92 protein-coding genes, 1 tRNA gene, 1 pseudogene and 1 riboswitch (2 of these 95 cut by a window edge) are annotated in these 115,343 nt (G+C 42.0%); of the genes and pseudogenes, 33 read left to right on the plus strand and 61 right to left on the minus strand.

The window, feature by feature from the left end; genetic code table 11:
• The 5 genes from DMB45_RS07280 to DMB45_RS07300 form a co-directional block, all read right to left on the minus strand.
• On the minus strand, positions 1–1,490 hold the 5' end (the start) of the coding sequence (locus DMB45_RS07280; protein ID WP_236684999.1) for a SusC/RagA family TonB-linked outer membrane protein. Its footprint begins 2,017 nt before the window's first position; only the first 1,490 of its 3,507 coding nucleotides appear in the window; the start codon lies at positions 1,488–1,490; the stop codon falls past the left edge of the window.
• Between the two features lie 77 nt (positions 1,491–1,567).
• Positions 1,568–2,731 (minus strand): FecR family protein, encoded by a 1,164-nt coding sequence (locus tag DMB45_RS07285; RefSeq protein ID WP_052634317.1) that lies wholly within the window; start codon positions 2,729–2,731, stop codon positions 1,568–1,570.
• A gap of 88 nt (positions 2,732–2,819) precedes the next feature.
• Entirely contained in the window at positions 2,820–3,416 is a 597-nt protein-coding gene (locus tag DMB45_RS07290; protein WP_052634319.1) for an RNA polymerase sigma factor, read from the minus strand.
• Between the two features lie 108 nt (positions 3,417–3,524).
• Complete coding sequence (locus DMB45_RS07295; protein ID WP_052634321.1) at positions 3,525–4,304, minus strand: DUF1573 domain-containing protein; 780 nt, start codon at positions 4,302–4,304, stop codon at positions 3,525–3,527.
• A gap of 45 nt (positions 4,305–4,349) precedes the next feature.
• Positions 4,350–5,549, minus strand: coding sequence for an MFS transporter (locus DMB45_RS07300; RefSeq protein ID WP_041502000.1), 1,200 nt, complete (start codon positions 5,547–5,549; stop codon positions 4,350–4,352).
• A 285-nt stretch (positions 5,550–5,834) separates the two neighbouring features.
• On the opposite strand from DMB45_RS07300, the gene DMB45_RS07305 reads away from it, so the two are divergent.
• Both DMB45_RS07305 and DMB45_RS07310 read left to right on the plus strand, forming a co-directional pair.
• The gene (locus DMB45_RS07305; RefSeq protein WP_394341856.1) at positions 5,835–8,981 is read left to right on the plus strand and encodes a response regulator; all 3,147 of its coding nucleotides are present in this window, start codon (positions 5,835–5,837) and stop codon (positions 8,979–8,981) included.
• A 41-nt stretch (positions 8,982–9,022) separates the two neighbouring features.
• Positions 9,023–9,253: a hypothetical protein gene (locus tag DMB45_RS07310; RefSeq protein ID WP_041502001.1), complete on the plus strand. Its 231-nt coding sequence runs from the start codon at positions 9,023–9,025 to the stop codon at positions 9,251–9,253.
• 38 nt (positions 9,254–9,291) lie between these two features.
• Here the strand turns inward: DMB45_RS07310 and DMB45_RS07315 are convergent, their stop codons facing one another.
• Positions 9,292–10,638 carry an MATE family efflux transporter gene (locus DMB45_RS07315; protein ID WP_110688619.1) on the minus strand — a complete coding sequence of 449 codons (1,347 nt, stop codon included), beginning with the start codon at positions 10,636–10,638 and terminating at the stop codon, positions 9,292–9,294.
• Positions 10,639–11,020: 382 nt separating this feature from the next.
• Here DMB45_RS07315 and DMB45_RS07320 point away from each other — a divergent pair, with 382 nt between their 5' ends.
• Entirely contained in the window at positions 11,021–11,635 is a 615-nt protein-coding gene (locus DMB45_RS07320) for a flavodoxin family protein (RefSeq protein ID WP_041505425.1), read from the plus strand.
• A gap of 57 nt (positions 11,636–11,692) precedes the next feature.
• Here the strand turns inward: DMB45_RS07320 and DMB45_RS07325 are convergent.
• Positions 11,693–11,766: transfer RNA gene (locus DMB45_RS07325), tRNA-Arg, on the minus strand.
• 222 nt (positions 11,767–11,988) lie between these two features.
• Here DMB45_RS07325 and tpx point away from each other — a divergent pair.
• On the plus strand, positions 11,989–12,489 hold the full coding sequence (tpx, locus tag DMB45_RS07330) for a thiol peroxidase (protein ID WP_041502004.1): 501 nt from the start codon (positions 11,989–11,991) through the stop codon (positions 12,487–12,489).
• Positions 12,490–12,599: 110 nt separating this feature from the next.
• Here tpx and DMB45_RS07335 read toward each other — a convergent pair whose 3' ends face one another.
• Positions 12,600–12,920, minus strand: a complete 321-nt coding sequence (locus tag DMB45_RS07335; protein ID WP_041502005.1) for a DMT family transporter — start codon at positions 12,918–12,920, stop codon at positions 12,600–12,602.
• Positions 12,921–13,029: 109 nt separating this feature from the next.
• Between DMB45_RS07335 and DMB45_RS07340 the strand changes: the two genes are divergently transcribed.
• On the plus strand, positions 13,030–13,572 hold the full coding sequence (locus DMB45_RS07340) for a Crp/Fnr family transcriptional regulator (RefSeq protein WP_041505424.1): 543 nt from the start codon (positions 13,030–13,032) through the stop codon (positions 13,570–13,572).
• Positions 13,573–13,622: 50 nt separating this feature from the next.
• Here the strand turns inward: DMB45_RS07340 and DMB45_RS07345 are convergent, their stop codons facing one another.
• Both DMB45_RS07345 and DMB45_RS07350 read right to left on the minus strand, forming a co-directional pair.
• Positions 13,623–14,855, minus strand: coding sequence for a competence/damage-inducible protein A (locus DMB45_RS07345; protein ID WP_041502007.1), 1,233 nt, complete (start codon positions 14,853–14,855; stop codon positions 13,623–13,625).
• A gap of 48 nt (positions 14,856–14,903) precedes the next feature.
• A complete protein-coding gene (locus DMB45_RS07350; protein WP_041502008.1) occupies positions 14,904–16,151 on the minus strand; it encodes a M48 family metallopeptidase in 1,248 nt (415 codons plus the stop codon).
• Positions 16,152–16,395: 244 nt separating this feature from the next.
• Here DMB45_RS07350 and DMB45_RS07355 point away from each other — a divergent pair, with 244 nt between their 5' ends.
• Positions 16,396–18,006, plus strand: coding sequence for a fumarate hydratase (locus DMB45_RS07355; protein ID WP_041502009.1), 1,611 nt, complete (start codon positions 16,396–16,398; stop codon positions 18,004–18,006).
• A 186-nt stretch (positions 18,007–18,192) separates the two neighbouring features.
• On the opposite strand, the gene rd is transcribed toward DMB45_RS07355, so the two are convergent.
• Positions 18,193–18,357, minus strand: a complete 165-nt coding sequence (gene rd / locus DMB45_RS07360) for a rubredoxin (RefSeq protein WP_070807446.1) — start codon at positions 18,355–18,357, stop codon at positions 18,193–18,195.
• A gap of 51 nt (positions 18,358–18,408) precedes the next feature.
• Complete coding sequence (locus DMB45_RS07365; protein WP_082027559.1) at positions 18,409–19,776, minus strand: aldehyde dehydrogenase; 1,368 nt, start codon at positions 19,774–19,776, stop codon at positions 18,409–18,411.
• Positions 19,777–19,973: 197 nt separating this feature from the next.
• On the opposite strand from DMB45_RS07365, the gene DMB45_RS07370 reads away from it, so the two are divergent.
• Positions 19,974–20,954 carry a DMT family transporter gene (locus tag DMB45_RS07370; RefSeq protein WP_041505423.1) on the plus strand — a complete coding sequence of 327 codons (981 nt, stop codon included), beginning with the start codon at positions 19,974–19,976 and terminating at the stop codon, positions 20,952–20,954.
• 130 nt (positions 20,955–21,084) lie between these two features.
• Here the strand turns inward: DMB45_RS07370 and miaA are convergent, their stop codons facing one another.
• Genes miaA through DMB45_RS07395 form a run of 5 tightly spaced genes read right to left on the minus strand, consistent with a single transcriptional unit; the run spans position 21,085 to position 24,371 of the window.
• The gene (gene miaA / locus DMB45_RS07375; protein ID WP_041505422.1) at positions 21,085–21,990 is read right to left on the minus strand and encodes a tRNA (adenosine(37)-N6)-dimethylallyltransferase MiaA; all 906 of its coding nucleotides are present in this window, start codon (positions 21,988–21,990) and stop codon (positions 21,085–21,087) included.
• A 12-nt stretch (positions 21,991–22,002) separates the two neighbouring features.
• Positions 22,003–22,608, minus strand: coding sequence for an IS1096 element passenger TnpR family protein (locus tag DMB45_RS07380; protein ID WP_041502012.1), 606 nt, complete (start codon positions 22,606–22,608; stop codon positions 22,003–22,005).
• Between the two features lie 17 nt (positions 22,609–22,625).
• A complete protein-coding gene (locus DMB45_RS07385; RefSeq protein ID WP_052634323.1) occupies positions 22,626–22,952 on the minus strand; it encodes a CCC motif membrane protein in 327 nt (108 codons plus the stop codon).
• Positions 22,953–22,963: 11 nt separating this feature from the next.
• Complete coding sequence (locus tag DMB45_RS07390; RefSeq protein ID WP_041502013.1) at positions 22,964–23,254, minus strand: DUF2752 domain-containing protein; 291 nt, start codon at positions 23,252–23,254, stop codon at positions 22,964–22,966.
• Positions 23,255–23,279: 25 nt separating this feature from the next.
• A complete protein-coding gene (locus DMB45_RS07395; protein WP_041505421.1) occupies positions 23,280–24,371 on the minus strand; it encodes a pyridoxal-phosphate-dependent aminotransferase family protein in 1,092 nt (363 codons plus the stop codon).
• A gap of 326 nt (positions 24,372–24,697) precedes the next feature.
• Between DMB45_RS07395 and rsfS the strand changes: the two genes are divergently transcribed.
• From rsfS to DMB45_RS07440, 8 genes are all read left to right on the plus strand, one after another.
• Entirely contained in the window at positions 24,698–25,081 is a 384-nt protein-coding gene (rsfS, locus tag DMB45_RS07405; RefSeq protein ID WP_041502016.1) for a ribosome silencing factor, read from the plus strand.
• Entirely contained in the window at positions 25,065–27,056 is a 1,992-nt protein-coding gene (ftsH, locus tag DMB45_RS07410) for an ATP-dependent zinc metalloprotease FtsH (protein WP_041502017.1), read from the plus strand. The genes rsfS and ftsH overlap by 17 nt, the downstream gene beginning before the upstream one ends.
• 17 nt (positions 27,057–27,073) lie before the next feature.
• Positions 27,074–27,283, plus strand: coding sequence for a putative signal transducing protein (locus DMB45_RS07415; protein WP_041502018.1), 210 nt, complete (start codon positions 27,074–27,076; stop codon positions 27,281–27,283).
• Positions 27,276–28,085, plus strand: coding sequence for a phosphatidate cytidylyltransferase (locus DMB45_RS07420; protein ID WP_052634324.1), 810 nt, complete (start codon positions 27,276–27,278; stop codon positions 28,083–28,085). The genes DMB45_RS07415 and DMB45_RS07420 overlap by 8 nt, the downstream gene beginning before the upstream one ends.
• 79 nt (positions 28,086–28,164) lie before the next feature.
• Positions 28,165–28,836, plus strand: a complete 672-nt coding sequence (locus DMB45_RS07425) for a phosphatidylserine decarboxylase family protein (protein WP_041502020.1) — start codon at positions 28,165–28,167, stop codon at positions 28,834–28,836.
• A 30-nt stretch (positions 28,837–28,866) separates the two neighbouring features.
• Positions 28,867–29,682, plus strand: coding sequence for a 3-methyl-2-oxobutanoate hydroxymethyltransferase (gene panB, locus DMB45_RS07430; RefSeq protein ID WP_041502021.1), 816 nt, complete (start codon positions 28,867–28,869; stop codon positions 29,680–29,682).
• Between the two features lie 25 nt (positions 29,683–29,707).
• A complete protein-coding gene (locus DMB45_RS07435) occupies positions 29,708–30,394 on the plus strand; it encodes an RluA family pseudouridine synthase (RefSeq protein WP_041502199.1) in 687 nt (228 codons plus the stop codon).
• Positions 30,395–30,562: 168 nt separating this feature from the next.
• Positions 30,563–30,739 (plus strand): (2Fe-2S)-binding protein, encoded by a 177-nt coding sequence (locus tag DMB45_RS07440; protein WP_041502022.1) that lies wholly within the window; start codon positions 30,563–30,565, stop codon positions 30,737–30,739.
• A gap of 25 nt (positions 30,740–30,764) precedes the next feature.
• Here the strand turns inward: DMB45_RS07440 and DMB45_RS07445 are convergent, their stop codons facing one another.
• From DMB45_RS07445 to htpG, 7 genes are all read right to left on the minus strand, one after another.
• On the minus strand, positions 30,765–31,241 hold the full coding sequence (locus DMB45_RS07445; protein WP_041502023.1) for a nucleoside deaminase: 477 nt from the start codon (positions 31,239–31,241) through the stop codon (positions 30,765–30,767).
• Positions 31,242–31,276: 35 nt separating this feature from the next.
• Entirely contained in the window at positions 31,277–32,197 is a 921-nt protein-coding gene (lgt, locus tag DMB45_RS07450) for a prolipoprotein diacylglyceryl transferase (protein WP_052634326.1), read from the minus strand.
• A 77-nt stretch (positions 32,198–32,274) separates the two neighbouring features.
• Positions 32,275–35,559, minus strand: coding sequence for a preprotein translocase subunit SecA (secA, locus tag DMB45_RS07455; RefSeq protein WP_041502024.1), 3,285 nt, complete (start codon positions 35,557–35,559; stop codon positions 32,275–32,277).
• 90 nt (positions 35,560–35,649) lie between these two features.
• The gene (locus DMB45_RS07460) at positions 35,650–35,988 is read right to left on the minus strand and encodes a hypothetical protein (RefSeq protein WP_146216427.1); all 339 of its coding nucleotides are present in this window, start codon (positions 35,986–35,988) and stop codon (positions 35,650–35,652) included.
• 75 nt (positions 35,989–36,063) lie between these two features.
• Positions 36,064–36,717: a uracil phosphoribosyltransferase gene (upp, locus tag DMB45_RS07465; protein ID WP_082027558.1), complete on the minus strand. Its 654-nt coding sequence runs from the start codon at positions 36,715–36,717 to the stop codon at positions 36,064–36,066.
• Positions 36,718–36,782: 65 nt separating this feature from the next.
• Positions 36,783–37,406 carry an HdeD family acid-resistance protein gene (locus DMB45_RS07470; RefSeq protein WP_052634328.1) on the minus strand — a complete coding sequence of 208 codons (624 nt, stop codon included), beginning with the start codon at positions 37,404–37,406 and terminating at the stop codon, positions 36,783–36,785.
• Between the two features lie 109 nt (positions 37,407–37,515).
• Entirely contained in the window at positions 37,516–39,567 is a 2,052-nt protein-coding gene (htpG, locus tag DMB45_RS07475) for a molecular chaperone HtpG (RefSeq protein ID WP_041502026.1), read from the minus strand.
• Between the two features lie 169 nt (positions 39,568–39,736).
• Here htpG and DMB45_RS07480 point away from each other — a divergent pair, with 169 nt between their 5' ends.
• Positions 39,737–40,744 (plus strand): AI-2E family transporter, encoded by a 1,008-nt coding sequence (locus DMB45_RS07480; RefSeq protein ID WP_041502027.1) that lies wholly within the window; start codon positions 39,737–39,739, stop codon positions 40,742–40,744.
• Here the strand turns inward: DMB45_RS07480 and DMB45_RS07485 are convergent, their stop codons facing one another.
• Positions 40,745–41,923, minus strand: a complete 1,179-nt coding sequence (locus tag DMB45_RS07485) for a DUF4468 domain-containing protein (protein ID WP_041502028.1) — start codon at positions 41,921–41,923, stop codon at positions 40,745–40,747.
• An 81-nt stretch (positions 41,924–42,004) separates the two neighbouring features.
• Positions 42,005–42,595 carry a lipocalin-like domain-containing protein gene (locus DMB45_RS07490; RefSeq protein ID WP_041505420.1) on the minus strand — a complete coding sequence of 197 codons (591 nt, stop codon included), beginning with the start codon at positions 42,593–42,595 and terminating at the stop codon, positions 42,005–42,007.
• A 143-nt stretch (positions 42,596–42,738) separates the two neighbouring features.
• Positions 42,739–42,874, plus strand: a riboswitch (TPP riboswitch).
• 62 nt (positions 42,875–42,936) lie between these two features.
• On the opposite strand from DMB45_RS07490, the gene thiS reads away from it, so the two are divergent.
• From thiS to thiH, 5 genes are read left to right on the plus strand one after another with little or no spacing between them, the layout of a single operon-like run.
• Positions 42,937–43,137 (plus strand): sulfur carrier protein ThiS, encoded by a 201-nt coding sequence (thiS, locus tag DMB45_RS07495; RefSeq protein WP_041502030.1) that lies wholly within the window; start codon positions 42,937–42,939, stop codon positions 43,135–43,137.
• Positions 43,138–43,189: 52 nt separating this feature from the next.
• Positions 43,190–44,941 (plus strand): phosphomethylpyrimidine synthase ThiC, encoded by a 1,752-nt coding sequence (thiC, locus tag DMB45_RS07500; protein WP_110688621.1) that lies wholly within the window; start codon positions 43,190–43,192, stop codon positions 44,939–44,941.
• Between the two features lie 57 nt (positions 44,942–44,998).
• Positions 44,999–46,984, plus strand: coding sequence for a thiamine phosphate synthase (locus DMB45_RS07505; protein WP_082027557.1), 1,986 nt, complete (start codon positions 44,999–45,001; stop codon positions 46,982–46,984).
• Between the two features lie 4 nt (positions 46,985–46,988).
• Positions 46,989–47,759, plus strand: coding sequence for a thiazole synthase (locus DMB45_RS07510; protein ID WP_041502031.1), 771 nt, complete (start codon positions 46,989–46,991; stop codon positions 47,757–47,759).
• A gap of 35 nt (positions 47,760–47,794) precedes the next feature.
• Positions 47,795–48,901: a 2-iminoacetate synthase ThiH gene (thiH, locus tag DMB45_RS07515; RefSeq protein WP_041502032.1), complete on the plus strand. Its 1,107-nt coding sequence runs from the start codon at positions 47,795–47,797 to the stop codon at positions 48,899–48,901.
• A gap of 149 nt (positions 48,902–49,050) precedes the next feature.
• Here the strand turns inward: thiH and DMB45_RS07520 are convergent, their stop codons facing one another.
• The 19 genes from DMB45_RS07520 to rpsA all read right to left on the minus strand — a co-directional run bounded on the left by DMB45_RS07520 (position 49,051) and on the right by rpsA (position 86,463).
• A complete protein-coding gene (locus DMB45_RS07520; RefSeq protein ID WP_041502033.1) occupies positions 49,051–51,336 on the minus strand; it encodes a Gldg family protein in 2,286 nt (761 codons plus the stop codon).
• A 112-nt stretch (positions 51,337–51,448) separates the two neighbouring features.
• Positions 51,449–53,734: a Gldg family protein gene (locus DMB45_RS07525; RefSeq protein ID WP_041505419.1), complete on the minus strand. Its 2,286-nt coding sequence runs from the start codon at positions 53,732–53,734 to the stop codon at positions 51,449–51,451.
• A 6-nt stretch (positions 53,735–53,740) separates the two neighbouring features.
• Entirely contained in the window at positions 53,741–54,661 is a 921-nt protein-coding gene (locus DMB45_RS07530) for an ABC transporter ATP-binding protein (protein WP_041502035.1), read from the minus strand.
• Positions 54,662–54,763: 102 nt separating this feature from the next.
• A complete protein-coding gene (locus DMB45_RS07535; protein ID WP_041502036.1) occupies positions 54,764–57,355 on the minus strand; it encodes a zinc-dependent metalloprotease in 2,592 nt (863 codons plus the stop codon).
• A gap of 32 nt (positions 57,356–57,387) precedes the next feature.
• On the minus strand, positions 57,388–59,994 hold the full coding sequence (locus DMB45_RS07540; RefSeq protein ID WP_041502037.1) for a zinc-dependent metalloprotease: 2,607 nt from the start codon (positions 59,992–59,994) through the stop codon (positions 57,388–57,390).
• Positions 59,995–60,012: 18 nt separating this feature from the next.
• On the minus strand, positions 60,013–62,640 hold the full coding sequence (locus DMB45_RS07545) for a zinc-dependent metalloprotease (RefSeq protein WP_041505417.1): 2,628 nt from the start codon (positions 62,638–62,640) through the stop codon (positions 60,013–60,015).
• A gap of 32 nt (positions 62,641–62,672) precedes the next feature.
• Positions 62,673–65,318 (minus strand): zinc-dependent metalloprotease, encoded by a 2,646-nt coding sequence (locus tag DMB45_RS07550; protein ID WP_052649427.1) that lies wholly within the window; start codon positions 65,316–65,318, stop codon positions 62,673–62,675.
• Between the two features lie 75 nt (positions 65,319–65,393).
• On the minus strand, positions 65,394–68,024 hold the full coding sequence (locus DMB45_RS07555) for a zinc-dependent metalloprotease (protein WP_110688624.1): 2,631 nt from the start codon (positions 68,022–68,024) through the stop codon (positions 65,394–65,396).
• A gap of 122 nt (positions 68,025–68,146) precedes the next feature.
• Entirely contained in the window at positions 68,147–69,787 is a 1,641-nt protein-coding gene (locus tag DMB45_RS07560; protein WP_041505415.1) for a PKD-like family lipoprotein, read from the minus strand.
• A gap of 17 nt (positions 69,788–69,804) precedes the next feature.
• Positions 69,805–70,497: a DUF4843 domain-containing protein gene (locus DMB45_RS07565; RefSeq protein WP_160289122.1), complete on the minus strand. Its 693-nt coding sequence runs from the start codon at positions 70,495–70,497 to the stop codon at positions 69,805–69,807.
• A 29-nt stretch (positions 70,498–70,526) separates the two neighbouring features.
• A complete protein-coding gene (locus DMB45_RS07570) occupies positions 70,527–72,008 on the minus strand; it encodes a RagB/SusD family nutrient uptake outer membrane protein (RefSeq protein ID WP_110688625.1) in 1,482 nt (493 codons plus the stop codon).
• Between the two features lie 24 nt (positions 72,009–72,032).
• A complete protein-coding gene (locus tag DMB45_RS07575) occupies positions 72,033–75,389 on the minus strand; it encodes a SusC/RagA family TonB-linked outer membrane protein (protein WP_110688626.1) in 3,357 nt (1,118 codons plus the stop codon).
• A 249-nt stretch (positions 75,390–75,638) separates the two neighbouring features.
• Positions 75,639–76,829 (minus strand): FecR family protein, encoded by a 1,191-nt coding sequence (locus DMB45_RS07580; RefSeq protein WP_041502044.1) that lies wholly within the window; start codon positions 76,827–76,829, stop codon positions 75,639–75,641.
• A gap of 54 nt (positions 76,830–76,883) precedes the next feature.
• A complete protein-coding gene (locus tag DMB45_RS07585) occupies positions 76,884–77,438 on the minus strand; it encodes an RNA polymerase sigma-70 factor (protein WP_041502045.1) in 555 nt (184 codons plus the stop codon).
• A 482-nt stretch (positions 77,439–77,920) separates the two neighbouring features.
• On the minus strand, positions 77,921–80,194 hold the full coding sequence (locus DMB45_RS07590; RefSeq protein WP_236684998.1) for a Gldg family protein: 2,274 nt from the start codon (positions 80,192–80,194) through the stop codon (positions 77,921–77,923).
• 39 nt (positions 80,195–80,233) lie between these two features.
• Positions 80,234–82,522 (minus strand): Gldg family protein, encoded by a 2,289-nt coding sequence (locus DMB45_RS07595; RefSeq protein ID WP_041505412.1) that lies wholly within the window; start codon positions 82,520–82,522, stop codon positions 80,234–80,236.
• A gap of 11 nt (positions 82,523–82,533) precedes the next feature.
• Complete coding sequence (locus DMB45_RS07600) at positions 82,534–83,463, minus strand: ABC transporter ATP-binding protein (RefSeq protein WP_041502048.1); 930 nt, start codon at positions 83,461–83,463, stop codon at positions 82,534–82,536.
• Between the two features lie 206 nt (positions 83,464–83,669).
• Positions 83,670–84,608, minus strand: a complete 939-nt coding sequence (locus tag DMB45_RS07605) for a ribonuclease Z (protein WP_041502049.1) — start codon at positions 84,606–84,608, stop codon at positions 83,670–83,672.
• 7 nt (positions 84,609–84,615) lie between these two features.
• Positions 84,616–86,463 carry a 30S ribosomal protein S1 gene (gene rpsA / locus DMB45_RS07610; RefSeq protein ID WP_394341858.1) on the minus strand — a complete coding sequence of 616 codons (1,848 nt, stop codon included), beginning with the start codon at positions 86,461–86,463 and terminating at the stop codon, positions 84,616–84,618.
• Positions 86,464–86,716: 253 nt separating this feature from the next.
• Here rpsA and DMB45_RS07620 point away from each other — a divergent pair, with 253 nt between their 5' ends.
• Positions 86,717–87,136: a carboxypeptidase-like regulatory domain-containing protein gene (locus DMB45_RS07620; protein WP_041505411.1), complete on the plus strand. Its 420-nt coding sequence runs from the start codon at positions 86,717–86,719 to the stop codon at positions 87,134–87,136.
• A 475-nt stretch (positions 87,137–87,611) separates the two neighbouring features.
• On the opposite strand, the gene trmD is transcribed toward DMB45_RS07620, so the two are convergent.
• The 5 genes from trmD to DMB45_RS07645 form a co-directional block, all read right to left on the minus strand.
• The gene (gene trmD, locus DMB45_RS07625; RefSeq protein ID WP_041502051.1) at positions 87,612–88,304 is read right to left on the minus strand and encodes a tRNA (guanosine(37)-N1)-methyltransferase TrmD; all 693 of its coding nucleotides are present in this window, start codon (positions 88,302–88,304) and stop codon (positions 87,612–87,614) included.
• A gap of 369 nt (positions 88,305–88,673) precedes the next feature.
• Complete coding sequence (locus tag DMB45_RS07630; RefSeq protein ID WP_110688628.1) at positions 88,674–90,794, minus strand: S9 family peptidase; 2,121 nt, start codon at positions 90,792–90,794, stop codon at positions 88,674–88,676.
• 89 nt (positions 90,795–90,883) lie between these two features.
• Positions 90,884–91,663, minus strand: coding sequence for an amidohydrolase (locus DMB45_RS07635; protein ID WP_041502052.1), 780 nt, complete (start codon positions 91,661–91,663; stop codon positions 90,884–90,886).
• A 2-nt stretch (positions 91,664–91,665) separates the two neighbouring features.
• Positions 91,666–92,214 (minus strand): 1-acyl-sn-glycerol-3-phosphate acyltransferase, encoded by a 549-nt coding sequence (locus tag DMB45_RS07640; RefSeq protein WP_041502208.1) that lies wholly within the window; start codon positions 92,212–92,214, stop codon positions 91,666–91,668.
• A gap of 98 nt (positions 92,215–92,312) precedes the next feature.
• A complete protein-coding gene (locus tag DMB45_RS07645; protein ID WP_181416499.1) occupies positions 92,313–95,702 on the minus strand; it encodes an ABC transporter permease/M1 family aminopeptidase in 3,390 nt (1,129 codons plus the stop codon).
• Positions 95,703–95,971: 269 nt separating this feature from the next.
• Between DMB45_RS07645 and rplU the strand changes: the two genes are divergently transcribed.
• The 6 genes from rplU to DMB45_RS07675 all read left to right on the plus strand — a co-directional run bounded on the left by rplU (position 95,972) and on the right by DMB45_RS07675 (position 99,572).
• Positions 95,972–96,283 carry a 50S ribosomal protein L21 gene (gene rplU / locus DMB45_RS07650; protein WP_041502054.1) on the plus strand — a complete coding sequence of 104 codons (312 nt, stop codon included), beginning with the start codon at positions 95,972–95,974 and terminating at the stop codon, positions 96,281–96,283.
• A gap of 33 nt (positions 96,284–96,316) precedes the next feature.
• The gene (rpmA, locus tag DMB45_RS07655; RefSeq protein ID WP_041502055.1) at positions 96,317–96,577 is read left to right on the plus strand and encodes a 50S ribosomal protein L27; all 261 of its coding nucleotides are present in this window, start codon (positions 96,317–96,319) and stop codon (positions 96,575–96,577) included.
• A gap of 135 nt (positions 96,578–96,712) precedes the next feature.
• Complete coding sequence (gene serS, locus DMB45_RS07660) at positions 96,713–97,987, plus strand: serine--tRNA ligase (protein WP_041505409.1); 1,275 nt, start codon at positions 96,713–96,715, stop codon at positions 97,985–97,987.
• A gap of 74 nt (positions 97,988–98,061) precedes the next feature.
• Entirely contained in the window at positions 98,062–98,364 is a 303-nt protein-coding gene (locus DMB45_RS07665) for a DUF4286 family protein (protein ID WP_041502057.1), read from the plus strand.
• Between the two features lies 1 nt (position 98,365).
• A complete protein-coding gene (ruvC, locus tag DMB45_RS07670; protein ID WP_041502058.1) occupies positions 98,366–98,920 on the plus strand; it encodes a crossover junction endodeoxyribonuclease RuvC in 555 nt (184 codons plus the stop codon).
• Positions 98,921–98,951: 31 nt separating this feature from the next.
• Positions 98,952–99,572 (plus strand): LysE family translocator, encoded by a 621-nt coding sequence (locus tag DMB45_RS07675; RefSeq protein WP_041505408.1) that lies wholly within the window; start codon positions 98,952–98,954, stop codon positions 99,570–99,572.
• Here DMB45_RS07675 and DMB45_RS07680 read toward each other — a convergent pair.
• Both DMB45_RS07680 and DMB45_RS07685 read right to left on the minus strand, forming a co-directional pair.
• The gene (locus tag DMB45_RS07680) at positions 99,569–100,522 is read right to left on the minus strand and encodes a GNAT family N-acetyltransferase (protein ID WP_041502060.1); all 954 of its coding nucleotides are present in this window, start codon (positions 100,520–100,522) and stop codon (positions 99,569–99,571) included. The two genes, DMB45_RS07675 and DMB45_RS07680, sit on opposite strands and share 4 nt — an antisense overlap.
• A 90-nt stretch (positions 100,523–100,612) precedes the next feature.
• Positions 100,613–101,428: a 1-acyl-sn-glycerol-3-phosphate acyltransferase gene (locus DMB45_RS07685; RefSeq protein ID WP_082032868.1), complete on the minus strand. Its 816-nt coding sequence runs from the start codon at positions 101,426–101,428 to the stop codon at positions 100,613–100,615.
• A 146-nt stretch (positions 101,429–101,574) separates the two neighbouring features.
• Here DMB45_RS07685 and DMB45_RS07690 point away from each other — a divergent pair, with 146 nt between their 5' ends.
• Complete coding sequence (locus DMB45_RS07690) at positions 101,575–103,266, plus strand: tetratricopeptide repeat protein (protein WP_041502062.1); 1,692 nt, start codon at positions 101,575–101,577, stop codon at positions 103,264–103,266.
• Positions 103,267–103,342: 76 nt separating this feature from the next.
• Here DMB45_RS07690 and DMB45_RS07695 read toward each other — a convergent pair whose 3' ends face one another.
• From DMB45_RS07695 to thrS, 7 genes and pseudogenes are all read right to left on the minus strand, one after another.
• Positions 103,343–104,680: a PhoH family protein gene (locus DMB45_RS07695; RefSeq protein WP_041502063.1), complete on the minus strand. Its 1,338-nt coding sequence runs from the start codon at positions 104,678–104,680 to the stop codon at positions 103,343–103,345.
• 69 nt (positions 104,681–104,749) lie between these two features.
• On the minus strand, positions 104,750–106,123 hold the full coding sequence (gene lepB / locus DMB45_RS07700) for a signal peptidase I (protein WP_110688630.1): 1,374 nt from the start codon (positions 106,121–106,123) through the stop codon (positions 104,750–104,752).
• Positions 106,124–106,191: 68 nt separating this feature from the next.
• Positions 106,192–106,923: a 4-hydroxy-tetrahydrodipicolinate reductase gene (gene dapB, locus DMB45_RS07705; protein WP_041502209.1), complete on the minus strand. Its 732-nt coding sequence runs from the start codon at positions 106,921–106,923 to the stop codon at positions 106,192–106,194.
• A 144-nt stretch (positions 106,924–107,067) separates the two neighbouring features.
• The gene (gene rplT / locus DMB45_RS07710) at positions 107,068–107,421 is read right to left on the minus strand and encodes a 50S ribosomal protein L20 (protein ID WP_041502065.1); all 354 of its coding nucleotides are present in this window, start codon (positions 107,419–107,421) and stop codon (positions 107,068–107,070) included.
• Between the two features lie 90 nt (positions 107,422–107,511).
• Positions 107,512–107,706: a 50S ribosomal protein L35 gene (gene rpmI, locus DMB45_RS07715; RefSeq protein WP_041502066.1), complete on the minus strand. Its 195-nt coding sequence runs from the start codon at positions 107,704–107,706 to the stop codon at positions 107,512–107,514.
• 59 nt (positions 107,707–107,765) lie between these two features.
• Positions 107,766–108,299: pseudogene (infC, locus tag DMB45_RS07720) on the minus strand (translation initiation factor IF-3); the annotation flags it as partial.
• 28 nt (positions 108,300–108,327) lie between these two features.
• Positions 108,328–110,280, minus strand: coding sequence for a threonine--tRNA ligase (thrS, locus tag DMB45_RS07725; protein WP_041502067.1), 1,953 nt, complete (start codon positions 110,278–110,280; stop codon positions 108,328–108,330).
• A gap of 471 nt (positions 110,281–110,751) precedes the next feature.
• Between thrS and DMB45_RS07730 the strand changes: the two genes are divergently transcribed.
• Positions 110,752–110,970, plus strand: a complete 219-nt coding sequence (locus DMB45_RS07730; protein WP_146216428.1) for a hypothetical protein — start codon at positions 110,752–110,754, stop codon at positions 110,968–110,970.
• A 117-nt stretch (positions 110,971–111,087) separates the two neighbouring features.
• Positions 111,088–111,582 carry a hypothetical protein gene (locus DMB45_RS07735; protein ID WP_041502069.1) on the plus strand — a complete coding sequence of 165 codons (495 nt, stop codon included), beginning with the start codon at positions 111,088–111,090 and terminating at the stop codon, positions 111,580–111,582.
• A gap of 740 nt (positions 111,583–112,322) precedes the next feature.
• Here DMB45_RS07735 and DMB45_RS07740 read toward each other — a convergent pair.
• Positions 112,323–112,958 (minus strand): redox-sensing transcriptional repressor Rex, encoded by a 636-nt coding sequence (locus tag DMB45_RS07740; RefSeq protein WP_041502070.1) that lies wholly within the window; start codon positions 112,956–112,958, stop codon positions 112,323–112,325.
• Between the two features lie 264 nt (positions 112,959–113,222).
• Here DMB45_RS07740 and DMB45_RS07745 point away from each other — a divergent pair, with 264 nt between their 5' ends.
• Positions 113,223–114,497, plus strand: a complete 1,275-nt coding sequence (locus DMB45_RS07745; protein WP_110688631.1) for a bifunctional folylpolyglutamate synthase/dihydrofolate synthase — start codon at positions 113,223–113,225, stop codon at positions 114,495–114,497.
• 69 nt (positions 114,498–114,566) lie between these two features.
• Here DMB45_RS07745 and DMB45_RS07750 read toward each other — a convergent pair whose 3' ends face one another.
• The gene (locus DMB45_RS07750) at positions 114,567–114,989 is read right to left on the minus strand and encodes an META domain-containing protein (RefSeq protein WP_041502072.1); all 423 of its coding nucleotides are present in this window, start codon (positions 114,987–114,989) and stop codon (positions 114,567–114,569) included.
• A 284-nt stretch (positions 114,990–115,273) separates the two neighbouring features.
• Between DMB45_RS07750 and DMB45_RS07755 the strand changes: the two genes are divergently transcribed.
• Positions 115,274–115,343: the 5' portion of a Na(+)-translocating NADH-quinone reductase subunit A gene (locus tag DMB45_RS07755; RefSeq protein WP_041502073.1), read on the plus strand. It continues 1,286 nt past the right edge of the window; 70 of the gene's 1,356 nt are visible here — the first part of the coding sequence; the start codon lies at positions 115,274–115,276; the stop codon falls past the right edge of the window.

Consider the following 115,343-nt stretch of genomic DNA (forward strand, 5'->3'; position numbering starts at 1 on the left):
TAGTCGGAATTCAGCATGATTCCTTTTTCGTCGTACCATCCGGCCCCGATCATATACTGAAACCGTTCCGATCCGCCGGAAACCTGTAAATTGGCATTGACTACTTTTGCAGTACGGAAAATATGTTTCCACCAATTGGTCGAATTATTATAAAACGGATTCAAACTATCCTGCAATACGGGGTTACCCAAAAGATCCGGTCTACCGTCTACCCACCATCCGTCATAAGTTCCTCCGCTTAAATACACCGATTCGTAAGAAGAAGGATAGTACGTCAATTGTTTATTCCAATCATAACCGGTTGCCAGCCTATTTCTCATTACCTGATTACGAAACCATCGCTCCATACGACCGCCTATCTGTAACGGATACTCCTGTACCTGAGAAACAGAATAAGAGATATTCGCCGCAAATTTGGTCGTACCGGCCTTCCCTTTTTTAGTCGTGATCAAGATGACCCCATTACCGGCCCGGGAACCATAGATAGAGGCGGCAGCAGCATCTTTCAACACCTCCACGGATTCAATCATGGCCGGATCCAAATCGGCCAACGTATTCGTTCCCGTAACGGGTGAAACAAAGGAGTGCATCGGGACCCCATCGACGACCCACAAAGGTTGTCCGTCACTGGCCCCGTCGACCAACAAAGAATTAAATCCCCGCACGGCAATAACCGAAGCACTGCCCGGTGCTCCAGATTGTTGAATGATATTGACTCCCGCCAAACGTCCTTGCAACATATTCACGATACTGGCCGTCGGCAATTCTTTCATCTCCTCAGCCTTCACGGAAGAGATCGCCCCTATGACCTCCCTTTTGTTCTGCGTTCCGTAAGCCCGAACCACCACTTCTTCCAAGGCTGCCACATCCTCTTCCATAACAACGCGAAGCGTATCGGTTTTTTCAGTGAAATCGACTTTCTGTTTCTTATAACCGATAAAAGAGAACTCCAACGTTCCTTTCAAAACGGGTAAGGTGATGGCAAACCACCCCTTCGTATCCGTCGACGTTCCCAAACTCGTACCGAGGAGTCTTACCGTCACTCCCGGCAAAAATTCCTCCTTTTTATCCCGTACCCACCCCCGGATCGTAACCGACTTTTTTTCATCTTTCACAACAGCCTTGATAACAAACACTCCTTCAATTTGCTCGTAACCGAAGGCCGTACCCGACAAAACCCGTCGCAACGCATCTTCAACAGGTACATCTTTCAAAACGATATCCTTACAGGTAACTCCGCGAAGACCGCTCACGTTATAGAGAATCCTTACTCCCGTTTGATCCTTAATCCGGGTCAATACTTCGATCAACGTGGAAGACTTTACATCGAGGGTTACGGTCTCGTGTTGGGAATAGACGGCAGCCGATGTCGAAATCGTCAACCATACCATCAGAATAAGACTCATTTTCATCACTAAAATTGTTTTTTTCCATTTAGCCGGCAATTTCCATCGGTCCGGTAAATTTTTTTTCATAAATTTGTCATTCATGTTACATGTTTTTAAGATATGTAATAAAGGAGGATGCGAAACAAAGTTGGTAGCTTGGGATTCGTATCCTCTGTTTTTTATTTTTTCCCGACCTTTATCCTATTTCCGACCCATTCGAAACGCACGTTCGCTCCGGCCTCGAAAAACCGAAAAAAGGTTTCGATGCGACTGTATTTATCCAAATTTCCACTAAACACCAGCTGTTTTAATTGCTCATCCTCAAACACGATGTCGACATCATACCAGCGAGACAAGGTTTTCACTATCTCCTCCAAAGTTTCATTTTCAAAAGAGAGCAAATTCTGCCTCCACGACACATAGTTTTGAACCTTCACTTTACGAATGTCCGCTACACTTTCTCCCTCCCTATAACTCAACTGTTCGGCAGGAACAAGCTTTACCTCCCCGATCCGTTCGCTTGAAAAAGAGATGGCACCCTCGACCAAGGTAGCGGCAATCCGGTGCTCTTCCCCGTAACACTTCAAATTGAACCGAGTCCCATACACTCGCACCTCCCCGATACCCGTTTTCACGATAAATGGTGAAGTCGAATCGGAAACCACTTCGAAAAAAGCCTCTCCTGTTAACTCAACCACCCGCTGATTCCCGGTAAAAACGACAGGATAGCGAAGACGGGTATCCGCATTCATCCATACCTGTGTTCCATCAACCAAGGTAACATAATACTCTCCTCCCCGGGGAACATACAAGCTATTATAAGAATGGGCATCTATTTCCGTCAAACGAGGGATTTCCCCGTAAACGACCCCTGTCGAATCAACGACGACGGAGACCCCTCCTTTTTCATTGAATTGATAAAAACTCTTACCCAACTCTACGCAATCCCCTCCGGACAGAGTTAAAACGGCCTTTCTCTCCCCAGGTTTTACCGGAGAATAGAACCGCTGTTCCGCCCGTCTCAACGCTGACCTCTTTTTTTCGGGCACGGAAACCAACGCCAGTACACCTAAAACAATAAAACAAGCAGCAGCAACACTTCCGACAATTACGCGTTTCATATACCTTTTTTTCGACCTGACTTTTAAATTACGACAGGCTTTCCTGTAATCATACCGTTGTCTTGCCGCGTATTCTCTTTCAAAAAATTTCCGAACCTTCAAATGTTCCGCAACATCCCGAACATTATCAGGATAGTTTTCCTCTGCTTTATGCTCTCTCAATCGGTCTATCAAGCAACCGACGATTCGTATAGAGTTGGCATGTATATCTTCCCATTTCATCTCAAAATGACTTAAATTGTACCAACAAACACGCCGAACCCAAAAACGGGTGACAAAAAATCAAAAAAAATAATTTATTATTTTGGAATCAGAAGAGATAATTGTTCGTAACGTTTCTTAATCTTGCAAATAACAAAAGGAGAACGGATGTAAAAACTTTTCCCATATGCTCCCGAATGACCTGGTAAGCCCTCTTCTTTTGTGTTTTCACCGTATTTTCGCTAATAGATAATCTCTCCGCAATTTCTCTCACGGTAGCTCCCTCCAAAGCACCGAACAAAATTTCCTTTTGTTGGCCCGAAAGCAGAGACAACACCTCGTAAAAACGGGAAACAGTCTCTTCCTCCAACGCCATCTCCTTCCCTTTTTCCTCATCGACGATCTGTCGGTCGACCCATATTCTATGAATCGCATCAGACGACTTTTTATCCCGGATATAATTTAACGCCCCGTTATACGTGAAACGATACATATAAGTAGTAATCGCCTTTATATTCGAAAAACCAAAAGAGGAATTCCACAATTTGATAAAACCGTTTTGAACAATATCCTCGGCCGCAACCGAATCTCCGGTAAGTTTAGCGGCATAACTGCATAAAGGAGCATAATAATAACGATACAACTCTTCCCAAGCCGCATCCTCCTTATGATTTACTCCATGCAAAAATTGAAGGTTATCGATCATTGTTTTACCGCTATAGGGCAAAAATAAAAAAAAATCGAATGCTATTTATAAAAATAGACGAATAAAACACCAAACAAGTCGAATATTAGAACAATCTAATAAAAAAGATTATTTTACATATCCCTTCAAAACCAATTTTAATGAAGCATGCCGGGGATCGTTACAGATCACGGTGATGGTTTTACGCTGCATTCCGCATCTGCCTTCTGAATCAAAAACAACATTCATTCTTACGTTTTCACCCGGAGAGATTATCCTTTTTTCCGGAACGGCTGCCGTACACCCGCAAGTCGTTTCTATTTTACGTATAATCAAATCTTTATCTCCTTCGTTTCTCAACACGAAGGTAGCCTCAACCTTTTCGCCTTGGACGATAGTATCAAAATCGACCTCCTTTTTATCCGCTACAATTTTAGGTAGTGACAATTTCCCTGTCGACACCGTATCAAAATGTTCGATCACATTAGCCTCAAGCGAAACTCCCTGATTCGGATCTACCAGCACTCCATCGATTGAAAAACGTAAAAAGGTAAAAAAATACCCCAATTGACTATCTTTTGTCATTTGTACAACGACAAGCAAGGTATCCTGCCCCCGTGCCGCAATTTCCGCATCACCCGACTGCCATTCCTGAAGAGTTCCTCCCGACATCCTACATTGCACTCCCGCGGTATATCCCCATCCCCCCAAACGGATCGTCTTCTCCGTGGGATTACGGACAATAACCGTATCCCGGTACTCCTCGTTCCAATAGATATCTCCCAGTTCCAGTTTATCCGTACTGAAACACAATTTGCCGACCGGACTTACACAGGCAGGACGTTTCCCCGAAGAACAAGCCGTTAATCCGGCGAATATTACCACTAAAACAAAAACAAAATTTCTCATACCGAAATAAGGTTACCCGACAAATATAAGATTTTACCCTAACACTCAACGTAATTTATGGCGATTAAAATGCGGTCCGGCTTTAAATTGGAAAAATAAAAGAGAAAGAACCGTCAGACAGGTACCGAAGAAATAGGCATGACTAAAACCTCTAAAAGCCTGAGCGATAGAACCACCACACATTAATCCGACTCCAATACCCACATCCCAACTGGTCAAATAGGTGGAAGTAGCCGTTCCCCGTTGATTATTAGGTGCCAAATTAACGAACAGGGTATTGAAGGCCGGAAACATCGTCCCAAACGACACCCCTTGCATAAAAGCAATAAAGAAAAACAGTCCAGAAGTCGCCCGGGCATTCCATTTCATCATCTCTTCGCAGGCAGCCAAGGCAAAAAGACTTATACCGGCCAAGTACATTCCTAATAAAATAACCTGTGTAATCCGACCCTTGTCTACCTGTTTTCCTGAAAAAATCCGGGAAACAGCCAAACCGACCGCCATAAAAGTAAAATAGAGTCCCGAATTACCTTGAATGCCGATCTCTTCGGCATACATGGCCACGTAACTGGTTGTCATACCGTAAGGAATAGAAAGCAATAGAAGTGAAATCCCGGCAGGCAGTCCTTTTACTAAAAAGAAACGATCGAGAGAAAGAGGCTCCCGTTTAACCGGCTGTTTATAGGGAGTTTTAACCAAACCCGCCATCACAAAACCTAATCCTCCGGAAATCAGAGAGCAGGCAAAAATAACCTCATAAGGACAATGACCATGCATAAATAACCCGACCATAGGCCCAAAACTCATGGCGATATTATTGGCCAGACCGTAATAACCTAATCCCTCCCCCCTCCGGGAAGAAGGAAGAATATCAATAACGATCGTATTACCCGCCACCGAAACCATGCCGAAAGCCAGACCGTGAATAATCCGGAGTAAAATGAAAAGAAAGAGAGCGGTCGCTATCATATATCCCCCGAAAATCAAGGTAAAAATAAAATATGACAACAGATATAAAGGTTTACGACTAAACGTATCCAGCATATACCCTGAAAAAGGACGAATAGTCAAACAGGCTATCGTGTAACAGGATAAAATAAAACCGATCATGGATTTGCCAGCCATAAACTCCTCTCTCAAATAGAACGGCAACACGGGCAATAGCAAATAGAATGCAAAAAACAGCAAAAAATTAGCAGCAAGGATATGACAGAACCCTGCTGAAAAAAGCTTATCTCTTACCATAAAAACCCTTTAATTACAAACCAATATCTTCAACATTTTTATCTACAAAATTATAAAAAAAGAGACGGGTAACGGGTAGTTTTACAAGAATATTCTAAAAATATAAAAACAAATCACACGAAATACATCTATCTATAAAACAATTATTTACACCTTATACTCATCCCCATTGAAAAGAGAGATCAAAAATAGACAACAAATTAATTAAATAGTTTCTTTTTCAATACAAATTAGTACTTTTGTGTTATAAAACTATAAAATCAATACTTATTATTTGTGTGTGGTATGATTAAAATCAATTCTATTTTTCGGAGCGTATTTATGAATAAACCGTTTTTCTGCATTTTCATACTTTGTATGTATACCTCTACTTCTTTCGCTCAAAAAAACACCCCATCCCAAAACGATTATATCCTGATTATTAACAGTTACACGGAAACGACCCCGTGGAGTTCCTCTATCATTGATCCCATCATACGAATGGCTTCCAAGAATCAAAAGTTGGATATATACATCGAACACATGAATATGTTTGTTGTCAACAAGCAGGAGGAATTAAACGAATTTACAGAACTTCTTTTTTCCGAATATTCGGAAAAACGTCCCAAACTTTTAGTCGTGGTAGGGAATTTTGCTTTACTCCTGAAAGACGAAATCCGAAATAAATGGAGAGATATCCCCCTTATCGTTTGTGCGGAACAGGACTACCTTGGAACACCGGAAAATTATTTGAACAAGACCATTATTAAACCCGAAGACAGAGTTTCTCTCGCCTCATTAGCCGGCGAATATAACCTCACGTTACTCTATTCAAGACTATATCCCAAAGAAAATATTGATTTAATGAATGAAATGCTTCCAGATATGCAGAAGCTATTGATTCTCATGGACAAAAGGTATGTCAATCAACAAATTCAATGGGAAATATCCGAAATATTAAAAAAACATTATCCCCGCGTAGAATACAAAACCATATATGCCGAAGAAACAAGCATAAATCAACTTCTCGACACCTTAAAACTGGTAGACAAAGCGACCACGGGAGTCTTATTCTCTTCCTGGTTCCATGCTCAGCAATTTAACAGAAGAACTCTCTTAATGATTAACTCCTTTCAAATCATATCCAACTCTTCCGTTCCCATTTTTACTTTGAGAAACGCCTTCATGAAACACGGGGGAATGATCGGAGGGTATATGTATGACGACACTGATTTTGAAAACAAATTGATAAAAACGATATCCGAAGTCCTAACGGGTACACAACCGAAAGACATTCCCTTTTATTACCCGGTAAAAGCAGCCCCTACGTTCAATTACAACACGTTACTCCTGAAAGGCATATCTCCCGACATTTGTCCTCCCGACAGCGTGTTTTATAACAAACCGGTAACTTTTTGGGAACAATACAAATACCTCCTGATCGGAATAATCGTATTCCTCGTTATTATTTTATTGTTTTTAATCCAACAAGGTCGTATTATCGTACTGAACAGATTAAAAGAGATGCAGCAAAAAGAGATCGAATACGCCTCCGATTATCTGAATCTCTTCAATAACATGCCAATTCTTTACATGAAAGAGAAGATCATTTTAGACGAGGAAAACAACCCGGTCGATTCCGTCTTTGTTGAAGTAAATCGATTTTTCGAAAAAAGTTTCGGAGATAAAAAAAGCATTATCGGCAAAAAAGTCAGCGAACTGTTCCCCGAGTCCCTCGCCACGTTTATACCGTTCTTTAAAATAGCGATAACAGAAAGAAGAACCATCACGTTCCCCTATTATTTCGAGAGAATCGGCATTTTCTATGACGTGGTTATAAGTTACTCCAACAAGCCGGATACCATCGATATTTTTTGCCTGGACAGCACGGAACTCCATCAGGCTCAAGAAAAAATCAGATCAACGAACCATAAGCTGGCAATGGCTTTGGAAGTAGCCAATATCGTTCCATGGAAATGGAACCTACGTAAAAAAACCATACTCTGCGATGTGAATCGTCCCATAGAGTTAAGCAACGTAAAGCATAATATCAACGAAGATCATCTATCCGTACCGGATTCTCAATATTTTTCCAAAATCATTAAAGAAGACCGCGAAAGAGTCAAAAAAACCTATCAATCTCTGATTGAAGGGAAAATTGACAAGATCAAAGAAGAGTACCGGGTGGTAACTTCCGACCATAACGGGCATCGAATCGACTGGGTCGAAGCACAAGCGACCGTGGATTCCAGGGATGAAAAAGGAGCACCCTTAACATTAGTGGGCTCTTCACTCGTGATCACAGAACGCAAAAAAATGGAGCAAGAGCTGATATCCGCAAAAGACCGGGCCGAAGAATCCAATCGTCTGAAGTCAGCATTTCTGGCAAACATGAGCCACGAGATCCGTACACCTCTGAATGCTATCGTCGGTTTTTCCGGTATATTGGCAACCCTTGAAGAAGAAAAGGAGAAACAGGAATACGTCAATATCATAGAAAACAACAATGAATTGTTACTGCAACTGATCAGCGACATTCTCGATCTTTCCAAGATCGAGGCCGGGACATTAGATTTTATCTATTCGGATATCGAGTTAAACACACTCATGGGCACCTTGGAACAAACTCAATTTTCCAAAATAAACCCGGAAGCCGTTAAATTGCAGTTCGAACCGGGATTGCCCGCGTGTGAAATCAACACGGAAAAAAACAGGCTCACCCAAGTATTGACGAATTTACTCGCGAATGCCATCAAATTTACCACTGCGGGAAGTATTCGATTCGGCTACGAAATTCAGGATAAGTTTCTCTATTTTTATGTATCGGACACGGGCTGCGGAATCGCCAAGGAACAAAAAGAAAAAATATTCGACCGTTTCGTAAAACTCAACACCTTTGCCCAGGGAACGGGACTCGGGCTGTCCATTTGTCAGGTCATCGTTCAGCATATGGGAGGAACTATCGGTGTTGAATCGGAAGAAGGAAAAGGCTCCAAGTTTTGGTTTACCGTTCCCTACCATCCGGTAACGATAAATAAGAAACAGGAACAAACAGTAGAGCCTGTAAAAATAGAAAAGAGTAAATTGACAATCATGGTTGCGGAGGATGATCCGAGCAATTACAAGCTTTTCGAATCGATCCTCCGGTCCGAATACCATATCGTCCATGCTTGGAACGGCAAAGAAGCAGTGGAACTATTCAAAAAACACCATCCTAACATCATCCTCATGGACATTAACATGCCTGAAATGAACGGTTACGATGCGACACGCGAAATCCGTAAATTATCCACACAAGTTCCGATCATTGCGGTGACCGCTTTTGCTTACGCTTCCGACGAACAAAAGATCATGTCGAACGGTTTCGACGGCTATATGGCAAAACCGATTAATGCCAAACAGTTGAAATCACAATTAACAAGCATTTTACAGGAGAGAATCATATTTTTATAGATACCCGATATTTTTTAACACCGTATCCTAAAACGAACAGAATGAAAAAGAAAAACAAAATACCGCAGAAACTCACCCGGCAAATATTTTTCCAATATACGCTACCGATGATGTGTATATTACTCCTGTGGAATGAATACGGAGAGATGAAACTATCCTGGTCATACCTTTTTTTATTCATTATCGAATTTATCGTCGGGACAGGCATCGCTTATATACTGGCTGTCAGTTGGGCAAATCAAATCTCCAGAAGATATTTACCCAAAAAATAATACATCCACGTTAAGTCTATTCTTTACAAACGATCCATTCAATCAGGTTTACGAAACAAGTAATACCCTATAATAATAACAGTCGTTAACGCCTCCGACAACGGCATAGATAACCAGATTCCGACAATACCCATCCACTCCGGCAAAAATATAAAACTCAGGACAAGAAATACAAAACCGCGTAACAAAGCGAACAAGGTTGCGGGTTTCACTCTCTCGAGACTCTGATAATAACCGATCGAAGCCAAATTGACAATAAAACATATAAATCCCATGGCGAAATACGGAAACCCTTCCATGGCAATACGGGCAGCCGCATTATCGGAATTAAGAAAAAATCCGACCAACACGTGCGGGTAAAATATAAACACGCACATAACTATCAAGCCACAGACAACCGCCGTGACAAGAGAAATTTTCCCGGCCAATACAACCCGCCCCACATTCCCCATACCAAAATTATAACTGATGATAGGTTGCGCCGATTGGGCAATAGCATTACCAACCATAAACACGAAAGGAGCATAATAACAGGCAATGCCGAATGCCCCTACTCCATCGTCCCCCAAATAATGCATAAATACCTGATTCCCCGTAAACATAAGCATTGCCAAGGTTGCTTCTCCCAATAAAGAGGAAAAACCGATACGGCATTGATAACCGATGTTCCGCAAAGAGAGCCGTAAACTTTTACGACTTCGTTTGACAGGATACAACCGTAAATGACGTGCAAAAAACAGTAAATAAGAGATCGCTATAAGACCGCCTACCGTGATGCTTATTGCCGTGGCAAAAGCGGCTCCCATTACTCCCCATCCCAAAGGAAAGATGAATAACCAGTCCAAAACGACATTAACCAAAGCCGAGATGACACTACACCACATGGCTAATTCAGGAGCTCCGTCCAGCCGGATAACAAACAAAGAAACAGCTATCCACATTTGAAAAACCAACGACGGGACGAACCATAACAAATAATCCGTCACCATCGGCAACAAATGGTCGGACGAACCGAGCAAATAAGCTGTTTGTCGCGGAAAAATCAGGATCAGCACGGAAGGCACCAAGGTAGCGATCGTTACGAATAACAGGGCTTGGGTTACATTCAATCGGGCTACCTTCACTTTGCCTTTCGACAAATGAATGGAAGCAACAACCGAACTTCCGACCCCTGCCATAAGACCTACCCCCGTAAAAAGCATCAACATGGGTATACAAATATTGACAGCAGCGATTCCGTCACTCCCCACGCCTTGCCCAACAAAAATTCCATCTGCAACAGTAACCGCCGACATACTGAGCATCCCCAATAAGGTAGGTATAAACAACCTGCCGAATAATGTCGAAATTTTCAATGTCTCCAAATTCATAGCATCTCTTTCCATACTTCTATTGACTTTAGTTACTGTCTACCCGCCCGGAGCACATAAAAATACCGGATAAGTCGATTGGTTTTACCCAGTCACCTTATCCGGCATTCTATTATGCCCTCCGATGAGGATTACAAAACTCTCTTTGGTTTTATATCGGATGCAAAGGTAAGAGTTTTCTCCGATTGTCCAATATTTTGAAATATTTCCATCCACTTCCATACAGAAAAAGTTATCTTATACCCGTAAAAAGAGAGCCTCAATAAGCAGGTAAGCATATAAAAGTAAATCGTACTTGTAATATTACCTGCCACACTCTATCTTTACAACAAAAGACAAGGAACCAACAGGTATCAATTAGCGTAATAAGAAACAAAAAACAAAATATAGAAATAACATGAAAGTATTATTGATTAACGGTAGTCCAAAAAAGAGCGGGAATACCTTTATCGCATTATCCGAGGTCGCTTCCGCCTTAAAAGCGGCTGACATCGAAACGGAAATCGTTTCCATCGGAACCAAAGCCGTACAAGGTTGCATTGCCTGCAATAAATGTAAGGAATTAGGCAGATGCGTATTCAAAGATGAACTGTATAACAGTATTAGGGCAAAACTCGGAGAAGCAGACGGAATCGTTATCGGATCTCCAACCTACTATGCCGGCCCTAACGGTTCTTTATGCGCCCTATTAGACCGCTTGTTCTATTCTTGCGGCGATCTGTTGCAATACAAACCCTCTGCCTCCGTCGCAGTCTGCCGTCGCGGAGGAGCAAGCGCCACCTATGACCGTTTAAATAAATACTTCACTATAAACAATATGCCTGTAGTCTCTTCTCAATATTGGAATAGCGTTCATGGTATGTTGCCCGGAGAAGCCTCTCTGGATGCGGAAGGTCTGCAAACCATGAGGACACTGGGAAATAACATGGCCTGGCTACTTAAAAGTATTGAAAACGGGAAACAGGAGATACCGAAAAAAGAACCCGCGATAATGACCAATTTTATACGATAAAACAATACGATCGACCCCTTGTAAACAAAAAGTTTACAAGGGGTCGATCGTATAATGTGATCCGGTTGGGATTCGAACCCAAGACCTACGGCTTAGAAGGCCGTTGCTCTATCCAGCTGAGCTACCGAACCGTTGTCGTTTCTATTTTGACGGTGCAAATATAGGGGTTTTCAAGATAAATACAAATTTTGCCGAATGCTTTTTCATAAAAAATAATAGATGCAAAATAATCCTTTATTTACTAACCTATTAATGGTTCGAAACGTAATATTAGAAATAATTGTGATTTTGCAAAAAAGAAATAAAAGCAGTACATTTGAATACATATTAATGACATATTAAAATCAAAAACAATGGCAAAAATAACATTACAAGGACACAGTATCAACACGAAAGGAAACCTACCCGCAGTAGGTACGGTCGCTCCTGAATTTTCATTGGTTAAAACGGATCTATCGGAACTTTCTTCAGATAGTTTAAAAGGCAAACGGATCGTATTGAATATATTCCCCAGTTTGGATACAAGCGTATGCGCCACCTCTGTCCGCACCTTTAACAAATTGGCAGCCGAAATGAACAACACCGTCGTTTTGGCGATTTCTAAAGACCTTCCGTTTGCTCACGCCCGTTTCTGCACGACGGAAGGTATCGATAAGGTTATTCCGCTTTCTGCATTCAGAAATTGTTGCTTCGGTGACAAATACGGAGTTGAAATGACCGATGGCCCTTTGGCCGGTCTCTTAGCCCGCGCAGTAGTAATCATCGATGAAAACGGAAAAATCATATACGAAGAGTTAGTACCCGAAATCGCTCAGGAACCCAATTACGATAAGGCATTGGCAAGTTTAAAATAAATTTCGAAAAAAAATACTGACATGCGGGACCTGCGAATCATTCACATGTCCCGCATTCATTTTCGACATATCGAAACAAAAAAAACGAGTAAACGGAAGCATATGTATAATCAATGCACTGTTTTTAATCCTATAACCCCTATCAGTATCAATGATACAAACAGAAGCCTGAGTAAATTTACGGCATCCTGAAAAAAGAGGATCCCCATAACGATGGTCCCCACAGCACCAATCCCCGTCCAGATCACATAAGCAGTACCTATAGGAATTGTCTTTTGTGCCAGATAGAGAAAAAATCCGCTCGCTCCCATCGAAATAACAGAGAAAGCGATGAAAAAACAGAAATATTTTTCATACGTACTCGCTAATTTAAATCCCAAAGGCCATCCTATTTCTAATAGTCCGGCTACTAATAATAACATCCATGCCATATCCGACCCATTAATATTTCAGCAAAGTTACGGGATTAACGGAGGAAAGGAATTGATAAAAATCAATTAAATATAAAACAGTTATATTTGCAATACAAAACGGTCGTACATGAACATAAACTCATTTTCCAAGGCCATAGAAGATAAGCTCAAGCTTATAGGAGAAGAGATTTCCCACCCCAAAGGATATATCCTATTCAATAGCAACAGGGTAGAACGCAACATATACATCATACGACAAGGTATTGCAAGAGCTTTTATTGAAGCTGACGGGAAAGAAATTACGATCTGGTTCGGGCAAGAACACGATATAATTCTGTCTGCCAACGGATACGTGGACGGAAAAAGCGGATACGAGACAATGGAACTATTAGAAGAATCCGTTTTATTTAAAATAAATCTGATTTCGTTAGCTAAGCTGTATCAATCAGATATTGAAATGTGTAACTGGGCACGCCAGTTGATCGAAAAAGAGTTTGTTCGTACAGAACACCATCTCATTTCCATTTTATCTCAACCCGCATCAGATCGCTACTCGCAACTTTTACATGAAAAACCTGAAATATTACAACGGGTACAATTACGACATATTGCCTCTTATTTAGGTATAACATCCGAACATCTAAGCCGAATACGCGCTAAGAAATTCTGATTCAATCAACCTGAAGCCTTAGAAAAGCGGTGATTTATTCACCGCTTTTCTTATCTGTTCCTTATCTCTTCAACAACCATTTCTATCGCTTTCATCGTCGCTTTTCCGATATTCCGTTCACGGGTAAAGGAAAAGGTATACTTCCGTGCAATCGTTTTTTCCGGAGTCGCTAATCCGATCCAGACCGTACCTACCGGTTTTTCCGGAGTTCCTCCGGTCGGACCGGCTATTCCCGAAGTAGAAACGGCATAATCCGTTTCCATAAGACGACGTACGCCTTCCGCCATCTGCACCACAACCTGTTCGCTAACAGCCCCGTAAGCATCAATAGTATGAGGATCGACTCCTAACACCCGCTCCTTTACCTCGTTGGCATAAGCTACAACGCACCCTTTAAAATAAGCCGACGCTCCGGCAACTGACGTAATCTGTTGGGCTATATTTCCTCCCGTACAACTTTCCGCGGTAGCAATAGTCTTTCCCTTTATTAACAGTAATTCTCCCAACTCTCTCTCCATACAATCTTCTTCTCCGATCGTAAAGCGTAATCCTTGTAACACCTCTTTTAAAGTCTCAAAAAAAAGATCCAGATTATATACTCCCTCTCCCTTGGCCGTCAAACGCAATTTAATAAAGCCGGGAGAGGGTAAATAAGCTAATCCCAACCCTTTCGGCAACTTTTCCTCCCAGCTTTCCAAACGAATCGCCAGCTCCGATTCCGGAATATCGTACACCTTCAGCATTCTGTATTCCAGCATTAAATGAGGATACCTTTTCCTCAATTCCGGAATAACAGTACGGGTCATCAGGTCCTCCATTTCAAAAGGAACTCCAGGCAACGAGATCAAAACTTTGCGGTCCCGCTCAAACCACATCCCGGAAGCGGTCCCCTTATGATTAAGCAATATTTTACAATTTTCGGGCAAAAAAGCCTGCCCTCTATTATTTTCATTCATCCTCATCCCCCCGTTTCGCAATAATTTCTCGATCCAGGAGTAAACCTCTTCATTCAACACCAGACGCGTATCGAAATACTCTGCCAACACCTTTTTGGTAACATCATCTTTCGTCGGCCCCAGTCCGCCTGTAACGACGACTAACTCTGCATGCCGCATCGCGTAATCGATCCATTCCCTGATCTTATCCCCCTGATCGGGAACAGACAATATATCCACCACCTCCGCTCCAAGACGGGTCAACTGTTTCGCAATATATTGCGAATTGGTATCTAATATCTGTCCCAACAAAATCTCATCCCCGATAGTAATAACAATTGCATCCATATGATTTGAAATTTGAAAACAAATCGGACCTTATCCGTTCTGTTTATATTATACATTATCGTTTATTTTTGAAATCGCATCAATCCTTTTTAAAAGCGAGGGATGCGAATAATAGACAAATTCGTATAACGGATGAGGTGTCAAATTACTCAACGCTTTCACCGATATTTTCTTTAAACCGGAAATCAATTCATTTCCATTATAACTTACGGCAGCATAAGCATCCGCCTCGTACTCGTTCTTACGCGACCAGCTATTCATGGCAATCCCTAAAACCGTGCTGATCGGAGAATAGAGAATAGCAAATGCGACTAACCCTAATTGAAAATAAGCCCGGTCTCCCCCAAGGGCCAGGGACAAAGAAGTATTATTCACGAAAAAAGAAAAAAGTCCCAGCATAACTCCCATCTCCAAAACGGATACGAACATACCCTTTAAGGTATGTCTCTTTTTATAATGTCCTATCTCATGAGCCAACACGGCCACGATCTCTTCTTCTGTCAATTCTTTGATCAACGTATCATACAAAACGACCCTTTTTTTGGGACCGACACCTGTAAAATAAGCATTGGCTTTCGTGGAACGTTTCGATCCGTCGATCACGTAAATATTATCCAATTTAAACCCTACCCTTTCAGCATACGATTGGATCTTATCCCGCAAGCCTCCCTCTTCCAACGGAGTTTGTTTATTAAACAACGGAACAATTAACTGAGAATAAAACAAAGACATAAATAAAGAGAAGAGAGTAATACCCCCCCAGGCATACAACCAGAAATATACTCCGGCCCACGTGTAGAACCAGGTAATCAAAACCAACACGACTCCTCCCATTAACAGTGAAATACATATTCCTTTTAATTTATCCGTCCAAAAAAGAGTTTTTGTAGAAGTATTAAAACCATATTTCTCTTCGATCTTGAAGGTTGCATAATAATCAAAAGGAATATCCAATACCGAGGCTACCAAAGACACTCCCAATATAAATATAGCCGTCTGTCCTATGACGCTCCCCGTCAGGGATACTACCCAACCGTTATACCACCCGAAACCGCCTAATACCAAAAAAGAGATCATAACTACAAAATCGAATACCGAACTCCAGAAATCCAGCCGGCCGTTCTGCCGTTTATAATCCTGAAAAGAACGGTATTCCGTTTCGTTGTATATTCCGATCAAAGCTTTTGGCAAACAAGGAGACATATGTTTCAGATTCAGGTATTCCAACCCTCTCTCCCACACAAAATCAAAACAAAGAAAAAGTACAATTATTAAAAATATCAAATCAGACGTCATATCCTTGTATTTTAATCGATAGACAAAGGTATACAAAATAACCCGATTTATTATCCGGGATTTCAGTTTTACCCCTCCCTTACGAGATCTTATTTAAACCATCGGACGAAAACTCTTTTTCGTTCATTTTATCCGGGAAGCAGTTGGACTTCTCGTTTATTAATTTTAATTTCGTTGCCGAATTAGAGAAATTTTTCCGTTATGGAAATCTAAAATACAAAAACACTTTAAACCATAAACGATCATGGCAGATTTCAAGTATCAAGAACCGTTTCCAATACAAAAAGATTGCACGGAATACCGTCTGTTAACCAAAAATTACGTAAAAACCGTAGAGGTAGAAGGACGAAAAATATTAAAAATTGAAAAAGAGGGCTTGGAACTGTTGGCCCGCGAAGCCTATGCCGACGTCTCTTTTTACTTACGTGCTTCTCATTTACAAAAATTAGCCGATATCCTAAAAGACCCGGAAGCTACCGACAATGATAAATTCGTAGCCCACACGATGCTATTGAATCAGGTCGTTTCGGCGGAAGGAGAACTTCCGACTTGTCAAGATACGGGAACAGCCATCGCTATCGGTAAAAAAGGAGAAAACGTATGGACCGGGTGTAACGATGCCGAAGCTATCAGCAAAGGGGTATTTGAAACATACAGGGACAGGAACCTACGCTATTCTCAAGTGGTTCCCTTCACGATGACCGAAGAAAAAAATACCGGTACTAATTTACCGGCACAAATCGACATCTACTCCACGCAAGGCAATAAATACGAATTTCTGTTTATAACCAAAGGAGGAGGATCTGCCAACAAAACGTTCCTGTACCAACAGACGAAAGCTCTATTGAATGAAGAGACACTGACCACGTTCATCAAGGAAAAGGTAAAAGACTTGGGAACATCGGCATGTCCTCCTTACCACCTTGCTGTTGTCATCGGCGGAACTTCTGCCGAGGCTTGCCTTGCCACGGTGAAAAAAGCATCTGCCGGATATTACGATAATCTTCCGACACAAGGAAACGAGGGAGGTCAGGCCTTCCGAGATTTGGAATGGGAAGCCAAAATCCAGAAAATATGTCAGGATATGGGTATCGGTGCTCAATTCGGCGGAAAATATTGGGTACACGACGTACGGGTAATCCGTCTTCCCCGCCATGCCGCATCCTGTCCCGTGGGTATCGGAGTAAGTTGCAGTGCAGACCGGAATATCAAGGCTAAAATTACGGAAGAGGGTATTTTCCTGGAACAACTGGAAAAAAATCCAGCCCGTTTCTTACCGGCTGAAGCCCCCCATCTGGCCCCCGCGGTAAACATCGATTTGGATCAGCCGATGGAAAATATTTTAAAAGAGCTTAGCAAATACCCGATTAAAACCCGTCTAAACCTATCCGGAACCCTGATCGTGGCACGCGATATCGCCCATGCCCGTATCAAAGCAATGATCGATGAGGGCAAACCCATGCCCGAATATTTCAAAAAACACCCGATCTACTACGCGGGACCGGCTAAAACTCCCAAAGGAATGGCTTCCGGTAGTTTCGGACCTACCACGGCAGGCCGCATGGACCCTTATGTGGATCTGTTCCAAGACCACGGAGCCTCTATGATCATGGTTGCCAAAGGAAATCGTTCACAAGCCGTCACTGACGCCTGTAAGAAGCACGGAGGTTTCTACCTCGGTTCCATCGGCGGCCCGGCGGCCATTTTAGCAAAAGAGAGCATCAAATCCGTCGAAATCGTCGATTTTGAAGAACTCGGCATGGAAGCCGTTCGCAAAATCCGGGTGGAAAACTTCCCTGCCTTCATCATTGTAGACGACAAAGGAAATGATTTTTTCGCAGAGTGGTCACATTGACAATTGTAGATTAGGTGATTAGAGAATACCACTTACAATCTAAAGCTTATAGATAAAAATGCTGTTCTATCACCGAACAGCATTTTTATTATTTCGCTTACCTTCTTTTGTTTTCAGTTGTTCTTAAAAAAATCTCACCAAAGCTTTTGAAAGCTAAGGTGAGAATTACACAAGATAAAAATCTCTTTATTCTTCCACAGGCTCAAAATCTTCCTTGCCTACCCCGCATAAAGGACAAACCCAATCATCGGGAAGATCTTCAAATGCCGTTCCGGGTGCTATACCACTATCCGGATCCCCTTCCGCAGGATCGTAAATGTAACTGCATACAGTGCAAATGTACTTTTTCATAACGCTTTTCTTTTATAAGGTTTCTACTATGGATAGTTAACTATCCGTTTGCTAATTTAAAAATTTTTTTATCCAATTCACTTTATACGGCGGATAGCGTAAAGGGATATCCATCCAGGAAAAAGAACGTAGGATTGCCCGACGATTACTGAATAATTCAAAACTGGCTTTCCCGTGATATTTTCCCATTCCGCTTCTCCCGACTCCACCGAAAGGTAAACGAGCATTAGCCAAATGCATAATCGTATCGTTAATACATCCACCCCCGGAAGATGTCGAACCCACTACCTGTTTTCCTTCCTTTACATTACCAAAATAATACAAAGCCAAAGGCTTATCCCGCTTGTTGACAAATTCAATGGCCTCTCTTATATGTTCGTATCCGATAATCGGCAATAAAGGACCGAATATCTCTTCCTGCATAATCGGACTATCCGGCTCTATCTCATCTAATAATGTCGGGGCAATATACCTATCAACTATACTATATTCTCCTCCGTGTATAACTTTTCCCGAAGAGTGCATCAAATTAATCAATCTCTTTGTCCCGGCTTCATGTACTATTCTACCGTAGTCCGGACTATTTTTCGGTTCTTCTCCCCAAAAAGAGAAAACAGCCGATTTCATTTGTGTTATAAACTCATTTTTCAAATGACTGGGGATCAATACATAATCCGGAGCAACACAGGTTTGTCCCGCATTCAAAAATTTTCCCCAGGCAATCCGGCGAGCCGTTAATCTCATATTACATCCTTCTCCTACAATACAAGGACTCTTTCCCCCTAACTCCAGCGTAACAGGAATTAATTGCTTTGCAGCAGCTTCCATCACTTTTTGTCCAAAACGAATCCCACCCGTAAAAAAAATATAGTCGAAACGTTCTTTCAACAAAGCTTCCACCTCTTCCTCCCCTCCATTAAATACAGAAACGTATTCCTGTCGAAATACCCCGTTTAGAATCCGAGAAATCACTTTCGAGACGGCAGGAGCATAAGGCGAAGGTTTTAATACCGCCACATTTCCGGCAGCAATAGCCCCGATCAAAGGCATCATCAACAACTGAAACGGATAATTCCATGGGGCAATAATCAATACGATTCCGTAAGGTTCAAACAGTATTCTACCCCGCGAAGGAAATAAAAACAATGGAGTGCTTACCTTCCGCTCTCTGCTCCATCGACGTAAATTCCTTATACAATCTCGGATTTCATTTAAAACAATTCCGGTTTCCGTAAGATAACCCTCTCCTTCCGATTTATGTAAATCGTTCCACAAGGCGCGGCTTATCTCATGCTCATTTTCTATGATCATTTTCTTCAAGCGTCGTAACGCCTCTACCCTGAAATTAAGATCACGCGTGACACCGGTTGCATAATATGCCCTCTTACTCTCTATTTGAATCCGTTCTTCTGTCATCATAACTGATTTCGTCTTTAAATTATACGGATCTTATTTAACAAAGATATGATTTCAAAAGTTTTTTTACATAAAATACCCTGTTTTTTTACTTTGACAACAAAAAACTTTTTCCACGCGTTATCGTTACAGTTAAAAATAGATAAAGAGTTTTGAATGTAAAAGCCCTTTACACTTAATTGAGAATTAATGAATAATCCATGAAAATAGGAGCTTTGTTCGCTTTACTAAGCGTAATTACCTGGTCCGTCAATAGTGTCATCACCCGGTATTGCCTGCTAAACTATGATATTAACATACTTGTGTTTACATCACTACAAATATTTTCCGGGGGAGTAGCATTACTTATTATCCGGGAACCGGTCACCACGCAAAATTGGAAATCCGGAGTCAAATACTCTTGGTTGTACACTTGGCTACAAATTTTCCGGAATTTCTTTTTAGCAGCCATTTATCTATATATCAGCAGTACCGAAACCAGCCTGCTGATCAATTTGGAAGTAATTATCACGACCATTTTGACCTATCTTTTATTCAAACGCAAACCTCATGGCTGCGATATCATCGGCATGCTGGTTATCCTCACCGGAATCGTTCTTTTTCTCCTGTCTCTTCCCGAAGCCATTCGAGGAAAAATAGCAATACTTGTTGTTTTGGCAGCTTTTGCCAGTTGTATCCGGGCTGTAATCGTAGAAAAGACGACCATCATGAGTCCCAACACGACCACACGTCAAAAATGCGGTATATCCGGTTATACGATGTTTTGGGGCGGATTTTCGGTTATTTGCATATTAAGCGGAATCGCTTTATTCGAGCATTTCTTCGCGAAAGATTTAATAGACCTCCCCTTATCTACTCTTTACCTGCCCAAAATAAAAGATATCATTAATCCGGCAGGCCTCATAAGCGCATGTCTCACCGGCCTTCTAATCACATCACTTTCCACTTACTTATACTATGCAACCCTACAATCCGCAACGGCCGAAACCTTTATGACTTTCAGAGCTTTTCAGCCCATGCTCACCTATGGTTTAGAAGTTTGGGCCACTATTTATTATTTCGCCATGCGTCCGGATTTAAACACAAAGGATTTTATTTTGGCCGGGGTCATTATTTTCGGATCATTTTTAATCCTGATCATGCCCCCCAAACGGGATCAAAAGCAATATATGACAAATTGAAAAACTGTATAACGACGATAGCAAAATAAAAGAAGTGCTCATCGACGATCTCGAATTTTTAATTTCCAATTTAAAAACGACAAGATCAGACCTTAAATACGAATCAATTTACAAATAAAAGATTCTGAGATTACGTGATGAAGTGATTTACAATAAAATCAAGTATCTCCTGTTTTTGGGAGGGATGAAACCAAGTGATGCTTGTATCCTGGCGAAACCAAGACAATTGTTTTTTGGCATAACGACGAGTATTCCGTTTGATCAGACGAACGGCTTCTCCCCGATCGGTTTTTCCATCGAAAAAATCAAATAACTCTTTGTATCCTACCGTATTCAACGCATTTAAGTGCCTTAAAGGATACAACGAGCGAGCCTCCTCTTCCAAGCCCTGTCTAAACATTTCGTCGACCCGGGCATTAATGCGGGCATATAATTCATCCTTATCCCTATTTAGTCCTATCTTTATAATGGAGAAATCCCGTTCTTTCCGAATTCCGGTACGTAACGAAGAATAAGACTTGCCCGTCGTCAAACAGATCTCGACGGCATGCATCACCCGCTTTGCATTTTTCAGATCGACCATACCGTAAAAAACGGGATCCAATCTTTTCAACAAGAGTCGCATAAATTCCAGTCCCTTTTCCTGAAACATCTGCATAACCGATTGCCGCACCTCCGGGTCCACATCAGGAATCTCATCTATTCCCTGGCACACAGCATCGATATACATCATAGAGCCCCCTGTCATAACAACAACGTCTCTCTCCAAGAAAAGCTCTTTTATCCGGCACAAAGCCTGTTGTTCGAATTCCCAACAATTAAAATAATCTTTTACAGAAACAGACTGGACAAAAAAATGAGGAACCGCCGCCAATTGCTCTTGATCGGGCACGGCAGTTCCAATATGCATCTCCCTAAATAATTGCCGGGAATCACACGAAATAATAGCCGTTTGAAAATAAGTCGCCAGCTCTATACTCAGATCGGTTTTTCCCACCCCGGTCGGTCCGAGTAACACTAACAACGTTTTCTTCATCCGATGAAACAATTAAAGCCTGTCAATATAATCATCCAGACTCTCGTAACGATCTTCCCGAAAATCCTCCTCGTCGTATCCCCGATCTTCCCGGTCCTCATCCCCGTAACTATCGTTCCCGAACTCTTCCATGAAGCTATCGTCATATTCATCGTCAAACTCCTCCTCCGGCTTATCGAACTCCCAATTATCATTACCTTCATCAAAAGAAAATTGTTCCGGAATATCCCCGTCACAGAACACGCACACGGGCATAACATCGGAAGAATCACGAACATATTCCCCGGCATACTCCACCCTGAAATAACGATTCGTAAAAAAATCAAAAACATACTCCAACTCTAAACAACCCGGCTTTATAATATCACTGATTTTCGTACTATCCATCACTAAGGTATCACTCTCTTCTTCATCCGTCGCCATATCCATTAGCGCTATCTCTTTCCCCCGATTCCCCATTTTGTCAATCGTAAAAAAAGAAGCCATTTGTGAATTGTCGTAATTCAATACATCCACGATTTTATCATGAAACTGTTGAAACGTTTGGTCTCCACCAATTGCGATTTCACATCTAAAATCCGAACTATTCGGTAAGCTGATTTCAAATCTGTAATCCATATTCTATTTCATTTATCCTACATCATTGAAGAACCCAAGCCTATTGCGGCTATTCCCAACACCATTAGAATTATTAACACAACCATAGCAAGAGAGATACAAAGCCCTATGATAGCACATACTCTTCCTGCATTCAAATTTTTATAAGAACTTTCCGTATAAAGTTGCGGGTTTTGCAGATACATCTTACGAGGTTCTGAAGCCAAAACGATAGCAATAATACCCAGTATGACCCCGATTATACTCCCGTAGCACATCCAACAGAATATAAGTGATAAAATCCCCAAAACCAATATTGCCGTCGCGTTAGGCAAATTCATTTTTTTCAATTCTTCTACTTCCATTCGTTTGTATTTTAGATAGACATTAATTTAAACAAATATGATATTAAAATTATAATCAAACAAGCAAACCCGCTAATTTTTAATATGCTTGTCTCAATTTTCTTTATTCCTACTATTCTTCCTATAATCAGCAAGATAAACCACATAAACGGAAGTAACGCCGGATAGGTTACGACCGACTCCGATACCTCTCCTTTCATCAGTAACAACATAGCCGTCTGAAAACCACATCCGGGACAATCTATGCCGCATAATGTCTTTATCCAGCATGACAATTGATGTACTTCAAACCACTCCGTCATTACAAACTCGCTTCAAAGGCCGATATTATATATTGTGGATAACCGTCTCCAGTATGTCCATAGCCTCTTTCACCAAATTCATATTAGCCTGAGATCCCATATGTCCTATACGAAATACTTTGCCGGCCAAACAACTGTAATTTCCACCCACGACCATATTCTGTAAACGCAATTCGCTATCCAATTTTTCCCACGTCATATGTTCAGGAACATAAACGGCCGTAACCGTAGGAGAACAAATCGCATCTTCGAGCGGATAAAGCTTCAACCCCATCTCCTTAATCCGTCCCCGACAATATTCCGCCACCGTATGATGACGATTAATACAATTTTCCAGCCCCTCCTCAAATATTAGTTCGCATGCCTTACGCAACTGTGCAATACCATGCCAATAAGGCGTATAAGGAAAATACCCCGTTTCAACTGCCTTCAGAAAAGGCAATAAGGCCTCGTATCCGGGATAAGCGACTTCTTTGACAATTTCCCACGCTTTTTCGCTCACGGAGAGAAATGCCATATTCGCCGGTGCAGATAAGCATTTCTGTGAACCGCCCAACGCCAAGTCCACGTTCCAACCGTCAACGTCAATACAAGATCCCCCCAATCCGGATACGATATCAACACACAACAACGGGACATCGTATTTCACCTTCAAATCGCCAATCTCTTTGACCGGATTCATCGTTCCGCTCGGAGTTTCATTTTGCACCAAAGTGATCATCTTAGGCTGAAAATCTTTTATTGCCTTTTCAATCAAATCAAAATCCGTTATCGTTTCATCGAATCCGAAAGCCAATGTTTTTACTTCACAACCAATGGATTCCGCCATTTCTCCAAAACCATAACCAAAGATACCCGTAGAAATAACCAATACCCGATCTCTTGACACTAAAGTACTTTTCAATGCTGTCCACAAAGCCAGCATACCTTCTCCCGTTTGAATGACGACATGATTTTTCGTATTCATCATTTTCTGCAGTAATCTTTCCGTTTCCCGGTACATGGTCAAGAATTCCGGTTCCAAATCGGCTGAACCGTAATTAAAGGTCGCAACATTCAAAACTTCTTTAGGAACTGAAACCGGCCCCGGCACTAATGGTATAAGATATTTCTCCATTTCTTTTCATTTAAACTTAAAACGAACAATATTTCGAGTCATTCTTAAAGAATGTGAGAAAATAAGTTCACCTATTTTCTCTATTCAGGTTTGCAAAACTATAAATAAGATTTGTTAAATACACGGCTTCTCTCCAAAAACTTTAACAATTTGTATATTATTTTCAACCCCATTTTCTATAACTTATTTTACTGTCAAATCGTCAGAATAAATAAGGAAATGATTTTAGGTACATTTTTTGATAGAAATCAAGAAGAGTCCTTCCAAAACCTTTTAAGTTTAAATAAAAATGTATATTTGTACTGGATTTTAAAACTATTTTTAGAATGAGTGGAGCAGAAAAAATTGTGGAGAATGTAATAAAAACACTGGATGATCATAAGGGTGTCGATATCGTTAAAATTGATCTGAGAAAAATAGAAAACTGTTTTTGTAGTTTCTTCGTAATATGTCATGGAACGTCAAACTCTCATGTCGCGAGTTTAGCGGACTATGTTCACGATTCGGTTCGAGAGGAACTGAAAGAAACACCCATACATAAAGAAGGAGAAGATCAAGCCCAATGGATCGTACTGGATTACGGGGATGTCGTGGTGCATATTTTTCAAAAAGAGCAGCGGGACTATTACCAACTGGAGGACTTTTGGGTGGACGCAAAAATAACAAGATTAGAAGAGAATTTAACAATAAATTATGGCAGAAAACAATAAAAATGAAGGCTTCAACTTTCCTCCCGTAGGAGGAAAAAACAATAAAGGATCCAAATTCAGCGGATATTGGATGTATATTATAATCGCCGCCATCATTATCGGTTTCAACTTCCTCAGCATGCCTACCAGCCCGGAAAGGACGACTTGGCAAGAGGTCAAAACTCAAATGTTGGAAAAAGGGGATGTTAAGGAATTCGTGGTGATCACCAACACGGGACGGGTAAACGTATACTTGCAACCTGACAAGATTGAAAATTACAGTAAATTAGTTTCCAAAGGATTCAAAAACAATGAAAACGGTCCCCAATTTTATTTTTCAATAGGTTCGACTGAAACCTTTGAAAAAAACATGGAGGAAGCTCGCAAAGAGATCCCCGGAGCCACGGATGTTACCATTGACTATAAACAAGAATACAACTGGTGGAGTGATGTCATATCCATTATTTTCCCTCTGGCTATCTTAATCTTTATTTGGATTTTCTTCTTCCGGAGGATGAGCAAAAACGCCGGAGGCGGAGGAGGCGGAGGAATTTTCAACGTGGGAAAATCAAAGGCGAAACTTTTCGACAAAGAATCCAACGTGAAAGTAACCTTTAAGGACGTGGCCGGATTAGCGGAAGCTAAACAGGAGGTTGAAGAGATCGTCTCGTTTTTGAAGAGTCCGGACAAATACACGAAATTAGGAGGGAAAATACCCAAGGGAGCTTTGTTGGTCGGTCCTCCGGGAACAGGTAAAACGTTGATGGCAAAAGCTATGGCCGGAGAAGCAAACGTACCTTTCTTCTCCATGTCGGGTTCCGATTTCGTAGAGATGTTTGTCGGCGTCGGAGCTTCCCGCGTTCGGGATTTGTTTAAACAAGCTAAAGAAAAAGCTCCTTGCATTGTCTTTATCGACGAGATCGACGCTATCGGACGTGCCCGGGGTAAAAATCCCAACATGGGTTCAAACGACGAACGAGAAAATACACTGAACCAACTGTTGACGGAAATGGACGGTTTCGAAACCAACTCGGGAGTCATCATCATCGCCGCAACAAATCGAGCCGATATTTTGGACAGTGCCCTTTTGAGAGCCGGACGTTTCGATCGTCAGATATACGTTGACCTACCGGAACTAAAAGACCGGGAAGAGATATTTAAAGTTCATTTGAAACCTTTGAAATTGGCTGATAATGTGGACTACTCTTTTTTGGCTAAACAAACCCCGGGATTCTCAGGCGCAGATATCGCCAATGTGGCTAATGAAGCCGCTCTTATCGCAGCCAGAAAAGATAAATCCGCCGTGGAAAAACAAGATTTCCTGGATGCCATCGACCGAATCGTAGGTGGCCTTGAGAACCGGAGCAAAGTAATAAAAGTCAGCGAAAAGAAAGCGATTGCTTACCATGAAGCCGGTCATGCTACCGTTTCTTGGCTATTACAGCATGCTCATCCCCTTTTAAAAGTGACCATTGTCCCGAGGGGCAAGGCCTTAGGAGCTGCCTGGTATTTACCCCAGGAAAGACAAATTACCACGAAAGAGCAGTTGTTAGATCAAATGTGTTCCGTACTGGGAGGAAGGGCTGCGGAAGAACTCGTTTTCGGGCAAGTTTCGACAGGAGCTCAAAATGACTTAGAAAGGGCTACCAAACAAGCATACGCGATGGTATCCATCTACGGTATGAGCGACAAGATCGGGACTTTAAGTTTTTACGACTCCACGGGACAAAGCGATTTCAGCTTTACAAAACCCTATTCAGAAAAGACGGCAGAACTTATCGATGCCGAAGTGAAGGAGATGGTCAGTGCTGCCTACGAACGCGCAAAACAGTTACTTAAGCAACATCAGGAGCAACATAAACAAGTAGCGGAACTATTAATCGAAAGGGAAGTAATTTTCAGCGATGATTTGGAAAATATTTTAGGAAAACGTCCTTGGTCTGACGAGGAGGAAGAGGTGAAGCCGCAAGAAGACCCTAATGACAACATAGACTAAATTTTACATGTAAATCCATGGACAATTGGGTATCTGTTTTTACGACAAATGAAGAATTTGAGGCGGAAAGGATCAAAGAACTATTAAGCGATTCGAACATTCCCGCCGTGATTTTAAACCAAAAGGATTCTTCTTATATCATGCTCGGAGAGGTAAATGTAATGGTGAATAAAGAGCATAAAGAAGAGGCTGAAAAAGTAATTAAAAACAAGAACGATCGTGAGTAATTTCTGGAAAAGAGCCATCAGCGGATTGCTGTTCGTATTCATTTTAACAGGGTGTATTTTCATACACCCCATTTGCTTTTATATACTCTTTTTTATCATCAATATATTGGGGATTATCGAATTCGGAAGAATGGCAAAAAAAATGAACATCCACATTAATTTTCCGTTCTGCATCCTGTGCGGCAGCGTACTCTTCACGGCAGGATTTCTGCATAACTACATTGATTACAAAGACGGATATCTATTCTTTTTCCTGTTGACCTTTCTGATGGCCATCCGGGAATTATACCGAAAACAAGGAAACGGTTTTCAGAACATAGCCTTTTCTTATTACGCCTTATTGTATATCAGTTTGCCTTTCACTCTATTGATCTACCTTCCTTACATGACTTCCGGTCAATGGATGCCGGAAATTATCTTTTTCCCATTCCTGCTCGTGTGGATCAACGATACATTCGCCTACCTGTTCGGTTCTCAATTCGGGAAACATAAATTATTCCCCAGAATATCACCTAAAAAATCCTGGGAAGGAGCTATCGGCGGAGGAGTCACTACCATTCTTGCCGCTCTTTGTATAGCCCCACACATCGAAGGATATACCATCATAGATACGGCCATCATAGCCTGTATCGTAGTCGTATTCGGAATATACGGGGACTTATTGGAATCCCTCTTTAAGCGAAGCATCGAGATAAAAGATTCGGGTAATATATTACCGGGACACGGGGGGATTTTGGACAGATTCGATGCAATTATCTTCGCAATCCCCGCTATTTTTGTTTATATGGAATTCATGTATTAACTTTGCGACTTGTTTTGAAATAAAATCATAATAAGACTAATAAAGACCAATCGCTCTTTGCGAACTAAAATATTACCCGATGAAAATACATAAGGCTGGCTATCCGTTACTATTCAAAGTTTTCGTGTTTATTGCTTTTATAAACGTATTGATCTATGTCTTCATTCCAAGCGATCTTATTTTTCGGATCATACTTGTAGTAAGCGCCGTCATATACCTGCTGATCGTAAACTTCTTTCGATTTCCCCATCGGCATATTCAAGTAAACGATAACACGATCTTAGCCCCCGCAGACGGAAAAATCGTGGTCGTAGAAGAGACATACGAGCCTGAATACCTGAAAAGTCGATGTATTCAAGTATCTATCTTTATGAATATTTTTAACGTGCATATCAATTGGTTTGCCATAAACGGCATCATCAAATATTTTAAATACCATCAAGGAAGATACATGGCCGCCTACCTGCCGAAATCTTCCACGGAAAACGAGAGAACAACCATTGCCATCGAGGCTCGAAACGGACAAGAGATCGTTATGCGACAGATCGCGGGAGCCATGGCTAAGCGAATTGTTTCTTATGCCCCCGTGGGAGGAGAAGCTCGCCAAGACGAACATGCAGGATTTATTAAATTCGGTTCAAGAGTGGATCTTTTTTTACCTCTCGGAACCCAAATCAATGTAAAATTAGGTCAGAAAGTGACCGGTTCACAAACACTTATCGGAACATTTCAGAACCCTGAATCCAAGTGATACGTCAGCGGATTTACAAATCAGAATGCAATGTCAGTTCAAAGGAAAGTAAAAAGAGTTACTACCCATGTTTTATCGGAGATGAAACTAAAGGGCGAAAAAATAAGCATGTTGACGGCCTACGACTTCTCTATGGCCCAAATCATTGATCATGCAGGAATAGACGTTATCCTTGTTGGAGACTCGGCTTCGAACGTCATGGCAGGACACGAAACGACTTTACCGATCACTCTCGATCAAATGATCTACCACGGGGCCTCCGTGGTCAGAGGGGTAGACCGCGCTCTGGTTGTTGTCGATATGCCTTTCGGCAGCTACCAGGGAAACAGTAAAGAGGCCTTGTGTTCCGCCATACGAATCATGAAAGAGACCAGTGCCGATGCCGTAAAATTAGAAGGAGGTGAAGAGATACTGGAATCCATTGCCCGCATTCTTTCTGCTGGAATACCTATCATGGGACATTTGGGATTAACCCCACAAAGTATTCACAAGTTCGGAACCTATGTAGTTCGAGCTCAAGAAAATGACGAGGCTGAAAAATTGGTAGCAGATGCCCACTTGTTGGAGGAAGCAGGATGCTTCGCACTTGTTTTGGAGAAAATCCCGGCCCAATTAGCCGCCCGCGTCGCTAAAGAGTTAACGATACCGGTAATCGGCATCGGTGCTGGCGGTGGTGTTGACGGTCAGGTATTGGTTATACACGACATGTTAGGTATCAATCAGGAATTCTCCCCTCGTTTCTTACGCCGCTATCACAATCTGTACGCGGAGATCAGCGGAGCTGTAAGCAATTACATCAACGATGTAAAAAGCAGAAACTTCCCGAACGAAAGGGAGCAATATTAAATTTGAAAAAATAGAAAAAATGAGTTTGGAAATTTTATACGAGGATAATCATATCATTGCCGTCAATAAAAAAAATTCCGATATTGTACAGGCGGACAAAACCGGAGACGAACCTCTTAGCGAGCAGGTAAAAGCATACATCAAAAAGAAATACAACAAACCGGGAGATGTATTTCTCGGAATTCCCCACCGGGTAGATAGACCTGTAAGCGGTGTCGTCCTCTTCGCCAAAACAAGCAAAGCTCTTACCCGGTTAAATAAAATGTTCCAGGAACATGACAACGAGATAACCAAGATTTATTGGGCGATCGTAAGCGAACTGCCGCAAGAGGACGAAGCACGTTTAGTCCATTATTTAGTACGCGATACGGAAAAAAATAAATCTTCCGTGTACACCCGCCCTCGTCCGGGTGCTAAAGAGGCTATCTTGGAATACAAGTTAATCAACGGAAGCCAAAACTATTTCCTGTTAGAAGTAAAACTCTGCACGGGCAGACACCATCAAATCCGTTGCCAGTTAGCTAAAATAGGATGTCCCATCAAGGGCGACCTGAAATACGGTTCGCCTCGTTCCAATCCCGGAGGAGGTATCAGTTTACATGCTCGCAGCATTAGTTTTATGCACCCTGTAAAACAGGAGATGATCACCATCACGGCTACCCCGCCATTGGAAGACAACCTTTGGAGTTTCTTCTATAATAACTTAAAATAATCCGAATTCTTCAACATAACTTAACGGGATCGCTTGTAGGATCCCGTTTTCGCTGTAAATAGATTTTCTCTATCCTCTCATAAATAGATAATATCGAATCTTATATGATTCTTAAAAAAAAATACTTTATCTTTGAAACGCACACATAACAGTAGAATAATATAATCTATGAGTGAGGAAATAATCTGTAACTGTTTTCAAGTATCAAAGGCCGATATCGTAAAAGCGATTCGGGAACAAGGTTTAAAAACAGTAGAAGAAGTCGGTGACGCTACAAATGCAGGATGTGGGTGCGGTGGCTGTCAAGATGAAATCCAGGCTATTCTGGATGAAATCAACAAATAAAAGGTGCTTTTAAAAAGCACCTTTTTCAATAGACTGTTTTATTTTCATTCTCTTTCCATAATCGGAACTCCTCTCCGCTTCCCTCCTCCCGTTTATTGATAAAGGGAATGAAACGATCGGGACCGTCCAAGGCAATCTCCTTATAGATGAAAGAGTCGTCGAATCCGCCATCGGCCGCATCTTCTTTGGTAGAAGCATAATAAAGATGATCGGGACGTGCCCAATAGATGGCCCCTAAGCACATCGGACAAGGTTCGCAACTGGAGTAAATATCACACCCTTTCAATTGAAAAGAATCCAACTGCTTACAAGCCTTTCGTATGGCATTCACCTCGGCATGAGCGGTCGGATCGTTATCCGGCACAACCGTGTTACCGGATGTAGCGATAATTTTTCCGTCACGTACGACAATCGCCCCGAAAGGTCCACCCGTTCCGTTTTTCACGTTATCCAAGGCTATACGAATCGCCTCTTTCATAAACTCCTTATTGTATGCAGCCATATGAATGAATAATTTATATATAAAAACGAACTAATTCAATTTTTTGCCTTAACTTTTTTCCGGCTACTGTACCATATCATAAATGCTCCGAACAGGACGAAAGGAATACTTAACCATTGTCCCATCTTCAACGCCATTTCTGCCTCCCAGGGTTCCTGTACCTCCTTAAAGAATTCGATGATGAAACGAGCCGTAAAGATCAATACGAGAAACATCCCGAAAAGATACCCCTCTCTCTCTTTCACCTTCGTTTTCCAATAGAGATGCATAAGTACGGCAAAACTAATCAAATAACAGATCGCTTCGTACAACTGGGCCGGATGCCTGAGGAAATGAAGACCCGTACGGGTCTTGGCAATAATCCCGTCCTTCAGGTATTGTGTAATCTGTTCCGTGGAAAAAACGGCCTTTATCCACTCGCTATCGTCCACCCGCAAAAAATGAAATCCCCAGGGTACGGCTGTCGGAGCCCCGATAATCTCCGAATTCATAAAATTTCCCATCCGAATAAAGAATCCCGCTAACGCAATCGGCACGACAGCCCGGTCCAATATCCAGAATATGGATTTTTTACTTACCTTTTTAGAGTAATACCATAATCCGACAATAATTCCGATAGCAGCCCCGTGACTTGCCAGTCCTTGGTATCCCGTAAAATGGAATCCACCTTCAAAACGTACCGGTAAAATGATCTCAAGTGGATGACTGCTGTAATAATCCCAATCATAGAAAAAACAATGCCCTAAACGAGCACCTATCACCGTGGCTATGGCAACATATATCCATAGCTTATCCAGCCATTTCTGACTCAGACCTTCCGATTGGAACATCTTTTCTTCAACCTTATAGCCAAATATAAAGGCCAACGCAAACAATAATCCGTAATAACGGACAGAAATGCCTCCCAAATTAAATATCTCCGGACTTACGTTCCAATCAATATAAAGCGAAATCATGTTTTTGATTTAAAGATTATATAGAGAATGAAATCCGGAGATCAATAAACCAACCTCCGGATTTCCTCATTCGTTTATTACTCTTCTTTCCCGTGACAATTTTTGTATTTTTTGCCGCTTCCGCAAGGACAAGGATCGTTACGTCCGACCTTCGGTCCCACGTGTACCGGTTCCTGTTTGCGTTGTTCCCGGTTGGCTTGAGGAGCCATATCCGAACGCCCGGTTTTCATTTTACTCAAATCCGTACGTCTCTCTTCGGCCTGACGTACATCTTCCGATGCTTCGAAAGGAATCTGTCCCTTCATCAGCGTGGAAACCACGCTTTTGTTGATTTTGTCGACCATGGATTTAAACAGGTTGAACGACTCGAATTTATAGATCAGCAACGGATCTTTTTGTTCATAAGTAGCATTCTGCACGGATTGTTTCAAATCGTCCATCTCTCTCAAATGCTCCTTCCACGCGTCATCGATATGGGCAAGCATGATTGATTTCTCGTATGCCCGAACCAACTCTTCTCCACCCGAATGATAGGCTTTTTCCAAATTGGTAACGACATTATACATCTTCATTCCGTCCGTGAAAGGCACTATAATATTCTTAAACAACTCTCCCCGCTGTTCGAATACATTCTTAATCACCGGGAAAGCCTGACGGGAGATACTTTCCACTTTTCGGGTGTATGTTTCCCGCATCTGCCGATACAAATCTTCCGTAATATCAGCTACCGATTTTTTCTGGAAAACTTCAGGAGTGATCTCGTAGTTGACGGAAAGATTCTTCAACACGGCTAAACGGAACCCTTCCAAATCGTTTGCCTCTTTATATTCCTCAACCAATCCCTCGCAAACATCATACATCGTATTGGCGATATCCACTCCAATCCGTTCGCCCAACAACGCATGACGTCTCTTTTTATAAATAACTTCCCGTTGCGAGTTCATCACGTCGTCGTACTCCAACAAACGCTTACGGATACCGAAGTTATTCTCTTCCACCTTTCGTTGAGCTCTCTCGATAGATTTTGTAATCATGGAGTGTTGAATCACATCCCCCTCCTCATGTCCCAAACGATCCATCACCCGAATAATCCGCTCGGAACTGAACAAACGCATCAAATCGTCTTCCAGGGAAACGAAGAACTGAGAAGACCCCGGATCACCCTGACGTCCCGCACGACCGCGTAACTGCCGGTCGACGCGACGAGAATCATGACGTTCCGTCCCCACAATAGCCAAACCGCCGGCAGCCCTCACTTCCGGGCTCAATTTGATATCGGTACCACGACCCGCCATATTGGTTGCAATGGTAACCACTTGCGACTGACCTGCAACCGCTACAATCTCAGCCTCTCGTTGATGCAACTTGGCATTCAATACATTATGCTTGATACCCCTCAGTTTCAACATACGGCTTAGTAATTCGGAAACCTCTACCGAGGTCGTACCGACCAATACAGGACGTCCTTCTCCTACCAAACGGGTAATTTCATCGATAACGGCATTGTATTTTTCGCGTTTGGTCTTATACACATAATCGTTGGCGTCCTTACGTACCACCGGACGGTTGGTCGGAATAACCACTACATCCAATTTATATATATCCCAGAACTCTCCCGCTTCCGTTTCTGCCGTACCGGTCATACCGGCCAACTTATGGTACATCCTGAAATAGTTCTGTAACGTAATGGTAGCAAATGTCTGAGTGGCAGCTTCAACCTTTACATTTTCCTTTGCTTCGATAGCTTGATGCAGACCGTCTGAATAACGGCGTCCTTCCATAATACGTCCCGTCTGTTCGTCCACGATCTTCACTTTATTATCGATCACCACGTATTCCACGTCAAGTTCAAATAAGGTATAGGCCTTCAATAATTGATTTACCGTATGCACTCGTTCCGATTTGGCTGCATATCCTTGGATCAGCTCATCCTTTTTAGCAATCTTGTCCTCGTCCGACAATCCCATCTTATCAATCTCCGCTAATTCCGACCCGATATCCGGCAAAATAAAGAAATCAGGATCCTCACCCGCAGCCGTAATCGTATCATGTCCTTTATCGGTCAGGTCGATGGAATTCTGTTTTTCATCGATCACAAAATAAAGATCATCGGTGATCTCCGGCATCCGGCGATTATTCTCCTGCATATAGATATTCTCCGTCCTAACCAAAATCGCCTTATTTCCCTGTTCACTCAAAAACTTGATCAACGGCTTATACTTAGGCAATCCTTTAAAAGCCCTCAACAAAAGAATGGCTCCTTCATCCACTTTCTTTTTATCATCACTGGCCAAAAGCACTTTTGCCTCATTGAAAATGCGGGTTACCAAATCCCTCTGCATTTTAACCAACTTCTCCACGCGAGGCTTATACTCGTCGAACATCTGATCATCCCCTTTGGGAACCGGACCCGAAATAATCAACGGGGTACGGGCGTCATCGATCAACACGGAGTCTACCTCATCGACAATGGCATAATTGTGTTTTCTTTGTACCAGATCTTCGGGATGAATAGACATATTATCCCTCAAATAATCGAAACCGAATTCATTATTCGTTCCGAAAGTTATATCTGCCTGATACGCCTTTCTACGTTCCGGAGAGTTAGGTTCCGTTTTGTCAATACAGTCCACGGATAACCCATGGAACATATAGAGCGGCCCCATCCATTCCGAGTCACGTTTAGCCAAATAGTCATTCACGGTCACGACATGCACCCCTCGTCCGGTCAAAGCATTCAGGAAAACAGGTAGGGTTGCCACTAAAGTTTTACCCTCGCCGGTAGCCATCTCCGCAATTTTTCCCTGATGCAACACGGCACCACCGATCAACTGCACATCGTAATGTACCATATCCCAGGTAACCTCGTTTCCTCCTGCTATCCAAGAATTGAAATAGATAGCCTCGTCGCCGTCAATCTCCACAAAATCTTTCGTAACGGCTAACTGACGATCGAAATCATTCGCTTTGACCACAATCTCTTTATTCTCGGTAAAGCGTCGGGCCGTATCTTTCATGACGGCAAAAGCCGTCGGCATAATCTCGTTTAAAACCTCTTCTATCTTTTTATCGATCTGCTCCTCTAACTTGTCAATCTTCGTATAGATATCCTCCCGTTCTTCTATGGAAGGTTTCTCATTTTCGATCTTTGCTTTTAACGTTGCAATCTCGTCTTCTTCCTCCTTCACGTAGGCGTGTACCTTGGCCTTCAAATCTGCCGAAAGTGCACGAAGCTCATCATCGCTTAATTTTTTTACCTTTTCCCACTCGGCATTTACTTTAGCCACAATAGGCAACAACTCTTTTAAATCCCGATCCGATTTATTACCGAAGAGTTGTTTTAATATATCATTAAAACCCATATTTCTTTTGTATTTATGAAAACTGATTATTTATATTTAAGATGGTTCTACAGGATCGCATCACCTATCGCGATCAAAAACCATATAGACTCAAACCTTGAATTGCAGTGCCTTTCCGGGCGCCCGGATGGGATTGGCCGCCACGTCAGGAGACTTAAACCCGGGAAGCGCAACCCACGAACAAGAAAAACGATCTGCAATCAAATCGGATATTGTCGTTAAGCTTTGGGCTCCAAACACATCAAAAGCCAGTTCATCAACTGACTTTTTCTCCAATGCAACGGTAATAATCTTTTGAGTAGAAGATATCAATAACCTGTAACTATCCCTTCCGACAGGTACACTTTCATTACGTCCGCCGGAAGGTATTGTCACGACACATCCGGCCACGACATAAAGTGCTGCTAACAGGTATTTATTCATTTCCACAAGCCAAAGATAATACAATAAAGTTAAAAACTAAACGTTAACAAAAAAAGATAGAGAAAAAATCGCTTCACCTTCTTATAACTTTTCTCCAAAAGCCAAATCCCCCGCGTCTCCGATTCCCGGATCGATATATGATTTATCGGTCAACCGCTCATCAATAGCTCCAGTCCACAAAGTAACCGGTTCCTCTTTTAATGCTTCGGTCACATGATACAACCCTTGTCTACTGGTTATAATTGCCGCAATATGGGTATGATCGGGTTTTCCGCCTTGTTTCAACAACTCACGATAAGCAACCACAAGGGAGGCTCCCGTGGCCAACATAGGATCAACCAACAACAGTTGTTTCTTTCTCAGATCCGGCGTATATATCGAATCAAAACGGATCTCAAAGCCGTGATCATCTCGGTAAGCACGTCGGGCCGAAATAAAAGCATTCTCCGCACTGTCGAAATAGTTTAAAAAGCCTTGATGAAAAGGAAGTCCCGCCCTCATGACAGAGGCAACAACAACCTTATCCGTCGGTAACATAACCTCAGCCACATCAATCGGAGTACGTACCTTACACGTATCGTAACGAAAGGTCTTACTGATCTCGTAAGCCATAATCTCCCCCACCCGTTCCAAATTCCGACGAAAACGCAAGGAATCCTTCTGAATGTTTATATCCCGTAACTCTGCCAAAAAACGATTATAAACAGAATTTTCTTCATTGATTACCTTTACCATGATACTTTGTAGATCTTTTTTATTCTGCCACAAAGAAAACAATAAAATTCGAGAACGTGAAAAATTCAGTTATCCTCTTTGATCTCTTCGTAATCCGCATCTTCGATCTCCCCGCCACCCATCTTCTGGCGTTGTTCTTCCTCTTGTCTCTGCTTACGTAGTTTATTAATATTATACTGATTGATCAAATCGGTCACTCCGTAAAAGACAGTGGTAATTCCGAAGAAAGTGATGATCCCTTCTTTGGCCGAGAAAGGATTGGCAAATACAATAAATCCAGCCAACAGAATCAACACGGGAAACAAATAATTTACAGCAGGAATCGGACCGAATTTCCGTGCGGACGTCAACAATACCAACTGTCCGATACCGGCAACAAGCAGAATAAATCCCAACAAATACATCAACATATTGGTAAAGAAATCCGCCATAAACCATAATAAAAGGCCCAGAATAATACTTCCGATTCCATTAAAGGATGATAATTCGCCTGGGGAATCTTCACCCTTGTCTCTATATGAGACAATCAGTGACACCAATCCGGTTATAAAAAATACGGCCCCGATAATTTTCACCGTATAATTCAACACCTCCGTAGGCCATAATACTAAAATAAGTCCTAAAACGATCGCGATAATTGACTTTATTACCGATCTTTTGTAGCTTGTTGAAGAATAAATAATCTGCATAGAGTTATGTATAAAATGACATCAATTATGTTTAACGAAGATAATTCTTTTTTGTTTTCCCATGACAAAAAAGAAGCCGGATTTTTATCCGGCTCTTTCTTTATGCAGATCATTTAATCAATTCTATGCTTCTTTTTACAAACTTATTCAACGCTTCACCCTTCAACAGTCCATTAGCAAGAAGAGCCAAATCGATCAACTGCCCCACGATCTTATTCCCGCGTCCGTACTCTTCCAACAAAGTCGTTTTTTGTTTCCTTAAATCGGCAATGGTCTTATCGTATTCGGTTTTCCGGTCTTTATCCACCTGAGGAATTTCTTCCTCTTTTTTTCCTTTGTTCAATTCATCCAACTCCGTTTTCTTACTTTCGGTCTCTTTGATCTCGAAGTCCAAAGGTTCCAGTTTAGCATTCATCGCCTTTTTCTCTTCCTCTAAAACCTCGTTGACCAACTTATGGTCCGTATTTACAACCAAAGTATACTGGTCTCCCATCGACCCGTAAAAGCTCATTCCCGGATTCATGGCAGCCATCTCCTTCATTCGGCGCATAAATTCGGCACGGGTAACGACAACCGGTTCATTATCCTCTCCCATAGCTTCGAAAGAGACCATGAACATACCGTTATCCTTGGGAAGTTGCGAAGAGAAAACGGTACGAAGTTCCTCTTGTTCGACAGCACTCCAAGTCGTCTCTTTCGTTTCGGATTTTTGAATCAATTTATCTATGACATCCGCATCTACCCGTACAAAACGATGATCCGGATTTTTTTGCTCCAGGTGATTGATAAAATGGGTATCCAGCTGACCGTTCATCAAAAGCACACTGTATCCTCTATTCTTGGCTTTTTCAATATAAGTATATTGCTCATGTACGTCCGTAGCATACAAATAAACGATCTTATTATCCTTATCCGTCTGGTCCGGTTTGATCAAATTTTCGTACTCTTCAAGCGTGAAATATTTTCCGTCGGTATCCCTGAAAAGAAAAATTGCCTTGGCTCTCTCATCGAATTTTTCATCCGTCAACATTCCATATTGGATAAAAATCTTCAAATCATCCCATTTTTTCTCGTACTCTTCCCTGTTGCTCGAAAAAATATCGCTCAGGCTATCCGCAACTTTCTTCGTGATATGATTGGAAATTTTTTTCACGTTACGATCGCTTTGCAGATAAGAACGGGAAACATTCAAAGGAATATCCGGAGAATCGATTACCCCGTGTAGCAAAGTCAAATACTCGGGAACGATACCCTCGACCGAATCGGTTACATAAACCTGATTCGAATAGAGTTGGATCTTGTTTTTCTGTATTTCGAATTTGTTATCGATTTTAGGAAAATAAAGGATACCCGTCAGATTAAACGGATAATCCACGTTCAAATGGATATGGAACAACGGATCCTGGGCCATCGGATACAGTTGATGATAAAATTTCAAGTAATCCTCCTCTTGCAAATCCGAAGGTTTACGTGTCCAGGCCGGATTTATATCATTGATTACATTATCCTCTTCCGTATCTTTGTACTCTCCGTCTTTCCACTCTTTTTTCTTTCCGAAGATAATTTCGACAGGCAGGAACCTACAATATTTGGTCAGCAATTCGTTGATTTTATTATCCTCGAGAAAATCTTTCTCCTCTTCATTGATATGCATGACAATATCCGTTCCCCGCTCTGCCTTCTCCGTCTCCTCCATCGTGTATTCGGGAGTTCCGTTACAAGACCATTTCACGGCTTTTGCCCCTTCTTTATAAGATTTGGTGATAATCTCCACCTTATCGCTCACCATGAAAGATGAATAAAAGCCTAATCCGAAATGACCGATAATTGCCGCCCCGTTATCCTTGTATTTTGCCATAAACTCCTCCGCTCCGGAAAAAGCGATCTGATTAATATACTTTTCGACCTCTTCCCCCGTCATTCCGATACCATTATCGGAAACCGTCAATGTTCCTGCCGCTTTGTCAGCCTTCACTCTTACTTTCAACTCTCCCATTTCCCCCTTGAACTCTCCGCTTGTGGCCAACACTTTCAATTTTTGGGAAGCATCCACCGCATTAGAGACAATCTCTCTCAAGAAAATATCATGATCAGAATATAAAAATTTCTTGATAATCGGGAACAAATCCCCCGTTGAAACACCAATCTTTCCTGTTGACATAGTTCTATATTTTTAATTTAGTTATTTTTGAATTTACGCAATCTTTCCGGCAATTGTTATGCCAAATCCAAACAAATGACGATTTGACAGTTCTTAATACATCCGTATAACTTTTTTCTTTCGTTTATCGTTAATTAGTCGATATTCATTAAAATAAACAGAAACACTTATGAGTAATATAAAAGAACAATACTGGAAATATTCGCTTATCATCATTATCTTCGTGTTAGGAATCATCTTGTTTATCAAATTCATTCCCTTTTTAGGCGGTATTTTAGGTGCGATAACCATATATATTCTTCTCAGACAACAAATGTTGTACCTGACAGAAAAAAAACATATGAAACGAGGGCTAATGGCGTTTCTGATGCTATGCGAAACCATCCTTTGTTTTTTAATTCCGCTATTTCTGGTTATTTGGCTACTTGTAAATCAATTGCACGCCATAAATCTCGCTCCCCAAACGCTTATCGCCCCCATTGAACGGCTGGCGGATCTCATCCAGCAACACACGGGCTATTACGCCTTAAGTAAAGACAATATTGCCTCTATGGTCTCTATTTTACCCAAAATAGGACAATTTCTCATGGGAAGTATCAGCAGTTTTACCATGAACGTATTGGTTTTGCTTTTCATACTCTACTTCATGTTAATCGGCGGAACCAAAATGGAAGCCTATATCAATGACATTCTTCCTTTCAACAAAAAGAATTCCCGGAATATATTGCATGAAATCAACATGATCGTAAAATCAAACGCGATCGGAATTCCTCTATTAGCCATCATTCAGGGAGCTATCGCCATGTTAGGATATTATATCTTCGGAACCCCCAGCCCGTTGATATTCGGTATACTGAGTTGCTTCGCAACGATTATTCCCGTCATAGGTACAGCATTGATCTGGATTCCGTTAGTCCTATACATGGGATTAAGCGGAGACTGGGGACACGCGATCGGTTTAACCGTTTACGCCATCATCGTCATTGCTAACGTGGACAATCTAATCCGTTTTGTATTACAAAAGAAAATGGCCGATACCCATCCGTTGATTACCATATTCGGAGTAGTTATCGGCCTTTCTCTATTCGGCTTTATGGGCGTAATCTTCGGTCCTCTTCTCTTATCTATCTTTATTCTTTGCGTAAATATATTCAAAGAAGAGTATTTAGACAACTGATTATTTCACCCATACGTTTACGATTTCGCCGATATAGACTTTATGCAGTTGCTTACCCGCCCATTTTTCTTTCAATTGCTCGTCGAATATAGCTTCCGGAGTTATAGACTGAGAAATCATCTTACGGCATTCGATAATCATCCACGCCTCGGAAAATGCCTTACTCCCGGAAGGAGTTGTAATCGGTGTTAATCCGCTTTCCTTAACCTTATCGGCATCTTTTCCCGAATGATTCCCACAATATTCCAAAACTTCCCTATAAGTCTCCGTGAAAAAAGAGATCGTGTAGGTGTCTCCTTTTTCCATCAGTTGATAGGTATAACGAGTAGGATATATAAAACTAAAGGCGACAGGTTTATTATACAGATACCCCAAACCGCCCCAACTGGCTGTCATCATATTGAATTTTTCGTCATTGCCGGCTGTAATCAAAGACCAACCTTCTGAAAGCATTTTGATTATATTTCCGGGAATTTTATCCGGAGCAATCTGTTTATACCCCTCCAATTGACTGGACGAGTGGGTCATGTCTGCCGCCATCTCCCTGGCGATCTCGACCGGGGCAACCGCCTTCAACGGAGTATTGGCATTTGTTTTCGTCTCACCGACGTTACCTCCCAATACCTTGACGATATCGTCGTACATACGATCTACCAAATCGATCGTATGAATTCTAAATTTACCGGTCGCCCGAATTAATTTATCTCTCTTTTTGGTCAAGGTATGCTCGTCCGTGATCGTACTCTCGGCCCGCAACAGCTCCATACCGTTCGTACGTCCCGTATTATACGAATAGATAATAGAGCTGATCTTCATGTAACAATTTCCGGAGAAACTCGTCAATGATACCTGATAAGTTATTACCGCACGGTCTAACGCTAACAATTTATCGGCAAATACCAAATACTCCTGTCCTTGACAAACGATAGTTCCACCCTGAGGATCCATATATAAAACCCGACTCTCCAACTCTTTATCGGCTACGAATCGTTTTTCCGCCCACTGACTTAATTTCTCATAAATCTGATCTCGAGTAAGTCCGGGCGCTTCAATTACTTTGGTAAAAGTAACCATACCATCTACTACCGGAACCGCTCCGGCCAAGTATTTTTTATCGGTTTTTTCCTGTGCGAAAAGTATTGTCGGCACAAACAAAAGTAAAAATAAAAGCTGTTTCATAGATTTATTACTTAATGATATGTAGCAAAGATAACAGGAGTTAACGACATTTCCGGTTTAGAAGCGTTAAAATTGATCATTTTATTTTCGACGAGCTAAACGCCAGCATATTGCGTTATCCCTTGACAAAACCAACGAATCTGCATTTAGTTTTACAATATTCAACGTATCTTGTCCTTCGATTGTCTGTCCGTTACCTACACTCTTGTATCCCAATATCAACACTCCATCGTTCAGCTCCCAATTCCTTATCTCTAAGGTAGCCATACCGACAGTGGATGCGGTCCCGTCCTGATTCAACGTAAACCCCTGTTGATCATCAGCATCTATCGGATTCGGTTCGAGCCAGGTTCCCTGAATGTAATAGTAAGGCGAATGTACGGTCACGATAAGTTGCCGAGCTTTTAAAACAGTCCCGTTACCCATTCGTTCTTTCCGGTAAGAGATCTTGACGGAATCATCAATCAGTACGCCGGGAACTTTGGCAGGATCTGCATCCATCGTACTGATATCGACCGTATCGCCTTTCGTCGTAATCACGATAATATTATTCATCGAAGCATCAAAAACGACGCCGCTAAGCGTTTGAATCTTACCGGAAGATTGGCAGCCGCCCGCTCCAAACACGATCAACAGAGACCAAAACAAAGCCAGGTAAATCACTTTTTTCATATTCAAATTATTTCCATCGTTCTCGTTTTTCAGATATACAAAAATACGAAAATTATCCGGAGGTATCCTCTCTGAATAATTCTTTCGTTAAATATTCCTTTCCTTGCTTTTTTAATAAAATTATGCTTAGCTTTGTCTTGACATTTTTCAACAAGGGGTGCCTAAGAAATGAGATAATTTCATTTCTATCTGTAAACACAGATCAATACAACGGGCTGAGATCATACCCTATAACCTGATCCGGGTAATGCCGGCGTAGGTAGAGTGCATTCCCTTTTTGAATTTTGATTAATAAAAAACCGGTCGGAACTCACGTTCAACCGAACAAAAACAACGAGGTTATGCAAATTTTCATCAACGACAAAGCAACACATTGTTCTCCGGAAAACACCTTAAAAGAGGTATTGAGCAACAACGGTATTCCCTTCGAAAATATTGCCGTTGCCATTGACTTTACCGTTATTCCCAAAACCGAATGGGAAAATACGAAACTACAAGACGGAAATAAGATCATCATCATCAAAGCCGTACAAGGCGGCTGAGAATATCCTTGGATCGACCAAAACAGAAAAATCATCAAATCAAAATCATATTATGGAAAAAGAAATGGAAGTTTCCTGCGGTCCGCTGCCAGGATCTGAAAAATTTTACGTGAAAGGAGAGATATTCGATATTGAAGTACCCATGCGCAGAATCAATCTCTCCCCGACCATAGATTTGGATGGCCAAAAAGTAGAAAACGAACCGGTTGTCGTGTACGATACCTCCGGACCCTATACGGACCCCGCCTACAAGGTCGACCTGAATAAAGGTCTCCCCAAAATCAGGGAACGATGGATCAGAGAAAGAAACGATACCGTACAATTAGAAGGATTAAGCTCCGAATACGGACAAATGAGGCAAAACGACCCCTCGCTGGATCACCTTCGTTTCGAACACGTGAATACGCATCCGCGAGTAGCTAAGCCCGGTCAGGGCGTAACGCAAATGTATTATGCCAAGAAAGGAATCATCACTCCGGAAATGGAGTTTATTGCCATCCGGGAAAATCAACAGGTAGACCAAATCCGGGAAAACTATAAAAGAGAGAAAGGAGAACCTTTAGGGGCTCACGTTCCGGCATACATCACGCCGGAATTTGTTCGGCAGGAAGTAGCGGCAGGCAGAGCCGTCATCCCGGCCAACATCAATCACCCGGAGAGCGAACCGATGATCATCGGTCGCAATTTCCTTGTCAAGATCAATGCCAATATTGGAAATTCTCCGATCACATCGACCATTTCGGAAGAGGTTGAAAAAGCCGTATGGGCTTTCCGTTGGGGAGCCGACACGATCATGGATCTCTCCACCGGCAAAAACATTCATGAAACCAGGGAATGGATCATCCGGAACTCCCCGGTTCCCGTGGGGACCGTACCCTTGTATCAAGCTTTGGAAAAAGTACGGGGAAAAGTGGAAGAGCTAAATTGGGAAATATACCGCGATACCCTGATAGAACAAGCCGAACAGGGAGTCGATTACTTTACAATCCATGCCGGCTTAAGGTGGCATCACGTACCGCTTACCCTAAAGCGTCTTACGGGAATCGTTTCCCGGGGAGGAGCGATTATGGCACATTGGTGTACCACCCACAAACAAGAAAGTTTCCTATATGACCATTTCGAAGATATATGCGAGATTCTGGCTAAATACGACGTGGGTATATCCATCGGAGACGGACTCCGTCCGGGATGTATAGCAGATTCCAACGACGAGGCACAGATTGCCGAATTAAAAACACTCGGTGAACTGGCAAAAATTGCCTGGAAGCACGACGTACAAGTACTTATCGAAGGCCCGGGACACGTTCCTATGCAAAAAATTCGAGAAAACATGGAATTAGAGCTGGACTATTGCAACGAAGCTCCTTTTTACACTCTTGGTCCCCTCGTGACGGATATTGCCCCGGGATACGATCATATTACGTCCGCTATCGGCGGAGCCATGATCGGCTGGTACGGAACTTCCATGCTCTGTTACGTGACACAAAAAGAACACCTCGGTTTACCCAATCGGGACGATGTCAAGGAAGGTGTTATCACGTTCAAATTAGCCGCTCATGCGGCTGACTTAGCCAAAGGACATCCCGCCGCTTACTGGCGGGATTATGCCATGAGCAAGGCTCGTTTCGAATTCCGTTGGAAAGACCAGTTTCATTTAGCCTTAGATTCGGAGAAAGCTTTACGTTTTCACGACGAAACATTACCGGCCGAAGGTCATAAAGAGGCTCATTTCTGCTCCATGTGCGGAGAACATTTTTGTTCCATGAGGGCAAGCGAAAAATTAAGAAAGAAAATAAATCAATAACATGAACGAAGGAGAGATACACATGATTGATATCTCTCCTTCCCTAAGGAAAACTCTATGATTATTGTTATAACTCCTCCCGAATTTATTCCCCACGAAGAATCGATAATAAACAGACTCTTTGAAAACGGATTACATCTGTTACACCTGAGAAAACCGGGAGGAAGCCGCAAGGATTACGAAAATTTCATCCAAAAAATTATTCCCGCGTTTCGGAACAGAATCGTCATTCATGACCATTTCGGCCTGGTAAAAACATACGGGCTAAAAGGTGTTCACTTAAAATACGAACAAGTCGCTCAATGGAAAGAGAAAAACGCGTATCATCACGTTAGTGTTTCCTGCCATACCGTGGAAGAAATAGACCGCATACCGTTTCACACCGACTACCTCTTCTTAAGTCCCATATTCGACAGTATTTCGAAATACGGTTATCGGTCAAAGTTTGATCCGGATACTTTAAAAAGCTTCCTAAACTCCACGGACAAACAGATCATAGCTTTAGGAGGAGTCGATGCGGATCGCGTTTCATCCTGCCGCAAAATGGGTTTCGCAGGCGTAGCCCTATTGGGCTATATATGGAATAAATCCGAAGAAGCCATTTCTCGCTTCCTGAAATTATTCCCCACTCCGGTACTAAGTATAGCAGGATTCGATCCCAGTTCCGGAGCCGGAATCAGTTCCGATATCAAAACGTTTGAAAATTGCGGGGTATACGGACTGGGAATCTGTACAGCTATAACATTTCAGAATCAAAACGAATACCTTGAAACCCGATGGTTGACATTCGAGGAGATTACCCGACAATGCGATATCATTCTGCAAGAATTCTCACCCCGGGTTATCAAAATCGGACTGATTAAAGATTTTACTCTTTTGGATCAGATCGTCGCTTACTTGAAGCAAAAACTTCCCCGGACAAAAATAATTTGGGATCCCATTCTAAAAGCCAGCGCCGGATTCGAATTTCACCGGCATGACGACCGCAAAAAATTGATGAGTATTTTGCGAAAAATTTACTTAATTACCCCCAACGCGGAAGAATTAAGTAAATTATTCTCTCTTCCGGCTGAAAACTATAACGAGAATATCACCCGATTGCAAACTGTTTGTCACTCCTTACGGACAAACATCTTATGGAAAGGCGGTCATAACCGGGAAGAATACCCTACCGATCGGTTGATAACGGCGACGCATGAATACTCGGGTTCCGTTTCCCGTAACAAACACGATAAGCACGGTACGGGATGTGTTCTTTCGGCCGTTATCGCTTCCCGATTGGCACAAGGCTACTCCTTACCGGTAGCCTGCCGGGAAGGACAACTATATGTCTCCGATTTCATTCAATCCAACGATACCCGTTTAGGAGTACACCCTTCACGGTATTCCCCCCTGTTTAAAACCGACCTACACCGACTTCCGTTACAATACATCACCGACTTCAAAGAGGGGATGAGTATCCCGGAGCAGGTCGAAGCCGCATGTAAAGGAGGAATACGCTGGATACAATTGCGGATGAAAGAAACCGATCGATCCGAATGCCTAAAAACCGGGGCAGAAGTAAAGGCCATTTGCCAGAAATACAACGCCCTTTTCATTATCAACGACCGGGTCGATATAGCTTTGGAATTAGATGCGGACGGGGTACATCTGGGAAAGGAAGATATGAACCCACTCGAGGCCCGCAAGTTACTGGGAAACGATAAAATAATCGGTGCCACGTGCAACACGTTCAAAGATATAATGACCCGCTCCGTTCAACGGATTGATTACATCGGTTTAGGGCCGTTTACCTATACTACAACCAAGAAAAAATTAAGTCCTGTTCTGGGATTGGAGGGGTATCGAAACATCATGGAATCTTGTCGAAAAACAGGAATAAACATTCCGGTATACGCTATCGGAGGAATCAAAGAAAAAGATATTTCTCCTTTATTTTCCACGGGTATATCCGGAATAGCTCTCTCCTCTCTCATCAAAAACAGTGAGAATCTAACAAGTAAAACAGAAGAAATCATAAATCTTATAATCAATAAAATTTAGCAGCATGGAACCACTTAAAATAGCTGATAAAGTGTTTACTTCACGATTATTTACCGGCACCGGTAAATTCTCGTCCAATGCTTTAATGGAAGAGGCCATTAAAGCATCCGAGTCCCAATTGGTAACGGTTGCTCTTAAAAGAGTGGATATGTCAGAAAAAGAGGACGATATCTTAATTCATTTAAAAGCTCCCCATATCACACTTTTACCGAACACATCAGGGGTTCGAACGGCCAAAGAAGCTGTTTTCGCCGCCCAACTTGCCCGGGAGGCTTTGGGAACGAACTGGTTGAAATTAGAGATCCATCCGGATCCCAAATACCTGTTACCGGACCCCATCGAAACCTTAAAAGCAACCGAAGAACTGGCAAAATTAGGCTTTGTCGTTCTTCCTTACATTCAAGCCGATCCTGTACTCTGCAAACACTTAGAGGAGGCCGGAGCAGCCACTGTTATGCCTTTGGGCGCTCCTATCGGAACGAACAAAGGATTAGTCACGAAAGACCTGTTGGAGATTATCATCGAACAAAGTAATATTCCGGTGATCGTGGATGCCGGAATCGGAGCTCCTTCCCACGCGGCGGCAGCCATGGAGATGGGTGCAGCGGCCGTATTGGTAAATACGGCGATTGCCGTCTCTCCCGACCCGGTAGGGATGGGTCGGGCTTTTAAATTAGCGGTGGAAGCCGGTCGGATGGCATTCGAAGCCAAGTTAGCCAAACAATACCGACACGCACAAGCCAGTTCCCCGCTGACCGAATTCCTGAATCTATAAACGTTTGCCAGAATCACTAAATTACAGCATCAATTATGTCTTTTTATGATACCCTACAAACCTACGACTGGGAAGATGTGAAAAAAAACATCATGGACAAGTCGAAAAACGATGCCATTGACGCCATCAACAACCCGCACCGAACCTTGGACGATTTTATGGCTCTCATCTCTCCTGCAGCCGCTCCGTTACTGGAAGATATGGCACAGGAAGCCAATCGAATGACATTGGCCCGTTTCGGAAATACGATCCAACTCTATATTCCCCTTTATGTTTCCAACTACTGTACCAATTTCTGTGTTTATTGCGGATTCAATCACGATAACGAACTTCATCGTAAGATGTTAACATTAGAAGAGGTGGAAGCAGAAACTCAAGTAATCACCCGATGGGGATTTAAACATATCTTACTCGTATCGGGAGAAGCTCCCGCCAAAACCGACGCGGATTATTACGAACAAGTAATCCGTTCCATTCGGGATAAGTTTTCACAGATAGCCTTGGAAGTACAACCTTTAGAAGAAGCTGAATACGCCCGTTTAGCCGAAGCCGGACTCAGTTTCGTATGCGTATACCAAGAAACTTACAACGAGAAACAATACCCTCTGTATCATCCTAAGGGTCGAAAAGCCAATTATCGGTATCGTCTGGAAACTCCCGATCGGGTATGTAGAGCCGGAGTTCAAAAAATGGGAATAGGAGCTTTACTCGGATTGGAAGACTGGCGAACCGATTCGTTTTTCACGGCATTACACTTGAAATACTTGGAAAAAACCTATTGGCGAACCAAGTATTCCATCTCTCTTCCCCGCCTGCGCCCACATGCAGGAGCTTTTACACCCAATGATCCGATCAATGACAGGGAGATGGTCCAATTAATATGTGCCTATCGCCTGTTGGATCAAGAAGCGGAAATATCCATATCTACCCGAGAAAGCAGAGCATTCAGAGACCATGTCATGCACCTCGGTGCGACCTCCATGAGTGCCGGATCGAGTACCGAACCGGGAGGGTATGTCGTCCCCCATAAGGAGTTGGAACAATTTGCCATCAACGACAACCGTACGCCTCAGGAGATGGTGGAAGCCATCAAAGCACAAGGCTACGAACCGGTATGGAAGGATTGGGATAAATGGATGTAACTAAAAAATAGGATGATTTGAAAACAACAAATCATCCTATCCAACACTAAATTATCTATAAAACAAAACGTGCCAAAAATGAACTCCGGTTCTATTCCACTTTTCATCATTTCTTCAAAACCGAAATTATTTTCGGCACGATTTAACTTTTATCTTCCCCTCCTACGGATCCAGATAAAGAGGGCCATAAAGATCAGGAAGGCGGTCAACACACCCATAAAACCGATCTTCGTGGCAATAGCACCAGCCTCACTCACGTACAATTCGGTATCCGTCGTGCTCGGACGGCGAATGTCGATCGGCACCTCTTCATGAGACAACCAATAGAAAGAACCGATGATGACAGAGTAATTCATGGCTCTCACGTCTTTCCTGCTCATACTAACCTCTCCGTTACTGATACAATCGGCATCCCCCAGAATGATAATACGCTGCTCTTTGTCTCCTATTTTTCTTGAAAGAGCAAGAGCCGTAGGATAAGCTTGTTCCGTCTCTCCCGTTTTTTCATCTATCGTAGGAATATCATCGACAAAATCGGTGGTCTGCAACTCATTCCAGCTTCCCACGGTATCGCTCATGAAAAGAGGCGTAACCGTGTATCCTTTATCTTCCGTGTACGCCAAAGCACTACTACTGGGCATGGTCACACACCCTTCCCATCTCCGAATCCCGTCGAAATGATAACATAGCTCACAAGCTGCCTGTGTCGGAGTTACCATAATCAAATCGGGCTGGAAATTCTCGCTTTTTTTCACCAATACTCCCGGTAAAATCTGAACGCCAAACGGTTCAACTATCGGATTCATAAACTCCCGACGTTTGGGTTCGGAGATGATCAACAAATCTCCTCCTCTCGCGACGTACGCATCCAACCTGGCCTTTTCTTCCGGAGTAAGCGCCTGTTTCATTTCGGCTATAACCAAAATACGTACATCGTCCGGAATATCCTGATCCAACGTAACCTCTTTGGCATCAAAACCTTGATTGATCAAAGCATAACGGAATTTTTTATCTTGGGCAAAACGTTTATAGTCCCGGTCTCCCTCCTTATTGATATCCCTCTCCCCGTGTCCTGTCAAAAAGCCGACTGTCGGAAGGTCCATTACCAGTCGCTTCAACGCCGCCGTAATTTCACTCTCTCCCGGGAATTTCCGCATATCGTCATAAACACGCAAAAACGTCTTTTCTCCGCTTTCACGCTCTATCAAACGCACGAACCGATTCCCTTCCGGTTGCAAATCCACCATTTCCCGAATCTTTTCCGGCGGTAAAAACATATTGGAATCCAAATCCCAGATCTCACATAATTTCTTTGCCCGTTCCTTATCGCTCAAATTCGGATAACGCTCGTCCAGATGTTTGTTTTCCGCTTTATCGTAATAATAGACGTATTTGATTTTGATCTCCGGTTTAAAACGCACGTAGTCTTCAAAATGTCCCCGGTTCATATTCATCATTCGAGGCAGACCGAAACGGTAATCCTCATCCAACAGATTGACGTAAGTCGTGATCGTCAAACCGCCATTCAAACGCTTCACGATATCCTGACTATTGGGAGTCAAGGTATTACTTTTGGTGGAGGTAGCATCATAATACCCCATCAATACCGGACGAGAAGAAAAATACCCCAGTAACATAGCGATACAAACCACTCCTACATATTTGCCCCAACGAACGCAGAAAGAAATCTTTTGTCTCCGTGCTTGCAAACGCAAAATACAGAGCATTAAGAACATGGCTATTACAATGACGAAATAGAGAAAATCTTCACTGCATATCATTCCCCTCAGGAAAGTACCGACGCGTCCTCTCATGGACAACCAATAGGTAATATCCCTTACAAAATCAATATCCTGCCATAAATTTCCCACCATGTTCAAAACAGCCAATATAGCCAAGGTTCCCATTGCCGCAACGACCTGATAGGAAGTTATACTGGACATAAAGAGTCCGATAGCCGCATAAGCACAGATTAACAGATAAATTCCCAGGAACTGGGTCAAAAGGGTTCCGATCTCCATATCCTTAATGGTAAACACACCATAAAGGAAGAACAAGAATAAAACACCGATTAAAACCAAGGCGTAAATCATCATGGAAAGAAATTTTCCCAAAATAATTTGAGCGTTGGTCACGGGCGAAGAATACAACAATTTAATAGAGCCGCTCCCCAATTCACGACTCATCAATCCCATGGTTAACAACGGAATATAAAGATAAAGGTACTCCGTCATTTGCCATAACATATACCCGAAAGCTCTTCCTGTTACAGATCTCAAAGGATACCCCAGAGAGACACTTTGTACCATACCGGATATACTCTCAGTAAACATCATGCTTGCCTGAAACGTGTATATAATCAGAATCAACCAAGCCACAGGCGAATAGAAGAGGGTCTGCAATTCTGCTATCGCTAATTTATAGATTGTCTTCATCAACTTTGTTTTAATTAATAATTTTATTTTATATCTCACAACAACCGAAGCTCTAATAAGTTCCGGGATCACGCACTTTCCCGGAAACTTTTATACAAAAACACCTACGGTATCATCTTCCCCGTCTACGTATCCAAATAAACAGAGCGAAGAATATTAAAATGGCAGGAAAAACTCCCAAAAATCCGATTTTCGCAACTGACATCCCGATTTCACCGACATAAACGGCATTATCGGGAGGAGTCGGGCGTCGCATATCAATAGGAACTTCCTCATGCGATAACCAGAAGAAAGAACCCGTAAGGATATTGAAATTCATCGCCCAAACATCTTTCCGTTGCATACCCAACTCGCCGTTACTGATACAATCGGCATCACCGAAAATGATAATTCTTTGCTCCTTTTCTCCCACTTTCCGAGACAAAGCCAAGGCTATCGGCAAGCTCTCCTCTTTCTCTCCTTCCAAAAGATTCAAGGTAGCGACGTCATCGATAAAATCGGTCGTCTGCAATTCATTCCAGCTCCCCGCCGTATCGCTCATGAAAAGAGGAGTCACGCTATATCCCTTATCCGCCGCGTAAGCCAAGGCCGAACTTCCCGGAAACGTTACACACCCTTCATAATCGATGATCGTCTGGAAAGGATAAGAGAGTTCACCCGCCTCTTTTGTCGGAGTCGTAATGATCAAATCCGCCTGAAAATTCTCCGTAGGCTTCACCAAAACCCCAGGTAAAAATTTTACTCCCAGAGGTTCCACAATCTGATTCATAATATCCCTACGTCTCGGCTCCCCTAAAATCAATAAATTTCCTCCCCTTTCGATATAAGCATCCAATCTCATTCTCTCCTCCGGAGTCAGCGCTGATTTCATCTCGGCTATCACCAGTATCTCTATATCCGGAGCAATATCTTTATCCAAAGTTACCTCCGCAACATCAAAACCTTGATTGATCAAAGCATAACGGAACCACTTATCCTGAGAAAAACGATTATAATCCCTATCTCCCTCCTTTTTCGGATCACGTTCCCCGTGTCCTTGCAAAAAACCGACAATGGGCAATTTCATGATCAGACGTTTGAAGGCCGCCGAAATCTCCCCTTCACGCGGGTTCCGATCAAATCCCTCGTAAAAACGCAAGAAGATCCGTTGTCCGTTCTCCCGTTCCACCAAACGAACAGAGTGGTTTTTTTCCGCTTCCAAGTCGATAATTTTCTTTATCTCTTCCGGAGGAAGTACGATCGTGGAATCGATACCCCAACACTCTATCATTTTCCGGGCTCTCTCCTTATCCGTCATATTCGGGTACATCTTATCCAACTCTTTGTTTTGAGCATCGGCATAGAAATAAACATACTTCATCTTTATCTCCGGCTTAAAACGCACGTATTGTTTGAAAACCTCCTTATCCCAATTAACATTTTCGGGTAAAGTACTGTAAAAATCATTATCCAAAATATTGGTAAAAGTAGTAATCGTCAATCCCCCGTCCAATTTCTTGACAATTTCCTGACTATTGGGCGTCAGTGTATTGAATTTTGTCCGGGAAGCATCGTAATAACTCATAAACACGGGACGGGAAGAGAGGTATCCCAACAACATGGCAATACCGACAACACCCAGGTATTTCCCCCAACGAACGATCCAAGATATCCTTTGTCTCCTGGCTTGCAAACGCAGGATACACAACATTAGAAACATTGCGATCACAATGACAAAATAGAGAAAATCCTCACTACATATCAACCCGCCGATAAATTCATCCGCCCGTCCGTCTATGGATAACCAAAAAGTAATATCTTTTACAAACTCTATGCCTTGCCACATTCCTTTTACATAGCTCAATACGGCAAGAACCGCCAAAGTTCCCATAGCGGCAACCACTTGATACGAAGTTATACTGGACATAAAAAGCCCGATAGCCGCGTAAGCGCACAACAACAGATAGAGTCCTAAAAGACCGCTGAGCATATATGGAATATCCACCATTTTAATCGTACATACGCCAAAAAAGACAAATACGATCAAAACACCTATCAACACGAAACAGTAAAGCATAAGGGAAAGATATTTTCCCAATATGATCTGAGTATTGGTAACCGGTGAAGAATACAATAATTTAATCGAACCGCTCCCCAACTCTCTACTCATGATCCCCATGGTCAACAAAGGAATGTAAAAATAGAGATATTGTTGCATGGCTCTGAAAAATGGAAAATAAGTTTCCGCAGTAACATTGTACACAGGATAACCTAATGATTGGGCACGTACCAAGCCTCCGAAAAGATTGGTATAGACCATTCCCGCCTGAAAAGTAAAAATAATCAGAATCAACCAGGCTACCGGTGAGTAGAATAACGTTTGTAATTCCGCCAACGCCAATTTATATATGGTCTTCATCGTCTCTTACTTTTTGGATAATTCGGCAAATACGGCATCTAATGAGCTCTTTTCCAGATGTATATCATTCAACCTCCATCCTCTGGCCACACTTGTCTCTACCACACGTTCGATAACATCCTGGTTATCGGAAAATTGTAACCTGAATTTCGTTCCTCCCAACTCCTCCACGTTAACTACTCCCGGAACCTTAGCCAATTCATCCACGGCAGGCGGAGCGATCAACGAAACAAATATGGTATTCGGTATGATATAATTATCGAACTCGTCTACCGTCCCGGCAAAAACCAATCTACCCTCCTCAATCATACGGATATAATCACAGGTGGCCTGAACCTCCGGCAAGATATGTGTCGAAAGGATGACAGTACGTTCCTCTGCAATCTCTTTGATCAAATGACGCACTTCCACGATCTGGTTCGGATCCAACCCGTTCGTCGGTTCGTCCAACACTACAAATTCCGGATTATGAATGATAGCCTGCGCTATTCCCAATCGTTGTTGGTATCCCCCGGAAAGGTTACGTACCAAACGCTTATTAAAATGAGAAATACCGCAACGTCCCATAGCATCTTTTACAGCGTTTTTCACTTCCTTAGATGGCATTAAACGCATATTGGCACAATGGGTTAAGTACTCCTCTACCGTCATATCCATATGCAAAGGCGGTTTTTGCGGTAAAAAACCCAAATGTTTCTTAGCCTCTACGGGATTTTCTCGCATACTGACCCCCTTTATATAAACATCTCCCTCCGTCTGTTTTAAAACGCCACACATGATATTCATCGTGGTCGACTTCCCGGCCCCGTTGGATCCGAGAAGACCATATATACCATTAGTGTTGATTTCAAAATTAATATCCCGGATAGCCCACTGAACCGTGTAGCGATGGGATAGATTTTCAACTTTTACGATCGATTCTTCCATACAATTATTAAATTTTAGTTATTGAACATCCTTTCATCGGGTTTCCTTTGTCGTCATTCATGGAGAACAGAATGACGACAAAGAGAAACCGGAGAAGAAACATTAATTTAGAGCCTGTTCCAATTTATGGATCAGTAATTTATAATGAAGCCGAGTGTCTGAAGAACCGGTCATCGCCTGGTTTTTCAACAGATTCAACGTCTTTTTCATTAAATCGTAATAGTAAGGAGCCACATCTGCGTTACCCATCTGAATATCCACGTAATAGCTGAATCCCTGCTTATCCGCCAGCCCCCTATTTCCCATCACCTGCCCGTAATATTTCAGACTTTTGGCCCTAACGCTCTCGGGAACTTCCACGATCATACGTACCCGGCCTTTTCCTCCCTTGGCATCTTTTTCCACGTTGGCACCCCCGATCACCTGACTCAAAAGAGCCAATTGCATTTTCTTTTCGACGTTAGACAAGGTTTTTCCTTGTTTGGTAGGCGTAAAAATAAAATCATACAAATCGTTTAAATAGTCTGAAGACGTGTATACCTGATTGGCAGGTGCCTTCTCCGCACAATAAGAGACAGCCCCCAATCGTCCTAAAATCCCGCTCATAATTTTATCTTCCAACTCCCTGGAAATATTTCCCATCAAAGGCATCTCTTTTTGAAAATCAGGATTCTCCAACCATCCGGCATCCTTTATCTGATTTAACAAAAATCTCAATGCCCGTTTTTGTTTCTCGCGCGGAACAAAAGCGTAATTCGGACGTTTATCTCCCTGATAACTTTCATTCAAATAAATTCCTCCGATATTGGCTGCCACATGATTCAGGTAACGTACATACTGGTATACGATCTCGTTATACATCCTTTCACGGAAAGAGTAATCCAAATCTTCCCCGGCCGTCCACTCGTTTAAATGAGCCAGTACATATTTAAGATTTTTCACACCGTAAGTCGCTGATTTGATTGCGTCGTCTCCCAAATCCTCCTCGAACGAACTCGGATCATAGTGTGCCCAAATTTGTTGTTTTCCATAACGATAAATCGGGTCTCCCGATTTATCGGAAATCCAACGTTCCAATGTCGGAAGCTCATCCTTAGCCGTTTGGGCATCCGGAAGAAACGTATACAACCATTTGATGGCATAATAATCATATAATCCCAAATTAGGGGGTGTCATCTTCACACCACGAGCAGCATCTCCCGGTTGAGCCACGTAATTGTTACGGGCATAATCCATAATAGAATAAGTCGTGCCGTACTTCCGCGTGAATGACGGGGAACGCAAAGAATCCGTCGGGATAGCCGCCGAAGCTGCCATGTTATGCATTAATCCTAAACAATGGCCTATCTCATGAGCAATCACGTAACGAATACAATCTCCAACTGTAGCGTCATCCAATTGTATCTTACGAACAGAAGGATCCGCCGGAGACGTCTGCAAGAAACGCCAATCCTGTACCAATTGGATGAGGTTATGATACACCGATACGTTAGCTTGCAGGATCTCTCCGCTTCTCGGATCTGTCCAAGAAGGCCCCATGGCGTTGGCAACAGAGGAAGGAGAATAACGTACACAAGAGTAATTCAGATTCTCCGGATCGAAATCGGGATCGTCTTTAGGAAAATCCTTGGCAATAATCGCATTTTTAAAACCGATCTTTTCGAAAGCCGCCTGCCACTCCTCGACACCAGCCTTTACATATTCCTTCCACGCCGCAGGGAAATTATCGTCCACATAGAAAACAATGGGTTTTATCGGTTCAACCAGCTCACCCCGTTTATAAGCCTCCACATCTTTCGGTTCCAAACGCCAACGATTGGCATCATAAACCACCTCTACTCCTCTCTCCTTATCACTATACAAATACTTACCTCCGAAGAATATTCCAATCCGGGGATCGGCTATCCGGGAACGCATCGGCTTTTCCGGCAACAAAAGGAATGTCCGGCTCATGGTTGCCGTGTAGGGCATTTTATAAAGCCAGTACCAGTTATCGGCATTAATACTCACGGTATAAGTAAAAGAGGTCTGCACGTTCACGTTATTTTCAAACGCACTGATTTTTCCGATCTGGGTATGTGCCTGCTGAAACTCTTTTTCCAATCTGGCATCTCTCCAATACTCCATTAAAATCGGCATCCATGGAGAAAAAGGATCCAACTTCTCATTTTCGTTAGTCAAAAAATCCGTCATATCGATGACCACGGCCGTACTATCCGGAGAATAGGCTTTTATTTCAAAATTCTTAATAACAGCCTGGATAGCACTCAACTCCACGTTTTGACGCATCCGTTCGTTATCCGTCGTATGCAAGGAGTTTGCCTCACGTAAGTTCAATAAAGAATCCGTACGAGTAAACACAACGTGAAGAGGTTCATGCGGTTTTTCTCCCACCGCCCCGAACAAACTACTCGAATTCTCGGCAATCGCAGATCCGATCAGCATCTCTTTACCCAACAAATTCAAAGGTACCTCAAAATAAACTTTACCGTCTATTTTATGAACCGTCATCAACCCTTTCGCACTCTCGTGAGCTTTATCTTTAAAAAGTTTGTCATAAGCCGATTCCTTCTTAGGTGCTTTTACCTCTTGCTCTACTTCCCCTTTCCCCTTCTTCCCTTTCTTTTTCTGAGCCTCTGCAAGGAATGGCATCAACAAAACAACTAACAGTATAATAATCGTGTTGTTTTTCATGATATATCTTTTTTAACTTTATTACTTATTGTTTATTTCTTAGACATGGCTTTACGAATCCGATACAACAAGTACTCGTAATGGGCTTTCGTATCGCCGCTACTGGAAAGAACAGCCCCTTGCAATAATTTTTGGATCCTTACCAACATGGAATAATATTCCGGAGCCGCATTGTATCCTTTCGCTGTTGCGACATAACCTTGATAACCGCTACGTTGCGACGGCAAATAATCGTTCCTCCACTTTTGCTCCATTCGATTGAATTCTCGCGTATCCGGTTTCCAGTAAACCAAGTTCTTCCCGGCCACAAAAGGGAATCTCTGTTGTTCCTTTTCAAAAGAAGCCGGAGATTCAGCAACAGCGGAAGAAGCCATAACCATACCAACAAAACTCCTCTGTAAAAATCGTTCATCCTCCGTCAACGCACGTTTTTTCAACGTTCCCTCCCAAATATAGGCATACAGGTCATCCAAAAATTCATCCGGAGTATAAGCATCGCCCGATTTTTCAGCACATAATTTCAGATCGCCGACCTTACCGAGTAAGCTACCGATAACGGCTAACTGCATCTCCCGAGAAGGAACTCTCGCGTACCCCAATCCGGTCTCTTTTGTATACTCTTTATCATCCATCCATCCGAACGTTTTAGACATATCCAAAACATACCGTACGATCTCTTGTTGACGCTCCTTGGGTACAACAGTAAAAGTCGGCATATCCTCGTCCGCAGTAACCTCATTCAGGTAGATTCCACCCACGTATCCCAATAAGTTATTCATTTCATTCGATAACAGATTGGAAAAAGAGGAATGAAGGGAAGTCCTTACACGCAAATCCTTATCATCATCTTTGAACCACTCTCTGAAATGTTTCATGGCATATTTAATATTGTTGATCTTGTATTCGAGAGATTTCATCGGATCGTCTCCCAAATCGCCCCTGTTCCGGCGAGGATCTCCCAACAAACGGTAGAAACTCCATATCATGGGACTATACCTATAATTGAGTTCTTTTTTAGCTTCGATAATCCACCGGTTTAAAACCTCTGTTTCATCCTGCGGTTTCACTGTCCCTTCTATTGGTTGGTACAACCATTTAACGGTAAAATAATCAAACTCGCCAATCCCCTTGGAAAACATACGGACGCCTTTTTCCATATCTCCGGGTTGTGCGATATAGTTACAAGCCACGAGATCCATAACGGAAGGCGTCAATCCGTGGGCCCGGGTAAATGTTGCGGAACGCAAAGAGTCTACCGGATAGACAGAAGAGGCCATGAAATTATCAGTAAATCCTAAACAGACACCCATCTCTCTAGCCACATCCGATTTAATCACATCTCCATAAACCTCCACCGGAATATGATTGTTACGGATTTGAGGGTTGACAGCCATCGTATTCATTTTCAATTCATAAGTAGGATCATATCCCACCGGGATAAGAATAGAAGCCGATATAATCTCTCCCGTACGCGGATCGCAATACCTCTGAGATTTTACATCATACATCTTAATCGGAGCATACAAAATGGTAGAATGACTCACGTCTGCCATATCGAAATCAGGATCACCCTTCGGACAATCTTTCACTTGAATCGCATTTTTAAAACCGATTTTCTCGAATGCAGCATTCCACTCCTTAACACCGGCTATCACGTAGGGCTTTATCGACTCCGGTATTAACGTATCGATATAAAAAACAATGGGTTTTTTAGGTTCCACCGTTTTTCCTTCCCGGTAAGCTTCCGGATCGGAAGGTTCCAAACGCCAGCGATTCGTGAAATATACCGATTTCACACCCTTCAGGGGAGATTCGAAACCGCTTTCCCGGTTATATTCCACATTTACGCGGTAATCCGCCAGACGAGGCAACATCTTCTCTTCCGGTAAAAGCATCAATATCCGATTGGCCTCGATAGATACCTTCATATCTTTTTCTATAAGGAACATACCGAAGAAGTAAATATCCACATCGTATCCCATCTCGCAAGTCACCGCGACATTTGTCGGATAAGCCTTTACCCCTTTCAAAAAATTACGATCTTCCTGAAATTTATGATCCCGTACGGCAAGACCAAAAAATGAATTTCCGGCATAGTCGGTAAAGGGTGTCGTATAAATACTGTGAGACATAAACAATGAGGTCATATCCACCACTACGGCACTGCTATCCGGAGTCCACGCTTCGATCTTGTAACTCCCGTATACTCCGGGCATGGCCGAACGATTAAAGGCTTCGTTGACACCTAAATCGTCCGTCATGTTTCTTAAAGGATTCATAAGCAGTATCCTGGCCTGAAGGACAGAATCCATACGGGTAAATTTCAAAGGTACTCCGGGACCGGAAAATTCTCCCACGGCACTCTCTCCGCAATCGCTGATTCTTTCCACGGAAGAGGTAAACAACATCTCCTTATTCAACAGGCGCACCGGAAATTCCACGTAAACCTTATCGCCGACCTTATGAAGGGTCATTAAACCGCGAGCCGTTTGAACCTGCTTACCATCGAACAATTTCTGATAGGCAGTCAACTCTTTCTTCTTTTTATCTTCTTTCTTCTTCCTTCGTTCCCCGGCAGAGGCATCACACACGCCAAACACAAGAGTAAAAAGAAACAATATGTATATGATCTTTTTCATAATTTTCTATTTTATATCTCAATCATTGAAAATATTATCCATCTGACGAACCATTAATTTATAGTATTGTTGCATCTCAGGAGTCCCTACGTTTTGTTTACCCTTAAAAGCGGAATACATTTTCCGTAACAAAGAGTAATTATCCGGTTCCATCGGAAAAGTTTTAAAGAGGAAGAAAGGATCTCCAAATCCGGAAACCTCTGCCGGGTGCTGCATATTCCGTTGTTCACCCCATGTTCTTCTGTTCGTGAAACGTCCCATCACATCCTCACCGATCTCCCCGTATTTCTCCCGGCTCAAAGCTCTCACGCTTTCCGGCACCCGTACAAACGGCGTTTTCAGATTCCACTCGAAAGGTTTCATCCCCATGTCTTTTTTCTGCGCACCGGATGCCTCCAGCAATGCCGCTAACAAACCTTTTTGCAGACTCTGTTCACCCTTCGTGAGTTTCTTCCCTTGCAAGGTCGGAGTCATTACAAAATCATACAGATCGTTCAAATACTCTTCTCTACTGAAAGGTTTCTTTTCGTCGGAAAAGGTTTGTGTCATCGCAACCTTATGGATAATCATAAGAAGACCGCGAAGTATGTCTTTTTGAAACTCTTCCGCAACTTCCCGTCCCAAAGGCAATCCCTTCCTATCATCCAACCAGGAAAGATCCCGGGTCTGCTCCAATACAAAACGCAAGGCATTCTTTTGTCTTTCCCGGGATACCACACCGTAAGCCGGGACCTTATCGTTTTCATATCTTTCGTTCAAATAAAGACCACCCAAATTACACATCACATGGTTCAAATAACGGGCAAACTGATAACGTGCTTCATTCAACATATTCTTACGGAACTTATAATCCTTATCCTCATCCTTTACCCATTTATCCATATGTTCCAACACATATTTTAAGTTTTTCACTCCATAAGTGGCGGACTTCACGGGATCATCCCCTAAATCTTCTTCCATGGCACGGGGATCGTAATACTCCCTGAATTGTTGTTTTCCGTAACGATAAACAGGATTGTCAGACCTCTCCGTAATAAACTGATCCAGAACGGGAATCTCTTCTCTGGCAGACCTTATATCCAGCAGGGGCTTATACAACCACTCGATAACATAATAATCATACAATCCCAAACGAGGGGGTGTCATTTTCACGCCACGAGCGGCATCTCCAGGCTGGGCCACATAGTTATTGCGGGCATAATCCATAATGGAATAGGTTGTTCCGTATTTCCGCGTGAACGACGGAGAACGCAAAGAGTCCGTCGGAATAGCCGCCGAAGCAGACATATTATGCATCAAACCCAACGTATGTCCGACCTCGTGAGCCAATACATAACGCAAACAGTCACCGAAATCCTTGTCATCCAACCGGATTTTTCTGACGGAGGGATCTGCGGCGGCAGTCTGTAAAAAACGCCAATCCTGAACCAGCTCCACCAAATTATGATACACGTACACGGAAGCATTTAAAATCTCTCCCGTACGAGGGTCCGTCCAGGAGGGTCCCATGGCATTCGCAACAATGGAAGGAGAGTAACGGATACATGAATATTTCAGGTTATCCGGATCAAAATCAGGATCGTTTGTCGGAAAATCTTCCGCACGCATTACATTCTTAAACCCTATTTTCTCAAAAGCGGCATTCCATTCGCATATACCTTCTTTGATGTATTTTTTCCACTGATCGGGAAAGGCATTATCCACGTAAAAAACAATCGGCTTCTTAGGTTCCACCAACTCGCCCCTCCGGTAAGCTTCCTCATCGGTAGGCTCCAATCTCCAACGGGTGGCATAATACAAAACATCTATCCCTTTTTTCGGATCTCCCATTTCATACATTCCCTGGTAGAATACGCCTATGCGCGGATCTGCATAACGGGGACGTGCGGGTATCTCCGGCAAAAGAATAAAATTACGGGTCATGATCTGCGTGACCGGTTTGTCCGAACAATAACGGAAATACGAAGTTTCAGCAGATAAACGGAATGCCAATTGGGATTGAACCGTTACATTATCCTCGAAAGCTTTTATCTTCAATACCTGAGACTCTTCCCGCATAAAATTCTTATTCAGAGGGCTCCCCCACATCATAGATAAGATCGGAGACCAGGGAGAAAAAGAGGGTAACGTCTCGTTATCGCTCAATAAAAAATCCGTCATATCGACAACAACTGCCGTACTATCCGGAGTATAAGCCTTAATTTCGAAATTTTTAATGACTGCCGGAATATTTCCCCGGTTCATACGATCCTTCAATGTTTCATTCTGAGTCATGTAAGTCGTCTGAATCAAACCCAAGCTGACCAAAGTCGAATCTTTCTGAGTAAAGGTTACCAACAAAGGATCTGAAGGGCGTTCTCCTATACTACCGAACATATTATCCGTGGTTCCCGAAATCGTGGATCCCAATAACATTTCCCGATTCATCAATTTCGTGGGAATTTCAAAATAGATCTTGCCGTCTACCTTATGCAAAGTAAGCAAGCCTTTCACCGTTTCGCAGGCCTTATCTCTGAATAGTTCCTCGTAACGGTTGTCTTTTCTTTCCGTTACTGCCTCTTTCGGATTCTCCTTTTTCTTCCGAGCATGCGCCATACAAGGCAGTAACAAAACAATTACCAATAAATATATTATTCTGCTTCTCATTTGTTCATTTATTTAAACATTTTACCCGTTAACTATTTCTTCTCTAAAGATTTCTTAATCTTATAGAGTAAGTAATCATAATGCTGTTTTGTCTCTCCCGAACTTTTTACGCTCGCCTTTTTCAATAAGTCTTGTACCTGCAAAACCATAGCATAAAATTCATGAGAAGTCGGGTAATCCGAAACACGAATCCACCAAGGCAGCCAATAAGCCCCTACTTCACGGACCGGACTTTCCATTTCGAATCTATTTTTATGAATAGGACTATTTCCTTTCATCCTTATCTCGTTTTTCAAACTGGTATTCCAGGCCAACCGATTTGTTGTAAATAACCTATCGCCTGAAGCTTGCAAGGTTGCAGCCGATTCGCCCAAAGTCGAATTCTTCAATGCCATCGCCAAATAAGAAGTTTGTAATTTCATCTCCTCTTTTGTCAAAGTACGATTCTTTAAAGTCCCTTCCCAAACGAATTGATAAATATCCTTTAAAAGTTCATTCGAGGTATACGCATTCGCAAACTTGGCTTCACATAGTTTCAAACGTCCCATTTTAGAATAGAGAAGACCAAAAACGGTACTATGCATAGCATCTACCATAGAACCGCGCCCCGGTCCCATTTGACGGATCAGATCCAGGTCCTCCAGCCAGGAAAGATCTTTAGAGAAATTTAATAAATAGTGAACCATCTTCCGTTGTTCTTCTTTCGGAAGCATTTCGTATTTCTTCACATCTTCATCCGCATTGGCCTCGATCATCCGGATTCCACCTATAAAATTGGATAATTGAACCAGTTGATTTCCACCTAAATTCGAACACAAACCTTCATAAATACCTGCCCGTTTCGACATATCTCTGTCATCTTCTTTATACCACTCGTAAAAATGAGCCAGCGCCCCTTTCATATTCTGAAGAAAATACTCGAACGCCTTAATCTGGTCGTCTCCCAAATCGGAAAGGAACACGGAAGGATCAAAAGCACCGTAATATTCAAACAAACGATAACGGCAATTCGGATTATTCCTGGACTCTTTGATCCAACGGTCCAAAGTAACCTTTTCGTCTTGAGGGGTCCGGGCTCCTTCTATCGGTTTATACAACCATTTAATAGCATATTCATCGTATTCGCCGATACCTTTATTCGTCATCCTTACCCCCTTCTCGACATCTTCCGGTTGAGCGATATAATTACTCGGAACGATATCCATAACGGAGGGACTCAACCCGTACTTTTGCGTAAACGAAGCCGAACGTAAAGAGTCGACAGGATAGACGGCGGAGGCCGCACAATTGTATATTAAACCGAGATTAAATCCCATGGTAGAAGCCATCTCCAAACGAATCATCTCCCCCAACTGCTCTTCGGTCAGCTTCGCCCGACGCACGGAAGGATCCGCATTCATCGTGGAAAGAACCCGTTCTCCGTACAAACCACCGATAAAATTATCAGGAATACAAATAGACATACTTAAAATTTCTCCCGTACGGGGATCCACCACCCTATGGTTCATTGCCATAAACCAATTGACGGGAACATAACGAATCACAGAATATTCAATATTAAGCGGATCAAAATCCGGATCGTCTTTTGGGAAGTCCCGAACCTCTATCACGTTTTTAAACCCGATTTTTTCAAAAGCACCGTTCCACTCTTCCAATCCCGCTTTGATGTATTTTTTCCATGCTTGAGGCATAATCGTATCCATATAAAATACAATCGGTTTCGTAGGTTCTACCAATTCGCCTCTTTTGTAAGCCTCCGGATCGGAAGGCTGAATCCGCCAACGACTGGTATAATACACCCTTTCCAATCCCTTCATAGGACTGGTAAAATCATTACTCATCACGTAATTCACACCGATACGGGAGTCCGAAAGGCGAGGCATCATGGGTTCTTCCGGCAATAACATCAATATTTTGTTACTAATTACCGAAATCTTCACGTCCTGTGCCAGATAACCACCGAAAAATCCCAAATAATCCACATCGTATCCCTGTTCGCATTTTACCACAATATTGCTGTCATAGGCTTTAATCCCTTTCAAATGCGTACGGTTCTCCTGCAACTTATGTCTCCGCCCGATAAAACCGAACATCGCATTCGGTGCATAGGGAGGAAACGGATTGGTATAAATGGAATGTTTCGTAAACAAAGGGGTCAATTCGATAACCACGGCCGAACTATCCGGAGTCCAGGCCTCAATTTTATACGTACCAAAGACTCCCGGTAAGGAGGATTGCTCCAAGGCTTTCTCTATAGCCGGATCTTTACTGCTATTGGAAGGAGCTACCGGTAAAAAATCCGTTTCAACAGCCATCCGTGCCTGAATAACGGAATCCCGACGGATAAAACGCAGGGTAAAACCTCCTCCGACAAATTCTCCCACGGAACCTTCGCCGTTATCGGTAATCTTGTCTATAGTGGAAGCCAATAACATATCTTTCTCCAACAAGCGAAGAGGAAATTCCACGTACACCTTTTTATCAACCTGGTGTACGGTCATCAATCCTTTCACGGTAGTTACTTTCTTATCTTTAAATAATTTCTGGTATGGAGTCAATTCCTCTACCTGCTCTTTATTTTTCTTCTCTTTTTTCTTTTTACGGTTACTCGCGTCGACTTCCATTGAAAACGCAAAAAGAAGAGCAAAAAGAGATATGACATATATAACTTTTCTCATAATTTCTACTTATTTTATTCACTTTATTTTTCGCATTCATCCGAAAAATCAAACTCTGCTGAATCTATTCGATGATTATCTGCCTAAAGCTTGTTCTACTTTATGAATCAGTAACTCGTAATGTTGCCGGGTCTCTTTTGAACCTGTATTCGCTCTGTCTTTCAATAAACTTAACGTTTGTTGCAAAGTCGACAAATAAAGAGGTTCCATTGAATAGTTCTCTATAGGCAGTTGTACCCAAAAACTGAATCCATTTATTCCCACCTGAGGAGTATCGAACCGATTCTGCAACTCATTTTTTACCATGAAACGATTCCGCAGCAATCCCGAATCATACTCCCCTGTAAATCCATAGGTATCTCTGCTCTTCGCAAGTATAGTTTCCGGAACGATGATCAGATTCTGATCCCGGAATCCTATGCCTCCACCGGATCCTAATTGAGTGCTTGTTGCTCCGGATCCCTTGATCAATTCCGACAACAACGCCATTTGAAGTTTCCGTTCCGCCCCGGTCAAATCTTTACCTGCTTTTGTCGGGGCAAAAACAAATTCATAAATATCATTGAAATACTCTTCAGGAGTATAGGGTTCAATCTCTTTCGTATACTTCGTCCCGAAAGCCACGATTCCAGTACGATTCAAAACGGCAGGCAATACGATATCCTGAATGGTCTGCGTAAAAGTCCCCATAATCGGCATCCCCGCCTGAAAATCCTTATCGTCAATCCATTCCATATCCCTTACTTGTTCGAGCATGAAACGAAGGGCTTGTTTTTGTCTCTCCTTCGCCACGATAGCAAAACTCGGACGCAGGTCTCCGTCATAACGTTCGTTCAAATACACTCCACCGATATTGGCCAATACATGATTCATGTAACGGATATATTGATACAACAACTCGTTGTACATATTTTGCCGGAAACTGAAATCCTTATCGTCGGCAGCCGTCCATTCATTCAAATGTTTTAGGATATACTTCAAATTTTGCACACCATAAGTAGCCGATTTAACCGGATCCTCACCCAAGTCTTCTTCGAAGGAACTCGGATCATAATGCGCTAAAATCTGTTGTTTCCCGTAACGATAAACAGGATCTCCCGATTTTTCAGAAATCCATCTGTCCAGTACAGGAACCTCTTCTTTTGAAGATCGAGCCGAGTATATAGGTGTATACAACCAATGGATCAGGTAATAATCGTAAAGTCCCAATACGGGAGGTGTCATCCGCACGCCGCGGGCGGCATCGCCCGGTTGAGCCACGTAATTGTTACGGGCGTAGTCCATAATAGAATAAGTCGTACCGTATTTTTGCGTGAATGACGGAGAACGCAAAGAGTCCGTCGGAATGGCAGCCGAAGCAGCCATGTTATGCATAAATCCCAAGGTATGCCCCACTTCGTGAGAGATAACATAACGGATGCAATCTCCCAATGTCTCTTCATCCATATCCACCTTTCTGACCGAAGGATCAGCTGCGGCCGTCTGCAAAAAACGCCAATCCTGAACTAACTGGATCAAATTATGGTAAACCGAAATGTTAGCCTGGATGATCTCGCCACTTCTCGGGTCTGTCCAAGAAGGTCCCATAGCATTAGCTATCGGCGAAGGAGAATAACGCACGCAGGAATACTTCAGATTGTCCGGATCGAAATTCGGATCGTCCGTCGGAAAATCTTTGGCTACAATAGCGTTTTTAAAACCGATCTTCTCGAAAGCAGCCTGCCACTCTTCCACTCCTTTTTTCACGTACTTTTTCCAGTTTTCAGGGAAAGCGTTATCCACATAAAAAACAATGGGTTTTATCGGTTCTACCAACTCTCCCCTCTCGTAAGCCTCCCTATCCTTAGGCTCTAATCTCCAACGAGTAGCATAATAATCGATTTGGGTCTGTTCTCCCTCGTCAAAAGCATATTTCCCTCCCACGAAAATACCGATACGAGGATCAGCCGGGCGAGGACGCATCGGAGTCTCCGGTAAAAGCAAAAAACTACGGGTCATAACGACTGAAAAAGGCATCTTGTATAAATAATAAAACCATCTGTCCCGCACACTCATCTCGTAAGTCAACAAAGACTGAACACTAAAATTATCTTCAAAAGATTTAACCTCACCGACACAGGATAGTTGATTTTTATACTGTTTTTCCATCTTCATATCCCGATTCATCATCAAGATCGGACTCCACGGAGTAAAAGGACTGAACTCCCCCTTATCGCTAAGCAGGAATCGCGTCATATCTATGATGACGGCAGAACTGTCAGGAGTATAAGCTTTAACTTCAAAACTCTCCATGGTTGCCGGCATACTTCCTTCGCTCATCAACTTTTTGTACCGCTCGGTATTGGTAGTCTGAATAGAATTAACCTCCCGTAAACTGACGGTGGCCGAATCATCCTTTACAAACACCACATGAAGCGGATCGAAAGGTTTCTCTCCCACACTACCGAATAAATTACTGGTGATCTCCGTGATCGTGGATCCCAGTAACATCTCTCTCCCCAATACCTGTAAAGGAATTTCAAAATAGACCTTATCGTCCATTTTGTGAATAGTAATCACTCCCTTTACCGTCTTGCACTTTTTATCCTTAAATAGCCGTTGGTAAGGAGTCTCTTTTTTAGTCTTTTTGTCTTTTTTACTACCTGCCATACCGATACAGGGCAATAAAAATGCAACGATCAGAAAAAAAATCGTCTTGTTCCTCATACTTTTTTGTTTAATAATTTTAACAGTTAATTCCAGTTCTATTACCAGAAAATCGATTCACATAACATACGCACACCCGATATTGAAATAGGGAAAGAGCGAAAGCTCTCTCCCTTCTATTTTTACCACTGATTACTACTTGTTCTTAATTTTCTTATAAACTGAATATCTCCGAAATCTTGAGGATAAAAATCAATGTAATCCTCTGTAACACCATTGATAAAAGCATCGGCTGCAATACCCATTTCACACAATTTCCCGTTCGACAAACCAATTCCCATGTACACGGCCCGACTCGATAGGTCAGTTATCTCAATACTTTTAATCGTGGCTCCTTTAAAGTCATAAAGCAATCTCGCGTTGGCTACACCACCCTCGTCTCCCGCAAACATATAACCATACAACTTATCATGCTGATCACCTCCCGAAAACAGGAAATATTGTTTCTCTCGAGGAGAAATTGCGAATACATTCTTTCCATCTAACAACTCGCTACTCGGGAAAACTTTTTCTATCAACGGAATTACTTCCCACAATCCGGTTTCCCAATCTCTATGATACTTGAATATCATATAGTAATATTTTCCATCCTTTCCCGGATTGTTATTTTTATACATAACGAAATATCTCAAGTCGTCCCCATCTTTATAACTACCGTAATAAAGCATCTCCACATCACCCATATTATTCATCATGGTAAACTCCTCGGACGGTGCCTGATACACCTGAGAAATCACACCGCCCTCAACAGCTCCGTCATAATATTCGAAACGATCCTGTAACATCAGGAAACGATTGTTTTTCTTATCGAATGTCAAACCAACCAACTCATCATAGCGATAAGAGGCAAACGGGCCGGCATCCATTCCTTTTTCGATAGCTACAGAAAAATCCGGGAATTTTCCGGTGAAATAAGCATCCGGATCATCTTTTCTTCTCAAATACACTTGTCCGTCATCGGTAAGCAGAATAGTTCCTTTCGGTTTATCGTAAGCCCTGGCAAAATTCACACCCTGCGGTAAACTTGCTCCCACAAATTCATCTGCCAAGGATATACTCTTTTGGAAAGTTGCACCGTCAACATAAACCGGTCCGATACCCCCCTCCTGCAAAATCAAAACCTGGCAAGGCGTCATAAAACCTCGCTCCACGAAGAAACACTCGAGATCCTTTATCTCTCCGCCCAATTCCAATCCCATATTTCGTTCCGCAAAAACATTTTCGATGGTATAAGGTACAACAACATACTCACCTGTTACCGGATCACGACGATGTTCGATATTGGCATAGTCGATCACGTAGTCGCCGTTCCGTTTAGTTACAATCATCCATCCGCCCGTCAAATCATCCGACCGAATGTACAACTGCAATCCTGCATTTGCATCATTGGAATATATACCGGACACGAATTCCAAACCGCTCACGCTATCCTGGATAATAAGATAACAGTCTCTCCCAGAAAACCATCCGGCCGTATCGGCAATCCACACCAACTCTCTCTCCCTGCTAACCACTTCACCAAACAAAACCCATTGAAAGCCCAAACGCACATTCTCTTCATCCAATGCAAATGTCAATTCGGGAGAGACTTTTACCGTAGAACCGATCGAGTATCCCCCTTCGGAATCGTAATCCGATTCATTCGTTATAAAACTCGTTATTTGAACTTCATTGATGGCCTTGTAATTATAATTCCCTTTATCTTCATAACAGCTATAAAGAGAAACAAAAAGGAATAAGGCTAATAATATTCTTATTTTCATATCATATCAATTTATAATTAACCCAAAACAGGAACTGTCATCTCTACATTTCCTTCATCCATAACCGGCTTACCCGTCTCATTCTTGATATTAATCAAATAATATTTGAACTTCAATGAATAATACCTCTTGTCACTTGCACTCATGTTCTCCATGCTGCTTATACCTGTCGCCTTGATAAACTCGGCATATTTAGTCTCCGTATATCTGCCCAAATAAGAAGAACTGATACGCTCGTCCCACCAGGTAGGTGTAATGGCCATCGAGGTAAAATTAACGATCAACCTCGTATTCGCGAGAGGACCGACATTAAAATCATCACTTGCAACAATCTTCAAAACCAAACGTACGCGTTTATTGTCCAAATTAGGAGTCTTGTTTAACGTAAGTACGAGGGTATCCTTATCCTTCCCGGCCTCCCAGACTTGATCATTGCTGAAACTATAGTCATTTGCAGCCGCAGTCGTCAAATCCTGATCTACTTCTATCCGATACTTGCAATTACCCGTAATCTCTTTCCCGGCATAACCGATCTCTATCTTTACCTCTCGACTGTTTGCCCCGGGATAAAAGAAAAACGATTCCACAATACTATCGGCGGAAGTATTGGAAAAATAAACGTACCGTTCCGCATCGTATGTATCCAATTTATCTTCACTACAGGAATAAAAAACGGAAAACAGTATTGTTAATATGAATATATATCTCATAATACTATATTTTAATTTATTAATTAACGTCATAATAATACGTTTTCACTATCAGGTATCGGTAAATAGCTCCGCCCTGTCAGATCTATCGAACTGGCACCGTCCCACAAGGAACGATTCAATCGCTTGTACATAAAGAAAGACTGTCCCTCACCCATAAACTCTCTCCGGGCATCGATCAACATAAAGTCCATGAACTCCGTGGCGTTATTGATATCCGGCCAAAGGGTGATATCATTCCGCCGCTCTTTAATTTCTTGAAGCAATTCACAAGCACCTTCAACATCTCCGTGCGATGCCAAATACTCGCCCATGATATAATACAATTCGGCTTTACGAATGACCGGAATAGCTTCCACATCGGTAGTTCCTTGTCTGTTTTTCACGGAAACACGGCCGCCGTCCCGATAATTCATGGTCAGATAGAGATAACGCACGTCACTTCCCAATGCATCTCCGCTGAACAATCCATTCAGGTTTCTATAATAAAGAGGGGACGTGCTCAGGTAAGGTTTAAAATTATCCGCATTTTTCTCATTATAAAATGCCATGATGACATCACCTAATAACTTTTTATTTCCATTTTCACTTGTTCCATCTATATCCCATTCGTAATTAAAGTCAAAGGGTTTCGACCAGCTACTCTCTTTCAGGTTACACACGGCATAGGCTTCGTCATAGGCCTCTTTTTGCAATCCCATATAGGAATAAACCCGGGCTAAAATAGCTCTTGCAGCAGCATAATGCATACGATATCCCGGGCGTTTCTCAAAGTAAGAAACAACCTTCGTCTCGTATTCGTTCCAAAATAACGTAAACCTGGTATCTCTTAAAACCTTAACTATACGCATAACAGACCGATCATCTTCTATTACATAGGATGAATCCCATTGTACCAACAAAGGCTGGGCCTCCTTCAAATCGTTCACGATTCTTTCCAACGTTTGATTCACGGTTAACGGTATATTTATCGTACCGTTAATATCCGTCACATAAGGAATGTATCTTTTACCGTCATCTTTAGCGGGAGCAAACAAACGCAACAAATCGAAATGCACGAACGCCCTCATGGCTAAAGCTTCTCCGTAAATTTTTGCCTTCTCTATCTCTCCGAATTCAAAAGCACTCGCACTCTCTTTGGATACATGGTCGATCAAGTCATTACAATCGGCTATCACGTGATACATTCTACTCCATATCGTACTGGCGAGTCCTTTTACGACATTTCCTTTGTAAAGGAAATTATTGATATCTTTCTGATCATCCGTCAGACACTCTTCCGTATAGTATTGTCCTAAAATATCCATAAACCCCCAGCTCAGGTTTTCGCCATACAAAGAAGTTTCTGACAACCCCATATAGATACCATTCAACTGCATTCGATAACCGCTGCCCGTTGAATACAGATCATCACTACTCACCTGATTGTCAGGTTTTACATCGAACCAATCTTCACATGACATGAAGGTGATGATACCTATAAAAAATAATGTATATTTTATTCTTTTCATATTTTGTAACTTTTAATCCATCGATCAGAAACCAATATTTAAAGTGAAGTTCACCGAATTCGCGTAAGGATAATTCGTTCCCCGCTCTGTCTTCACCGTAGAGAGTCTCCAAATATCTGTCGTTCCCACAGAGAACCGCAACATATTGATACCATATTTCTGCAATTTTTCTCCCGAGAAATCATACTCCAATGTCAAGGAATTCCATTTCAATTCATTATCACGCTGCATAAAACGAGAAGTAGGTTTCGTATCGACTTCACGATCTTTTATATCCTTATACATGGTGATATCACCGGGATTTTGCCAACGCAATTCCATGGCTCGCTTATCCACATTCTTTCTGAAATCGGCATTTTCGACTTTCGATATCAAAGTAGTATTGTAAAAATCTCCTCCGAACTTATAAGTAAAGGCCGTAAACAAAGAGAAGCCTTTATACCGGAAGTTAAGACCGAACGAACCGTCCGCTTTCGGCGTTTTGTCTCCGATAACACTCATCTCCGTGGCTTTCCACTCGTACCCCACAGTTCCGTCTTTGTAAACATAAAGTTCTTTACCCGTCGCCGGATCGATACCCAATGATTTCATTCCGTAAACGGCCGTCGTGGATTGTCCCTCTTCATATTTGGTCAATACACGCGTTACATCGTTCTCCTGATCCGAATAGTATTCGTTTACCTTATCATTATAAGCCTTCAAAGCATCCGAGATCTTCTTAATCTTATTCGTCACATGAGCCAAATTGGCAAATACGGCCAAATAGAGATCTTGACGATTAATGATGTTACTTCTCAATTCTATCTCGAAACCTTTATTCTCGGTTTTACCCACATTACTGGTGTAAGTACTGAAACCGGTTGAAGAAGGTAGCGTAACATTATCCACCAATCCATTGGTAATCTTTATATAGTAAGAAGGATGGATGTAAATAAGATCATTTAAAATTCCCAATTCGAGACCGACATCAAACAATTTTGTTTTTTGCCACTCCAAGTCCGTGTTACCTCTCGTGCTCATCAAAGACGCTCCAGGACCTGTTGCATACCAACGAGAAATATCGATCTCGTGCATCGGAATCGCCGCATATGAAGGGAAGTTCAAGGATCCCTCGGTTCCGTAAGATCCGCGAAGTTTCAACTTAGAAATAACGGAATTTTTCATAAACGGATAATTGTGAATATTGATACCGGCACCGAATGCCCAGAAAGGCGCAAAACGACGATCGGAACCGTATTCGGAAGAACCGTCCATCTTAACAGAGACATCCCCCAGATAGATATCATTATAAGAATAATTAAACATCAAGGTAAAACCGAGCGTTCTTCTCTTTTCATCGCTTGAAGTCGGCTTATCCACCACCTCTTTAGCAAAACTGATAGAGGTAAATTCCCCGGAAGGGAATCCCCTGTAAACAGCTGCATTGTTCTCCCTTTTGGAAGTTGAAACGTCCATTGCGGCGGAAAGATTCATATTATGTTTACCTACCAACTCATTATAAGTAAAAGAAACACGCCCCTGCCATGAAACATCATCGCCGTCGGTACGACTTAATTGCCCTTGCAAAGACATATCGCCCCCCGCCTCTCTTTCGCTGTACAAAGACTCAGGATGGGTGAACTTATCTCCCCTGTCTCTCCTCTGATTTATCTGCAATCTTCCTTCCAATTGAAGTGTAGGATAGATATACCATCTGATACTGAATTGTTCGGTCAACTCGTTGTATTTAGACTTGTCATAGTTTCCTATATTCGCTTCGTACAAAGGATTCGGATTAAAACGATCTGAATGTAAGTCAAAATCCTTCAATGACTTCACATACTTTCCGTCAGCATCTTTATATTCAAGATAGGGTAGTAAGGTTGTATATTCGGAAAAATTTCCATAAGGAGATTCATGACTCTTCACGACACCATACCTGATTAAATTGGAGACCTGTACCTTTTCCGTCAAATAGCGGAAATCAAAAGAGACGTCGAGCCCTTGTCTGTAAGAACCCTTCATTGCCCCCTTCTGATCGTCAAAAGCAAAATTAAGTCCGTATCTCATCTCTTTGGAACCGCCTTCCACCGTCAAACTATGAGTATGGTTGAAATTGTTTCTTAAAGGCTTACTCAACCAATAGGTATCAACGCCGCGGGCTAAAAGTTTCATTTTCTCGTTATACAAAGTTCGAGAAACGGGATCCGTAAAGTCATACAAACCAGCAGCTTTTTCAGCCTCCACTTTTTCTTCGGCGTTCATCAGATTATAACCGTGCAAATTAGGCATTTCCAAAATACCCGTCATATTATAGGTAAATTGAACTTCTCCGGCTTTAGGAGCTACCGTCGTGATAACGACAACACCGTTAGCGGCTTCAGCTCCGTATCGCGCCGTGGCTGCCGCATCTTTCAAAATAGTCATACTTTCGATACGGTTCGGATCCATATCGTATACGCGCTCGATCGATACCTTAAATCCATCCATGATGAAAAGAGGCAGATTCGGGTTATTACGCAATACCGATTTGGATACGCTACTCCGATCCAAATCTTTCACACCGATACTGGCCTGGCCGCGGAGCCGTACTTCGGGCAAGGCATTCGGATCCGAACCCCACAAATTATTGTCTATGATACGGAAAGAGGGATCGAAAACCTGCAAAGCTGCAACGGCATTCGTCTTGGAAACCTTCAAAAGCTCCTCGCGAGTCACACTCACCGCATTTCCCGTAAAAGCGGATCTCCGAATATTACCGTACCCGGTAACAATAACTTCTTCCACCTGTTTTACCTCGAGCTCCATCTTAACTATAACCTCTTTTTGAAAATCCGTAACGGTTACCTCTTTGGTAATCATTCCCACGAAACTTACCAACAGACGAACCGTATCCTTCCTGGGAAGAGATAAACTAAAATTTCCATCTACATCGGAGGTTACCCCCAAATGGGTTCCTTTGACAACAATCGCAGCTCCGGGCAGAGGCAGATCTTTCTCGTCGAAAATCTTTCCACGAATCGTAACCTGTTCCAAAACGGCAGCTTTCGACTGTCTTTTTTGAATAACAATCACGTTTCGAGTAATAACGAAAGTGTATTCCGTATCCTTTAAACACACTTCGAGAATTTCAGAAACCGGGGCATTCTCAAAAGAATGCGTAATCAAAGGAATCTTTTTCATCTCCTCATTATTACACATGTAATCGTAATCGGTGTTTTCTTTAATGTAATCCAACACCTGCATAAATGTTGACTTCTCGAATTCCACGGTTAACTTAGGCTCTGTCGGAGACTGTGCCCGACAAATTGCGAACCCGAACACTTGAAGCAAGATAAAAAGAGATAAGATCCTACTTATCTTTTTCCCCATCATCAATAAGTTTGACTTCTTTTTTTTCATGTAGATTAGTTTTAAATTACTAAAAATGAAACCCGCATTCCATTCGTTTGCCTCCTTTTACGCGGGTTTCACCGCTGTTTGTAGATTGGTTGTAGAATTTGCTGAAAATTGATATTAGACTATTTTTAATGAAATATTATATATATTTATTTTGTGATATAAATTTTAATTAAATAAACTACAATTTAGAATGTAAATTCCCCTTTTAGATATCTTCCGACTCTATCAATTAACTAATTACTAAAAAATTTAAATATGCTTTAACTCTTTTACACTAATCACACCGTTATGTAATGTAAATTCTATATCCGTAGTATAATTTAAAAATTCATCCAATAACTCCTGTAACGAAATATTATTCGGAGGAGTCCCCGTAAAACGCGATTCCCGTAAAGAAGGCTTCTCAAACAGTACTTCCACGTCATACCATCGACAAATCTTTCTCATAATCATTTCCAAGGTCTCTCCTTCGAAATTGAACTTACGATCCATCCATGATATCACATTTTTTGTATTTACACGACGTACATTTATCTCGTTGGCAACAGAAAGAGAGAGCTGTTCCCCGGGTGTTAATTGCCAAACGGTATCTTCGGTACACATCCTTACTTTACCGGACAGTAAGGTTACCCGCGATTCGTGTTCATTCTCATAATTCATTACATCAAATGAAGTTCCCAACACCTCCACGAAGAAATTATTTCCTTTTACGATAAAAGGTCTCTCCTCATCTCTGCTAACCTCGAAATAGGCTTCCCCCTCTATATAGACTTCCCGCCTATTTCCAGCAAAAAACCTCGGGTATTTTATCACGGTTTCCGCGTTCAGATACACTTTCGTACTGTCCTCCAAAACGATGTTGAATACACACCCCTTCGGAACGATTAAAGTATGATAGGTCATAGAATCGACCAACGTATCCCGCTTCACCCGCGTATAATCTAAAGTCTGTATACCCGTCATGAAAGAAACTCCTAACGTATCCAATTTTTTAGCTTCTGCTTCTCCCGATAAAGCAATCATGGAATCATTGTCTAAAATCAAACGGATACTATTCCGGTCTATGGGTTCCATCGGCGAAACTTTTGCGATGCTTTCGTCAACCGGTAATAATTCTTGATGAATAAATATCCACGAAGCCATGATCAAACACGCGAAACAAGCCGCACAAGCAAACATTCGGGACATAGACCTCTGTTTTTTCGTCGTTTTTTTATTCTTGCGTACCCGCTCCAAAAACAACAAAAAATCTCCTGCCGTATCGTATTTTTCATACTCCTTGAAACGCCCCATTAAAACGCGGTCATTCTCCAACTCCCTCTTCAATTCCGCCCACTCTTCCTTTTCCAACAACTTCTCCACTTCTCGTTTTTCCGCTAACGTTAGTGTTCCTGCCCAGGACTTAATAATTAATTCAATATATCGCTTTTCTTCCTTCATATCGATTATGAAATACCTAAACCTTCACTCGGTATTACTTTTTTTTAAAAAAAATCAGAGTTCGTATTCCGTTTTCACATTTATTAAACAATCACGTAAATACTTTATACTTCTATTTTTCTGGACCTTCACCGTATTAATACTAATACCCAACTTACTCGCGATCTCTTTTCCCGAAAAACCATTTATACTCAACTCAACAATCTTTCTTCGCATCCGAGGTAAAGTTCTTATATGCATATACAACAATCTCGTAACTTCCTCCCGCACGACTCTGATTGAAAAATCATGATCATCCTCCTCTTCTTCGTTCTTTGTCAATTTATCTAAAATCCGTTCCCGCGTTTTTTTATTCCTTATGTAGATCAAAGAATTATTGTGTAGAGACTTATACAAATAGCTTAATAACTCTGCCGAGGTTGAGAAATGAGCATCCGAATTCCATATGCCCACCATCAACTCCTGCACAATATCTTTAGCCGTATCCATATCGGACACGAAGGATTCCGTATAGGTACACAAAGCCGCATAACAGGCTGCATACAATTGCTCCCAGCTACGTTCATCCTTCCTGTTAATCCCTTCCAAAATGCTTTCTAATCTTATCATTGTTGGAATTCACCCTTTTAGTTTCTTTATTTGTATACTACACATCAACAATTTAAATCAGCGTAATCTTCCCCCTATCCATATCAAAAAACCAACGATTTTTGATGACATGGAACAAAAGATTATAAAAGCTATAAATTATTGATTCTTTGAATCAAATACTTTAAAAAAAAGAACAATCGAGATCAGTTACGAATTAGTATTAATCGTTCGTTTATTAATACTAAAATCAGCACAAACCGACACTCATTTGACCTTTACTGAATATAGAATACATGAATACACTTTTGGTATTATCCGATTTCTTGTTTTTTTAAATGCTCTCGATACGCATAATCTCCTCCGCTATAATGATTACTATTAAACAATATATTCATAAAATATTATAGTTCCATGCCCTATTTTTATTTATTATGGTTTTTTACTAATTAAAAAAAACATGGTGTCGCAAAACGACACCATGAAAATATAAGAAACTAAACCTACCGGCTCCTTCTCCTGATCCAGACCAAAAGAGCTAACAGTAATATCAATCCGGGGATTACCCAGGTGAAAGCAACTTTAGTAATCTTAGCACCTTCCTTTCCCAAAAAGATATCGTTATCTATGGGAAGAGGACGGCGAACATCAACCGGAGCTTCCCCATCCGATAACCAGTGGAAAGATCCTAAAATAATATAATAATTCTCAGCACGTATCTCCTCTCTTCTCTTAAATAACTCTATGTTACTGATACAATCAGCATCTCCCAACACGACAATCTTTTGTTCCTTTTCCCCGATCTTCCGGGATAGGGCTAAAGCCGTTACATAACGTTGCTCTCTCTCCCCGACCGCCGGATTCAATTTTACCGTATCATCTATAAAATTAGTCGTTTCCAATTCATTCCATACGCCTGTTGAATCGGTCACTAAAAGAGGTGTTACCGTAAACCCTTTATCGGTCACATATTCCAGTCCCATACATCCCGGCATCGTGGCACAGGAATTCCATTTGGCCATCCCTTTAAAATAATAAGACAACTCCCATGATTCCGGAGTCGGTCTGCTCAACACCATATCCGGAGAATAATTTTCCGAGGGTTGTACCAATACTCCGTTCACGAAAGAAACTCCCAGAGGTTCGACCAACGAATTCATATACTTTTGATATCCGTTCTCCCCGATAAGTACCAGATTCCCACCCCTCTCGATATAACGATCCAACTTTTCTTTCTCCTCATCCGTCAACTCTTTCCTCATATCGGCAATCACCAAGATCTTAATAACGGCAGGTATTTCTCCGGTAAGTTCGACCTCTTGCACATCGAATCCCTGATTAACCAAAGCCTGACGGAACCATTTATCCTGAGCGAAACGAATATAATCCCGGTCTCCTTCCCGATTAATATTCCGTTCCCCATGTCCCGTTAAAAATCCCACGGTAGGCAACTCCATTACCATACGTTTGAATGCGGCAGAAATCTCCGCTTCGCCTGGATCCCGGAACATATCATTGTAAAGGCGTAAAAACATTTTTTCTCCGCTCTCCCGCTCTATTTGCCGAACAAAATAGTTACCCTCCGGACGTAAATCGATCACGCTTCTGATCTGTTCGGGCGATAAATACCGGGAGAATTTCAACTTATGAATTCCTGCAAACCTTCTGGCACGATCTTCAAAAGAGAGTTCCGGGTAAAAGTTTTCCATCTGTTTATTTACAACCGTATCATAATAATAGACGTATTTCAATTTAATCTCCGGCTTGAAACGTATGTATCTCCAGAAAGAGTATTTATCGGAATTCACGTACTGGGGCAATGCCTTCATGTAATCCCGGTCCATCAGATTATTATAAGTGGTAATCGTCAATCCCCCTTTCAAAAGTTTCACGATCTCCTGACTATGGGGAGTCAGCGTATTGCCCTTCTCCCGGGAAACATCCACGAACCCCATCAAACGGGGACGAGAACTTAAATACCCCACGCAAGCAATAATTAAAAATACTCCCGCGTATTTCATGGCATTTTTTCCCCACGACACGTGTTTAACCCGGGAAGAGAGATGTATGATCGCAAAAGTGACGAACATGGCAGGAACCATAATAAAGTAGATAAGGTCTTCGCTACAAATTAATCCCCCGATAAGCCCCCCTGTCCGACCGCGAATAGACAACCAGAAAGTCACATCCCGCACAAATGCAATCTCTTGCCACATCTGGTTGATATAATTCAGGAAAGACAAGATGGTCAGCGTACCGATAGCAGCGATAATCTGGTAGGAAGAGACAGACGACATAAAAAGTCCGATAGCCGCATAAGTACATATCAATAAATAAATGCCAAAAATTCCCGAAAGAATGGTCAACACATCGACATTCTCGACAAAACACAAAAGAAAAAGCAGGTAGACTAAAAAAATACCAACCAATACCAAAGCAAATATCATCATAGAAAGATATTTTCCTAAAATAATCTGAGCGTTGGTCATGGGAGAAGAGTGCAATAATTTCATTGTTCCGCCAGCCAGATCACGACTCACCAATCCCATGGTCAAAATAGGAATATAAAGGAAAAGATATTCCTGCATCGAATAAAGTACCCGAACGAAAATATTCGTACTGACGCCCATTAATTTCCACCCCATCGTCTTTTCCAGAACCATCCGCGAAACTCCCTCGGAAAAGACCAAACCCGATTGAAAGGTAAAAATTATAAGAATCAACCAGGCTACAGGCGAGTAAAATAACATCTGCAACTCGGTTTTCGCGATTTTCATTATCATTTTCATCACATCAAAACATAAATAATTAACAAATTACCGGCCTTTCCGGCGTATCCAAATAATCATACCGGCCATAGCCAACAATGCCGGTAATATTCCCATGAATAGAACGCTCAAAAACTCCATGCCGTCTTCACTCACGAAAAGGTAATCATCGATCAACTCCGGATAAGTTATTCTCACCGGCACCTCTTCATAGGAAAGCCAATAAAAGGCTGACCGCACTAAAGTATAATTCATGGCGGGGACGCCTTTTCGCCCCGAAGCGAACTCTCCGTTGCTGATACAATCGGAATCACCCACGATAACCACCCGCTGCTCTTTATCGTTCACCTGGCGGGTTAAAGCCATTGCCGTAATAAAGGGTCCCATCCTATCCCCGGATAAGGAATCATAAGTAATCGTCCCTTCAATAAAATTTTTCGTTCCGACTTCATTCCAACACCCGACCGTATCGCTGACCAAAATAGGAGTCATGGAGTACCCCTTATCCGGCGTATAAATCAACCCGGCACTCCCGGGCATCGCCACACACCCCTCCCTCTCTCTCATGTACGCCAACCCATCCCACAAAGCGATTCCGGCATCCGTAGGAATACTTTGAATTAAATCCGCTTGATAAACCTCTGACGGTCGTACCAATCTTCCGGACATAAACTGAACTCCAAAAGATTCCGCAACAGGATTCATCCGATCTTGTGCTGTCGGCTCTCCCAAAATCAACAAATTTCCCCCTCTTTCGATATAACGATCCAGATAGGCCTTTTCCGCCGAAGTCAAAGCCGACCTCAACTCTGAAATAACCAAAATATCTATTTCGGCCGGAATCTCTTTTTCCAACGTTACCTCTTCTACGTCAAATCCTTGATTTATCAAAGCCGACATAAAACTCTTATCACTCGAGAAACGCTTGTACTCCCTGTCTCCCTCCTTATATATACTTCGCTCCCCGTGTCCTTTCAGAAATCCGACATGAGGCAATCTCATGACCAAGCGTTTGATAGCAGCAGAAATCTCAGCTTCCCCGGGTCCCATCCTGAAACCGCCGAAATCGTAAAAACGCAAAAAAGTTTTTTGTCCGTTTTCCCGTTCCACGACCCGTACGGTCCGATTCCCCTCTTCGCTCAAATCCTCTATATCCTGCATCTCTTCAGGTGAACGAAATTTCGAAAAATTCAACTCCAACTGATCACACAACCTTTCCGCTCTCTCTTTATCATTCAAATCCGGAAAACGCTGATCCAACTCCTCATTATTCGCATCAGCATAGAAATAAACGTATTTCAACTTCATTTCCGGCTTGAAACGAACAAACTCGCGGAATTCCCGTTTGTCGCTATTTATTCTTCCGGGTAAAGTCGACCAGAAATCCTTATCCAAAATATTCGTATAAGTCGTAATCGTGAGTCCGCCTTCCGCTCTGGCAACGATATCCTGACTGGCAACCGATAACGAATTTCGTTTAGTCCGGGTAGCATCGTAATAAGACATTAATTTCGGCCGGGAACTGAGGTAACCTACCAGCATGACAAAAACCAACGCCCCGACATAGGCTCCCCAACGTACGGACCAACGACTCCTTTGTACCCGGTAACGTATATGAAGGGTAGCCCAAGTGAGGAATAAAGCGATAACGACTAAAAAGTAAATCACATCCTCACTGCATATCAATCCCCGTATAAATTCCTCCGTCCGTCCCCTAATAGATAACCAGTAAGTAAGATCCCGTATAAATTCCATATCCTGCCATACCATACCCACATAATTCAACACGGATAAAACGCCTAACGTGCCCAAAGCCGCCACGACCTGATAGGAAGTAATACTGGACATGAAAACACCGATAGCCGCGTAAGCGCCCAACAACAAGAACAACCCCAATAATCCGGACAACACGTAAGGAAGATCCATCAAATGGATCGTACAAAGTCCCAAAACGGTATAAAACACCAACACTCCCATCATAGCCAGACCAAAGACCATTACTCCCAAGTATTTACCCAATATGATCTGACTGTTACGCAATGGAGATGAGTGTAACAATTTAATCGTGCCGCCCCCCAAATCCCGGCTTACGACTCCCATCGTCAACAAAGGGATGTAGAGATAAAGATAACTTTGCACGACAGTGAATATTTTCCCGAATAAAAAAGTTTTACCTCCGCCGGTATAGCCCATGGCTTGATAACGGACCGTCTCCTCAAACAAAGCAGAAGCAATCATACCGACCTGAAAAGTAAAAATAACCAGTATCAACCAAGCCACAGGAGAATAAAACAAAGACTGCAATTCCGTCTTGGCTATTTTAAATATCATCTTCATACGCAATCTCTTTATTTTTTACTTTTGGTAGATAATTCGGCAAAAATATTATCCAACGAACTCTTTTCCATTCGGATTTCCAATAATTGCCAATCATTAGCCACACTGGCTTGGACGACATGAGAAATGGCCTCTCTCGCATCCGTAAATTGAATACGATAATTGATACCTCCCAAATGCTCCGCACTGATCACTCCCGGAAGAGACTTCAAATCCTCCACGTCGGGCGCAGAAGCCAAAGAAGCAAATATACTGCTGGGAACGATATAATTATCAAACTCTTCCACGGTTCCGGCAAAGACCACTTGCCCCTCCTCTATCATCCGTATATAGTCACAGGTAGCCTGTACCTCGGGTAGAATATGAGTAGAAAGAATAATCGTTCTGTCTTCCGCTATCTCTTTTATCAAATGGCGAATCTCCACGATTTGATTCGGATCCAACCCGTTGGTAGGCTCATCCAATACGACAAATGCAGGATCATGAATGATAGCTTGTGCAATACCTATTCTCTGTTGATAACCGCCGGAAAGATTACGGATCAAACGCTTACTGAAATGAGTCAATCCGCAACGCCCCATTACACTCTTCACCGCCGCAGCCACTTCACTGGCCGGAATTCTTCGGATATTAGCCGTAAACGTCAAAAACTCCTCTACTGTCAAATCATTATATAACGGAGGTTTCTGAGGTAGGAATCCGATATATCTCTTCGCCTCTACCGGATTTTCCCGCATACTTATCCCTTTAATGTAGATCTCTCCCTCCGTCTGTTTCAAAACCCCACACATAATATTCATCGTGGTAGACTTTCCGGCTCCGTTAGAACCCAACAAACCGTAAATACCATTACGGGTTATCTCGAAATTAATGTCTCGAATAGCCCATTGCACACTATAACGATGGGACAAATGTTCCACCTTCACAATTGATTCTTCCATATAAACATAGTTTTGAATAAATGACTTTATCTTTTAACCACGTATATAGAATACTCAAAATCGTCGTTGGTACTATTGTTCCTAAATAATTTTTAAAATAAGCTACAAAGATTCGCTCTCCCTAAACATCGAGGTTCCTAAGCTGAATTTAGTCGCGATAAAAATTTCCCGTAGCCCGTACAGGTATAAACGAATTGTTATAAAAATTAAAGGCGAGACCGTTTTATCAAAGGTATTTCAAAAACAGCTCCATCCTTGGAAAGTTCGGTATCAGGAAAAACGATACGGGCTTGTTCCAATAAAGGAGAAGGATCAATGTAACGGGATGAAAAATGTCCTAACAAAAGTCGTTTGGTCCCGGCCAACACGGCCATTCGAGCTGCCTGGGTTGCCGTACTGTGGTAAGTCGCCTTCGCCAGGTCCGCGAACTCGTCTCCATACGTGGCATCGTGATAGAGAAGATCGACACCTCGCACGTATTCGGCAAAAGATTCCCGGAAAAGAGTATCCGTCATATAGGCATACGAACGAGGTGCCGGCGGAGACGCCGTAAGCCGTTCGTTAGGAATAATCTCTCCTTCAGAAGTTATAAAATCCTCTCCCTCTTTTAACCGATGCATAAAAGCCACCGGAACCTGAAAAGCCTCTGCCATCTCCCGGCAGATACTTCTCGGCCTCTCTTTCTCGGCAAACAGAAAACCGTTTGCCGGAGCTTCATACCGATGTTTTAATGGAAAAGAACGAACGGTAACCAACTTGTCCTCGTATATCAATTCCGGCTCCCGTCCCAAATGATGAAAGATCAAGGGATAATTTAAGCGGGAGTTCATGAGTTTCAATTGAAATTCAATTATCTCCTGTAATCGCTTGTCGGCATAGACATGTAACTCGCCCCTGCGGTTTTGCATGGAAAAAGTAGATAACAGCCCAATCAGACCGAAAAAATGATCCCCGTGCAAATGAGAAATAAAAATACGATTGATCTTATTGTAAGGCACCTTAAAACGCCGGAGCTGGTGTTGGGTACCCTCACCGCAATCTATAAGAAAGTACCGCTCAAGCACATTAAGTACTTGAGCGGCAGCATTTCTTTGAAGAGTGGGCACGGCAGAACCGCACCCCAATATGGTTAATTCAAATTTCACGAATCAATTACGCCTCTTCGTTTTTAGCTTCTTCTTCAGCTTGCGCCTCCATTTGATCTTTCAAAGCAGCCAACTCGGTGATATCTCCCAAAGTCGTTTTTTCCAACTTCTCTTTCACTTTCTTAACGGCTTTTTTCGTGGTTTGAGCTTCGTCTTTTCTCTTGGCTGATTCTACGGCTTTTTGCTCATCCTCAAAAATACGGGAATGAGAGAGAATAATCCGTTTGGCACCCTTGTTGAACTCAATTACTTTGAACGGCAATTTTTCATCTACCTGAGCCTGAGATCCGTCTTCTTTTACTAAATGACGTGGAGTGGCGAAACCTTCCACACCGTAAGGCAATGCGATAACCGCTCCCTTATCGAAAATTTCAGTAATCGTTCCTTCATGAATGGAATCAACGGTAAAGATAGTCTCGAATACATCCCAAGGATTCTCTTCCAATTGTTTGTGTCCCAAACTCAATCTTCTGTTCTCCTTGTCTATTTCAAGAACAACCACATCGATTTCAGCTCCGATCTGAGTAAATTCTGCCGGATGTTTCACTTTCTTCGTCCAAGAAAGATCAGAGATATGGATTAATCCGTCAACACCCTCTTCGATTTCTACGAATACCCCGAAGTTAGTGAAGTTACGAACAATAGCTTTATGTTTTGTTCCCACGGCATACTTCTCTTCGATATTTTGCCAAGGATCGTTTTTCAACTGTTTGATACCCAAAGACATCTTTCTCTCATCACGATCCAAGGTAAGAATAACAGCTTCTACCTCGTCACCCACTTTCATGAAATCTTGAGCAGAACGCAGATGTTGAGACCAAGACATTTCCGATACGTGAATCAAACCTTCTACACCCGCGGCAATCTCTACGAAAGCTCCGTAATCCGCCATAACAACGACCTTACCCTTCACGCGGTCACCGACCTTCAAGTCCGCACTCAAAGCATCCCACGGATGAGGAGTCAATTGTTTCAAACCTAAGGCAATACGTTTCTTCTCATCATCGAAGTCAAGGATAACCACATTCAACTTCTGATCCAATTGAACGATTTCGTTCGGATGGTTTACGCGCCCCCAAGAAAGGTCCGTAATATGGATCAATCCGTCTACACCGCCCAAGTCGATGAATACTCCGTAAGAGGTAATATTCTTAACAGTACCTTCAAGTACCTGTCCTTTTTCCAATTTAGAAATAATATCCTTCTTCTGTTGTTCCAACTCAGCCTCAATAAGAGCTTTATGAGAAACAACAACGTTTTTGAATTCCTGATTGATTTTAACCACTTTGAATTCCATGGTCTTACCAACGTATACATCGTAATCGCGAATCGGTTTCACGTCGATCTGAGATCCCGGCAAGAAAGCCTCGATACCGAATACATCCACGATCATACCACCCTTCGTACGACATTTTACAAAGCCCTTGATCACCTCATCGTTATCCAATGCCGAGTTCACGCGATCCCAGCTACGTAAAGCTCTCGCTTTTTTATGAGACAAGGTCAATTGGCCTTTTTTATCTTCCTGAGTTTCAACGTATACCTCTACCTTGTCACCCACCTTCAATTCCGGATTGTAACGGAATTCATTCAACGAAATAATACCGTCCGACTTGTAACCGATGTTTACTACAACCTCTCTCTTGTTCATAGAGATAACCGTACCCTCAACTACCTCTTTTTCTACCACGGAAGAAAGAGTGTCGGCGTATTTTTTTGCTAATTCTTCTTTTTCTGATGCAGAAATCACATCATCATTCGCATAAGCCTCCCAATCAAAATCCTCGTCAGCCTCAGCAGTTGCCACTGCCGGCGCCGTTTTTTTTACTTCTTCTTTTGCAAGTTCTACTTGCATTTCTTTTTGTTCTTCTGTCATGATTAATTCTTTCTCTGCTAATAAATTAGACATTATGTTTTCTAATAACGGGCGCAAAAATACAAATAAATCTTTAGCTTACAATGAATTTTACAAAAAAGTGGTACTCAAAAACACGATTTTATCTATTCTCAACCGTACTGTTTCAAATTTGCAATTTAAATATTATTCACTATATTCGAAAAAAATTTAGAATCGCTGACCTTAATTATTAACTAAAAATCAAACCACCATGAAAACAATTTTAATGATTTTTTTAACGGCATTTATCTATCTTCCAAGTTTAGCCGGTAGTGTTAAAGTCGTAATTAAAGCCCCAAACGGAGAAGCAATTGAAGGAGCCTCCGTAGAATTGATAGATGTCAAAACAGGAAATACAGTTGCAGCAGCAAGTACAGCCGCGGACGGTACATGCGAATTTAACATACCCGTTATGGGGAAAGAGTATAAACTGAGAATCTCATACATCGGCTATAAAACGACAGAAACAGCCATATTCGTACCCAACGCCGGTAGTGCCACGTTCACCATCACCCTACGTGAAGATACGACAGAAAATACCGATTTAGTTGCTAATTTTCCGGGAACAAATTCAATACACATTCCAGCGAAAAGAACTGATACCCCTTCATTTTTATTAAAAGCTTGTTAATTGACAGGGACATGTTCTGTTCATGATAAACACCCGGCATATCCGGTCCGTGACTCGAATTAAATTTAAAACGACTTGGTGAGATCTTATTTTTAAATTTCAGTAATCGTAATACTGATAGGAATCATATATTTATTGTTTGTGACCACTCCTTTACGGTAACATGTCTTTTTATTTTTATAATCGTTTATCGTTATTTCATTGTTGTAGGGGATACCCAAACAGACAGATCGATTCACTGGAGACTATTTGTCCCGCCCTATACAATAACGGAATCTTTTCGGGAATAGCGTCGGAATCATGATACGTACATTTCATTAAGCCTGATAGCTATAATCATCGGGCTATTTATTTATCGGCCAGCGATTCTTCATTTCAACTCGTTATCCATTCTGTTTTTTCACGCCAACCTTACACCCGTTTTCCTTTTCAGGTTCATTATAACGATAAAACCCTCGATACAGACGAAGTGGATTTACTCGGAAGACTCATCTTCCCCCAGCAAATCCGGACGCAATAACCTGGTTCTCTCGTATGCCTGCTCTTCCTGCCATTCGTCGATTAACGCGTGATTACCGGAAAGCAAGACCTCCGGAACCTTCCATCCGTTAAAATCCGCCGGACGGGTATAAACAGGAGGTGCCAATAAATTGTCCTGAAACGAATCGCTCAATGCCGAACTCTCGTCATTCATAGCCCCGGGAATCAAACGAACAATGGCATCGGTCATGATACAGGCAGGTAACTCCCCACCCGTCAACACATAGTCCCCGACAGATATTTCCCTGGTAATCAAATAATCCCGGATTCGTTGATCCACCCCTTTATAATGTCCGCAAAGAATCATAATATTCTCCTTCAACGACAATTCATTAGCCATTCGTTGATTAAATGTCGGAGCATCGGGAGCCGTATAGATAATTTCGTCATACCGACGTTGGGAAGTCAACTCCCGAATGCAATCAAAAACCGGTTGAATCATCATAACCAATCCCGCGTCTCCCCCGAACGAATAATCATCCACCTTCCGATGTTTGTCTCTCGACCAATCCCGGATATTATGGATAAAAATTTCCACAATTCCCTTCTCTTTCGCCCGCTTAATAATGGAATGATTTAACGGACTCTCCAATAATTCCGGTATTACACTTAAAATATCTATACGCATACATTAAAATATTGAACGTTGAAAACAGCTTTCCATTTCGAGGCAAATATACGGATAAAGTCATAGACTCTAATGAACCTATTCCAACAAATAGCCTCCTCAAAAAAAAATCGCTCCATAAGTTACCATCGTCCTCCCCCTGAATATTGACAGGAAACTACTCCCTACAAAAATTTCAATTCCGACATCGAAGCCATTAGTACCCGAAGAAACAGAAAAAATAAACTACTAAATGTAATTACATACCTTCGAGATACCACCTGCGTCAAAATATCGCATACCGTCAACTTCCTATAACGGGACTTTCCACGCGGACCGATTTCTTGATAAAAAAAACAGGAGCCGCCATCTGGGCTCCTGTTCCGTATTTTATTTCAAATAATCTTCAAAATAATTCGTCACTTTTTGCATCAAATGAATCCGGTCCCGACCCCGTACATTGTGCTCGGCACACGGGTAAGGAAAATAATCCACCTGTACGTTATTTTTAATACACTCCCGGATAAAGCTTAAACTATGCTCCCACACAACTACCGGATCGACCGCTCCTTGGCAAATCAATAATTTTCCCTTTAAATCTTTCGCTTTATGAATAAGGCTTACTTTCTCATATCCTTGCGGATTCTCTTGAGGGCTATCCATATAACGTTCTCCGTACATCACTTCATACCACTTCCAATCGATAACGGGACCTCCGGCCACGGCTACCTTATAGATATCCGGATAATTGGTAATCAACGATATGGTCATAAATCCTCCGTAACTCCATCCGTGAACACCGATACGATCCGTATCTACCCACGGCTGAGAAGTCAGGAATTTAATTCCCTCTATCTGATCGGCCATCTCTTGTTGTCCGCATTGCCGATGGATGATATCCTCAAACGCTTTTCCCCGGTTAGGTGTTCCGTGATTATCCAATATAAACACCACGTATCCCCGCTGGGCCATATACATCTCCCACATACTCAAAGAGGCATTCCAGGAATTCTTAACCAGCTGCAGATGCGGGCCTCCATACACATAATGGATCACCGGATATCTCTTATTCGGATCGAAATCGATCGGTTTGATCAAACGATAGTACAGATCACTCCCGTCAGCCGCTTTTATTTTGCCCAAAGTAATATCTCCGAATTTATAGTCCTTCACCGGATTTTCGGCCGTCAAAATACGACGCACCTGTTTCCCGTTATTAGCTACCAAATCAATGACCCGGGGAACATATTGGCTGCTGTAATTATCCACGAAATAGGAGCAGTCGCTACTCATGTTAATCATGTGCCATCCTTCGGCGGAAGTCAAACGACTTCTTTTTCCGCTTTTCAAATCCACCCGGAAAAGCTGTTTCTCAACCGGGGAGATCTCGGACGAAAGATAGTATGCATATTTACCCGCCTTATCCATAGCGACAAACTCTACATCAGCTTCCACCGGAGTCAAACGTTTAAGTAATTTTCCGTCCCCGTCATGCAGATAAAGATTAAAATAACCGTCCCGGTTATTCGTCCGGAAAATAAAACGATCCGAACCGTTGACAAAATGCAATTTATCCTGCGGTTCCACGTAAGTATCCGATTTTTCCTCGAACAGAGTCGCTATCAATTTACCTGTTGACGCATCGTATTTATTCAAACGCATATGATTCTGTCCCCGATTCAAGACCTGCACGTAAATGGCATCCCCTCGGGGGCTCCATGTAATATTAGTCAGGTATTGTTCCCTACCAAAATCATCCGCATTCAAAAACACGATACGTTGGGAAGCCATATCGTATATACCTAAACTTACCTGCTCCGATTTCATTCCGGCCATCGGGTATTTAATCTCACGTAACGTACCCGTACGGCTCTCGATATCCAACAAGGGAAAAGAGGTTACTTCACTCTCGTCTTTACGGTAAAAAGCCATTTTTTTTCCGTCAGGAGCCCAAAATATCCCCTCGTTAATATTAAATTCATTTCTGCTCACGAACTGCCCGTTCACGATATTCTTATCCTCATCCTCCGTCACGGCAAAACTATTTCCTCGCTTATCGACATAATAAAGATTATTATCCACCGTGTAGGCATAAGCCTCAGCCGGAGCACAATAAGTTATATTAGCAGCACCCTTGGGAAACACGATGGTATTTTTCAACCTTTTACCGACCACATCGATTTGGAACTCTTTACCTTGACGTCGAACAGCCAATGTCTGTTCATCCAACCAGGAGAACTGAGGAAATCCCTTCAATTCCGTTCCTAAAATCCGATTCAACTCTTCCGTTGTCAATACGACCCTTTTTTCTCCCGTGGCCGCATTTTCACTTATCAAATTTTTATCAGAAAGATAAGTATAATTATTACTCTCTCCCTGCCACGCGATATATTTCGACTGCGGATAGAGGTGATACCCCACGATAGCCTCTTCCATTGTCAAAATTTTCTCCTGCGCAGCCAAACTTAACATCATACACAATCCCATTAAGGTTAACCCAATTTTTTTCATTTCTTACATTTTTAATAGCTTCGAATACAAAATCCGTTGCCGTTAACTGTTATTACTACTTATGATCTACAATACACGCGAAATTACTACTATTTCTGAATAATAAACCTATCTCGGTCTTCCAGTACGGGAAATCTCTTCCGAAATTCCCGTAAACCGACCAAATCGATATCCATCTGACGAATATCATCTTCGTAAACCTCACATCGCACCAGCACCTCTCCCTTGGGAGAAACAATCGCAGAATCACCGGAATACTCCAATTCGTTCCCGTCTTTCCCGACACAATTTACACCTATTACATAACATTGATTCTCTATCGCTCTCGCCCGCAACAGTATTTGCCACGCTTCCCGCCGGACGGCAGGCCAATTGGCCACGTAAACAGCCATATCGTACATTTCCGTATTGCGGCTCCACACCGGAAAACGCAAATCATAACATATGAAAGGTGCTATTTTCACCCCTTCGTATTCAATGAGCAATTTTTTATTTCCGGACGTAAAATGTTTGTCTTCTCCCCCCATGGTGAAACAATGACGCTTATCATACCACTCTACCTTCCCATCCGGAAAAACAGCCAATAAGCGATTATAAAAACGCTCCTCCTGGCGAAAGATAACCGATCCCATAATCAAAGCTTTCTTCCGGGAAGCCCATTCCAACAATTTCGAATAAGTCTCCTCGTAAAAAGGAGCTATTTTCTCCTTACCCTGCATGGTAAAACCGGAAGAAAACATCTCCGGCAAAACAATTACCTCCGCCCCTGTCACATGCTCTATCCGCTCGTCAAAACGCCTTAAATTTTCAGGAACGTTTTCCCACGCTAACCGGGCTTGTATAATAGCTATATTTAATTTCCCTTTCATAATCAATCACCGGTAGAAAAATTCTCTGGATGACGAGGATGAGCATCCTTATAAGTCGACATGATGTAACGCAAATCGGCATCCGGATCATCCGACGGTTCAAAACGGGTTCCCCACGTGCAATACTTGTATTTGTAATCGATACGTCCTAAATAAACCGGAACTCCGGCTTGCTTGGCAATTACTAAAAAACCCTTTTTCCATTTCTTCCTTTTTTTCCGACTTCCTTCCGGAGTAATCGTCAAATACATGGTATCTCGTTTCTTAAACTCCTCCACCATCTGCTCCACCAAATGATTATCCTTATTTCCCCGGTCAACCGGTATCACATGCATCGCACGCAATATCATTCCCAACGGAAAAAAGAAAAACTCTTTCTTCATCAATATAAATGTGGGTATTCCCTTACTCATAAAAGTCAACTTTCCCCAAATAAAATCCATTATAGAAGTATGGGGAACGGAAATAACCACAGCTTTCTTATCTTTCGGTAACTCTCCGACCATCTTCCAACCGAAAAGTTTCATGATAAAACGAGCAATATATTTCATATCATTACCAATTAACAAAACCAATCCCATGCAAAAATAAAACAAATCCCGGAGATAAAATCGATTTCCCCGGGATATAATCATTTTCAACACAAATCTTACTCTACCTTAACCCATTTTACCGCATCGGCAGCCAACACCTCCCCGGGTAAAAGTCCCTTGTCCTGAAGCATGAGCTTCACATTGCCCGGAGAAAGCTCATACCTTCCCGAAAAAATCCATCCATAAAAAAAATCAGAACCTCTCCCCTCTTTTCTTCCCTCCAACTCGATCTCTTCTTGCTCCCCGTTTGCCCGATGTAATTTAACCGTTAATATATTATCTTTCCAATACTGATCAGTAATGAAAACTATTTTATCTTCTACATTATCATGAAAGAAAGAGTATTCCACCGATGGAGCATCCTTCCATTTCCGAGAATTTCCATCAATAGAAACATGTTTGATAAACAACTCGTACGTACCCGCTTCCTGAATCGAGGCATTCCACTCTACCTGAGACTTACCTCTACCGCTACCCTTACTGTAAAAACTTCTTACCACATCCCCATAAGCATCGTACGAAGCAAAAAGTGTCCAACGCCATTCGGATTGCTTCGGAGGATAAGAATTGTATTTTTTATCCTTAGCCGGCTTTTCGAAATAAGACGACCGCTCTTCCCGGATCACAAATCCCTCGTCCTCGTTATCCACGATAATTTCATTAGCAGGGGGCATAAAACAAGTCGTGTCGATCTCTCGAATCGTATCTCGATCTACCCACACTTTTCCCTCATCCCAAATGACAAACTCTTCCGGTAAATTCTTAGATAAACCGAGGTAAATTGAAAACTGCGAAAATCCATCTTTAAACGGGACGGCTAACGCAACCTCCAGACAAGCACGAGGAGCAATCGTGATGTATTTTAACGCAGAGGTTTTTGCAAACTGATAATTCACGGAAACCATTCCCTCTACCTCACTTTTATTCCAAACTTTAAAATAAACTGTAGCCAGCTCTTTTTCCTTATCCCCATTTATTTCTATATCCCGAACCACGAAAGAAGGAATCCCTTTCCCCGTGTACCATCTATTCAATACAGGATAAATATCTATATCAAAACGACGATTCAACTCGCTACAAAACAGGTCAAAATCGACCTCTTTGTGTTTATAACGTTCCGTAAAGCTATCGACAAAGCGATTCAACGAATCTCCCACCAAACTTAGTAAACGATTTCTCAACTCTTTTCCTTTCACGTCTACAATACTCTTTATTTCAGGAACCACCTCTCCCGGTTGAAACGCTTGTTCCAAGCTCTTCTCCGAAAGAAATTCAATTGCCTTCATATCCCTTACTATTTTGAACCATATATTACTCGCAAGTGACTCATCCGTCTTCATCACGTTAAACAGTGAATTAATCATGGGATACCGGAAAGAACTCAACAAGACAGTACCCTCTTTTCCCAAAAAAGAACAATCGTATTTATTCCAGGAAGATGCCGTGATAGAAGAACGATCCTCGTTTTTTTTCATAAAAGACAACCAGGAAAAAAAATTCTTTTCTCGTTCCGCTCTATAAAACAAATTAAAATTTTTTACAATTAGGTCAGATTCAACTTCAGCCAACGGCATAGCTTTCACCGCATCCCATAACATATCTTTCATGTCTTCAGTGATTTGCGCCAAATCTCTCTGTATCTTTTTTTCTAAGATGTCTTTGTAATCCGTCAATCGGCTGGTTCGCCGTTCCGATACAAAAAAGAGCTCCGGGTGGACGTAATCGGTTCCCTCTCTCCACCGGCGAATAAAAGTATGAAAAGAAACAGGAACTTCTACAAGCTGCACCTTCCCGTACGGATACTTATAATAAGTTGTAAATAACCATTTGATTCTTTCTACGGATTGTGTTTTTCCTTCCTCTGAAGCCAAAAATGCCCCTTGACAGGGGATCTCTCCCCGGGGATAGTAATATTCACTTAAAAAATCCAGAGCTCGAAACTGTTCTTTATCCATGTCGCCCATCACTAACGTTATTCCAAAAAGATTCTGCTTGTTATCGAAACGGATCGTATCCTCCTTTACGGACATCTCTCCCTGCGAAAGAACTGTTTTTTGAACGGGATCTACCACGGTCAACCGGTATAACGTGTAATCACGACGGGACATCCAGGGAAAACCGATGTTAGTAACCGGTATCGTCGTGGGATACCAGATCGTTTCAGGAGTCAACAAGGTAAAAGCGTCCGTCAAAAAGAAAAAACGATGACCTAAACATAACATGTTGTTAAAATCCATCTCGTTAAACTCTTTATTCTCGATATCGGGATAACAAATAAAAGGATCGATCTTTCCCGAATAACTCATGGTTACCGATAAACTATCACCCGGCTGCAACCCATACGGAATAATTATTACCTGCTCCTCTCGCTCGAAGGACATCTCCCTTCCGTCTATTGTCAAGCCGGAAAGCTCCAACCCCGGGTTCAGGTAAAACAGTAGCGTATCTATCGCCGTGAGGTTCCGATTTTCGATCATGAGCTTACTGGTCGAAGATAAACGTTCTCCTTCCTGACGAAACGTGATCTCGTGTTTATTCGTGTTCACCTTGGGAGTATTATCGTACCGTTCGTAAATAGACCGATAATGATCCCGAAGTTCATTATGACGTTCAAAAGGGAAAAGATAACAACAAGCGGTGACTATACCTGCCCAAAAACAAACGGGTATAATCCATCCGACGTACTTCCGCTTTTCGGATAATCGTTTGAAACCGACAACGGAAAGAGCGAATAACCCCAGGGCAAACCAAACAAACACCAAGCGCTGCAAAAGATAACTTCCTATTCCGGGATGTCCCGCTATGGGCGAAAATACATTCGGTATACGCGAAGCCGTAAAATCACCTATCCCGTGAGCTAAAAACGGAAGTAGCATTAAAGTTCCCCACAAACATAACAATAACAACAACAGAGCAAAAACCCGTGACCGCACGAAAATCTTTATACATACAATCCATGCCGTGGTAAAAAAAATGGCCGGTAGTGTTAAGGTAAAGAAATAAAACAGATACAATAAAGGAGAAAATACCGCATCCGTCGCAGAAACGTGAAGGATCGATGTTAACACCATTAACACGATATCCAGCACAATCAAAATTTTCACAACAGCTAATCCCTTTCCCAACACGTATTCCACATTAGTGACAGAACGTGTCAATAAAGCTTCATTCGTGTTTTTTTGCGGTTCCCTTCTTATAAAATCACCCGCTATAAATATAGATAGAAAGGCTTGAAAAATGCAAAATAAATAAGCATTCGTGTAGGGGATGGCAGAAGGAATATCCAATCTAAAGGCGTAAGAAGCAATACGCCAGTCACTATGCGCAAACACGTGAAAACTTAAAATTCCCCCGATTAGCAAAAACGCCAGAAAAACGAAAATACCGCTTCTCCTTACGATTCTTTCCTCGTACTTGGCTACCAGATCGATATGATTAAAATTCATTATCCCCATCTTTACAATTTAGAAAACAAATACAACATTTTAAGCGAAAGTAAAACGTCAAGATCTTCAAATAAGACGACAATACAGCTATTAAATATATATATATTTTTATAAATAAAACAATGACAAATCACCATCATTGATTTTTCCAGCGAAAAGATTGCTATTCAAAAAACTATTATTACCTTTGCCGAGCGAAAATTTAACCTCAGGGGTATGAAAAGCGGAATCATCCCACCCCATGGTATTAACTTTAATAATAAAAAACAATGTACGCTATTGTAGAAATCGCAGGACAGCAGTTCAAAGTAGAAAAAGACCGTAAAGTCTATGTACACAGACTGGAAGCAGAAGAAGGCTCACAAGTAGAATTTGACAAAGTATACTTGGTGGAAAACGAAGGTCAGGTAAAAGTCGGAACTCCTATTGTAGAGGGAGCAAAGGTTACGGCCAAAGTACTATCCCACTTAAAAGGGGACAAGGTAATCGTTTTCAAAAAGAAAAGAAGAAAAGGTTACGCTAAGAAACAAGGTCATCGTCAATATTTGACTCAGCTTCAAATTGAAGAGATCAACGCTTAATTTATTTTGTAACTTCTAAAATTTTAATACGATATGGCACATAAAAAAGGAGTAGGTAGCTCTAAGAACGGTCGTGAATCTGAAAGTAAACGATTAGGAGTGAAGGTTTTTGGCGGACAGTTTGCCAAAGCCGGTAATATTATCGTTCGTCAAAGAGGAACCCAACATCACCCGGGATTAAACGTGGGCATGGGTAGAGATCATACTTTATTTGCTTTGATTGACGGAAACGTTGTTTTCACCAGAAAACAAGGAGATAAATCTTACGTCTCCATAGAACCTATTGCAGAATAAATAGAAAAATGCAAAATATTTAAACTCCTGCCTCTTAAAGACAGGAGTTTTTTTTATTTTTACAACCGCAAACAAGAGTTTCGGATCGACAACTTAATGACCGGAATCCAACGTAAATCATAAATCGAAATCGATATGTTGAATTTAAAATTTATTCAAGAGAACAAAGAGACGGTTATTCGAAAATTAGCCGTCAAGAACTTTGATGCAAAGGAATTGGTGGAAAAAATCATATATCTCGATGATGCGAGAAAAAATCTTCAAAAAGAATCGGACGACAAGCTGGCAGAAATGAACACGATCTCCAAACAGATCGGGTTATTCATGAAAGAGGGGAAAAAAGCCGAAGCCGAGACGGCTAAAGCACAAACCACCCGCTTAAAGGAAGAGATTGCCGCTTTAACGACGAGACACAGTGACACCTTAGCAGAATTGAACGAACTAATCGTCAGACTCCCGAATCTTCCGCACGATTGTGTTCCTCCCGGTAAAAGTGCAGCAGACAACGTGATCGTAAAGATCAGCGATAATATTCCGGTCCACGAGGAAGGCCAATTAGCCCATTGGGATCTGGCAAAAAAATATCAATTGATAGATTTCGAGGTGGGCGTAAAAATCACGGGAGCCGGATTTCCTGTATACAAGGGATTAGGGGCCCGTTTACAAAGAGCATTAATCTATTTCTTTCTCGAAGAAAATACAAAAGCAGGATACGAAGAGGTCATGCCTCCTTTGGTCGTCAATGAAGATTCCGGCTTCGGAACCGGACAATTGCCGGACAAAGAGGGACAGATGTATTACGTTAACGAGGACCGACTCTATCTTATCCCGACTGCGGAGGTTCCCGTTACCAACCTGTACCGTGACGTGATTCTGGATGCGGAACAATTGCCGATTAAAAATACCGCCTATACGGCTTGTTTCCGGCGGGAAGCCGGTTCTTACGGAAAGGACGTGCGCGGTCTGAACCGCCTGCACCAATTCGATAAGGTGGAAATCGTCCAGATTACCCGTCCGGAAGTATCCTACGAAGCCTTGGACGGTATGGTTAAACACGTGGAAAGTTTATTGATCCAATTAGGCCTTCCCTATCGGATCGTTCGTCTTTGTGGCGGAGATATGAGCTTTACCTCTGCTTTAACCTATGACTTCGAAGTTTATTCGAAAGCACAAGACCGTTGGTTAGAGGTAAGCTCCGTATCCAACTTCGAAGAGTTCCAAGCCAACCGTTTGAAATTACGGTTTAAAAACAAAGGAGACAAAAAGACAACGCTGGCGCATACTCTGAACGGCAGTTCGTTAGCCCTTCCCCGTATCGTGGCCGCTTTGTTGGAAAACAACCAAAGTCCCGAAGGCATTCGCGTGCCGGAAGTATTGCAGCCGTTTATGAAAACCGATTTGATAAAATAATAACCATTACCTCTGAAAGCCGAATTGTTTATAATCGGGCTTTTAGAGGTAAACAGTTCATTCCCATATTATCCATGCGCTACGTTTACAACACCACCTTCCACGTGGAAAACGACACAGAAGCTTCCTTGATCAACTGGATGCAAAATCATCACCTTCCCGCTATTCGGGAGAAAGGATTATGTAGCGATATACTGTTCACCCGGATAAAAACACAAGAACCGCAAGGCAAATCGTTCTCCTTGCAATTGATCTTTCCGGCAGAAAAAGATTATCAGGCTTTCCTCGAAAAACATCAGGAGGAGTTATTGAAAAAGCTACTCGATCAATTCGGTCGACAAGTTCTCTATTTCAGCACCTTATTGGAGGAAATATAACATGGAAAAACTCATAATGGGAATCGACCCGGGCACTAATTTTATGGGGTATGCCATCATTCGGACTACCGGGAAAAATTGCAGGCCGGAACTTGTCGTTTCCGGAGTCGTCGATATGAAAAAAGTAGAAGATCCTTATCTTAAACTACAACGTATTTTTCAACGTACCCTACAAGTCATCGATAGTTATCACCCGGATGAATTAGCCATTGAATCCCAATTCTACGGGAAAAATATTCAATCCATGCTAAAATTGGGTCGCGCGCAAGGGGTTGCCATTGCTGCGGCCCTACAACGTAATATTCCCATATTCGAGTACGCTCCTAAAAAAATTAAAATGAGCATCACGGGAACCGGAGAAGCTTCTAAAGAACAAATCGCCTTGCTTTTAGGCAAATTCATGGTCATGCCGGATACGATCTCCACGTTGGACGAAACGGACGCTATTGCCATCGCCTATTGTCACCATTTGCAAGGCTCCCTACCCACAACCGGAGGTTCCAAATGCAAGGATTGGGATGATTTCATCAAGCAGAATCCGGATAAACTGATTTGACAGCTTTTAAACGAACGTAAAAGAGGGAAACATGAACATAATCGGATTTTTAAGTGCTTCCATTCTATTGACCTTAATGCCGGGACCGGATATATTGTTCGTGATCACGCAAAGTATCCTCCGGGGAAAAAAAGCGGGAATCATATTCGCCACGGGATTGTGTACCGGATTGATCGTCCACACGGCAGCCGTAAGTTTAGGACTCTCCCTCTTGTTATACCAATCTCCGATAGCATTCATCATACTGAAATTCATGGGAGCCGCCTACCTGATTTACCTGAGCGTCCAATCTTTCCTTCACAGGAATTCGGACACACTTGCCATGTCCCGGCATCAGCAGGCAGAACAAAAATTATACAAGAAAGGGATATTAATGAATATTTTGAATCCGAAAGTGCTCCTTTTCTTTATAGCCTTCTTTCCTCAATTCGTAAATCCGACAAAAACGAACGTCTCGGGGGAACTTCTCCTCCTCGGCGTCCTATTCATGCTCCAGGCCTGGTTCGTATTCTCGTTTGTGGCTATCCTCTCAGACAGACTATCCCGTCGCCTGATGCAACAGAAACACTTCTCCTTAGCCATGCATTACATCGAATCTCTCGTCTATTTAACCATCGGCATCAGTCTCATATTCGTCGGCATCTCATACTAAAAACGTCTTAAACGCAATATTCTCGGAATGTAGGTTGAAATATGGCGAGCCTTTTTCGTTTCGTAAACATCCTCGATTTTAATGATAATCGCCGTCTCTTCCACCCCTCCGAATGTCGGGTTAATGGCCGTACCGAAAGTCCTCATGGAAGGAGAGAGACTCATGTAAGCGTTCACCAAAGGCGGGATATTCTCTCCGTGCTCCCGAACGCATTTGGATAAGATCTTATAATCCTCCTCGTAATTGGCACCGATCAGAATCCGGCTGAATTTTTTCTCGTCAATATGAATCTCTAAAGGACGAATCGGTTCTACAAGTCTTTCCCGGTCTCTAAAATATTTCCTCATAAAGTAAAGTATAAGATCCCGGGCCTCCCGGTTAAAACTCGTGTACATCGTCACTTTGCCGAAAAAATATTTCATCTCGGGATTTTCAACGGTTAAAGCTCCCAATCCATCCCACAAATTATCCAAAGCAAACAAAGACTTGCGTCCCATTTTCGTAGATTGATAAAGCGGTTGCACGAAAGAACGCCCTAACTCGATCATCTTCGTCAGGTACTCTTTCTTAAATTTCTCCGACAATCTAAAAAGTTCAGTGGTAGCTAAATTCGGTTCTCCTTCCGCGTTCAAAGAAAGATTATCGCACAATATGTAGCGATACCCTCCCAATATCTCACACTCCTTCGGGTCCCAAACAATCAATTGCTGGTAAGGTGTGCACTCGTCCGTATCAAACTCATCGATATCGACAGCCTTACCGGTTCCTCCTCCTGCCGTACGAAAGGTCAACTCGCGTAAGCGACCTATCTCTTGCATGACACAAGGAGCGTTATGGGCATTCAAAGAGTAAATCTCATTCCCTCCCTTATTCGTCTTGCGAACAAACTTGTCTTCCGTCAACTCGGCGATCAGTTTCGCCTTTTCCACAGGATATATAACCGGTTGCATGGTATCACGATTTATCTACGCACAAAAATAAAAAAAATATAGAGTTTTACCTTTCATTCCAGACTTTTAATTGCCTGTCAAAACGAACCTCTACATCCGATAAACCATATCCCGGATAATCTTTGCCCACTCTTTGGAGGTCTTGCTATTGTCTAAAGTCTGCCACGGTATGGGCTTTCCTATCTTTATCGTAAAGGAGGCTCCTCTTTTTTTAAAGGTCTCTTTCGGTAAAAACATCATCTCTATATTTATTTTTAAACCGATCCTGGTTCGAAAATTCGCCAGATTATAAAAAAAGTTCGAATTTCTTCCGACAACCCGTATCGGCACGATATCCCGATGATGTTTGACCGCTTTACTGACGAAACTCTTTTGCCATTCAGGATCTTGTATCACACCATGATACTTACGACTTACCATACCGGCAGGAAACATGATCACCTGACAATCGGAAGCATACGCCTCATCGATAGCCGCAGCAGCCTCCTTCGCCAACCCTCCGTGCTTGTTAACCGGCAAAAAGATATTGTTCAAATTTTTCAGGTTCATCAACAAATCATTGACCGGAAACTTTAAATTCGGATATTTCTGACCCAAAAAAGAGATCAAAATGATTCCGTCAGGTCCTCCTAAAGGGTGATTGGAGGCAAAAATATATCTCCCGTCAGGATCCGGCAGATTCTCCGCACCCTCTACCTGAAAGGATATATCCAAATATTCTAATATACCGTCGGAAAAATCCAGTCCCTTCCGATCCCCGTATTTAGAGATAAAATCATTTATTTGATCCTGGCAAATAACTCTCTTTAAAAAAGAATACACAAAACCGGGAATCCATCTGGCCAATTTAGGATTCTTACTTTCAAAAAGTTTTTCTATATAGACAGGCTTAACTCTATCTTCCATCATCAATCTATTCAAAAATCAAAATTTCGGACAAAGATAAAAATAAATTTTACAAACCTTATTCATTTAAATTCGTTAGAGTGATTATGAAATAGTGAACAGAAGAATTAAATGAAGAAAATAAGTTAAACTAAAAAAAGAGTATTATGAAAAAACTAACCTTAATAACTAGTAGCGCATTCATTCTTGCACTCTCATTCCTAATGGGAAGCTGTAATTCCATGAAAAAATTGGAAAGAGAAGCCATCGAAACGGCCGTTATAGGACAGGTAAGTCCGGAACAACTCATTTCGGTGGACGGGACTGTAAACTTCAACTACAATATTGCTTTCGCACCGAAACAATTTTATAAAAAATTGACATTAAAAGTGACTCCCAAAATGCAATATCCCGGCGGTGAAGAAGTTTTATCTCCCCTTTACTTCCAGGGAGAAAAAGTAAAAGGTACGAACTATCCGGTGATAGAATACAAAGGGAACACATTCTCCACGCACAACCTGTCCTTCCCGTTTAAAGAAGGGATGCAAAAAGGCGTATTGATGGCAGACATCGAAGCGATGATGGGCGACAAGTCGGTAACCCTGACTCCCGCTATTTTAAACTCCAATGGAGTAAAAGTATGGAAAACATATGCCTATTCCATTCCTTCCGATCCTAACGCAATCCCCCTATTCACGGAAACATTCGTAAAAGATGTCCCGGCTACGGGTGTCGGAGTGGTAAGCGGTTACGTACTTTTCCCCTTAGCGCAATCCGTTATTCCTGATGCACAGAAAAAATCAAACATCATGATGCAGGCAAGCAAACAGATGAAAGCAGTTTTGGCAGATAAAAACGCTCGAATTACCAATATGATCATGTTCGTTTCCAGTTCACCGGAAGGAGCCGAAAGATTAAACAAAAACCTGACGACCAACCGGTTTAAAACGTCAAAAGCCTTCTTCGAAAAGGACTTAGGCTTTACCAATACCCCCATGGCTAAAAATTCCAAATTCATCGTGGCTAATACGGTAAACGAAAACTGGGAAGGTCTTTACTTATTACTCAACGACTCTAACATCAAGGATAAGGAGATGATGGTAAGAGAGATGAAAAATGCCACGACCAATGCCCAACGCGAAGCTCTATTGGAATCGTACATCAAAAAAGTTCCGCAACTGAAAGATGTCATTCTTCCCGTACTCCGCAGAGCTGACTTTTTCGTATTCTACACGGTACCCGCAACCATTCAGGTTGAAAATCAGGTAACGGCTTATTATTTACCACAATTGCAGGAAAATTCCGTACTCTCTTCACAAACGGATGCAAACTTATTAAACGATTTAGCTGCAATGGCCATCCAGAATAAAGAATACGGTAAAGCCAAAAAATTATTGGAATCTGCCCTTGTTATGAAACAACAACCGGAAACATACAATAATTTGGGTATAACCTATATGAAAGAAGGCAACAAAGCAAAAGCAAAAGAGATGTTCGGTAAGGCCTCCGTCAAAAAAGAAGCTAAATACAATATGGGATTAATCCTCATGCAGGAAGGTAATTATAAACAAGCCATCCCCTATTTGAAAGAGATGCCGGATATCAACTTAGCTTATTCCCAATTAATGGCCGGAGATAACCGTGCCGCTTTAGATACGTTCAAAAAATTAAATTTGACAAACGGTTATGAATACTATTTGATGGCCATCGCTGCCGCCAGAGTAAAGGATACCTCTGCTATGGCCATGGCATTACAAAAAGCCATTCAAATGGAGCCTCAATTAAAGGAAAAAGCTACCACCGACAGAGAGTTCTATCCGTACGCTCAAGAGACTGTCTTTATGGACATTGTAGAGTAACAACAGCTTTTATATAATAAAAGAGGTGACCGGAATCCCGGTCACCTCTTTTCTTTATCGATCACGTGACGACAAGTTACAACAAATTACTTGCCACCTCGGCCAAGTAGCTTCTCTCCCCTTTCTCCAAATGCACATGGGCGAAAATATCCTGTCCCTCCATCCGGTCAAACAGATGGGACAAGCCATTGGATTGCCGGTCCAAGTACGGAGAATCGATTTGATCAAGGTCTCCGGTAAATACCATTTTTACCCCTTCTCCGGCACGGGTGATAATCGTTTTAACCTCATGGGGGGTCAAGTTTTGAGCCTCGTCCACGATAAAAAAGACATCGGACAAACTCCTGCCCCGTATAAAAGCCAAGGCAGAAATCACCAACCTCTCATCTTTCAGCATATCGTCTATCATGCGGCTTTCCTGGCTATGCATATTGTAGCGGTGTTTTATCACCCCCAGATTATCGAACAGAGGTTGCATATAAGGACTGACTTTTTCGGTCGCATCTCCGGGCAAATACCCCAAATCCTTATTGGAGAGAGCCACGATAGGACGTGCCAAGTATATTTGTTCGAAATTCTTATTCTGTTGCAAAGCGGCAGCTAAGGCAAGCAACGTCTTTCCGGTACCGGCTTTTCCGCTAAGGGCGACCAAGGATATATCCGGATTGAGTAAAGCATCCATGGCAAAAGCCTGTTCCGAATTTTTCGGGTATATTCCGAAAGCGTTCAATTTTTCCACTTTACGAACTACCTGTTTCACAGGATCATAACAGGCAAGCACCGAATTACTGCCGTTCTTCAGAATATAGTACCGGTTTCCTTTAATCTCCTGTCCCGGAAAAAAAGTAGCAACGGGAATTCCCCCGTTATTTTCATACAGTTTGGCGATCAATTCCGGTGAAAAATCCTCTATCGTAACGACGCTTTTATTCAAAAAAGTGTCTAAGTTCTTTACTTGATCGGTCTTATAGTCTTCAGCCTGAACACCTAAAGATTTAGCCTTCATCCTAAGATTCATGTCTTTCGTGACCAAGATTACCTTCTCGCCCTCTTTCTTTTTACTTAAATATTCAGCCACGGCCAATATTCGGTGATCAGGAATATCATCGCTAAAAGAAATTTTCATCTCGTCAGAAAAAGGGACTCCCGGTTGGATAAACAATCTTCCCATCCCTTTTCCCAAAGAAGCTCCCTTAACGAAAAAATCCTGTCCCGCAATCTGGTCTAATTCGCGAACAAATTCGCGGGCATGGAAATTGATCTGATCGTTTCCCCGTTTAAACTTATCTAACTCCTCCAACACGACAATAGGAATAACGATATCATTATTCTCGAAATTATAAATTGACTTGTAATCATGAAGAATAACATTCGTATCTAATACAAATGTCTTTTTATTATTTTTAGCAGTCATTGTATATGTATTTTTTACACCGACAAAATAATAAATTAAATCGTATTAAAAAAACGGCTGAGCCGTTTTTTAATGAATAAACCGGAACATTCTGTTCCATCGTATCTTACTTAAGAATGATTTATCAGGATCTAAGGACAGCCAGATAAAATACGCCTTTCCGACGATATGATCTTCTGGAACAAATCCCCAATAACGGGAATCCGCCGAATTATGCCTGTTATCTCCCATCATCCAGTAATAATCCATCTTAAATGTATATTGGTCAGTCGGCTGACCATTGATATAAATGACAGAATCCTTCACCTCCAATTTATTCTCCTCGTATGTTCCGATCACTCGTCTGTAAAGAGGTAGATTTTCCAAAGTTAAAGTTACAGTCTCTCCCTTCTTAGGTATGGGAAGAGGGCCGAAATCATCTCTTGTCCATGGATAATCGGAACTATACGGAAATACCTGCTCGCTACTCCGCTCCCTCGTCACAGAAATCACATTCGGAAGAGCCTTTACCTTTTTCAACATCTCTACGGTCAAAGGTACAATGTAAACATCTCCGTAATTCATCCTCAAATCCTCGTAAGAAACCCCCATATCATGCAATTTAGCCAAATCCAATGGACGATTTGTTTTTATGATGTACTTGTATTGCATCCCTTTGCTGTCCTCCGCTTTCTCTCCATTCACGTAAAGTTGAGCATCTCTCATCTCCAACACATCCCCCGGCATTCCGACCGCCCGTTTAATATAATTCTCCCTTTTGTCCACGGGACGAGTTATAACCCGGTATTTTTTCTTCAAAGCATTTCCCGCGTACAAAGCGGCTTCCTCGTCGGACAACATGTATCCTAAACCCGCTCCTGCATTTTTAACCTTTATGGCTTCGTCTCTTACCTGAGAATAATAATCCGGATTCTCCATGCCGAGTACCACGGTATCTCCGGCCGGAAAATTAAACACGACAATATCGTTCCGGCTAACTTTTCCCGTACCGGCAATTCGTTTATAAGGCCATTGTATGGCTTCGGAATACGCCTTGGCAGATGTCGTAAAAGGTAACGTATGATGAGTAAAAGGTACCGACAACGGGGTATTCGGCAATTTAGGACCATAAGCCAATTTGCTCACGAAAAGATAATCTCCGACCATCATCGATTTCTCCATGGAGGAAGTAGGTATGGTATAGGCTTCAAAGAAAAACATACGAATCAAGGTAGCCGCAACAATAGCAAAAATCAAGGCATCGATCCACTCAACCACCTTTGTTTGTTTTTCTACCCCTCTCTTCTTCCAAAACGCCCAATGTATTTTTTTCGTAATATAAATATCAAAAATAACAGGTACGCCTAATAATAGCCACCAGGAACTTACCCAACAAGTCCACAATAAATATACCAATAAAACGATCCCGAATTTAAACCATTTGTTTATTAAGATATCTCTCATATTTTTCTATTTAGATTTACGATCTATTCCTTCTCCGTCCAAACGGAAAAGTGCATACAAACCGCCCATTATTTATTATTGTCCAAATGCAATAAATCTTCCATTCCGTAGACACCCTTTCTGCCGACCAAGAACTCCGCAGCCATTATGGCCCCCAACGCAAAACCCTCTCTTGAAAGAGCCGAATGATAAATCTTGATCTCATCCGCATCGGATTGATACGTTACCGAATGTATACCAGGCACCTCCCCCTCCCGTTTTGCCGTAATAGGGATTTCCCCCTCTCTTACCGGTTCTCCGTCCAACTTCCACGAAGAATATTTCCCGTGCTGTTCCATGATCCCTTCTGCCAAGGCAATGGCCGTTCCGCTCGGAGCATCTAACTTATGAATATGGTGCGTCTCTTCCACGAATACTTTATAACCTTCGAAGCGGGACATCGTCTTGGCTAACCAACGATTCAAATGGAAAAATATATTGACACCGATACTGAAATTAGAAGCATAAAAAAAACTACCCTGCAATTCCTTACACATGCCAATCACTTCCTCCCAACGATTCAACCAACCGGTCGTACCGGAAACCACTGGAATTCGGTTACGAAAACACCAGGTATAGTTATCCACGGCTGCAGCCGGCATCGTAAACTCAATCGCCACATCCGCTTCGCGTAACCGCTCGTCCTGTTCGACAGAACGGTCATGGTCATCCGCGATAAAAACCACTTCATGCCCTCTCTCACAAGCCATACGCTCGATCGCCTTTCCCATTTTACCGTAACCCAATAATGCTATTTTCATCATGTTAAAAATTTTACCTGCCCCCCGGATTCCCCCCTTCCATCGTACCATTGCTTTATTCGGAACTCTACGCCACAAAGTTAACATTTAAAAATAAAAAAAGGCCACCTTACGGCAGCCTTTTTAATCGATATTTCATAATCACTATGCTAACTCTTTCACTTTCGCAACAACAGCTTTGAAAGCTTCCGGTTGATTCATCGCTAAATCAGCCAAAACTTTACGGTTCATATTAATCTCTGCTTTATGAACTAAGCCCATAAATTTGGAATAAGACAAACCCTCCATTCTGACAGCAGCATTAATTCTCTGAATCCACAATGCTCTAAATTCTGATTTTTTCTTCTTTCTGTCACGGTACGCGTATAATAAACCTTTCTCATACGTGTTTTTGGCAACCGTCCAGACGTTCTTTCTTGCTCCAAAGTTTCCTCTGGTCTGTTTTAAAATCTTTTTTCTGCGTGCTCTCGAAGCAACGGCATTTTTAGCTCTTGGCATACTCTTTTGTTTTTTGAATGTTAGCGTTCCAATGGAAACTTCTATTTAAGCTTAACATTCTGGTTAATAACTGTTTAATTTAAAATAATCTTACATGCAAAGCATCTCTTTCACGCCCTTTACATTCGCTTGATCTACAATTGTCGAATGAGTAAGATTTCTCTTTCTTTTTGTGCTCTTTTTCGTCAAAATATGACTCTTAAAAGCATGTTTTCTTTTAATCTTCCCCGTAGCGGTCAAGGTAAACCTTTTTTTCGCGCTACTTACGCTCTTCATCTTTGGCATCTGTTCTAATTTTAATTGTGTTTCAGAAAAATATAATTATAAAATATCGATCAAAATTACTTTTTAGGAGCAATAACCACAATCATCTTTTTCCCTTCCAATTTCGGAGCTGACTCTACCTTCCCGTAATCATCCAATTCACTGATGAAACGCTCTAAAAGATCGGATCCCTGATCCTTAAACAATATAGAACGTCCTTTAAAAAACACGTATGCCCTCACTTTCGCCCCTTCTTCCAAAAAACCTCTGGCGTGCTTTAATTTAAAGTTAAAATCATGCTCATCCGTTTGCGGTCCGAACCGAATCTCTTTTATTACCACTTTAACACTTTTCGCCTTGATCTCTTTCTGCTTCTTTTTTAACTGATACAGAAATTTGCTGTAATCAATCACCCGGCAAACAGGTGGATCCGCGTTAGGAGAAATCTCTACCAGATCGGCTCCCGCAGCCTCCGCTATCGCTAAGGCCTCTTTCAAAGAATAAACCCCCGGTTCTACATTTTCTCCAACGACTCTCACAGAGGCAGCTCTGATCTGCTCGTTTATTCTGTGCTGTGGCTTGTCATTTTGACCTCTAAAGCCCCTACTTTCCATTGTTCGTGCTATAATTAATCCTCCTTTATTAGTAATTATAGATAGAGTCCAGCTGGGATTCTACCTCTTTATTTATCATTGTCGCAAATTCTTCCGGTGTCATAGATCCTTTATCTCCCTCTCCCTGACGTCTCACGGAAACCCTATGCTCGTTCATCTCCTGTTCCCCGACAATCAACATATACGGGATCTTTTTCAACTCGTTATCACGTATCTTCCGACCAATCTTTTCGTTACGATCGTCTAAGACGGTGCGAATATCGTAATTATTTAACAAATTCAAAACATTTTGAGCATATTCGTTGTATTTTTCACTGATCGGAAGAATAACAACCTGCTCCGGAGTCAACCACAAGGGGAATTTCCCCATCGTGTGTTCGATCAAAACAGCAACAAAACGCTCCATACTTCCGAAAGGCGCCCGATGAATCATAACGGGACGATGTTTTTGATTATCGGCTCCGGTATATTCCAATTCGAAACGCTCCGGCAAGTTGTAATCCACCTGAATCGTTCCTAACTGCCATTTCCGGCCGATGGCATCCTTTACCATAAAGTCCAACTTCGGGCCGTAAAAAGCAGCTTCTCCCAACTCTACGGTGGTATTCAACCCTTTCTCCTCGGCAGCCTCTATAATAGCTCGTTCGGCCTTCTCCCAATTCTCATCCGTACCGATATATTTCTCTTTATTGTTCGGATCCCGTAAAGAGATCTGAGCCGTATAATCTTTAAAATCAAGAGCCTTAAATATAATGAAAATAATATCGATTACCTTTTTAAACTCCTCTTTCAACTGATCCGGAGTACAGAAAAGATGCGCGTCATCCTGCGTAAATCCGCGTACCCTCGTCAACCCGTGCAACTCCCCGCTTTGCTCGTAACGATATACCGTACCGAACTCGGCAAAACGCACCGGGAGATCTTTATAGGAACGAGGTTTAAATTTATATATCTCACAATGATGAGGACAGTTCATCGGTTTCAACATGAACTCCTCTCCCTCCTGCGGAGTGGTGATTACTTGAAAACTATCTTTTCCGTACTTCTGAAAATGCCCGGAAGTCTTATACAAATTTACATTACCGATATGAGGCGTAATGACTTGCTCGTATCCATACTTTTTCTGTACTTTCCGCAAGAACGCTTCCAAACGATCCCTGAGCATCGCCCCTTTCGGCAACCACATGGGTAAACCGGAACCCACGGCCTGAGAAAAAGTAAACAACTCCATCTCTTTACCTATTTTCCGGTGATCCCGTAATTTAGCCTCCTCCATCATCTGCACCCACTCCTCCAACATCTTCTGTTTCGGGAAAGTGATTCCGTATACGCGGGTCAACATCTTGTTGTGTTCGTTCCCTCTCCAGTATGCGCCGGCAACGCTGGTTAACTTAATAGCCTTTATATAGGAGGTATTGGGCAGATGCGGTCCGCGACACAAATCCGTAAAATCCCCCTGTCGATAATAGGTGATCGTTCCATCCTCCAGATCATTGATCAATTCGACCTTATAGGTTTCATCCAAAGATGAAAAATGATCCAACGCCTCCCGCTTACTAACATCTATCCTGCAATATTCTTCGTTCTTTCTCGCTAACTCCAACATCTTTTTCTCGATTGCCACAAGATCTTTTTCCTGGATGGATACCCCCTCACCCGGATCTACATCATAATAAAAACCGTTTTCGATCGAAGGGCCTATCCCGAATTTTATTCCCGGATAGAGTTCTTGCAAAGCTTCTGCCATAAGATGTGCAGACGAGTGCCAGAAAGCATGGCGTCCTTCCTCATCATCCCACGTGTTTAGCTTAATCTCGGCATCTGTCGTAATTCCCCGCGTCAAGTCCCACGTGACTCCATTTACGGATATTGACAATACCTCCTTAGCCAACTTAGGACTAATCGACTTCGCTATGTCCAAACCGGTAATCCCGGATTCAAACTCTTTTACATTCCCGTCAGGAAATTTAATCTTTACCATTTACGCTTTCTTTTAGTTACTACTAATGTAATTTACAATTTGCAAAGGTAGCAAAAACCATCGGAATAACAAAAGAAAAAGCCTTCCAATAAACGATCTATATCAACAAAATCAATCCGAAACGATCCTCAGAATTCTCTCCTGTTTTTTTCCGCACCTGAATCAATAATCCCAAAATAATACTTTTACAAGAACAAGGATACGGTGAGAATTGGAAATTAGTAGCATTGCCTTGTTCCGTGCCACTTGTAAACGCGTATCTTTTCTGTGTCGTTCAGTCGTTATTCATTATCATCGTAATAACGGATTTCTCTCGTCGGGAAAATACGGGCGGCAGTTTAGAATCTATTAATGTCCGCCCGATGTATAGCGGGCGCGATATGACTAAATTTCGTACGGTGGTTATTCGTCCGAATCAACGAGTTCTTTTTTCGCAGGGAGTAAAGTTTCGTGGTAAAGATTCTGTCGTTTTTGAACCATCGAGTTACTTATCCGGGTGGTAATTTTACGAGTCGAATATTAGATATAGACAGTTTGAAGTTTTCATTGAACACGTTTCAAGAACCGGATGTATTTTTAGAACACTTTGCCCAGGCCAAACCGAAAGGAATTAAAGCGTATTTCCAAAGTGATTTTTATTTTAATCCGGATTTAAAATTATCCGATTTAAGCTGGCTGAGCATGGAGTAGCTCATGTCCGTTTTATCGAAACCCCGGTATCTTTTTTATTGGAGTTTAATGAAGGAAAATTCATGAGTGGACAAGTGGAACCAGGAATGACATTTTTACCGGAAAAAAGGGTTCGGCATGGAATTGATGGGAATACTGAACATTCCCATTTCCTCAAAAGGAGAAAAAGACAATAGAAGAGTCAGATACATCGGTTCATACGACACGGAAAGTGAATATTTCCACGAGATCGGACAATCCATCGCCTTAAAAATGGCAGTAGAAACAGTAGGAGCCGATGCACAGATCAGTCATCCGTTATTGAAATGGAGAAAAACAGGAAAGTGGAAATACACTCTCTGGAATGCCATGGCGATGTTTTACGACACTCGTTCAAATGTATATTCCGCAAAGTACCCCTTTGCAGATTTTCTGTTTAGAACTTTATATTCCGACAAATCGCATTTTGTATCCGGCCGTCTTGCAAAACCCTTTATTTACAATTTTTCAGGTAGAGACGAGAAACAATTGCAGGCTTACATACGGTATCACAGTTTAGAAAACGCTTTGCAGGACGGGAAGTCGCTCCCAACATTTTATACCATACCGTTCGCGAGAACCTGTTTGAACTAACCAATTACTTGGGTCCAAAGATTTCTTTGGACTCTCTTTTCATGAGATTGGAAGAGGTCTATCACAAGCAACAAGGCATTATCAGCCTCGAGCAATTGGCAAAAGAGCTGAAGATAGAAGGAAACATACGGGATGTGTTTGACAAATGGTTAAGAAGTGGACATAATCAATATTTCGCTGTAAAAGATTTAACACGCAATTTTTACCCCGGAGACGAAGACCATCCGAACGGATGGGTTGAAATAAAAGGGAAAGTAATGAATCGGGGCAAAGAAGGCGGCTTTGTTTTCATGAAGCTAATCACGGGCCGGGGCAAAGAAAATTACGGTTGTTATATTAAACCGGGAGAGGCTAAAGCCTTCAGGTCGATCTCAACAGCAGAAGGATTGTATTATCCGTCGGCTGTTTTAAATACAGGCATGGCCATTAACCGTCCCAATGAATTCTCTTTCATATATAACGAGTTACCCTATTCCGGTAGTAAAGTCGAAAACCCAGCCGGGTGGATCGACATGGACACCTCCGCTTTCCAACCGTCTCACAAAGAAATCATCGTGGACAATTTAGACCCCGATTTCTCGTATGACGACCGAGCCAATCAGACGTTATTTCAAAAATGGTTCGGGGTAAAACGGACAGGGGATTTATACACTAAAAACATGGAAGAACGATTTTGGAATCCTCTTGTCTGTAAAAATTTTTACGGAAAAACAAAAAAAACGGCAATGAAAAGACATTGGTCACTCTTGAGCATGGAGCTTATTAAACAATATGGCCAAATTCGTGTAAATGGTTGTGTTCTGCACGGCAATATGGGAAGGAACTTTTATACGGGCCGGAGTAAAGTTCCATATGGCTTTTATTCCCCAAGCAACCATCAGATCGGCTACTCCCTGGGCACATTCGGCGGGAACCGTAATAATTCCTATGGCCACGTTACATTCGGCAGGCATTCCGCGAAATTGATCGATGTGATAAATTTCAATGTCATTAATCTTCGTTCCGATTTTGGAACGATCCACATCAAATGCCTTCTCTATATTCAACCCGAAATTACGCAGACCTTTATCATGAAGTAACGCACTACCCAAAGAACCTACCCCGACAAGAAAAGCGTTATTGATTTTATTGAACCCTAAGAAATCTTCCAAAATACAGACAAAATTATCCACCTCGTATCCTACTCTCGTCTTGCCCGATATTCCCGTATGAGACAAATCCTTTGTCACTTGCGTCGCATCAATCTCCATGTATTCAGCAATGCGCGTTGAGGAAACATATTTCTCCCCCTGTTTTTGTAAAGTCTTCACAAAAGAAAGATAAGCCGGCATTCGCCTCAATACGGGCACTGGAACTATTTTATTATCACTACTCATAAAGCGTTCAATAATTTCTGCAAAGGTACATCTTTTCGCGAATCATCTGCAAAAAATCATACTATTTCTTTTTTAACATTCCATGCCCATTCCCTCTCCCTCCCATCTCTTACAACATGTTTCTCCTGTAAATAACCCCATCCTTTAAAATTTACAGGAAGCGAAAATAGCACCAGCCGCACGCTGAAATTTCCGATTTCGTATTCTTCTTTACCGTGATTATTGTTACTTTTGCACGCTCAATAAAAAGATTTTGTATCTATCATGAATTACAAAGAAACATTAGAATGGCTTTTTACTCAACTACCGATGTACCAAAGAGAAGGAAAAGCTGCTTATAAAGCTAATTTAGATAATACTTTAAAGTTGGATCAACATTTTGACTCCCCTCATCGTCAATTCAAAACCATACACGTGGCAGGCACGAACGGTAAAGGTTCCGTCTCGCATATGCTGGCCTCCATCCTTCAGGAAGCCGGATATAAAACGGGACTATACACATCTCCCCACTTGAAAGATTTCCGCGAGCGGATCAAAATCAATGGCGAAATGGTCAGTGAAGAATACGTCGTGAATTTTGTAAAAGACAACCGGGATCTTTTTGCCGAGATAAAACCCTCGTTTTTTGAAATGACCGTTGCCATGGCTTTCAAATACTTCGCAGATCAACAAGTAGATATAGCCGTCATCGAGGTCGGGTTAGGCGGCCGGCTCGATTCCACCAATATCATTAAGCCTTTGGCTTCTATCATTACGAACATCTCTTTCGATCACATGGCTCTTCTTGGAGACACGCTCGAGAAAATAGCACGCGAAAAAGCCGGTATCATAAAACCTCAAGTCCCGGTAATTATCGGTACGCGGGATACCGCAACGGATTTCGTTTTCGAGGATAAAGCGGACGAATGCCAATCGCTTCTTGAATTTGCTTCCGACAACTGGGAAGTAAACCGGAATTCTACAAACACCTATACCCTTCACCGTCGAAACGGGATCCTATTCGACAATATCCAACCGGATCTAAAAGGGTTCTACCAACGAAAAAATATTCCGACCGTATTAGAAACCGTTCTAACACTGAAAGAACAAGGGTTGTCTCTCCCGGATCATGCCGTCTACGCCGGGATCGCCCGTACGATACAAAATACCGGTCTGTTAGGACGTTGGCAGGAATTAAAGAAACATCCGTACACGGTATGCGATACCGGACATAATATAGACGGATTGACCGAGGTTGTCGCTCAAATAAATGCTTGTCGATACGAAAAACTACATTTTGTCATCGGTATGGTAAACGATAAAGATGTCGACAGCGTTTTGCATATCCTGCCCAAAGATGCCGCGTACTACTTCTGTAAAGCTTCCATTCCAAGAGCCATGAACGAAAAAATTTTAGCAGAAAAAGCCCGGTCTGTCGGATTAACGGGAGAAACCTTTCCCACGGTAGATGCCGCATATCGAGCCGCACAAAAAGCAGCATCACCCCGAGACATGATTTACATCGGCGGAAGCACTTTTGTCGTTGCCGAAATCGTATAAAAAAACATCCGGCAAATACCGGATGTTTTTTCTATGTACTGAAGAATCAATTGTAAATATTTATTTCAATCACTTTTTCTTTTCTATTTTTTCCGCTTTAAAAACAGCAATCACATTCCCGTCGTTTTTCAAACTCAATTTATCGTTTTTAATTACAAAACGATTCGTTTCGTCCAGCATCTTAAAAAAGGTTACCTCGATATCCATATTAGGACAGGCCATCTTGGTCGCTCCCATCTGACTAAAGGTCAATTTATCCTCCTCCGTGGCATAGGTCCCGAAAAAACGGTTACATCCGGCTTGTCCCGCCACCTTTTTCCCCGCCTTCTCAAAAGTGATACTGACTTGTTGGTTGCTATTTTTCATTTTTAACTCTTTACCGTTCAAACTTTCGGCAACCCAATTCACTCCCGTCAACGGCAAATTTTCCTTAGCCGATTTACACGAGACAGCCCCTAATACCGCCAGACAAAAAAACAAGATTTGTTTCATATTTCTTTTCTCTATTGTTTGGATACTCTTGATTAACCTTTGATTAGTTCTTGTATTTATACAAATTACATGCCAAAACAATCGATAACCCGTTTAAAGGTTCATTTCGTCAAAAAAACAACAAAAAAAAGCTCACGAAAAAAAAAGTAAGTCATCGTAAGAATTAACCTGACAATTACGGATAAAATTCAATAATAGGTTATATATTTGCAGGTATTTTGAAAACGTTTGTTTTACGATAGATTAATAAATAATTATCTACATATCAAAAATATAAAAGAACAATGTCCAAGGTAATAAAACTGAAAAAAGGCCTTGATATCAAGTTAAAAGGAGAGGCGGAAAAAACAGTGG

Source organism: Sanguibacteroides justesenii (assembly GCF_003204205.1).
Classification (GTDB): Bacteria; Bacteroidota; Bacteroidia; order Bacteroidales; family Marinifilaceae; genus Gabonibacter; species Gabonibacter massiliensis.

Bases quoted from the DNA above. Each gene is read 5' to 3' on its own strand.
- DMB45_RS07285 (WP_052634317.1), bottom strand. From the start codon at position 2,731: ATGAAATGGGAAGATATACATGCCAACTCTATACGAATCGTCGGTTGC.
- DMB45_RS07290 (WP_052634319.1), bottom strand. From the start codon at position 3,416: ATGATCGATAACCTTCAATTTTTGCATGGAGTAAATCATAAGGAGGAT.
- DMB45_RS07295 (WP_052634321.1), bottom strand. From the start codon at position 4,304: ATGAGAAATTTTGTTTTTGTTTTAGTGGTAATATTCGCCGGATTAACG.
- DMB45_RS07300 (WP_041502000.1), bottom strand. From the start codon at position 5,549: ATGGTAAGAGATAAGCTTTTTTCAGCAGGGTTCTGTCATATCCTTGCT.
- DMB45_RS07305 (WP_394341856.1), top strand. From the start codon at position 5,835: ATGATTAAAATCAATTCTATTTTTCGGAGCGTATTTATGAATAAACCG.
- DMB45_RS07310 (WP_041502001.1), top strand. From the start codon at position 9,023: ATGAAAAAGAAAAACAAAATACCGCAGAAACTCACCCGGCAAATATTT.
- DMB45_RS07315 (WP_110688619.1), bottom strand. From the start codon at position 10,638: ATGGAAAGAGATGCTATGAATTTGGAGACATTGAAAATTTCGACATTA.
- DMB45_RS07320 (WP_041505425.1), top strand. From the start codon at position 11,021: ATGAAAGTATTATTGATTAACGGTAGTCCAAAAAAGAGCGGGAATACC.
- tpx (WP_041502004.1), top strand. From the start codon at position 11,989: ATGGCAAAAATAACATTACAAGGACACAGTATCAACACGAAAGGAAAC.
- DMB45_RS07335 (WP_041502005.1), bottom strand. From the start codon at position 12,920: ATGGCATGGATGTTATTATTAGTAGCCGGACTATTAGAAATAGGATGG.
- DMB45_RS07340 (WP_041505424.1), top strand. From the start codon at position 13,030: ATGAACATAAACTCATTTTCCAAGGCCATAGAAGATAAGCTCAAGCTT.
- DMB45_RS07345 (WP_041502007.1), bottom strand. From the start codon at position 14,855: ATGGATGCAATTGTTATTACTATCGGGGATGAGATTTTGTTGGGACAG.
- DMB45_RS07350 (WP_041502008.1), bottom strand. From the start codon at position 16,151: ATGACGTCTGATTTGATATTTTTAATAATTGTACTTTTTCTTTGTTTT.
- DMB45_RS07355 (WP_041502009.1), top strand. From the start codon at position 16,396: ATGGCAGATTTCAAGTATCAAGAACCGTTTCCAATACAAAAAGATTGC.
- rd (WP_070807446.1), bottom strand. From the start codon at position 18,357: ATGAAAAAGTACATTTGCACTGTATGCAGTTACATTTACGATCCTGCG.
- DMB45_RS07365 (WP_082027559.1), bottom strand. From the start codon at position 19,776: ATGATGACAGAAGAACGGATTCAAATAGAGAGTAAGAGGGCATATTAT.
- DMB45_RS07370 (WP_041505423.1), top strand. From the start codon at position 19,974: ATGAAAATAGGAGCTTTGTTCGCTTTACTAAGCGTAATTACCTGGTCC.
- miaA (WP_041505422.1), bottom strand. From the start codon at position 21,990: ATGAAGAAAACGTTGTTAGTGTTACTCGGACCGACCGGGGTGGGAAAA.
- DMB45_RS07380 (WP_041502012.1), bottom strand. From the start codon at position 22,608: ATGGATTACAGATTTGAAATCAGCTTACCGAATAGTTCGGATTTTAGA.
- DMB45_RS07385 (WP_052634323.1), bottom strand. From the start codon at position 22,952: ATGGAAGTAGAAGAATTGAAAAAAATGAATTTGCCTAACGCGACGGCA.
- DMB45_RS07390 (WP_041502013.1), bottom strand. From the start codon at position 23,254: ATGACGGAGTGGTTTGAAGTACATCAATTGTCATGCTGGATAAAGACA.
- DMB45_RS07395 (WP_041505421.1), bottom strand. From the start codon at position 24,371: ATGGAGAAATATCTTATACCATTAGTGCCGGGGCCGGTTTCAGTTCCT.
- rsfS (WP_041502016.1), top strand. From the start codon at position 24,698: ATGAGTGGAGCAGAAAAAATTGTGGAGAATGTAATAAAAACACTGGAT.
- ftsH (WP_041502017.1), top strand. From the start codon at position 25,065: ATGGCAGAAAACAATAAAAATGAAGGCTTCAACTTTCCTCCCGTAGGA.
- DMB45_RS07415 (WP_041502018.1), top strand. From the start codon at position 27,074: ATGGACAATTGGGTATCTGTTTTTACGACAAATGAAGAATTTGAGGCG.
- DMB45_RS07425 (WP_041502020.1), top strand. From the start codon at position 28,165: ATGAAAATACATAAGGCTGGCTATCCGTTACTATTCAAAGTTTTCGTG.
- panB (WP_041502021.1), top strand. From the start codon at position 28,867: ATGTCAGTTCAAAGGAAAGTAAAAAGAGTTACTACCCATGTTTTATCG.
- DMB45_RS07440 (WP_041502022.1), top strand. From the start codon at position 30,563: ATGAGTGAGGAAATAATCTGTAACTGTTTTCAAGTATCAAAGGCCGAT.
- DMB45_RS07445 (WP_041502023.1), bottom strand. From the start codon at position 31,241: ATGGCTGCATACAATAAGGAGTTTATGAAAGAGGCGATTCGTATAGCC.
- lgt (WP_052634326.1), bottom strand. From the start codon at position 32,197: ATGATTTCGCTTTATATTGATTGGAACGTAAGTCCGGAGATATTTAAT.
- secA (WP_041502024.1), bottom strand. From the start codon at position 35,559: ATGGGTTTTAATGATATATTAAAACAACTCTTCGGTAATAAATCGGAT.
- upp (WP_082027558.1), bottom strand. From the start codon at position 36,717: ATGGTAAAGGTAATCAATGAAGAAAATTCTGTTTATAATCGTTTTTTG.
- DMB45_RS07470 (WP_052634328.1), bottom strand. From the start codon at position 37,406: ATGCAGATTATTTATTCTTCAACAAGCTACAAAAGATCGGTAATAAAG.
- htpG (WP_041502026.1), bottom strand. From the start codon at position 39,567: ATGTCAACAGGAAAGATTGGTGTTTCAACGGGGGATTTGTTCCCGATT.
- DMB45_RS07480 (WP_041502027.1), top strand. From the start codon at position 39,737: ATGAGTAATATAAAAGAACAATACTGGAAATATTCGCTTATCATCATT.
- DMB45_RS07485 (WP_041502028.1), bottom strand. From the start codon at position 41,923: ATGAAACAGCTTTTATTTTTACTTTTGTTTGTGCCGACAATACTTTTC.
- DMB45_RS07490 (WP_041505420.1), bottom strand. From the start codon at position 42,595: ATGAAAAAAGTGATTTACCTGGCTTTGTTTTGGTCTCTGTTGATCGTG.
- thiS (WP_041502030.1), top strand. From the start codon at position 42,937: ATGCAAATTTTCATCAACGACAAAGCAACACATTGTTCTCCGGAAAAC.
- thiC (WP_110688621.1), top strand. From the start codon at position 43,190: ATGGAAAAAGAAATGGAAGTTTCCTGCGGTCCGCTGCCAGGATCTGAA.
- DMB45_RS07505 (WP_082027557.1), top strand. From the start codon at position 44,999: ATGATTATTGTTATAACTCCTCCCGAATTTATTCCCCACGAAGAATCG.
- DMB45_RS07510 (WP_041502031.1), top strand. From the start codon at position 46,989: ATGGAACCACTTAAAATAGCTGATAAAGTGTTTACTTCACGATTATTT.
- thiH (WP_041502032.1), top strand. From the start codon at position 47,795: ATGTCTTTTTATGATACCCTACAAACCTACGACTGGGAAGATGTGAAA.
- DMB45_RS07520 (WP_041502033.1), bottom strand. From the start codon at position 51,336: ATGAAGACAATCTATAAATTAGCGATAGCAGAATTGCAGACCCTCTTC.
- DMB45_RS07525 (WP_041505419.1), bottom strand. From the start codon at position 53,734: ATGAAGACCATATATAAATTGGCGTTGGCGGAATTACAAACGTTATTC.
- DMB45_RS07530 (WP_041502035.1), bottom strand. From the start codon at position 54,661: ATGGAAGAATCGATCGTAAAAGTTGAAAATCTATCCCATCGCTACACG.
- DMB45_RS07535 (WP_041502036.1), bottom strand. From the start codon at position 57,355: ATGAAAAACAACACGATTATTATACTGTTAGTTGTTTTGTTGATGCCA.
- DMB45_RS07540 (WP_041502037.1), bottom strand. From the start codon at position 59,994: ATGAAAAAGATCATATACATATTGTTTCTTTTTACTCTTGTGTTTGGC.
- DMB45_RS07545 (WP_041505417.1), bottom strand. From the start codon at position 62,640: ATGAGAAGCAGAATAATATATTTATTGGTAATTGTTTTGTTACTGCCT.
- DMB45_RS07550 (WP_052649427.1), bottom strand. From the start codon at position 65,318: ATGAGAAAAGTTATATATGTCATATCTCTTTTTGCTCTTCTTTTTGCG.
- DMB45_RS07555 (WP_110688624.1), bottom strand. From the start codon at position 68,024: ATGAGGAACAAGACGATTTTTTTTCTGATCGTTGCATTTTTATTGCCC.
- DMB45_RS07560 (WP_041505415.1), bottom strand. From the start codon at position 69,787: ATGAAAATAAGAATATTATTAGCCTTATTCCTTTTTGTTTCTCTTTAT.
- DMB45_RS07565 (WP_160289122.1), bottom strand. From the start codon at position 70,497: ATGAGATATATATTCATATTAACAATACTGTTTTCCGTTTTTTATTCC.
- DMB45_RS07570 (WP_110688625.1), bottom strand. From the start codon at position 72,008: ATGAAAAGAATAAAATATACATTATTTTTTATAGGTATCATCACCTTC.
- DMB45_RS07575 (WP_110688626.1), bottom strand. From the start codon at position 75,389: ATGAAAAAAAAGAAGTCAAACTTATTGATGATGGGGAAAAAGATAAGT.
- DMB45_RS07580 (WP_041502044.1), bottom strand. From the start codon at position 76,829: ATGAAGGAAGAAAAGCGATATATTGAATTAATTATTAAGTCCTGGGCA.
- DMB45_RS07585 (WP_041502045.1), bottom strand. From the start codon at position 77,438: ATGATAAGATTAGAAAGCATTTTGGAAGGGATTAACAGGAAGGATGAA.
- DMB45_RS07590 (WP_236684998.1), bottom strand. From the start codon at position 80,194: ATGAAAATCGCGAAAACCGAGTTGCAGATGTTATTTTACTCGCCTGTA.
- DMB45_RS07595 (WP_041505412.1), bottom strand. From the start codon at position 82,522: ATGAAGATGATATTTAAAATAGCCAAGACGGAATTGCAGTCTTTGTTT.
- DMB45_RS07600 (WP_041502048.1), bottom strand. From the start codon at position 83,463: ATGGAAGAATCAATTGTGAAGGTGGAACATTTGTCCCATCGTTATAGT.
- rpsA (WP_394341858.1), bottom strand. From the start codon at position 86,463: ATGCAAGTAGAACTTGCAAAAGAAGAAGTAAAAAAAACGGCGCCGGCA.
- DMB45_RS07620 (WP_041505411.1), top strand. From the start codon at position 86,717: ATGAAAACAATTTTAATGATTTTTTTAACGGCATTTATCTATCTTCCA.
- trmD (WP_041502051.1), bottom strand. From the start codon at position 88,304: ATGCGTATAGATATTTTAAGTGTAATACCGGAATTATTGGAGAGTCCG.
- DMB45_RS07630 (WP_110688628.1), bottom strand. From the start codon at position 90,794: ATGAAAAAAATTGGGTTAACCTTAATGGGATTGTGTATGATGTTAAGT.
- DMB45_RS07635 (WP_041502052.1), bottom strand. From the start codon at position 91,663: ATGAAAGGGAAATTAAATATAGCTATTATACAAGCCCGGTTAGCGTGG.
- DMB45_RS07640 (WP_041502208.1), bottom strand. From the start codon at position 92,214: ATGAAATATATTGCTCGTTTTATCATGAAACTTTTCGGTTGGAAGATG.
- DMB45_RS07645 (WP_181416499.1), bottom strand. From the start codon at position 95,702: ATGAATTTTAATCATATCGATCTGGTAGCCAAGTACGAGGAAAGAATC.
- rplU (WP_041502054.1), top strand. From the start codon at position 95,972: ATGTACGCTATTGTAGAAATCGCAGGACAGCAGTTCAAAGTAGAAAAA.
- rpmA (WP_041502055.1), top strand. From the start codon at position 96,317: ATGGCACATAAAAAAGGAGTAGGTAGCTCTAAGAACGGTCGTGAATCT.
- serS (WP_041505409.1), top strand. From the start codon at position 96,713: ATGTTGAATTTAAAATTTATTCAAGAGAACAAAGAGACGGTTATTCGA.
- DMB45_RS07665 (WP_041502057.1), top strand. From the start codon at position 98,062: ATGCGCTACGTTTACAACACCACCTTCCACGTGGAAAACGACACAGAA.
- ruvC (WP_041502058.1), top strand. From the start codon at position 98,366: ATGGAAAAACTCATAATGGGAATCGACCCGGGCACTAATTTTATGGGG.
- DMB45_RS07675 (WP_041505408.1), top strand. From the start codon at position 98,952: ATGAACATAATCGGATTTTTAAGTGCTTCCATTCTATTGACCTTAATG.
- DMB45_RS07680 (WP_041502060.1), bottom strand. From the start codon at position 100,522: ATGCAACCGGTTATATATCCTGTGGAAAAGGCGAAACTGATCGCCGAG.
- DMB45_RS07685 (WP_082032868.1), bottom strand. From the start codon at position 101,428: ATGGAAGATAGAGTTAAGCCTGTCTATATAGAAAAACTTTTTGAAAGT.
- DMB45_RS07690 (WP_041502062.1), top strand. From the start codon at position 101,575: ATGAAAAAACTAACCTTAATAACTAGTAGCGCATTCATTCTTGCACTC.
- DMB45_RS07695 (WP_041502063.1), bottom strand. From the start codon at position 104,680: ATGACTGCTAAAAATAATAAAAAGACATTTGTATTAGATACGAATGTT.
- lepB (WP_110688630.1), bottom strand. From the start codon at position 106,123: ATGAGAGATATCTTAATAAACAAATGGTTTAAATTCGGGATCGTTTTA.
- dapB (WP_041502209.1), bottom strand. From the start codon at position 106,923: ATGAAAATAGCATTATTGGGTTACGGTAAAATGGGAAAGGCGATCGAG.
- rplT (WP_041502065.1), bottom strand. From the start codon at position 107,421: ATGCCAAGAGCTAAAAATGCCGTTGCTTCGAGAGCACGCAGAAAAAAG.
- rpmI (WP_041502066.1), bottom strand. From the start codon at position 107,706: ATGCCAAAGATGAAGAGCGTAAGTAGCGCGAAAAAAAGGTTTACCTTG.
- thrS (WP_041502067.1), bottom strand. From the start codon at position 110,280: ATGGTAAAGATTAAATTTCCTGACGGGAATGTAAAAGAGTTTGAATCC.
- DMB45_RS07735 (WP_041502069.1), top strand. From the start codon at position 111,088: ATGGAATTGATGGGAATACTGAACATTCCCATTTCCTCAAAAGGAGAA.
- DMB45_RS07740 (WP_041502070.1), bottom strand. From the start codon at position 112,958: ATGAGTAGTGATAATAAAATAGTTCCAGTGCCCGTATTGAGGCGAATG.
- DMB45_RS07745 (WP_110688631.1), top strand. From the start codon at position 113,223: ATGAATTACAAAGAAACATTAGAATGGCTTTTTACTCAACTACCGATG.
- DMB45_RS07750 (WP_041502072.1), bottom strand. From the start codon at position 114,989: ATGAAACAAATCTTGTTTTTTTGTCTGGCGGTATTAGGGGCTGTCTCG.